80 protein-coding genes (1 of these 80 cut by a window edge) are annotated in these 94,112 nt (G+C 70.6%); 40 read left to right on the forward strand and 40 right to left on the reverse strand.

Features of this window, described 5'->3' with window-relative positions; genetic code table 11:
* Nucleotides 1–3,021: the 5' portion of a M14 family metallopeptidase gene (locus KBX08_RS04855; RefSeq protein WP_210781335.1), read on the reverse strand. The gene continues 87 nt to the left of window position 1, outside the view; the window shows 3,021 of its 3,108 coding nt (coding positions 1–3,021); the start codon lies at nt 3,019–3,021; its stop codon lies off the left edge, out of view.
* A 241-nt stretch (nt 3,022–3,262) separates the two neighbouring features.
* Between KBX08_RS04855 and KBX08_RS04860 the strand changes: the two genes are divergently transcribed.
* Complete coding sequence (locus KBX08_RS04860; protein ID WP_210781336.1) at nt 3,263–4,573, forward strand: phenylacetate--CoA ligase family protein; 1,311 nt, start codon at nt 3,263–3,265, stop codon at nt 4,571–4,573.
* Nucleotides 4,574–4,592: 19 nt separating this feature from the next.
* Here KBX08_RS04860 and KBX08_RS04865 read toward each other — a convergent pair whose 3' ends face one another.
* Nucleotides 4,593–5,840 carry a hypothetical protein gene (locus KBX08_RS04865; protein WP_210781337.1) on the reverse strand — a complete coding sequence of 416 codons (1,248 nt, stop codon included), beginning with the start codon at nt 5,838–5,840 and terminating at the stop codon, nt 4,593–4,595.
* A 147-nt stretch (nt 5,841–5,987) separates the two neighbouring features.
* Complete coding sequence (locus KBX08_RS34600) at nt 5,988–7,220, reverse strand: glycosyltransferase (RefSeq protein WP_210781338.1); 1,233 nt, start codon at nt 7,218–7,220, stop codon at nt 5,988–5,990.
* 343 nt (nt 7,221–7,563) lie between these two features.
* On the opposite strand from KBX08_RS34600, the gene KBX08_RS04875 reads away from it, so the two are divergent.
* The 5 genes from KBX08_RS04875 to wecB all read left to right on the forward strand — a co-directional run bounded on the left by KBX08_RS04875 (nt 7,564) and on the right by wecB (nt 13,539).
* Nucleotides 7,564–8,826, forward strand: coding sequence for a hypothetical protein (locus KBX08_RS04875; RefSeq protein WP_210781339.1), 1,263 nt, complete (start codon nt 7,564–7,566; stop codon nt 8,824–8,826).
* A 195-nt stretch (nt 8,827–9,021) separates the two neighbouring features.
* Nucleotides 9,022–10,062, forward strand: coding sequence for an SDR family NAD(P)-dependent oxidoreductase (locus KBX08_RS04880; RefSeq protein ID WP_307850444.1), 1,041 nt, complete (start codon nt 9,022–9,024; stop codon nt 10,060–10,062).
* The gene (locus KBX08_RS04885; protein ID WP_210781340.1) at nt 10,056–11,183 is read left to right on the forward strand and encodes an NAD-dependent epimerase/dehydratase family protein; all 1,128 of its coding nucleotides are present in this window, start codon (nt 10,056–10,058) and stop codon (nt 11,181–11,183) included. The genes KBX08_RS04880 and KBX08_RS04885 overlap by 7 nt, the downstream gene beginning before the upstream one ends.
* On the forward strand, nt 11,180–12,418 hold the full coding sequence (locus KBX08_RS04890) for a glycosyltransferase family 4 protein (protein WP_210781341.1): 1,239 nt from the start codon (nt 11,180–11,182) through the stop codon (nt 12,416–12,418). The genes KBX08_RS04885 and KBX08_RS04890 overlap by 4 nt, the downstream gene beginning before the upstream one ends.
* The gene (gene wecB / locus KBX08_RS04895; RefSeq protein ID WP_210781342.1) at nt 12,415–13,539 is read left to right on the forward strand and encodes a non-hydrolyzing UDP-N-acetylglucosamine 2-epimerase; all 1,125 of its coding nucleotides are present in this window, start codon (nt 12,415–12,417) and stop codon (nt 13,537–13,539) included. The genes KBX08_RS04890 and wecB overlap by 4 nt, the downstream gene beginning before the upstream one ends.
* Nucleotides 13,540–13,739: 200 nt before the next feature.
* Here wecB and KBX08_RS04900 read toward each other — a convergent pair whose 3' ends face one another.
* From KBX08_RS04900 to KBX08_RS04930, 7 genes are all read right to left on the reverse strand, one after another.
* Nucleotides 13,740–15,614 carry a nucleoside-diphosphate sugar epimerase/dehydratase gene (locus KBX08_RS04900; RefSeq protein WP_210781343.1) on the reverse strand — a complete coding sequence of 625 codons (1,875 nt, stop codon included), beginning with the start codon at nt 15,612–15,614 and terminating at the stop codon, nt 13,740–13,742.
* 144 nt (nt 15,615–15,758) lie between these two features.
* Complete coding sequence (locus KBX08_RS04905) at nt 15,759–16,403, reverse strand: acetyltransferase (RefSeq protein WP_210781344.1); 645 nt, start codon at nt 16,401–16,403, stop codon at nt 15,759–15,761.
* The gene (locus KBX08_RS04910; RefSeq protein WP_210781345.1) at nt 16,400–17,548 is read right to left on the reverse strand and encodes a DegT/DnrJ/EryC1/StrS aminotransferase family protein; all 1,149 of its coding nucleotides are present in this window, start codon (nt 17,546–17,548) and stop codon (nt 16,400–16,402) included. Before KBX08_RS04910 ends, KBX08_RS04905 begins: the two co-directional genes overlap by 4 nt.
* A gap of 22 nt (nt 17,549–17,570) precedes the next feature.
* Nucleotides 17,571–18,257, reverse strand: coding sequence for a sugar transferase (locus KBX08_RS04915; RefSeq protein ID WP_307850445.1), 687 nt, complete (start codon nt 18,255–18,257; stop codon nt 17,571–17,573).
* A 270-nt stretch (nt 18,258–18,527) separates the two neighbouring features.
* The gene (locus tag KBX08_RS04920) at nt 18,528–18,986 is read right to left on the reverse strand and encodes a hypothetical protein (protein ID WP_210781346.1); all 459 of its coding nucleotides are present in this window, start codon (nt 18,984–18,986) and stop codon (nt 18,528–18,530) included.
* 24 nt (nt 18,987–19,010) lie between these two features.
* Nucleotides 19,011–19,895 carry an aminoglycoside phosphotransferase family protein gene (locus tag KBX08_RS04925; RefSeq protein WP_210781405.1) on the reverse strand — a complete coding sequence of 295 codons (885 nt, stop codon included), beginning with the start codon at nt 19,893–19,895 and terminating at the stop codon, nt 19,011–19,013.
* A gap of 210 nt (nt 19,896–20,105) precedes the next feature.
* Nucleotides 20,106–22,592, reverse strand: a complete 2,487-nt coding sequence (locus tag KBX08_RS04930; RefSeq protein ID WP_210781347.1) for a Tex family protein — start codon at nt 22,590–22,592, stop codon at nt 20,106–20,108.
* A 172-nt stretch (nt 22,593–22,764) separates the two neighbouring features.
* Between KBX08_RS04930 and KBX08_RS04935 the strand changes: the two genes are divergently transcribed.
* Nucleotides 22,765–24,276, forward strand: a complete 1,512-nt coding sequence (locus KBX08_RS04935) for a deoxyguanosinetriphosphate triphosphohydrolase family protein (protein WP_210781348.1) — start codon at nt 22,765–22,767, stop codon at nt 24,274–24,276.
* A gap of 6 nt (nt 24,277–24,282) precedes the next feature.
* Here the strand turns inward: KBX08_RS04935 and KBX08_RS04940 are convergent, their stop codons facing one another.
* The 4 genes from KBX08_RS04940 to KBX08_RS04955 all read right to left on the reverse strand — a co-directional run bounded on the left by KBX08_RS04940 (nt 24,283) and on the right by KBX08_RS04955 (nt 28,843).
* Nucleotides 24,283–25,383, reverse strand: coding sequence for an MBL fold metallo-hydrolase (locus KBX08_RS04940; protein WP_210781406.1), 1,101 nt, complete (start codon nt 25,381–25,383; stop codon nt 24,283–24,285).
* A 173-nt stretch (nt 25,384–25,556) separates the two neighbouring features.
* On the reverse strand, nt 25,557–26,561 hold the full coding sequence (locus KBX08_RS04945; protein ID WP_238688080.1) for a serine hydrolase: 1,005 nt from the start codon (nt 26,559–26,561) through the stop codon (nt 25,557–25,559).
* Between the two features lie 112 nt (nt 26,562–26,673).
* Nucleotides 26,674–27,603, reverse strand: coding sequence for an SDR family NAD(P)-dependent oxidoreductase (locus KBX08_RS04950; protein WP_210781350.1), 930 nt, complete (start codon nt 27,601–27,603; stop codon nt 26,674–26,676).
* A gap of 55 nt (nt 27,604–27,658) precedes the next feature.
* Nucleotides 27,659–28,843 carry a zinc-dependent alcohol dehydrogenase gene (locus KBX08_RS04955; RefSeq protein WP_210781351.1) on the reverse strand — a complete coding sequence of 395 codons (1,185 nt, stop codon included), beginning with the start codon at nt 28,841–28,843 and terminating at the stop codon, nt 27,659–27,661.
* A gap of 306 nt (nt 28,844–29,149) precedes the next feature.
* Here KBX08_RS04955 and KBX08_RS04960 point away from each other — a divergent pair, with 306 nt between their 5' ends.
* Nucleotides 29,150–30,358 (forward strand): NAD(P)/FAD-dependent oxidoreductase, encoded by a 1,209-nt coding sequence (locus KBX08_RS04960; protein ID WP_210781407.1) that lies wholly within the window; start codon nt 29,150–29,152, stop codon nt 30,356–30,358.
* Nucleotides 30,359–30,368: 10 nt separating this feature from the next.
* Nucleotides 30,369–31,322 (forward strand): sigma-70 family RNA polymerase sigma factor, encoded by a 954-nt coding sequence (locus KBX08_RS04965; protein ID WP_210781352.1) that lies wholly within the window; start codon nt 30,369–30,371, stop codon nt 31,320–31,322.
* A gap of 250 nt (nt 31,323–31,572) precedes the next feature.
* Here KBX08_RS04965 and KBX08_RS04970 read toward each other — a convergent pair whose 3' ends face one another.
* From KBX08_RS04970 to KBX08_RS04980, 3 genes are read right to left on the reverse strand one after another with little or no spacing between them, the layout of a single operon-like run.
* Nucleotides 31,573–32,337 (reverse strand): succinate dehydrogenase/fumarate reductase iron-sulfur subunit, encoded by a 765-nt coding sequence (locus KBX08_RS04970; RefSeq protein WP_210781353.1) that lies wholly within the window; start codon nt 32,335–32,337, stop codon nt 31,573–31,575.
* The gene (locus KBX08_RS04975) at nt 32,334–34,271 is read right to left on the reverse strand and encodes a fumarate reductase/succinate dehydrogenase flavoprotein subunit (RefSeq protein ID WP_210781354.1); all 1,938 of its coding nucleotides are present in this window, start codon (nt 34,269–34,271) and stop codon (nt 32,334–32,336) included. Before KBX08_RS04975 ends, KBX08_RS04970 begins: the two co-directional genes overlap by 4 nt.
* A gap of 1 nt (nt 34,272) precedes the next feature.
* Nucleotides 34,273–34,956 (reverse strand): succinate dehydrogenase cytochrome b subunit, encoded by a 684-nt coding sequence (locus KBX08_RS04980; protein ID WP_084597936.1) that lies wholly within the window; start codon nt 34,954–34,956, stop codon nt 34,273–34,275.
* 83 nt (nt 34,957–35,039) lie between these two features.
* On the opposite strand from KBX08_RS04980, the gene KBX08_RS04985 reads away from it, so the two are divergent.
* Complete coding sequence (locus KBX08_RS04985; protein ID WP_210781355.1) at nt 35,040–35,972, forward strand: LysR family transcriptional regulator; 933 nt, start codon at nt 35,040–35,042, stop codon at nt 35,970–35,972.
* 77 nt (nt 35,973–36,049) lie between these two features.
* On the opposite strand, the gene hrpA is transcribed toward KBX08_RS04985, so the two are convergent.
* Nucleotides 36,050–40,114 carry an ATP-dependent RNA helicase HrpA gene (gene hrpA / locus KBX08_RS04990; protein WP_210781356.1) on the reverse strand — a complete coding sequence of 1,355 codons (4,065 nt, stop codon included), beginning with the start codon at nt 40,112–40,114 and terminating at the stop codon, nt 36,050–36,052.
* A gap of 143 nt (nt 40,115–40,257) precedes the next feature.
* On the opposite strand from hrpA, the gene KBX08_RS04995 reads away from it, so the two are divergent.
* On the forward strand, nt 40,258–40,650 hold the full coding sequence (locus KBX08_RS04995; RefSeq protein WP_210781357.1) for a cytidine deaminase: 393 nt from the start codon (nt 40,258–40,260) through the stop codon (nt 40,648–40,650).
* Between the two features lie 12 nt (nt 40,651–40,662).
* On the opposite strand, the gene KBX08_RS05000 is transcribed toward KBX08_RS04995, so the two are convergent.
* Nucleotides 40,663–41,022 (reverse strand): YciI family protein, encoded by a 360-nt coding sequence (locus KBX08_RS05000; RefSeq protein ID WP_210781358.1) that lies wholly within the window; start codon nt 41,020–41,022, stop codon nt 40,663–40,665.
* 141 nt (nt 41,023–41,163) lie between these two features.
* Here KBX08_RS05000 and KBX08_RS05005 point away from each other — a divergent pair, with 141 nt between their 5' ends.
* The 5 genes from KBX08_RS05005 to KBX08_RS05025 all read left to right on the forward strand — a co-directional run bounded on the left by KBX08_RS05005 (nt 41,164) and on the right by KBX08_RS05025 (nt 47,573).
* On the forward strand, nt 41,164–42,210 hold the full coding sequence (locus KBX08_RS05005; RefSeq protein ID WP_210781359.1) for an iron ABC transporter permease: 1,047 nt from the start codon (nt 41,164–41,166) through the stop codon (nt 42,208–42,210).
* Nucleotides 42,207–43,331, forward strand: coding sequence for an iron chelate uptake ABC transporter family permease subunit (locus tag KBX08_RS05010; protein WP_247668886.1), 1,125 nt, complete (start codon nt 42,207–42,209; stop codon nt 43,329–43,331). Before KBX08_RS05005 ends, KBX08_RS05010 begins: the two co-directional genes overlap by 4 nt.
* Nucleotides 43,332–43,350: 19 nt before the next feature.
* Nucleotides 43,351–44,253, forward strand: a complete 903-nt coding sequence (locus KBX08_RS05015) for an ABC transporter ATP-binding protein (protein WP_210781360.1) — start codon at nt 43,351–43,353, stop codon at nt 44,251–44,253.
* Nucleotides 44,253–45,200, forward strand: a complete 948-nt coding sequence (locus KBX08_RS05020; RefSeq protein ID WP_210781361.1) for an ABC transporter substrate-binding protein — start codon at nt 44,253–44,255, stop codon at nt 45,198–45,200. The genes KBX08_RS05015 and KBX08_RS05020 overlap by 1 nt, the downstream gene beginning before the upstream one ends.
* Before the next feature lie 255 nt (nt 45,201–45,455).
* Nucleotides 45,456–47,573 carry an acyltransferase family protein gene (locus tag KBX08_RS05025; protein WP_210781362.1) on the forward strand — a complete coding sequence of 706 codons (2,118 nt, stop codon included), beginning with the start codon at nt 45,456–45,458 and terminating at the stop codon, nt 47,571–47,573.
* Nucleotides 47,574–47,679: 106 nt separating this feature from the next.
* On the opposite strand, the gene KBX08_RS05030 is transcribed toward KBX08_RS05025, so the two are convergent.
* The 3 genes from KBX08_RS05030 to trmB form a co-directional block, all read right to left on the reverse strand.
* Nucleotides 47,680–48,324 (reverse strand): hypothetical protein, encoded by a 645-nt coding sequence (locus KBX08_RS05030; protein ID WP_091401551.1) that lies wholly within the window; start codon nt 48,322–48,324, stop codon nt 47,680–47,682.
* A gap of 157 nt (nt 48,325–48,481) precedes the next feature.
* Nucleotides 48,482–50,995, reverse strand: a complete 2,514-nt coding sequence (locus KBX08_RS05035; protein ID WP_210781363.1) for an RNA helicase — start codon at nt 50,993–50,995, stop codon at nt 48,482–48,484.
* 112 nt (nt 50,996–51,107) lie between these two features.
* Nucleotides 51,108–51,815, reverse strand: coding sequence for a tRNA (guanosine(46)-N7)-methyltransferase TrmB (gene trmB / locus KBX08_RS05040; protein ID WP_210781364.1), 708 nt, complete (start codon nt 51,813–51,815; stop codon nt 51,108–51,110).
* 131 nt (nt 51,816–51,946) lie between these two features.
* Here trmB and KBX08_RS05045 point away from each other — a divergent pair, with 131 nt between their 5' ends.
* Both KBX08_RS05045 and KBX08_RS05050 read left to right on the forward strand, forming a co-directional pair.
* Entirely contained in the window at nt 51,947–52,534 is a 588-nt protein-coding gene (locus KBX08_RS05045; RefSeq protein ID WP_210781409.1) for a hypothetical protein, read from the forward strand.
* A gap of 323 nt (nt 52,535–52,857) precedes the next feature.
* Complete coding sequence (locus tag KBX08_RS05050; protein ID WP_210781410.1) at nt 52,858–53,454, forward strand: class F sortase; 597 nt, start codon at nt 52,858–52,860, stop codon at nt 53,452–53,454.
* Nucleotides 53,455–53,505: 51 nt separating this feature from the next.
* Here the strand turns inward: KBX08_RS05050 and KBX08_RS05055 are convergent, their stop codons facing one another.
* Nucleotides 53,506–54,003, reverse strand: a complete 498-nt coding sequence (locus KBX08_RS05055) for an alpha/beta fold hydrolase (RefSeq protein WP_210781365.1) — start codon at nt 54,001–54,003, stop codon at nt 53,506–53,508.
* Between the two features lie 861 nt (nt 54,004–54,864).
* Here KBX08_RS05055 and KBX08_RS05060 point away from each other — a divergent pair.
* Nucleotides 54,865–56,025, forward strand: a complete 1,161-nt coding sequence (locus KBX08_RS05060; RefSeq protein ID WP_210781366.1) for a pentapeptide repeat-containing protein — start codon at nt 54,865–54,867, stop codon at nt 56,023–56,025.
* A 60-nt stretch (nt 56,026–56,085) separates the two neighbouring features.
* On the opposite strand, the gene KBX08_RS05065 is transcribed toward KBX08_RS05060, so the two are convergent.
* From KBX08_RS05065 to KBX08_RS05080, 4 genes are all read right to left on the reverse strand, one after another.
* Entirely contained in the window at nt 56,086–56,355 is a 270-nt protein-coding gene (locus KBX08_RS05065; RefSeq protein ID WP_247668913.1) for a winged helix-turn-helix domain-containing protein, read from the reverse strand.
* A 673-nt stretch (nt 56,356–57,028) separates the two neighbouring features.
* A complete protein-coding gene (locus KBX08_RS05070) occupies nt 57,029–57,346 on the reverse strand; it encodes an antibiotic biosynthesis monooxygenase (protein ID WP_210781367.1) in 318 nt (105 codons plus the stop codon).
* A gap of 17 nt (nt 57,347–57,363) precedes the next feature.
* Entirely contained in the window at nt 57,364–58,161 is a 798-nt protein-coding gene (locus tag KBX08_RS05075; RefSeq protein WP_210781368.1) for an exodeoxyribonuclease III, read from the reverse strand.
* Between the two features lie 37 nt (nt 58,162–58,198).
* A complete protein-coding gene (locus tag KBX08_RS05080; RefSeq protein ID WP_210781369.1) occupies nt 58,199–59,119 on the reverse strand; it encodes a proteasome assembly chaperone family protein in 921 nt (306 codons plus the stop codon).
* Nucleotides 59,120–59,539: 420 nt separating this feature from the next.
* On the opposite strand from KBX08_RS05080, the gene KBX08_RS05085 reads away from it, so the two are divergent.
* The 3 genes from KBX08_RS05085 to KBX08_RS05095 all read left to right on the forward strand — a co-directional run bounded on the left by KBX08_RS05085 (nt 59,540) and on the right by KBX08_RS05095 (nt 61,458).
* Nucleotides 59,540–60,400 carry a peptidase M23 gene (locus KBX08_RS05085; protein WP_210781370.1) on the forward strand — a complete coding sequence of 287 codons (861 nt, stop codon included), beginning with the start codon at nt 59,540–59,542 and terminating at the stop codon, nt 60,398–60,400.
* A 106-nt stretch (nt 60,401–60,506) separates the two neighbouring features.
* The gene (locus tag KBX08_RS05090) at nt 60,507–60,653 is read left to right on the forward strand and encodes a hypothetical protein (protein WP_167493040.1); all 147 of its coding nucleotides are present in this window, start codon (nt 60,507–60,509) and stop codon (nt 60,651–60,653) included.
* 49 nt (nt 60,654–60,702) lie between these two features.
* Complete coding sequence (locus KBX08_RS05095) at nt 60,703–61,458, forward strand: EcsC family protein (protein WP_210781371.1); 756 nt, start codon at nt 60,703–60,705, stop codon at nt 61,456–61,458.
* 18 nt (nt 61,459–61,476) lie between these two features.
* On the opposite strand, the gene KBX08_RS05100 is transcribed toward KBX08_RS05095, so the two are convergent.
* Both KBX08_RS05100 and KBX08_RS05105 read right to left on the reverse strand, forming a co-directional pair.
* Nucleotides 61,477–62,328: a GDSL-type esterase/lipase family protein gene (locus KBX08_RS05100; RefSeq protein WP_210781372.1), complete on the reverse strand. Its 852-nt coding sequence runs from the start codon at nt 62,326–62,328 to the stop codon at nt 61,477–61,479.
* A gap of 120 nt (nt 62,329–62,448) precedes the next feature.
* On the reverse strand, nt 62,449–63,042 hold the full coding sequence (locus tag KBX08_RS05105) for an antibiotic biosynthesis monooxygenase (RefSeq protein WP_210781373.1): 594 nt from the start codon (nt 63,040–63,042) through the stop codon (nt 62,449–62,451).
* Nucleotides 63,043–63,164: 122 nt separating this feature from the next.
* Between KBX08_RS05105 and KBX08_RS05110 the strand changes: the two genes are divergently transcribed.
* The 5 genes from KBX08_RS05110 to KBX08_RS05130 are packed head-to-tail and all read left to right on the forward strand — an operon-like array spanning nt 63,165 to nt 67,731.
* Nucleotides 63,165–63,428, forward strand: coding sequence for a DUF6343 family protein (locus KBX08_RS05110; RefSeq protein WP_091401582.1), 264 nt, complete (start codon nt 63,165–63,167; stop codon nt 63,426–63,428).
* A gap of 12 nt (nt 63,429–63,440) precedes the next feature.
* Entirely contained in the window at nt 63,441–64,856 is a 1,416-nt protein-coding gene (locus tag KBX08_RS05115; RefSeq protein WP_210781374.1) for an NADP-dependent succinic semialdehyde dehydrogenase, read from the forward strand.
* Nucleotides 64,857–64,908: 52 nt separating this feature from the next.
* A complete protein-coding gene (locus KBX08_RS05120) occupies nt 64,909–65,874 on the forward strand; it encodes a TIGR03885 family FMN-dependent LLM class oxidoreductase (RefSeq protein ID WP_210781375.1) in 966 nt (321 codons plus the stop codon).
* A 31-nt stretch (nt 65,875–65,905) separates the two neighbouring features.
* On the forward strand, nt 65,906–67,477 hold the full coding sequence (locus KBX08_RS05125) for a Na+/H+ antiporter (protein ID WP_210781376.1): 1,572 nt from the start codon (nt 65,906–65,908) through the stop codon (nt 67,475–67,477).
* Nucleotides 67,474–67,731, forward strand: a complete 258-nt coding sequence (locus KBX08_RS05130; RefSeq protein WP_091401591.1) for a UBP-type zinc finger domain-containing protein — start codon at nt 67,474–67,476, stop codon at nt 67,729–67,731. The genes KBX08_RS05125 and KBX08_RS05130 overlap by 4 nt, the downstream gene beginning before the upstream one ends.
* 114 nt (nt 67,732–67,845) lie before the next feature.
* On the opposite strand, the gene KBX08_RS05135 is transcribed toward KBX08_RS05130, so the two are convergent.
* Nucleotides 67,846–68,760: a hypothetical protein gene (locus tag KBX08_RS05135; RefSeq protein WP_210781377.1), complete on the reverse strand. Its 915-nt coding sequence runs from the start codon at nt 68,758–68,760 to the stop codon at nt 67,846–67,848.
* Nucleotides 68,761–69,033: 273 nt separating this feature from the next.
* On the opposite strand from KBX08_RS05135, the gene KBX08_RS05140 reads away from it, so the two are divergent.
* Nucleotides 69,034–69,690: an HAD family hydrolase gene (locus KBX08_RS05140; RefSeq protein WP_210781378.1), complete on the forward strand. Its 657-nt coding sequence runs from the start codon at nt 69,034–69,036 to the stop codon at nt 69,688–69,690.
* A 66-nt stretch (nt 69,691–69,756) separates the two neighbouring features.
* On the opposite strand, the gene KBX08_RS05145 is transcribed toward KBX08_RS05140, so the two are convergent.
* Nucleotides 69,757–72,366 (reverse strand): glycoside hydrolase family 9 protein, encoded by a 2,610-nt coding sequence (locus tag KBX08_RS05145; protein ID WP_210781379.1) that lies wholly within the window; start codon nt 72,364–72,366, stop codon nt 69,757–69,759.
* A 275-nt stretch (nt 72,367–72,641) separates the two neighbouring features.
* On the opposite strand from KBX08_RS05145, the gene KBX08_RS05150 reads away from it, so the two are divergent.
* Nucleotides 72,642–73,367 (forward strand): PP2C family serine/threonine-protein phosphatase, encoded by a 726-nt coding sequence (locus KBX08_RS05150; RefSeq protein WP_210781380.1) that lies wholly within the window; start codon nt 72,642–72,644, stop codon nt 73,365–73,367.
* Between the two features lie 8 nt (nt 73,368–73,375).
* Here KBX08_RS05150 and hrpB read toward each other — a convergent pair whose 3' ends face one another.
* The 3 genes from hrpB to KBX08_RS05165 are packed head-to-tail and all read right to left on the reverse strand — an operon-like array spanning nt 73,376 to nt 77,011.
* Nucleotides 73,376–75,916: an ATP-dependent helicase HrpB gene (gene hrpB / locus KBX08_RS05155; protein WP_210781381.1), complete on the reverse strand. Its 2,541-nt coding sequence runs from the start codon at nt 75,914–75,916 to the stop codon at nt 73,376–73,378.
* Nucleotides 75,917–75,944: 28 nt separating this feature from the next.
* Nucleotides 75,945–76,145, reverse strand: coding sequence for a DUF397 domain-containing protein (locus tag KBX08_RS05160; protein ID WP_210781382.1), 201 nt, complete (start codon nt 76,143–76,145; stop codon nt 75,945–75,947).
* 41 nt (nt 76,146–76,186) lie between these two features.
* Nucleotides 76,187–77,011, reverse strand: coding sequence for a helix-turn-helix transcriptional regulator (locus KBX08_RS05165; RefSeq protein ID WP_307850448.1), 825 nt, complete (start codon nt 77,009–77,011; stop codon nt 76,187–76,189).
* A 183-nt stretch (nt 77,012–77,194) separates the two neighbouring features.
* Here KBX08_RS05165 and KBX08_RS05170 point away from each other — a divergent pair, with 183 nt between their 5' ends.
* The 3 genes from KBX08_RS05170 to KBX08_RS05180 are packed head-to-tail and all read left to right on the forward strand — an operon-like array spanning nt 77,195 to nt 79,971.
* The gene (locus KBX08_RS05170; RefSeq protein WP_210781383.1) at nt 77,195–77,821 is read left to right on the forward strand and encodes a GPP34 family phosphoprotein; all 627 of its coding nucleotides are present in this window, start codon (nt 77,195–77,197) and stop codon (nt 77,819–77,821) included.
* A gap of 51 nt (nt 77,822–77,872) precedes the next feature.
* On the forward strand, nt 77,873–79,384 hold the full coding sequence (locus KBX08_RS05175; RefSeq protein ID WP_210781384.1) for an APC family permease: 1,512 nt from the start codon (nt 77,873–77,875) through the stop codon (nt 79,382–79,384).
* Nucleotides 79,381–79,971 carry an N-acetyltransferase gene (locus KBX08_RS05180; RefSeq protein WP_210781385.1) on the forward strand — a complete coding sequence of 197 codons (591 nt, stop codon included), beginning with the start codon at nt 79,381–79,383 and terminating at the stop codon, nt 79,969–79,971. The genes KBX08_RS05175 and KBX08_RS05180 overlap by 4 nt, the downstream gene beginning before the upstream one ends.
* 106 nt (nt 79,972–80,077) lie before the next feature.
* Here KBX08_RS05180 and KBX08_RS05185 read toward each other — a convergent pair whose 3' ends face one another.
* Complete coding sequence (locus KBX08_RS05185; protein WP_210781386.1) at nt 80,078–80,902, reverse strand: SigB/SigF/SigG family RNA polymerase sigma factor; 825 nt, start codon at nt 80,900–80,902, stop codon at nt 80,078–80,080.
* A 377-nt stretch (nt 80,903–81,279) separates the two neighbouring features.
* Here KBX08_RS05185 and KBX08_RS05190 point away from each other — a divergent pair, with 377 nt between their 5' ends.
* Nucleotides 81,280–82,029, forward strand: a complete 750-nt coding sequence (locus KBX08_RS05190) for a hypothetical protein (protein WP_210781387.1) — start codon at nt 81,280–81,282, stop codon at nt 82,027–82,029.
* On the opposite strand, the gene KBX08_RS05195 is transcribed toward KBX08_RS05190, so the two are convergent.
* Complete coding sequence (locus KBX08_RS05195; protein ID WP_210781388.1) at nt 81,978–83,567, reverse strand: phospholipase D-like domain-containing protein; 1,590 nt, start codon at nt 83,565–83,567, stop codon at nt 81,978–81,980. The two genes, KBX08_RS05190 and KBX08_RS05195, sit on opposite strands and share 52 nt — an antisense overlap.
* Before the next feature lie 134 nt (nt 83,568–83,701).
* On the opposite strand from KBX08_RS05195, the gene KBX08_RS34350 reads away from it, so the two are divergent.
* On the forward strand, nt 83,702–83,830 hold the full coding sequence (locus KBX08_RS34350) for a hypothetical protein (protein WP_255750115.1): 129 nt from the start codon (nt 83,702–83,704) through the stop codon (nt 83,828–83,830).
* A gap of 64 nt (nt 83,831–83,894) precedes the next feature.
* Here KBX08_RS34350 and KBX08_RS05200 read toward each other — a convergent pair whose 3' ends face one another.
* Together KBX08_RS05200 and KBX08_RS05205 are read right to left on the reverse strand one after the other, a co-directional pair.
* Nucleotides 83,895–84,881: a pirin family protein gene (locus KBX08_RS05200; protein ID WP_210781389.1), complete on the reverse strand. Its 987-nt coding sequence runs from the start codon at nt 84,879–84,881 to the stop codon at nt 83,895–83,897.
* Nucleotides 84,882–84,891: 10 nt separating this feature from the next.
* Entirely contained in the window at nt 84,892–85,374 is a 483-nt protein-coding gene (locus KBX08_RS05205) for a MarR family winged helix-turn-helix transcriptional regulator (protein ID WP_112583452.1), read from the reverse strand.
* 156 nt (nt 85,375–85,530) lie between these two features.
* Here KBX08_RS05205 and KBX08_RS05210 point away from each other — a divergent pair, with 156 nt between their 5' ends.
* Entirely contained in the window at nt 85,531–86,064 is a 534-nt protein-coding gene (locus tag KBX08_RS05210; RefSeq protein WP_210781390.1) for a GNAT family N-acetyltransferase, read from the forward strand.
* 61 nt (nt 86,065–86,125) lie between these two features.
* Here KBX08_RS05210 and KBX08_RS05215 read toward each other — a convergent pair whose 3' ends face one another.
* Entirely contained in the window at nt 86,126–86,614 is a 489-nt protein-coding gene (locus KBX08_RS05215) for an FBP domain-containing protein (protein WP_210781391.1), read from the reverse strand.
* A gap of 60 nt (nt 86,615–86,674) precedes the next feature.
* On the opposite strand from KBX08_RS05215, the gene KBX08_RS05220 reads away from it, so the two are divergent.
* Nucleotides 86,675–87,244: a TetR/AcrR family transcriptional regulator gene (locus KBX08_RS05220; protein WP_112678031.1), complete on the forward strand. Its 570-nt coding sequence runs from the start codon at nt 86,675–86,677 to the stop codon at nt 87,242–87,244.
* A gap of 33 nt (nt 87,245–87,277) precedes the next feature.
* Entirely contained in the window at nt 87,278–87,865 is a 588-nt protein-coding gene (locus tag KBX08_RS05225) for a DUF1684 domain-containing protein (RefSeq protein WP_210781392.1), read from the forward strand.
* 55 nt (nt 87,866–87,920) lie between these two features.
* Here the strand turns inward: KBX08_RS05225 and KBX08_RS05230 are convergent, their stop codons facing one another.
* On the reverse strand, nt 87,921–88,508 hold the full coding sequence (locus KBX08_RS05230) for a general stress protein (RefSeq protein ID WP_210781393.1): 588 nt from the start codon (nt 88,506–88,508) through the stop codon (nt 87,921–87,923).
* Nucleotides 88,509–88,619: 111 nt separating this feature from the next.
* Between KBX08_RS05230 and KBX08_RS05235 the strand changes: the two genes are divergently transcribed.
* The 3 genes from KBX08_RS05235 (at nt 88,620) to KBX08_RS05245 (ending at nt 94,111) form a co-directional block, all read left to right on the forward strand.
* Nucleotides 88,620–90,452, forward strand: coding sequence for a glycoside hydrolase family 15 protein (locus tag KBX08_RS05235; RefSeq protein ID WP_210781394.1), 1,833 nt, complete (start codon nt 88,620–88,622; stop codon nt 90,450–90,452).
* A gap of 153 nt (nt 90,453–90,605) precedes the next feature.
* Nucleotides 90,606–93,482, forward strand: coding sequence for a ricin-type beta-trefoil lectin domain protein (locus tag KBX08_RS05240; protein WP_210781395.1), 2,877 nt, complete (start codon nt 90,606–90,608; stop codon nt 93,480–93,482).
* A gap of 128 nt (nt 93,483–93,610) precedes the next feature.
* Complete coding sequence (locus KBX08_RS05245) at nt 93,611–94,111, forward strand: metallophosphoesterase (protein ID WP_210781396.1); 501 nt, start codon at nt 93,611–93,613, stop codon at nt 94,109–94,111.
* Nucleotide 94,112 lies beyond the last annotated feature (1 nt).

The following is a 94,112-nucleotide window of genomic DNA, read 5'->3' on the forward strand; positions in this document are numbered from 1 at the left end:
GCCCAGATACACCGTGTCCCCGGTGACCACCACCGAGCCCTCCTCGAACGCCTGCTGGCTGCGCGACCAGTCGTTGGCGTTGCCAGCGGAGCCGGGCGGTGGGCCGGCCACCGTCCAGCCACCCAGGTCGGCCGACTCGAACGAGGTCTCCGCCACCGTCGACCCGTCAACCAGCACCCGGGCGTCGTCCAGGAAGACGCCGAGACCCTGGGTGCCCCAGTCCGAGGCGTACGTGATCGACACCTCGACCTGCTTACCGGCGTAGCCCGACAGATCGGCCACGAACTCCTTCCAGCCTCCCGACGACCCGCTCGCCGCGTTCCAGCTGCCGGTGCTCCCGGTGGGGGAGCAGTCAGCGCCCTGGTAGTGCGCGAGGAACGGGTGCAACTGCTCCACCCAACCCTCGGGGCAGCTGTCCCCGGTGACAGTGCTGGTCTTGCCGTTGGCGTCCGGCAGTGTCGTCCAGTCGTCGCGACCCACCTCGTGCGCCTCGACGAACATGAAGTCCCAGTCCTGCTCGATCTCGTAGGAGGTGAAGAAGCGCAACTCCGCGCTGCTCGCCCCGGTGAGGTCCACAGGGCGCGTGAGCCGCTTGTACGACTCGTCGGTCTGCCCGCTGTACAGGTACCACTCACCCGTACGCGGATCGAACGGCGCGCCGCCCGGTCGGGACCAGCCCACCGGCGCGGAACTGGCGAACTGCGGGAACTCGTCCGGCGGCAGGAAGCTCGACGTGGTCAGGAACGACGCGGTGTGCGCCTGGTTCTCCGCCGAGCCGGAGGCGTTCAGCTGCCCGTCGAAGCCGGTGAACGCCGCATCGGTGCCGGCGACCGGGTACGGCTCCCCGTCCGGGCTCGTTCCGCCGTCGCTGACATAGGTGTGCGCGCCCAACCAGTACTGCTGGAAGTCGTTAAACAGCGGCAGACAGCTGGCAGCCTCGGCGTCGGTGCACTCCGGCGGCGCGTCCGGGTGATAGACGTACGACCCGTTGGCGCCCTGCGCGAACAACGCGTACTGGCCGCTGACCAGCAGTTTGCCGCCCTCGTTCAGGTAGTCCCGAACGGCCAGCTCGGTTTCCAGCGCCGCTCTGGCCGTCGTGCCGGCCACCTGACCGGGGGAGCGCAGGATCACGTCGTCGCCGGTCTCCCAGACCACCGCCTCGTAGTGCGACAGCACGCCGAGCGGGTGCGGCGCCTTGCGGCCCATCGCGTCGAAGTCGTACACGTCACTGCTGCGCCCGGCGGCGCCCAGCGACGCCGCGACCTCGTCGGCGTACTTCGCCGTGGTGCCGGTCTGCGCCGGGCTGAGGCCGGTGACGTCCTCCACAGCGAGGACCAGCACGTCGCCACCGACGTCGTCGTGCACCCGATAGGTGAAGTGTTCGCTGGCCACCACCCCGGCGCGCGGTTTGTTCCCGGTGAACCAGACCTCCACCCGGTCGCCCGGCTTCGCGCCGCTGACAGTGCCCCGTAGCTCGGCGTAGTAGTCGTCGTGGGTGTTGCCGTACCGCTCGCCGCCGCGCCACTCGCGGACCGCGACAGTCTTGGGCCTCCCACCGTTGACCGTGTAGTGCATCCGCACGTTCCTCAGCGCCCGACGGGTGATCGCGGCGACCTGCTGGGTGCGCCCGTACGAGGTGTCGAAGGCGTCCACCACGAAGTCCGGAGTGCTGCGACCGACCACCGAGACCGGGTCGTCCGGGTCCGCCGCCGACCGGGCCACCGCCAACGCGAACGGTAGGTTCTTGCTCACCTCGCCGGCGATCAGCGCCTCGTCGTCAGGGAAGATGAAGCCGCTGACGCAGTCCTCCGGGCGCCACTGGTCGTCCGGGTCGACGGCCGAGGCGGCCTCGCAGGTGGACATCTCCGGGGTGAAGCCCAGCGTGCCGTACCTGACGGTGGCGTGACTGTCGGTGTCACCGTTCGTGGTGTAAAGCTCCGCGGAGATGTCCGGGTCGTAGCCGGGCACCGCGGGGTGCGCGTCGTCACCGGCCATCGCCTTGTAGATCTCGTCGTCCGGGGTGGGGGTGCTCACCTGCCAGCCCAGGCCGTAGAGCAGCAGTTCGGCCGCCGAGTGGTAGTTGACGAAGAACTCGAACCCGACCCGCTTGAAGAGCCGGTCCAGCGCCTTGGTCTCCGGCTCGGAGTTGGGGCCCGGGCCCCGGTAGGTCTCGCTGTTCAGCTCCGGCGACGAGCCCTCGTTGTCGTATCCCCACTTGTAGCTGAAGTTGCGGTTGAGGTCGACGCCGTCGCCGGAGCCGATCTGCCCGTCACCGTTGTTGTCCCGCAGGTTCTTGCGCCACAGCCGGTTGCCGGGGGTGAACGTGAAGTCGTAGCCGTCCGGGTTGGCCACCGGCAGGAACCACAGTTCGGTGGTGTCCAACAGACGGGTGATGTCCCGGTCGGTGCCGTAGCTGTCCAGCACGTGATGCATCAGCCGGCGGGTCATCTCCGGTGTGATCCACTCCCTGGCGTGCTGCGCGCCGGCGTAGAGCACCGCCGGTCGTTTGCCGTCCGCCACGGTCCGCGCGTTCTTGGTGACCTTCACCGCGACGATCGGCTGCCCCTGCTGGCTGCGACCGATCGTCTCCACCTTGGTCAGCTTGGGATACCGGGCCGCTGTGGCGTTCAGTTCGTCTCGCAGGCCGCCCGGCTCACCGTAGGGACGGAAACTCGTCCAGCCGGCCGCGGCCTGCTCCCGCAGCGCCTGCGACGCGTCCTTGCCCCGCACCTTCTTCACCGACAGCGGTACGCCCTTGTCGGTCAACCGCTTCGCCTGCCGTCGGCTGAGGACCGTCTCGACAGTCGTGCGGCCGGACGAGTCCGCCTTCGCGTCGTGGCCGAGGTCGACCCCCGCCGCGCGCAGTTGCTCCCGCTGTTTCGCGTCGACAACGCCGACGTACACCTCCAGACCGTCGCGGACGCCCGGGTCGGACGGGGGCCGCGCGCTGGCCGGTGGGGTCAGTGCCAGTGCGCCGAGCAGGGTGACCACGCCGGCGATCGCCAGTCGTCTCGGTCTCATCGCGCCTCCTTGGGTGAAGGACCTCTAGGCGCGAGCCTTCGGTGCGGCGTGATCAGTGTCAATAGGTCGATGGGTGCAAGGTTTGCTGACCGTGTTGGTGCCGGTGCCGTGTGTGATGGATGGACGACCTGCCTCGTAACTGGGATTTTGTCGCATCGTTGAAAGGGTGCTGATGAACGAGCGGGCTGATGGACGTCAGCTCTGCTTCGGAGGGTGTAGCGGAGCCAGGAGGCGACTTGACGTGCGTGCGTTGATGGAGCGCGGGTGGCTGTTCGCGGAACGCCGTCGGCGCCTCGAACGAAAGATCGCCCTCTACAACAAGCCCTTGTCCCGCGCGGAGATCGAGCGGATCCAGGTCGAACGCTTCAACAAGATGTGGGCGTACTGCCTGACACGGGTGCCGTTCTACCGGTCATGGCGGAAGGAGCACGATCTACCCAGTGGCATCTCGCGGCCGTCGGACCTTCGCCACTTTCCGATGCTCGACAAAGAGCTGCTGATCAGCCGCTCTGCCGAGGTCTTCGCGGGTGGTTCGACGAAGCAGGCATACAGCACCGGCGGGAGCACCGGCCAGCCCACCAAGTTTCCTCGGGGGCGGAGCGAGTCGACCGACCGGTGGGCGAACAACTACCTCGGGCGAGCTTGGCGGGGAGTCCAGCCGTTCGAGCCGCAGGTCCTGCTCTGGGGGCACTCGCACCTCTTCGGCGACGGGCTGGCCAGCCAAGTCGCTCGGTTGCGGCGCGGCGTCGCCGACCGCCTGGTGAACATCACTCGGTTGAACGCCTACGACCTCAGTGATCCTGCGCTTCGAGGGCACTACGAGGCGATCCGGTCCCGGCAACCCGTGTTGCTGGTCGGATACACCTCCGCAATCTTCAAGGTCGCCCGCTACATCGAGCGCAACACGCTGGACCTGGGCGACGTGAGTCGGCTGCGGGCGGTGATCCTGACCGCGGAGACGGCCAGTGACACGGACATCGCACTGATCGAACGGGTCTTCGGAGCAGGGGCGGTCATCGAGTACGGCGCTGCCGAGACCGGCCTGGTGGCGATGTCCCGCCAGGAGGCACGGCCCATCCAGGTCATCTGGGACAGCTTCATCTGTCTCGTCGATGATGGTGGTTCGCTTGCGGTCACGACCCTCGACGACCGTCTGTTTCCACTGGTCAACTACGCCATCGGGGACCAGGTCGAACCATCTGACGTCGTCGACGGCAATGCCTTCGAGTTCCGCTCGATCCTCGGCCGACGGCAGGAGATCGTTCAGGTCGGCTCCGCGCGCGGGACCCTTGACCTTTCGCCGATCCTGCCGGTGCACATCCTCAAGACCCTTCCGGGAATCGTCGGAGTTCAGTTCCATCAGGAGCGACCTGATGCCCTCCACATCTACGTACAGGCAGACCACGAGCTTGATCTCGAAGCGGTGAGCCTGTACTTCGCCCGCGAGTTGCGGAAGGACCACCCTGATCTTCGCGCAGAGTCGATAACGTTCCACCAGGTTGCCGAACAGGCCCGCACTCGCGCCGGCAAGCACGCCCTGTTCGTTTCCTGATCCGAGTGGCACCGCGGCCTCACCTGCCGATGAGGTCGACGGGCGGCACCCTGTGACGCTCCTGCTCAGAGGAGACGGGCCTTCTTACCTGGTGAGATCCGCGCCGCCGGTATCGACGCGACACCGCGGCCACCACGAGGATCCCCGCGACCAGCATTTCCGCGACGGTAGTGGCGGCGGCGGCACCCGTCGGTCCAAGTGTGGCCGCCTGGAAGAGCAGCGCGCCGCCCAGGAGCAAACCTATCGACAGGGCGAGACGGGTGGCGGCGGCGTAGTTCCCGTCGCCGATGCGGTTGAGCGTGTAGGCGCGGTTCATGGTGGTGAACGGTAGGGCGAGCGCCAATAGTTGCAGCCAGAGCGCCGATTCCGGTATCGGCAGCGAGAGGAGGCTCGTCGTGAGAAACGGCGCGGTGACGATGACCCCGGCGGCGATGACGGTCGCACCGATCACGGCGATCACCTCGCTCTCCCGGCTGATCGCCACCGTGGGACCGAGATTGTGTCGCCGCCGGGTCCGGATCGCCATGGGCACCCGGAGTCCGCTGAATGTGACCGCGACCAGTGCCTGGTAGATGTTGACCAGGGCGCCAAAGCAACCCACGACCTGGGGACTCGCCACCAATGACAGAGCGATCGTGCTGACTCGGCCGGTGAACGCCTCGCCAAGGCTGTAGGCGAAAAGCGGACGGCTCAACCGGAACGCGTGTCCGGCGGCCCGCAGCGACAGCCCTCTCCACATCGGAAGTGGAGCGGCCGGGCCGCGACACGCGAGTATCTCCGTGCTGAGCAGGTAGGCGGCGGCGCCAACCAGGAGTGCGGTCGTCAACGGAGTGCCGGCGACCAGCAGCGCCATGGACAGGAGGCGGGTGCCGGTTATCGCGGCCGAGGCCGCGATGAAGCGCATCTGTCGGGCGAGGTCGCCGAAGCGCAGGTCGGCGAGGCTGTTGAAGATCATCACGCCGCCGGCGCTGATCAGGGCTGCCGCGCCGTATCCCTGGCCGGCATAGAGCGCAGCGATCAACAGGGTGGCGGTGGCCATGGCAGGCACTGCCACCAGGATTCGCTGACTGTGCGCCGCGCGGCGTTCCTCGTCATTGCCGGATACATACAGCAGGGATGATCCACCCATGACCAGGTTCGCCACCCAGGTCAGCGCGGCCGTCATCACGCTGTAAGCCGCGATTTCGGCGGTCTGGCCCTGCCGCGCGCTGTACGCGAGTATCCCGGCGTTCAGCAGTCCGCTCATCAGGCTGGACGCCGACGCCACGACGGTATTGGACCGCACCCCCGACCGGCGACCTCCCTGGGGGCGGACAGACTCAGTGGGCTCGGAGAGCGTCTGCTCTGGAGTCGACCGTTCCTTCAATCGTGGTCCTTTCACGGCGGCTGGGCACCGCCCGCCGACGGGCGGGGGTCAGCGCTCCGCGACTGTCAACCTGATCCGGTCGAGGATGTTCGGCCCTTCGGTCTCGGCCCGCCAGGACCGATAGGCCTGCCCCGCCGCCCGGCGTGCCGCGAGCCGTTCCTCCTGGCTGCGCTGGGCGAACTGGTCAATCTGGTGAGCCAGAGTCGCCACCGTGGCATCCGTCAGGACGACTCCTCCGCCGGCCCGGAGCACCGGGCTCCAGGGGGTCTCGTCCGAACAGATCACCGGGCACGACGCGGAGAGGCTCTCCGCGATGACGTGGCCGAAGTTCTCCCCCTGAGTCGGAAAGACGAACATGTCGTACTCCGCGAAGGTGGACCGGACCGCGCGGGGCGCGAGCTCTCCCCGATAGGAGAGCGTCACGGACGCCGGCAACCGCTGGGCAAGCAGTTGGCATTCGGCCCAATAGGACCTGTCCTCAATAGGGCCGTAGATATCGAAAACCACCGGCCGCGTCACCAGCGCGAGGGCCTCGATCACCTTCGCCAGATTCTTGATCGGGCTGATGCGACCGATGAATACGAGCCGCGAGGAACCACCGGTCTCTTCGGGTGGGATTGGCTCTGGCGGAAGCGACACCTCGTTGGGTCGCATCTCGATCCGGGCCCACGGAAAGAGGTTCCTGATCAGCTGGGCTTCGTGCGGGTTGGTGGCGTGCCAGTGGACCCTGAGCCGTCTGAGAATGGGTCGCCAAACGCGTAGGAACAATCGCTTCTTCAAGCTCTTGACCCCTAGCGCACTCGCCGCCAGCTCACCCCGAGGGGCGACGAGTATCTGTTTGACCCGAATGATGCGTGCCTGCGCCGCGAGAATCGGCAGAACCGATGACCTCGCCCAGAGACTGTTGACGTAGAGGAGGTCGAATCTGGTTGATCGGAGCGCTTTCAGCAGGGCGTACCACTGGCGGAGGCGACCTGGATCGAGGTAGTAGATGCGAGCGTGGCCCCGGTCGATCCAGTGACCGGAGTGACCGGGATACGGCTCCGCGGAGCCGAGATCGCGGTCTCTCGTCACCATCGTCACCTCGATCGCTGGCGATACGACGTCGAGCAGTTGGGCAACGGAACGGACAGGGCCGCCGGCGCGGAATCCCGGTTCGAAGAAGTCACACGTCAACAGCACGCGATATGGCGGTGTGGGGACCGGAATTGGCGAATCGCGAATGACATTCGCGGCTGCGGGGGTCAGGTCGTCGTGTAGCACGTCGAAGGGTTCGGCCACGTCCGGCTAACGATGGGCGGTGTGGATCGGTGACGCCACGGAGGATCGGTCTGTGCGATGTGGCGGCGATCGACGCCGAAATCGCGAGACAGGCGGCCGAAATGGAAGTCCGGATATATGCTCCGCTGTCATGGAGTCAATGACAGGGGCGCGCCCGATGGCAGGTGGGAATCAAGGCGCGCGTCCACGTCACGCACGCGGCGTACCCGAGGATGAGGCAAGGCTCCCGACCAGCGGACTCTGGCGCTGCTTCGCCGGGCTGGCCTGGCTCGTGCTGGGCGTGGCGTGCCTGCTCCTGGAAAGAAACTCCTCCGTTGGGTGGAGCAGGGACGGAAACCTCGCGATGAGCCTGCTGGCGACCCTCTTCGGCGCCTGGGTCTTCTGGCGGGACGGCGGTCGCCGCATCACCGCCGTAGGGCTCTACAACCTCGCCTTCGCATTCTTTGTCGGCTTCAGCGGGCTTTACCAAACGGTGAAGGCATGGACGATCGATCCCGGCATCCCGCTCTTCACCGCTCTTGCCATCTGCTACTTCGTACAGGTCGTGACGTGGTTGCTGTTCTGGAGCAGCACCGCGCCGCATCGGCTGCCACCGGCTGCCGGCCAGGCGGACGGCAGGACGGCAGGGTGGGCGGTGAAGTGTGGTCTGGTCCTGCTGGTGCTCGGAGTGAGCATGGCAACGGTCGCACCGAATTCACCGCCGGTGGCAAACCCGATCGGCTTCGTCGGCGTCGTGCTCCTCGCGGTGGGGTTGTTGCGGGGCCCGATGGCACGCCACACGTTCGTCTGGGGACTGGTTCTCCTGGTCGCCTTCGCGTTCTACTTCACCTACCTCTTCAATGGCTTCGGGCGGATCGTCGTCGGTACGCTGGCGCTCGCGTTGCTGGTGATATCGGCCCACCGGGACCAGCGGCCCTACACCAAACTCCTCGTCCTCGGTGGAGCGGCGCCGGCTCTGCTGTTCCTCGCCGGGCTGCGCGCCACCGGCTCACAGGGCTCGGCTGCGATGGTCGACCAGGACGGATTCGGGTCCGCGATCAGCCCGCTTCACTCGTTCGCCCAGCTGCTGCGCCTGAACGAGGTGGGGCTGCTGCCGCGCGGATGGGGGGAGACGTTTGCCAACGCCGCCGTGGGTCTGGTGCCTCGCGCGCTGTGGGAGGGTAAGCCGATCGGTTTCGGTTCCGACCTCGTCGCCTTTCTGAGCCCTGAACTGGTCGGCACGGGACATTCCGCGGCGGCGCTCGCGCATGGGGAGTGGTTGTACAACTTTGGCCTGCTGGGCCTGGGGCTGATGGTGCCGGTGACCGGCCTGGCCGTCCGGTTCATCGACAGGGTCCTGGCCTGGGCCTCGTCCGGCCCGCTGACGACGCCGTACGCCGTGGGCGTCTACGCCGGTGCGATCGTCACCGCGGTCGGTCTGTTCGATCTCCTCTGGGTGGGCAGTTTCACCTACGTGGTGCGCGGAGGTGGGCGACTGCTGGTGCTGGCCGCGGTGATCCTGCTGCTTGGTTGGCGGGTTTCCGGGGCGGTGGCGCCGAACCACCTGGTCGGCAATTACCGGACGCCTGCGGCCCGCCCCGCGCGGCCGATGGCGCCCACCCGATGACGGCGGCACGCGGGCCCGACGCCTGACCATCTGGTGGTGCACCAGGACCATCAGGATCTAGAGCAACTCCATTGTGCTTTTGGTCCCGATGTGGGCGTTTCTCTCGCGGGATTCCACTCGTTGCGGCAGTTGTGGCCGCACCACGGCCCCAACCAGCGCGGCCTACGCGAGCCACCATGAACGAACGGAGCGTCAGTGAGTTACTTGACCACCGGACGCCGGGTGCTCATCACCGGCGGTACGGGTTCCTTTGGGCAGACGATGGTGCGCCGACTCCTCGACCGTGGAGTTGGCGAGGTCCGGGTGCTCAGCCGGGACGAGGCCAAGCAGGACGCCATGCGTCGGCTGCTCGGCGACGAGCGGGCCCGTTACTACGTCGGAGACGTGCGGGACTACGACTCGGTGCTCAAGGCCAGCCGGGGCATCGACTACATCTTTCACGCGGCCGCCCTCAAGCAGGTGCCCTCGTGCGAGTTCTTCCCGCTTGAGGCGGTCCGGACGAACGTGCTGGGCAGCAGCAATGTCGTCGAGGCCGCAGAGCGCAACGGCGTCGGCTCGGTCGTGGTGCTCAGCACCGACAAGGCTGTATACCCGGTCAACGCGATGGGGATGAGCAAGGCGATGATGGAGAAGGTCGCCCAGGCACACGCTCGGAACAACCCGAACAGCGCCACCACGGTCTCCTGCGTCCGGTACGGCAACGTCATGTACTCCCGTGGCTCGGTGATTCCGCTCTTCATCGAGCAGATCAAGGCGGGCCGGGCACCTACCGTGACCGACCCGGGGATGACCCGCTTCCTGATGTCGCTGGCCGACTCGGTGGAGCTGGTGGAGCACGCCTTCCAGCACGCCCGGCCCGGCGACATCTTCATCCGCAAGGCCGCCGCCTGCACCGTCGGCGACCTGGCCGAGGCGCTCTGTCAACTCTTCGACGTGCCCTCCAAGCTCGACGTGATCGGCGTACGGCACGGGGAGAAGCAGGCTGAGACGCTGGCCAGCCGGGAGGAACTCGCTCATGCCGAGGACTTCGGTGACTTCCTTCGGGTGCCGCTCGACGGCCGTGACCTCAACTACGCGCTCTACGTCTCCGAGGGCGGCCTCGGCGACGGGCGGACCGAGGACTTCAACTCGTCGAACGCGCCACAGCTCGGCGTACCCGAGATCATCGAACTGCTGAAGACGCTGCCCGAGGTGCGCGCGGAGCTGGCGCTGCGGGATCCGGTGCTGGCGTGCTGAGGCTCGCCGTCACCGGTGCCGGCGGCTTCCTCGGCTGGCACGTCCGGGTGCTGCTGCGCGCTCTGGGTTGGCCGGAACCGGTCGTGGTGACCCGGAGCGACCTCGCCGATCCCGACTTGGTCGCGGCGAAGGTGGACGGAGTCGACCGGGTGCTGCACCTGGCCGGCGTGAACCGGGGTGAGCCGGCCGATGTCGCTGCCGGGAACGTCCTGCTCGCCGCGCAGCTCGCGGAGGGACTCAAGCACTGCGCGAACCCGCCGACGCGGGTTGTCTACGCCAATTCGGTGCAGGCCGGCAACGGCACCGCGTACGGCGACGCCAAGGCCACCGCTGCGCGAGTGCTGGCGGATACCGGCGTCGACCTCGATGACGTGTCGCTGCCGAACCTCTACGGCGAGCACGGACGCCCGTACTACAACTCCGCGGTGGCGACGTTCTGTCGGGTGCTCGCGGAGGGTGGCCGGCCGGAGGTGCACGCCGACCGTGAGTTGAGCCTCGTGCACGTCACCGACGCGGCCGCCCGGCTCATTGGTGTGCCGGCCGGCGGTTCATGGGATCCGGCCATGCCGCCGCTGCGCATCGGAGTGCAGGGGCTGGCCCACCGGCTCACCGAGATCGCCGCGACGTACCGGACCGGGGACATCCCGCACCTGCTGAAGCGGCATGATGTGCGGCTCTTCAACACATACCGGTCGCACTGTTTTCCGGCGCACTACCCCCTGGCGCTGCCTCGCCGCGCCGATGCCCGGGGTGAGCTGGTCGAGACGGTCAAGGCGCACGGTGGTGCCGGCCAGACCTTCTGCTCCACCACGCTGCCTGGGATCACCCGCGGCGAACACTTTCACCTGGCCAAGGTGGAGCGGTTCGTGGTGCTGCGCGGCTCTGCTGAGATCAGCCTGCGGCGGGTGGGTGACACCGAAGTCCTGCGCTTCCCGGTGAGCGGCGACGAGCCGGTACTCGTGGACATGCCGACGATGTGGGCACACAAGTTGGTGAACACCGGGCCGGACGAGCTGGTGACGATGTTCTGGACCAACGAGATCTTCGACCCGGACCGACCGGATACCTGGCCTGAGGCGGTGGTGGCGGCCCGACCGGCGCCGGTGGCGGTCGGGGCGTGAAGATTGGCCTGATCAGCCAGTGGTATCCGCCGGAGGGCGTCTTCATACCGGGTAACCTGGCGCACCAACTGGCCGGCCGTGGCCACGAGGTCAAGGTCCTCACCACATTCCCGAGCTATCCGTACGGCCGAGTCTTTCCTGGCTGGCAACAGCGCTGGCGGCATCGGGAGAGCGAGGGGCCGGTGATGGTCCGGCGGGTGCCCGCCTATCCCAGCCACGACACCTCCACCGTCCGGCGCGCCCTGAGCCACCTCTCCTTCGGTGCCACCAGCGCGGTGGCTGGGGCGCGGTGGCTCGCTGACGTCGACGTCACCTACGTCTACCACCCGCCGCCCACGGCCATCGCCGCTGCGGCCCTGCAGCGTGCGGCCCGCCGAACACCGATCGTGCTTCACGTGCAGGATCTGTGGCCCGAGTCGGTGACGCAGTCCGGGATGGCACCGACCGGCCGGGCCGGGCGATGGCTGGAGCGGTCCATCGGGGCGCTGATGCGTGGGACGTACCGGCTGGCCGATGCCATCGTGGTGATTTCGCCGACGATGGCTGAGCGGGTGGTGGCCGGCGGCGCCGACCCGGACCGGGTGCGGGTGGTCTGGAACTGGACTGACGACGCGCTGTTCCGGCCGGTGCCGGTCACCGACGAGGCCCGTGCGGCGCTCGGTCACCGCCAGCGCTGCACCGTGATGTTCGCGGGCAACCTCGGGCTCCTGCAGGGCATCGAGACGGCCATCCGGGCGGCGGCCGCCGCCAGTGACCGGATGGACCTGGTGCTGGTCGGCTCCGGCGCGGGTGAGGACGGCGCCCGCCGATTGGCCGCCGACCTGGGCGCCGACAACGTGCGGTTCATCGGTCGGCGTCCGCCCGAACAGATGGCGGAGCTGTACGCGGCAGCGCACTGGCAACTTGTGTGCCTACGCGACGTACCCGCCCTGCGCGCTGCCGTCCCGTCGAAGCTGCAGGCCGCGTTGGCCTGCGGTGTTCCGGTGATCGCTGCCGCCGGGGGCGACACCGGGGCCCTTGTCCGGTCGACCGGGGTCGGTCTCGTCTGTCCGCCAGAGGACTGGCGGGCGCTCGCCGAAAGGTTCGTGGAAGCGTCCGAACAGCCGGCCGCCACGCGGCAGGCCATGGCGGACCGGGCCCGCCAGGTGTACCGCGATCGGATGTCCCTGCGCGTGGGCGTCGACCAGTTCGAAGACATCCTGACCAAGGTGGCAGCGCAGAGAGGACGGGCATGACCCGCATCATGACAGTGGTCGGCACCCGGCCGGAGATCATTCGACTGTCCCGGGTGCTTACCAGACTGGACAGCACTGTCGACCACACCCTGATTCACACGGGGCAGAACTGGGACCCGACCCTGTCCGACGTGTTCTTCACCGAGCTGCGACTGCGCCAGCCGGACCGGTTCCTGGAGGTCGACACCTCCTCGCTCGGCCGGGTACTCGGTGGCGTTCTGGTCGGCATGGAACAGGCGATCGCCGAGCTGCGGCCGGATGCGCTGCTGGTGCTGGGCGACACGAACAGCTGCATCGCCGCGCTGATGGCGCGACGGATGCGGGTGCCGGTCTACCACATGGAGGCCGGCAACCGGTGCTTCGATCTGAACGTGCCGGAGGAGACCAACCGGCGGCTGGTCGACCACGTGGCCGACTTCAACCTCGTCTACACCGAACACGCCCGGCGTAACCTGCTCGCCGAGGGCCTGCACCCGCGGCGGATCCTGCACACCGGCTCGCCGATGCGGGAGGTGCTGGAGCATTATCGTGCACCGATCGCCAGCTCGACCATTCTCCGGCGGCTGGAGCTCGATCGAGGCGGGTACTTCCTGGTCAGCGCCCACCGCGAGGAGAACGTGGACCGTCCCGACCGGCTTCGTCGGCTGCTGGACTGTCTTGTCGCAGTGCGGGACAGGTGGGCCCTCCCGGTGCTGGTCTCCACCCATCCGCGCACCCGTAAACGGCTGGAGGCGTTGGCCCCGGACGCCACCGCCCTGGACGGCATCGCCTTCCATGAGCCGTTCGGCCTGCTCGACTACGTGCACCTGCAGACCAAGGCGTACTGCACGCTGTCGGACAGCGGGACGATCAGCGAGGAGGCCGCCATCCTTGGCTTCCCCGCTGTGACGCTGCGCGAGTCGATCGAACGTCCGGAGGCGCTCGACGCCGGCGGCATCATCATGACCGGCCTCGACCCGCAGGGCGTGGTCGAGGCGGTCGAGGTGACAGTGGCCCAGGTCGCCGCCGAGGGGGTGCCCTGCCCGGTCGACTACCAGGTGCCGGACACCTCCCGGCGGGTGGTCGACTTCATCCTCTCCACCGTCCGCCGGCACCACGACTGGGCGGGCATTCGCCGCTGACAATCGGGGCACCGGGGCTGACCACCACGAACCTGTGGTCGTCAGCCCTGGTCGCCGTGCCCGGGGTCCTCTCTGTGCTTCTGGTGCGGCAGCCCGGAGTGCCTTGACCCGGCCGGGGTCCCCTCCCGGCGCACGGAACGGGGTGACGCCGCGCGGCGTCACCCCGGTGCATCGCCGCCGCAGCGGCGGGGCCGATCACATCAGTGCGACTGCAGGGGTACCCCCCGTTGGCCCTTCACCACCGGATCGACCGGCTGCACGCAGAGCAGCGCGAGATGCTCGACGATCTTCGCCGCGTCGTCGTACGGGTCGAGCCCGCTCACCTCGATCGGGTCGAGCGCCGGCACGGCCACGTGGGACACCAGGGGATGGAACGGTCGGGTGTCGACCTCACCGGTCCCGAGCAGGTCCTCGTGCAGCTTCTCGCCGGGGCGCAGACCGGTGTAGACAATGGGCACGGAGCTGGAGGCATGCTCGACCATCTGACGCGCCAGGTCGACGATCCGGACCGGGTCGCCCATGTCGAGCACCAGCGCCTCCCCGTCCCGGCCGATTTCGGCGGCCTGAAGCACCAGGTGGACGGCCTCTTGGACGGTCATCAGATAGCGGCTGACGTCGGGGTGGGTGACGGTCAGCGGCGTCCCCGTCTCGATCTGCCGTTGGAAGGCTGTCACCACCGAACCGCGGCTGCTCAGCACGTTGCCGAACCGGACGCTGAGGAACGTGCCCGGGAAGCGGGACGCGGCGTGCGCGGTCAACCGCTCCGTGATTCGCTTCGAGTAGCCGAGGACGCTGATCGGATCGGCCGCCTTGTCGGTCGAGATGTTGACGAACTTCGCCACGTCCTGGCAGGCGTCCAGCACGGAGAGCGTGCCCCAGACGTTGGTCTTGATCGCTTCGCCAGGGTGCCGCTGAAGCAACGTCAGGTGCTTGAGCGCCGCCGCGTGAAAGATGATCTCCGGACGGCGCTCCCGGAGGATCCGTCGGATGCCCTCGTCGTCGCGTAGGTCGGCGAGGATCAGCTCGGGGCCGTCCAGCATGGCCCGTCCGGCGAGCGACATCTGAAGGCTGTGCAGAGCGGACTCGTCCCGGTCCAGCATCATCAGCTCACCCGGGTTGGCCTTCATCACCTGACGGCAGAGCTCCGAGCCGATCGAACCGCCGGCGCCGGTGACCAGGATCCGTCTTCCGGTCAGGCTGTTGGCGCTCAGCGGTAGGTCACCGACCACCTGCCGGCGGCCGAGCAGGTCGCTGACCTGCACGTCCCGGACGTCGGTGACGGTGATCCGGTGGTCGACCAGGTCCCGCACCGGGGGCAGCACCTTGAAGACCGCGCCGGCTTCGAGGGTGGCCTCGCGGATCTGACGGATCAGGGCGGCGTCCGCGTTGGCCACCGAGAAGATGACGGTGCTGGCACCGGTAAGCCGGACGGAGGCGGCGACGTCGTGCCGGCCGCCGAGCACGCGTACCCCGCCGATGCGCAGGTCACGCTTGTCCGGGTCGTCGTCCAGCGCGCCCACCGGCAGGTACCGACCGCGTGGGTCGCCGAGCATGGCGCGGAGCAGCCCCTGCCCGGCGTCACCCATTCCGAACAGCAGCACCGGCGTGGACGATCGGACGTCTGGCCTCATCGCGAGGTCGCGCCGGTGCCGGTACGCGAACCGGGCGCCGAGCATGAACAGCAGGGCGAGCGCGCCGCCGACCAGAGGGGTGCTCGCCGGAACCGGCCGCTCGGTGGCCGGCAACAGCCCGAGCAGCACGATGCCGGCCGTGGTGATGGTGGTACCGGCGACGCCCTGGACCTCCTGAAGGCTGCCCAGTGGGTGTCGTCCGGAGTAGAGCCGCCGCAGCGCCGCCACCGCCACGTGCACGACCGCCGCGACCAGTCCGATCGCCGCAGCCCGGGACAGTTGGCCCGGGGGGAGCTGAAACTCGAACCGGGTCCACACGGCCGCGACGAACCCACCGACCCACGCGGTGGTGTCTGTGGCCAGGAATCGGACGGTGCGCCGGCGAGCCCGGGCTCGCCGCGCGTGTCGGTCGGCGTCCTGTGTGTTCTCGGTGTCCTGCGCCATGAGTTGGCTCCCTGTTTCGTCGCACGACTGCTTCCGCCCGCGCGGCAGAAGGGGCCTCGGGGCTCTTTGTCCTTGTTACATGCTTAGAGGCTCGTCCGGGCGGTTTCCGACAGCGCAGGCTGAATATCCTGTCTGTCCGTTGCCTCAGCGGGCCGGAACGCCCTTGACCGTCACCTGATCGGGTACATCCCGGACGACACAGGCACCGGCCCCGACCGTGCTGTCCCGCCCGATGCGAAGGCCCTGCAGCACTGCGGCGGTGGTCCCGACCAGTACGCCGGTGGCCAGGTGGCAGTCACCGGACACTGCGGCGAGCGGGTTGACCGATACGTAGTCGGCAAGTGTGCTGTCATGGCCGACGGTGGCGTTCTGGTTGAGATGCACGTGGCAGCCGAGGGTGACGTTCGTGGTGACCCGGGCGCCGGCAAAAGCGACGAACCCCGGCCCGTACTCGGTGTCCGGCCCGATGGTGGCGTCCGGGTGGACGAGGCTCGCGGCGGAAATGTGGTACCCGTCGATCCGGCTGCCGATGGCGCGGCGGACCCGCGGATCGCCGACCCCGATGAGGTACCGGGTGGTCGGGGGCGCATCCCGCAGCCAGGCCACATCCCCGAGGTACGGCACGTCGAGTCGCTGCAACCGCTTGAGGTTTTCCTCGGTGGGCCGGTCGTCGACGACGCCCAGCAGTTGCCAGATCGGCCGGCCAGCGGCCTCGTTCACCGCTCGGGCGATGGTGAGCACTTCCCGGCCGTGCCCGCCGCAGCCGACCACCACCAGTTCGGTCTTCACGCCGTGGACCCTCCTGAGCGGATGGCCAGGAACTCGTCGATCGCGCCGAACACTCTGGCGATCTGCGGTTCGGTCAGGGCGCTCCCGCTCGGCAGGGTGAGCCCGTTGGCGAAGAGTCGCTCCGACGCGCCCGTGAGCAGGCTCTCCGCGCCGGCGTGCATGGGCTGCAGGTGCATCGGTTTCCACACCGGCCGGGTCTCGATGTCCCGTTCGGCCAGGTGGGCAGCCAAGTCGTCGGCCCGCCAACCACACCGCTCCTGCTCGACTGTGATGACGGTGAGCCAGCAGTTCGACTCGGTGTCTTCGGCGCCGAGCAGTTGAACGCCCGGCACCGGGGCGAAGAGCTTGGCGTATTGGTCACGCAGTTGGCGTCGTCGCGCGATCATTCCGTCAAGCCGAAGCAACTGGGCCCGGCCGAGCGCCGCGAGGAGGTTGCTGAGTCGGTAGTTGTAGCCAGTCTCACGGTGTTCGTAGTGCCGCGCCGGCTCTCGGGCCTGTGTGGAGAGGTGGCGAGCGCGATCGAGGAGCGCCGGGTCGTCGGACACCAGCATTCCGCCACCGGACGTGGTCATGATCTTGTTGCCGTTGAACGAGAGCACACCGGCGTGCCCGAAGGAGCCGGCGGGCTGTCCCCGGTGGCTGGCCCCGAGGGCCTCTGCGGCGTCTTCCACCAAGGGGACCTCGGCCTCGGCGCAGACCGGGACCAGGGCGCGGTAGTCGGCGCAGCTGCCGAACATGTCCACCGGGACGATCGCCCCCACCCGCTCACCACCCGACAGCAGTCGGTGCAGCAGGTCAGCGGCGAGACCGACGTCGACGTTTCCGGTCCTGGGGTCGCAGTCGACGAAGACCGGACGCGCGCCGACGTACCGGACCGCGTTCGCGGTTGCCACGAAGGTGAGCGTGGGCACGATCACCACGTCGCCAGGTCCGACTCCGACACCGAGCAGGGCCAGGTGCAGGGCAGCGGTGCCGGAACTGACCGCGACGGCTCCGCCGGTGCCGACGCGCTCGGCGATGTCCCGTTCGAACGCCTGAAGATCCGGGCCGGCCGGTGCCACCCAACCCGAACGCAGGGCCGCGACCAGGTACGACTCCTCAAGCGGCCCGACATCGGGCGGGGACAGGTGGATGGTCTGGCTCATCGGCCGGCTCCCTGGGGAATCGTCATGCCGGTGTCCGGTCCCGCTGCGGTGGTGCTGGGCGTCGGTGCGTACCGAGGAACTCCGGCATGGTCGCGGACCCGGCCGCGTTGATGCCATCGCGGCGCAGCACGGTGCGCGCGGTCGCGACCAGGATCGACAGGTCAAGTCGGAGGTCGCGGCTGTCCACGTACTGCACGTCGAGGTCCAGCTTCTCCTCCCAGCTCAGACTGTTACGCCCGCGCACCTGGGCCAGCCCGGTGACACCGGGCCGTACCTCATGCCGGCGAGCCTGGCTGGTGGTGTAGCGATCGAGGTACTCGGGCAACAACGGGCGGGGGCCCACCAGGCTCATGTCGCCGCGTAGCACGTTCCAGAGCGTGGGCAGCTCGTCCAGGCTGGTGGCGCGCAGCCAGCGCCCCAGTGGCGTGAGTCGATCGCCGTCGCCGACCAAGCCGTGTCGGGGCGGTCGCATCGTGCGGAACTTGACCACCTCGAAGGGCTGGCCGTGCAGTCCGGCGCGGCACTGACGAAACAGCACCGGGCGGCCGAGGCCCACCATGACCAGGACCGCCACCACCAGCAGCAGGGGCGTGACCAGCACCAGCAGTACGCCCGCGAGGATCGCGTCGAAGACGCGCTTACCCGGGGCGGGTCGGGGCAGCGGCAAGGGGTGTTCGGGGGCGTTCGCGAGACCACCAGGCACTGGCACCGATCCGACCTCCGGGAGAAACGACAGAAAGACCGTGTAAGGGTTGTACCAGCACAAGCCAGCCAGTAGCTAAGAATGGCGACACTCATGCTGCTTCGCCCCGATCAACCCCGAAACGGCTCGGATGGACACGGCCTCGTGGGACGCCCGCCAGCGGTCCGGGCCGTCACGTCGGGCGGTAGGAGCGCGACCGGCCGGTCGGGCGAGCAGAGAATCAGCCGGTCGGGCCAGGGAACAATCGTGCTGCGCCTGACGTCCTTGCCGGCCTGCTCACCCTCGTGGTGCGGCAGGCGTGGTGGTGGCACCGGGCCCGTCGTCCAGCAGCCGGTTGAGCAGCGTCCGCAGCGGGATCGACTCACCGTCGCGGCCCCCCGCACCGACGACCAACGGCGCCGGGCTGGGCTGGGGGTCGACGCCGAACAGCCGGGCCCGCAGACCGCCCGGCACGGTCAGCAGGTGGAACCGGCCGGCCACGTCCACCGCCCGGGTTTCGGCCCGGTCGACGTACCAGCCGGTCAGCCCGGTCCGGTAGCGCCCACGCCCGTCGTATCCCCGGGCGAGCAGCCGGGTGGTGGGCAGCCCTCGCCGGGTCGCCTCGGCCACGAACCAGGCCACCAGCTCCGCCGCCTCCGCGTGCTCGGCGGCCCGCCGCCGCGCGTCCGCGTCGGCGTGCGCCCGCACCGCCTGCCGCTGCTGATCCCGCCACTCCCGGGCGTCTCGCTCACCCACGACGCCGACGGTACGCGAGCCGACTCAGTCGAGCACGGCCCGCAGCGTGTGCCGGGCGATGCCGGCCATCACCGGGTTGGTCTCGACGTAGTACGGCAGCGCGTTGATCGCCTGCTCCAGGGCCCAGCCGCGTCCCCGCTCCCACGTCGCGTCGTCCACGCCCAACGCCCGCCGGTACGTCTGCCGGGAACCCGCGTCGAACAGGTTCCACGCCGGCATCAGGTCCACCGCTGGATCGCCCACGCCGACCGCGCCCAGATCGATGACGGCGACCAGCCGGCCGTCGCGGACCAGCAGGTTGCCCGGCATCAGGTCGCCGTGGATCCACACGTCGGCGAGGTCGTCGCGGCGCGCGTCCCGGCACCGCTCCCACACCTCGCCGAGCGCGGTGGTGTCGGTGAGCGCGCCGCTGACCGCGAGCGCGGCCCGCACGCTGGCGTCCTCGGCGGCCAGCCGCCCGCCGCGCCCGTTCCCGGACCAGACCCGCCCGTCGGTGTCGATGCCGCGCAGGGCCGTCACCACGCCGGCCAGGTCCCGCGCGAAGACGTCGAGGTCGATGATCCGGTCAGGCTGGGCCGTCTCGCCCGGAATGAACTGGTACGCCGTCCACGGCCCGGGGTACCCGTCGCCCGGCTCGCCGAGGCCGAGCGGCTCGGGCACCGCGACCGGCAGGTGCCCGCCGAGCAGCACGGCGTACTCCTGCTCGCGCCGCAGCTCGGCGCGCAGCTCGGGATCGGTCGAGGGGAGCAGCGGAAACCGCAGCACGGTGTCCCGGCCGAGCCGGAACAGGGCGTTCACCGTGCCGGTCGAGGGGAGCGGCCGGACCGGCAGGCCCCGCCACCGGGGGAACTGCTCGGCCACCAGCGCGGAAACTACGTCCACGCTCACGTCCACCTGATCGGCGTGCATCCTCACCGCGAGATCATCGCCCCGAACCTCGCGGCCACGCGAGCGGATTTCCCACCGCCCGCGCAGGCCGCACCCGCGTCGATCTTGCACTTTCGGTCGTCGAAATAGGCGAATGGCGGCCTATGTCGGGACAGTAAGTGCAAGATCGACGGAGAGGGGCGGCTCGGCTTCGTGAGACGGAACGGGGCGGGGTTGCTGTGCTGAACGGGGTCAGGCCAGTCCGGCGCGGCGCAGGGCTTCGGCCATCGCGTCGTTGGCCGGCGCCGGTGCGCCCTGCCGCTGCTGCCCGCCGCGACCACCCTGCCCGCCGCCGCGACCTCCCTGCCCGCCGCGACTGTCCTGTCCGCCTCGACCGGCCTGGCCTTCGCGACCGCCCTGGCCGCCGCCGCGACTGTCCTGGCCTTCGCGACCGCTCTGGCCGCCGCCGCGACCACCCTGCGGCGCGCGCTGCGCCGGGCCGCCCCGCCCCTCCTGGCTCGTCCGACCGCCGCCGCCACCACTGCTGGCGGTCGGCTCGTCGTCCAGGCGCAGGGTCAGCGAGATCCGCTTGCGGGGTACGTCCACGTCGAGCACCCGGACCTTGACCACGTCGCCGGACTTCACCACCTCGCGAGGGTCCTTCACGAAGGTCCGGGACATCGCCGAGACGTGCACCAGACCGTCCTGGTGCACCCCGACGTCGACGAACGCGCCGAACGCGGCCACGTTGGTGACCACGCCCTCCAGCACCATCCCCGTCGTCAGGTCGCTGATCTTCTCCACCCCCTCGACGAAGGTGGCGGTGCGGAACTCCGGGCGGGGGTCCCGGCCCGGCTTCTCCAACTCGGCGAGGATGTCGGTGACGGTGGGGAGGCCGAACCGGTCGTCGACGAAGTCGGTGGCCCGCAGCCCGCGCAGGATGCCGCTCTTGCCGATCACCGAGCGCAGGTCCTGCCCGGTGGTGGAGAGGATGCGTCGCACCACCGGGTACGCCTCGGGGTGCACGCTGGAGGAGTCCAGCGGGTCGTCGCCACCGGGGATGCGCAGGAAGCCGGCGCACTGCTCGAACGCCTTCGGCCCGAGCCGGGCCACCTTCTTCAGCTCGGTACGCGTACGGAACGGCCCGTTGGCGTCCCGGTGCAGCACGATGTTCTCGGCCAGGCCGGCGCCGATCCCGGAGACCCGGGTCAACAGTGGCGCGGAGGCGGTGTTGACGTCCACTCCGACCGCGTTCACGCAGTCCTCCACTACCGCGTCCAGCGACCGGGACAGCTTCACCTCGGACAGGTCGTGCTGGTACTGACCGACGCCGATCGAGCGCGGGTCGATCTTGACCAGCTCCGCGAGGGGGTCCTGGAGACGGCGGGCGATGGAGACCGCGCCGCGCAGCGACACGTCCATCCCGGGCAACTCCTGCGAGGCGTACGCGGAGGCGGAGTAGACCGACGCGCCGGCCTCGGAGACCATCACCTTGGTCAGGTTGAGCTGCGGGTGCCGGGCGATCAGCTCACCGGCGAGCTTGTCGGTCTCGCGGGAGGCAGTGCCGTTGCCGATCGCGATCAGCTCCACCCCGTGCGCCCCGGCCAGCCGGGCGAGGGTCTCCACCGACGCGTCCCACTGCCGGCGCGGCTCGTGCGGATAGATCGTGTCGGTGGCGAGCACCTTGCCGGTGGCGTCCACCACTGCCACCTTCACACCGGTCCGCAGGCCCGGGTCCAGGCCCATCGTGGGCCGGGTGCCGGCCGGCGCGGCGAGCAGCAGGTCCCGCAGGTTGGTGGCGAAGACCCGGACGGCCTCCTCCTCGGCGGCCTGCCACAGCCGCATCCGCAGGTCCGCGCCGAGGTGGATGAGGATCCGGGTACGCCACGCCCAGCGGACAGTGTCGATCAGCCAACGGTCGCCCGGGCGGCCCGCGTCGGACACCCCGAACCGGCCGGCGATGGCCGCCTCGTACCGGGTCGGGCCGGTCGGTACGGCGTCCGCCTCGCCCGCCTCCTCCGACTCCATGGTCAGGTCGAGCACGCCCTCCTTCTCGCCCCGGAACATCGCCAGGATCCGGTGCGAGGGCAGCTTCGGGTACGGCTCGGAGAAGTCGAAGTAGTCGGCGAACTTCGCGCCGGACGCCTCCTGGCCCTCGCGTACCCGGGAAACCAGCCGGCCCCGCGACCACATCTGCTCGCGCAGCGTGCCGATCAGGTCGGCGTCCTCCGCGAAGGTCTCGATGAGGATGGCCCGGGCGCCCTCGAGCGCGGCGGCGGCGTCGGCGACGCCCTTGTCCGCGTCGACGAACCCGGTGGCGGTGGCCCGCGGGTCCTGACCCGGGTCGGCCAGCAGCGTCTCGGCCAACGGCGCCAACCCGGCCTCGCGGGCGATCTGCGCACGGGTCCGCCGCTTCGGCTTGTACGGGAGGTAGATGTCCTCCAGCCGGGACTTCGAGTCGGCGGCCATGATCTGCGCTTCCAGCGCCTCGTCCAACTTGCCCTGGCCGCGGATCGACTCCAGCACCGCGGCCCGCCGCTCGTCCAGCTCGCGCAGGTAGCGCAGCCGCTCCTCCAGGGTGCGCAGCTGGGTGTCGTCGAGCAGGCCGGTGGCCTCCTTGCGGTAGCGGGCGATGAACGGCACTGTGGCGCCGCCGTCGAGCAGCTCCACGGCCGCCCGCACCTGACGCTCGGCCACGCCGAGCTCGTCGGCGATCCGCTGATGAACAGACTGGGTCACGATCTCGATCCGCCTTCGACTCGATCCGCCCTTCAAAGAGCGGGTACGCCTGCATTCTGCCGGGCGGGCCGTGGCGCTGTCGCCGCGCCCGGCCGGGGCGGGGGACCGAACCGCCGCGCCCGGCCGGGGTGACCGGCGGCGGTCCCGTCGGGCCTGCGCTAGCGTGGCGATCATGGAATCTGCTGCGGAGCCGCGCGCCCGGCGGCTCTTCGGCGGCAGCGCCCGGGCCCTCGGCGACCTCACGGCCAACCCGTTCCGCGCCGACCGGGACCGGATCGTCGGCTCGCCGTTCTTCGCCCGCCTCGGTGGTGTCACCCAGGTGATCAGCCCGGTCGGCTCCGGGCTGCTGGTGCACAACCGGCTCACCCACAGCCTCAAGGTCGCCCAGGTGGCCCGGGCGGTCGCCGAGCGGTTGAACGCCGACGAACGGTGGCGTGACCTGCTGGACAAGCTCGGCGGCTGCGACCCCGACGTGGTGGAGGCGGCAGCGCTCGCCCACGACCTCGGCCACCCACCGTTCGGTCACCTGGGGGAGCGCGTGCTGGACCGGCTGGCCCGCCAGCGTCTCGGCCTCTCCGACGGTTTCGAGGGCAACGCGCAGTCGTACCGCATCGTCACCAGCACCGAGATCCGCGGCGCGGCCACCACCGGGTTGGACCTGACCGCGGCGGTCCGCGCGGCCATGCTGAAGTACCCGTGGACCCGGCTGGACCACCCCGACCCGCACCCGCGCACAATGGACCCGCCGCCGCGCGGCGCCACCCCGCCGCCGGACGACCCGGAGAGCGGCTCGTCGAAGTTCGGCGCGTACCGGACCGAGCTGGACGACCTGCGGCAGGCCCGGGCGCCGTTCGCCGGTCGCATCCCGGACTGGCAGCAGACAGTGGAGGCGTCCGTGATGGACACCGCCGACGACATCGCGTACGCCATCCACGACGTGGAGGACTTCTACCGGGTCGGGGTGCTCCAGCAGGGTTCGGTCTCCGCCGAGTTGATGGCCTGGCAGCGTGAGAGCGGGCAACTGCGGGCGATCACCGACGCGGCGCTGGCCACGGCTGCCCGGCGACCCGGTGCTGCCATCGAGCGGCTACGCCGGCAACTGCACCGCAAGGACGCCTGGATCGCCGACGACGACGCGTTCGCCGCCGCCGTCGAGCACGTCCGCGAGGAATTGGTGGACGGGCTGCTCGCGATGCCGTTCGACGGCTCGATCGAGGCCGAGCAGTACGTTGCCCGGTTCTCCGCCCGTTGGTCCACCCGCTTCGTCGAGGCGATCACGGTCACCGAACAGCCGTCGGTGCGCTCCGGGCACGTGCTGCTGGGCTGCGCGCAGTGGCACGAGGTGCAGGTGCTCAAGTTCGTCCACCACCGGTTCGTGCTGGCCCGCCCGGATCTCGCCCTGCACCAGCGAGGCCAGGCCCGGCTGCTGGGCACCCTGGTCGAGGCGCTCTGGGAGTGGCTGCTCGACCCGGAGGAGGAGTCCCGGCTGCCCCGCCGGCTGCACGACCTGGTCGAGTTGGCCGAGGCGGAGCTGCACCCGCGTACCCCGGACCGGATCGGTCGTGCCCGGGGCCGAGCCATCGTGGACTTCGTCGCGCAGCTCACCGACGGTCAGGCGGTGGCCATGCTGGACGCGCTCTCCGGCCGGTCCGGCGCGCTCTGGACCGACGCGTTCGTGCTCTGACCCGGCTCAGGCGACGGCCTGCCACCAGCCGTCGACGGCGGGCGGCTCGTCGACCACCACCCGCTCGCCCGGCCGGGGCACGGCGAGCCGCACGTCGCGGGCCTTCGCCTCGGCCCACAGCCGGTCGACCGGCTCGGACCAGTCGTGCAGGGCCAGGTTGAACGTCGCCCAGTGCACCGGCACGAACAGCCCGCCGCGCAGGTCGAGGTGGGCGCTGACCGCCTCCTCCGGGAACATGTGGATCGTCGGCCAGGCCCTGTCGTACGCGCCGATCTGCATCAGCGTCACGTCGAACGGCCCGTGCTCGCCGCCGATCTCGGCGTACCCGTCGAAGTAGCCGGAGTCGCCGGTGTAGAAGACCTTGCGGCGTGCCCCGGCCACCACCCACGAACTCCAGAGCGTGCCGTCGCGGCGCAGCCCTCGTCCGGAGAAGTGCTGGGCGGCGGTGGCGGTGATCTCCAGGCCGGCGACCTGATGCGACTCGGACCAGTCCAGTTCGATGATCCGTTCGGCGGGTACGCCCCAGCGGTCCAGGTGCGCGCCCACGCCGAGCGGCACCAGGAACGGCGCGGACTGCCCGGCGAGCAGCGCCCGCACGGTGGCCATGTCGAGGTGGTCGTAGTGGTCGTGCGAGATCAGGATGGCGTCCAGCGGGGGTAGTTCGTCGATGCCCACCGGCGGCTCGTGCAGCCGGCGCGGGCCGACCAGACCCGAGGGGGAGCACCGCTCGCTCCAGACCGGGTCGAGCAGCACCCGCCGGCCCTCGATCTCGATCAGGGTCGAGGCGTGGCCGTACCAGACGATGTTGAGTTCGTCGGCGCTGTCGGCGGCCTCCGGCCCGCCGGCGCTGGGGCGCAGCAGCGGGACGGCCGCGGTCGGACGCCGCTTCTGCTTGCCGAAGATCAGCTCGCGGACCAGGTTGCGCCCCGGCTCGGCGATCATCGTGCGGGTGCCGGCCCGGTTGTGGAAGGTGCCCTCGCGGAACTGCGGCGAGCGGGCCGCCCGTTCGGCCCGCGCCCCGCTGAGCCGGCCACCCAGCGCCGCCGGCACATCCCGGGCGACCCAGGCCAGGCCGGCCAGCGCGGCCAGGCCAGCGGCGCCCCGCATCCGCCGCCCGAGCGACCGTTCGACGTCCGTGTTCTGCGCTCGTGCCATTGCCGTCCCTCCGACGTGTCCGCCCTACACGGTAGTCACCCGGACCGACCCGTGCCTCGGTGGTCGCCACGCCGGGTCGGTCACCGGCAGACGGCGACCGACCCGGGACGGTTTCACGGCGTGCTCTAGCCGCCGTTGCTGGGGCGTCGGGCGGTGATCCGGAACGTCTTGCCCACGCCCGCGATCCGGTCCACAGCGGCCAGGAACCTCGGGCCCATGGCGGCCCGGGCCTGCACCGCCGGGTGGGTCGCGCCGAAGTCCTCCGGGTTGGCCTGCCCGTCGGCGAAGAGAGCGTAGGTGAGCACCGCCGCGCCGGAGCGGTCGAAGATCACACCGGCCTCGTGCCGGGCGTCGGCGTACCACCCGGCCTTGGTGGCGATCCGGGCCCGCTCGTCGGAGGACATGGTGCGCCGGATGCCGTCGGTGAACGCCACCGGGGAGCGCAGGATGCCCAACAGGTACGTCGTCGACGCGGGGGAGAGCAGCGTGCCAGCGACCAGGGCGCGCAGCAGGTCGTGCGTCTCGCGGGGGGTGCTGGTGCCGAGGAAGAACCGGTTCGGGTTGGCCACCGGCTGGACCTGGGTGTTCGGAAAGCCCTTGGCGACCAGGATGGAGTTGATCTCGGCGGCCGGGGCGACCAGCCCGCACAGCCGCACCGCCGTGTCGTCCGAGACGGTCAGCAGGTTGGCCAGCACGTGCCCGACGGTCACCAGGCTCGGGTACGCGCCGTCCAGGCTGAAGATGCCGTCACCGCCCGGTACGACGATCGCCGCGCTCACCTCGACCTGCTGGTCCAGGGTGAGCAGCCCTCGGTCGACCTTGTCGAGCACCGCCGTGGCGACGGCGATCTTGTTGACGCTGTACGCCTCGATCCGCCGGTCCGCGTCGGCTTCCACCGCGACCACCGGCGCACCGGCCGGGTCGGCGACGCTGACGTACGCCTGCCAGTTGCCGCCGGCTGCGGCGCTGTGCTTGGTGAAGACGGAGGCGACCCGAAGGGCGGCCCGAGCGGGGGTGGTCGGCGACGCCTCGGTGGTCTCGGCGGCGCTCGCCGGGGCGGCGGCGCCCAGCACCGTGCCGGCGGTGGCCACAGTGCCCAACCCGAGTGCCGTTCTGCGGTTCAGTCGCATGGTCAATCGTCTCCCCGATCGTGGTGTGCCTGAGCGCTTGCTGGCCCACCACCCTAGGCGAGTTGATCGATGCACGATGCCCCCGAATATGTCCCGAACAGTCCCGAACAGGTCAACCGAACCGTCGGCGCAGTGCGGCGCCCACCGCACCGACCGATCCGGACACGAGTTGCCGCAGGTCGGGCAGGTGGCCGCCGCGTACCGCCTCGCCGGCCGGGTTCGCGGCGAAGACCGAGCCGTCGTGCGCGGCGACCGACCGTCCACTGAGGCCCGCCGCCCGCATCAACGGCCCGACGAGGACGTCGTAGACCCCCGGCAGTACGGTGAAGCCGGCCCGCAGCACCACGTTGAGCCGGCCCACCGACACCTCCCGGCGGGGCCGGTCCACACAGTCCACGATGGCCCGGGCCACCCGCTGCGGGCCGGCGACCGGCGGCGGAGGTCGCCCGATGCGGCCCAGATAGTTGGCCGCCTGCTGGTAAACAGGCGTGTCCACGCTGCCCGGGTTGACCAGACACAGCCGGATCTCCGGGCTGTCACGCAACTCCTGCTGCACCGTCCGGACCAGACCCTGCAACCCCCACTTGCTCGCCACGTACGCGCTCATGTAGGGCGCGGTGATGTGCCCGAGCACCGAACCGGTGAGGATCACAGTGCCGGCCCCGGTGGTCCGGAAGTGCCGCAGCGCCACCCGCACCGAGCCGGCCGCCCCGAGCAGATCGGTCCGCACCACCTGGTCGAAGACCCGTTCCGGCAGCTCGTCGAAGCGCCCGTAGGCCATCACCGCCGCCGTGTGCACCCACACGTCGACGCGGCCGAAGCGGTCGATCGCGGCGCCCGCGAGCGCGTCCAGCGCGTCCGCCTCGGTCACGTCGGTCGGCACGGTCAGCACGTCGACGTCGGCGCACTCAGCGCGTACCTCGGCAAGGGTCGTGGTGGCGCGAGCGGCGAGGACCAGGCGGTCTCCGCGCTCGGCGAACGCCCGGGCCGTCGCCCGGCCGATCCCGCTGCTCGCGCCAACGATCACGACCACCCGGCTCACGGCACCGGCTGCATTCGTGACTGCGGGGCTCGCAACCCCGGCTCACTCCTCGCACTCATGGTTCGAGCACGACCTTGATGCAGCCGTCCTCCTTCTTCTGGAACATCTCGTACGCCTGCGGCGCCCGGGCCAGCGGCACCCGGTGGGTACGCAGGTCCTCCACGCCCAGCGGGTCGTCGTCGCCGGAGAGCAGCGGCAGGATCTCGTCGGTCCACCGGCGCACGTGACACTGCCCCATCCGCAACTGGATGCCCCGGTCGAACATCTCCATCAGCGGCATCGGGTCCGCCTCGCCGCCGTACACCCCGGAGAGCGACACGGTGCCGCCGCGACGAACCGACTTGAGCGCCGCGTGCAGGACTGACAAGCGGTCCACGCCCGCCCGGTCGGTCATCGTCCGGGCCAGCTTGTCCGGCAACAGCCCGGCCGCGGTCTGGGCCAACTTCCCCGCCGGTGAACCGTGCGCCTCCATCCCGACCGCGTCGATCACCGCGTCCGGGCCGCGCCCGTCGACCAGATCGATCAACGCGCCCGGCACGTCGGACAGCTGGCTCACGTCGAGTACCTCGATGCCGTGCCGGCGGGCCAGCTCCAGCCGCTCGGGAACCAGATCCAGCCCGATCACCCGGCCCGCGCCGAGGTAGCGGCCGATCCGCGCGCAGAACTGCCCGACCGGGCCCAGGCCGAAGACGGCCAGGGTGCCACCCGGTGGGGTGTCCGCGTACTTCACCGCCTGCCAGGCGGTGGGCAGAATGTCGGACAGGTAGAGGTAGCGCTCGTCCGCGCCCGTCTGCGGGATCTTGATCGGCCCGAAGTGGGCCTGCGGGACGCGCAGGTACTCGGCCTGCCCGCCGGGCACCGAACCGTAGAGCGAGGTGTAGCCGAACAGGGACGCGCCCTTGCCCTCGCTGGTGACCTGGGTGGTCTCGCACTGCGCGTAGAGCTGGCGCGAACACATCCAGCAGCTGCCGCAGGCGATGTTGAACGGCACCACCACCCGGTCGCCCGGCTTGAGCCCGGTCACCTCCGACCCGACCTCCTCGACGATGCCCATCGGCTCATGACCCAGGACGTCACCCGGCTTCAGGTACGGCCCGAGCACCTCGTAGAGGTGCAGGTCGGAACCGCAGATCGCGGTCGAGGTGATCTTCACGATCGCATCGGTCGGCTCCTCGATCCGGGGGTCCGGCACCTCCTCGACCCGTACGTCCCGTTTGCCCTGCCAGGTCAAGGCCTTCATTTCACTCGTCTCCTCTCGACGCCGTCTCCGGAGACTGCTACCCGGGCGCGGGCACTTGAACCGGCTGCGCTCCAGGGCCGTCTCGGGCGAATCGGGTGCGTCGGCCCGTGAGCTGCGGCCGGCGAGTGGATCATGCATTGGGCCGGGCGGGGCGAGGTGGGCCTGCACCTGCTACGCCTCGGCGTCGCGAACATCGTTCGGCGCCGCTCCCGCCGCTCTGTGACCCATGCCACATGCGATCCCGTCAGCAATCGGGGCGCTGTCCCGCTCAACTCACGTGAGCACGCCAAAGGACAGGAGCAACACATGAAGCACCGCATCGTCGTTCTCGGTGCCGGCTACGCCGGAACCCACGTGGCCGGGAACCTGGCCCGCCGGCTGTCCCCGGTGGACACCGAGATCACCGTGGTCAACGTTGAGCCGGACTTCGTCGAGCGGCTGCGGCTGCACCAGCTCGCCGCCGGCCAGAAGATCGCGGCTCCGAAGCTCGCCAACGTCTTCGCGGACACGGGGATACGGCTGCGCCTGGCCCGTGTCAGCGCCGTAGACCCCGAGGGCCAGGTCGTCGCCGTGGCCGACGCCGATGGTGGCGGCGAGCTCGGCTACGACACGCTCGTCTACGCGCTCGGTAGCCACGGCAACGACTGTGGCGTCCCCGGCGTAGCCGAACACGCCTTCGACATCGCCGCCCGGCCCTCGGCGCTGCGTCTGCGCGAGCGCCTGGATAGCCTGGGCAGGCGCAGCGAATGCGGGAAGGTGCTGGTCGTCGGCGACGGGTTGACCGGCATCGAGACCGCCACCGAGATCGCCGAATCCCGGCCCGGCCTGTCGGTCACGCTGGTCGCCCGCGGCGAACTGGGTGCCCGGCTCTCCGCCGGGGCCCGCAGCCACCTGCGCGGGACCTGCGACCGGCTGGGCATCACCGTCCTGGAGCACACCTGCGTCGAAGCCGTCGAAGCGACGCGGGTGCTGTGCGCCGACGGCACTGGCCTGGCGTCAGACGCGACCGTGTGGACGGCGGGGTTCGCGGTCAGCCCCATCGCCGCCGCCAGCGGGCTGGAGGTCACCGGGAACGGTCAGATCGTCGTCGACCGCACCATGCGGTCGGTCTCGCACCCGAACGTCTACGCCGCTGGCGACAGCGCCTACGCCATCGGTGACAACGGCCAGCCGCTGCCGATGTCCTGCGCTTCGGCCGGCTACACCGGCATGCAGGCGATCGAAGCGATCGTGGGACGCCTGACCGGCCGCAAGATTGCGAACACCAAGCTGGGCTACCCGGGCAACCACATCAGCCTCGGGCGGCGGGACGGGATCCTGCAGATGGTCGACGACGAGGCGCACGCAAAGCCGAAGTATGTGGGCGGCCGGAAGGCCGCACGGGTCAAGGCGGGCATCCTCAAGACCTCGCTGTGGGCCGTCTCGCACCCGACCTTCGGCCTGCCCAAGCGCAGGCACCGCCTGATCGCGCTGCCGGATGCGTCCCGCCGGACAGACGGTCGCGTAGCCGCCTAGGTTGGTCCGCGTGGACAGCATCGCCGAGGATCGCTTCGACACCAGCCGGTTCGAGGCCAGCCGGAACCGGCTGGCCTCGCTGGCGTACCGGCTGCTGGGTTCCGCCGCCGAGGCCGAAGACGCCGTGCAGGATGCGTTCCTGCGCTGGCAGGCCGCCGACCGGCGGCGGATCAAGGTGCCGGAGGCATGGCTGACCAAGGTCGTCACCAACCTGTGCCTCGACCGGCTCCGCTCGGCACAGGCCCGCCGGGAACGCGCCGTGGGCGCCTGGCTGCCCGAACCGCTCCTTGACGGCGACCCGATGCTCGGCCCGGCCGACACGTTCGAGCAGCGCGAATCGGTCTCCCTGGCCGTGCTGACTCTCATGGAGCGCCTGTCACCCCTTGAGCGGGCCGTCTACCTCTTGCGCGAATCATTTTCCTACAGCCATTCCGATATCGGCGAGATCCTCGACATCACCGAGTCCGCAAGCCAGCAGCACCTCCACCGGGCCCGGCGCCACATCACCGCCGCCCGCCGCCGCAGCGGCGAGGTCGACCCGGCAGCTGCCCGCAGAATCGTCGAGGAATTCCTCGCCGCTGCCTCCTCGGGCCGCACCGAGCGGCTGGTGGCGCTGCTGACCGACGACGCGACCGCGATCTCCGACGGCGCCGGCCTGACCGAGACGCTGCTGCGGTACGACACTCCGCAGCGCATCGCCGCCGTCGTACGGGCCGGCTTCAAACCCACACCCGCGAAACGGCGACTTGCCGGCGGTACGCCCGCCATCCACTACGCGCTCGTCAACCGTGCCCCCGCCCTCCTCTTTGTGCTCGGCGACCAGGTCCTCGGTGCCGTGACGCTCGACATCAGCAACGGCAAGATCGCGACTGTGCGCGGCATCGCCGCCCCCATCCGCCTTGCCCGCCTGACCGAAGCCTGGCGGCAGCACGAACCGGACACGCCGCTCATCACCCAGTGGTGACGAGGTACTGGGACGAAACCCGCGCAGCTGGTCGTCATTTCGCGTACCACATGACGTACCGGCCGCTGCTTGCCGAACTCCGGCGTGAGCAGGGTGAGTGACCGGGCTGACGCGCCGTTACGCCAACCCCACCAGTTCGTCGGCGGAACCGGACCGCAACCGCCCAACCGAACGCCGACCGCCGACCGCCGAAACGCCAGACCGCCGCACCCAGGAAGGGATACGGCGGCCTGTGCAGACGCGGCGGAGCTCAGGAACCGGGGGTGTTGTTGGCTCCCTTGGCGGTGGCCGCGAGGTAGTCGCGGTTGAGCCGGCCGATGGTGTTCAGCGGGATGCCCTTCGGGCAGGCCGGGGTGCATTCGCCGGCGTTGGTGCAGCCGCCGAAGCCGGCCTCGTCGTGCGCGTCGACCATGCCGATCACCCGGGTGTAGCGCTCGGGCTGGCCCTGCGGCAGCAGCGAGAGCTGGGTGAGCTTGGCGGCGGTGAAGAGCATGCCGGAGCCGTTCGGGCAGGCTGCCACGCAGGCGCCGCAGCCGATGCAGGCCGCCGACTCGAACGCGGCGTCGGCGTTGGCCTTGGCCACCGGGGTGGAGTGGGCCTCGGGTGCGCTGCCGGTCGGCGCGGTGACGTAGCCGCCAGCCGCGATGATCTTGTCGAAGGCGCTCCGGTTGACGACCAGGTCCTTGACCACCGGGAAGGCGCTGGCCCGCCACGGCTCGATGTCGATCGTCTCGCCGTCGGAGAACTGCCGCATGTGCAGTTGGCACGCGGTGGTGCCGCGCTGCGGCCCGTGCGCGTCGCCGTTGATCATCAGGCCGCACATGCCGCAGATGCCCTCGCGGCAGTCGTGGTCGAACGCCACCGGGTCCTCGCCCGCGAGGATCAGCCGCTCGTTGAGCACGTCGAGCATCTCCAGGAACGACATGTCCGGGGACACGTCGTCGACCGGGTAGGTCACCATCCGACCCTTGTCCTCAGGGCCCTTCTGGCGCCAGATGCGCAGGGTCAGGTTCACTTGTAGCTCCGCTGCGTGGGGTGGACGTATTCGAACTTCAGGTCTTCCTTGTGCAGCACCGAGGGCTCGCCGTCGGCGGTGAACTCCCAGGCCGCCACGTACGCGAACCGGTCGTCGTCGCGCTGCGCCTCACCGTCGGGGGTCTGGTGCTCGGCCCGGAAGTGGCCGCCACAGGACTCCTCGCGGTGCAGGGCGTCGATGCACATCAGCTCGGCCAGCTCGAAGAAGTCGGCCACCCGGCCGGCCTTCTCCAGCGACTGGTTGAGCTCCTCGCCGGTGCCGGACACCTTGACCCGCTGCCAGAACTGCTCGCGCAGGGCACGGATCTCGTCGATCGCCTTGCGCAGCCCGGCCTCGCTGCGCTCCATGCCGCAGTGTTCCCACATGATCTGGCCCAGTTCCCGGTGGAACGAGTCCACGGTCCGGTCGCCGTCGACAGCGAGCAGCCGCTGGACGCGGTCCTCGACGTCGGTGCGCGCCTCGACGGCCGCCGGGTGGCTGGCGTCGACCTTCTCCAGCGGACCGGAGGCCAGGTAGTTGGCGATGGTGGTGGGCAGCACGAAGTAGCCGTCGGCGAGGCCCTGCATCAGCGCCGAGGCGCCGAGCCGGTTCGCGCCGTGGTCGGAGAAGTTCGCCTCGCCGATCACGAACAGGCCGGGGATGTTCGACTGGAGGTCGTAGTCGACCCACAGGCCACCCATCGTGTAGTGCACGGCGGGGTAGATGCGCATCGGCACCTCGTACGGGTCCTCGCCGGTGATCCGCTCGTACATCTCGAAGAGGTTGCCGTACTTGGCCTCGATGGCCTTGCGGCCCAGCCGGCCGATCGCGTCGGCGAAGTCGAGGTAGACGCCGAGCTTCGTCGGCCCGACGCCCCGACCCTCGTCGCACACGTTCTTCGCGGCGCGGGAGGCGATGTCGCGGGGGACCAGGTTGCCGAAGGAGGGGTAGATCCGCTCCAGGTAGTAGTCCCGCTCGTCCTCGCCGATGTCCTTCGGGCTGCGGTCGTCGCCCTTGGTCTTCGGCACCCAGACCCGGCCGTCGTTGCGCAGCGACTCGCTCATCAGGGTCAGCTTCGACTGGTGGTCGCCGGAGACCGGGATGCAGGTCGGGTGGATCTGCGTGTAGCACGGGTTGGCGAAGTACGCGCCCTTGCGGTGTGCGCGCCAGGTGGCGGTGACGTTGCAGCCCTTGGCGTTGGTGGAGAGGTAGAAGACGTTGCCGTAGCCGCCGGAGGCGAGCACCACGGCGTCGGCCATCTCGGTGCTGATCTCGCCGGTGACCAGGTCCCGGACCACGATGCCCCGGGCCTTGCCGTCCACCAGGACCAGCTCGAGCATCTCGTGCCGGGCGTACATCTCGACGTTGCCCAGGCCGATCTGCCGCTCCAGGGCCTGGTACGCGCCGAGCAGCAGTTGCTGGCCCGTCTGGCCCCGGGCGTAGAAGGTGCGCTGCACCTGGGCGCCACCGAAGGAGCGGGTGTCCAGCAGGCCGCCGTACTCGCGGGCGAACGGCACCCCCTGGGCGACGCACTGGTCGATGATATTGACCGACACCTCGGCGAGCCGGTGCACGTTCGACTCCCGGGAGCGGAAGTCGCCGCCCTTGACGGTGTCGTAGAAGAGCCGGTGCACGGAGTCGCCGTCGTTGCGGTAGTTCTTCGCCGCGTTGATGCCGCCCTGCGCCGCGATGGAGTGCGCCCGGCGCGGGCTGTCCTGGTAGCAGTAGGACTTGACGTGGTAGCCCTGCTCGGCCAGGGTCGCGGCGGCGGAGCCGCCGGCCAGGCCGGTGCCGACCACGATCACCGTCATCTTGCGGCGGTTGGCGGGGTTGACCAGCTTGGCCTCGAAGCGCCGGGTCTCCCAACGCTTCTCGACCGGGCCGGCGGGAGCCTTGGTGTCGGCGATCGGGTCGCCCTCGGTGAAGAGTTCCATGTCAGGACACCAATCCGGTGAGTACGGCGAACGGGACCACCAGGTACCCGGCGCAGAGCAGCACGGCGAAGATCAGAGCCGCGGTACGTGCCCTGCGCTCGCCGCGGGGCGTCTGCTGGCCGAGGCTGCGGAACGCGCTGAACGCGCCGTGGCGCAGGTGGAAGCCCACCGCGAGGATGGCCAGCGTGTAGAAGAGGGTGACGTACCAGCGCTCCGGGGCGAAGTCGGCGACGACGTTGCCGTACGGCTTGCTGGCGTCGCCGACCGGGTTCAGCGTGCCGGTGGTCAGGTCCAGCAGGTGGTAGATCACGAAGAGCAGGATGATCACTCCACCCCAGCGCATCGTGCGGGCCGCGTAGCTGCCGTTGACCTTCTTGCGGTGGGCGTACTTCACCGGGCGGGCGGCGCGGGCCCGCCGGGCCAGCACGGTGGCGGCGACGATGTGGGCGACGACCGCCACGACCAGCACGGTGCGCAGGATCCACAGGAACCAGACGCCGGGCAGCAGCGGCTTGCCGATGTCGCGCAGCCAGTGCGCGTAGTGGTCGAACGAGGTCTCCCCCGTGAACACCTTCAGGTTGCCGAGCATGTGGGCGATGAGGAACAGCGCCAGCAGGATGCCCGTCACCGCCATGACGGCCTTGAGGCCGACGTTCGAGCGGATGGGCGACCGAGTCTTCGTGATTACCACAGGACCGACGCTAGGAGCACTTCGATCAGTCGTCCAATGCATCAAACTCGCAGTGTTGATAGCCGTAGGCTATGTAGATGCAGCTCCATCAGCTCCGGTACTTCGTCGCGGTGGCCGAAGTACGACATTTCACCCAAGCCGCCGACCTCGTGGGCATCACTCAGCCTTCTCTCAGTAAGCAAATTCACGCTCTGGAGGCCGACCTCGGAGCACCACTGTTCGAGCGGGTAAGGGGCAACATCGCCCTCACCGCGGCGGGTGAGGTGCTGCTGCCGTTGGCCACCCGGATCCTCGCCGACGTGGAAACCGCGACCCGGGAGGTCCAGGAGTTGGTCGGGCTGCGCCGGGGCCGGGTCCGGCTCGGAGCCACCCCCAGTCTGGCGACCTCGCTTGCCCCGCCGGTGCTGCGCCGGTTCCGCGACGCGCACCCCACCGTCGACCTGCGCGTCGAGGAGGGTGGCTCGCAGGATCTGGTCCGCGACCTGCTCCGCGGCGACCTCGACCTGGCCCTCATCATCATGCCGGCGCAGGGGGCGGACCCGGGGCTGCGGGTCGACCCGATTCTGCGGGAGAGCCTGGTGGTGGCCTCGGTGGGGGAGGTGGCGACCGCGTCGACGACCGGGGAGTTGCGCATCACCGACCTGCGGGACCAGCCGATGGTGATGTTCCGGGAGGGATACGACCTGCGCGACGCGACCATCCAGGCGTGTCGGGAGGCGGGCTTCGAACCCACCTTCGCGGTGGACGGCGGCGAGATGGACGCGGTGCTCAGCTTCGTCGAGGCGGGGCTCGGCATCGCTCTCGTGCCGGGCATCGTGCTGGCTCGCCGGCCGGGCGTGCGGATCACCCCGCTCGCCCCGCCCGGGGTGCGGCGGACCATAGCGGTGGCCCGTCGGCGCGACGTCGTACCCACCCACGCCGGTCGGGAGCTTCGGCGCATCCTGCTCGACTACATCCAGTCGGCGATCGACCTCGGTGAACTGCCCCCGGGCGTCGAGCCACTGACCTGACCCGGTGGGGCCGCCGTCGCGAAGAGGCCAGCCGGGGCCGCGGTCGCGAAGAGGTCGGCAGCGGCCCGGCCGTCGGCTCAGCGGCCCTCGGCGTCGTCCATCGCCCGGTAGATCCGCTGCTCGGAGACGGGGTACGGAGTGCCCAGCGCCTGGGCGAAGACGTTCACCCGCAACTCCTCGATCATCCAGCGGATCTGCCGGACGGCCGACTCCTGGCGGCGGGCCGGCGACAGGTTGGCGAGCAGGTCGGCGTACTCCTTCTGCACCACAGCGATCCGGTCCTGCTGCTGGCGGTCCCGCTGCGGGTTGCCGCCCAGCCGCTCCAGCCGACGCTCGATGGCGGTGAGGTAGCGCAGCAGGTCGGGCAGGCGCGCGTACCCGGTCTCGGTGACGAAACCGGCGTGCACCAGCCCGGCGAGCTGGTTGCGGATGTCGGCCAGCGCCGCCACCACGGCGAGGTTGCGGGTCGCGCCGAGCCGCTGCTCGACCGCGTACGCGGCGGCGAGGACCTTGCGGACCCGGTCCATCACCTCGACGACGGTGTCGACCAGGTCGGCGCGCACCTTTTCGCGCAGGGCCGCGAAGCCGTCGGCGTCCCACGCCGGCCCGCCCGCCACACCGATCAGCCGGTCGATGGCCGCGCCCGCCGCGTCCTCGATCAACTCCTGGACACCGCCGTGCGGGTTGCGGCTCAACGCCAGCTTCGCCTCGTTGTCCAACCGCCCCTGCAGGAACCGCGCCGGGGACGGCACTGTGAGCCGCAGCAGCCGGCGGGTGCCGGCCCAGTGCGCCGCCTCCGCCTCGGCGGGGGAGTCGAACACCCTCACCCCGACCGTGACGCCCTCGTCGACCAGCGCCGGGTACGCGGTGACCGCGTACCCGGCGCGGACCTGCTCGATGGTCCGGGGCAGCGTGCCGATGCTCCACTCGCGCAGCCCGGTGCGGGCCACCTCCGGCGCGGCGGCCGCCACCACCTGGCGTACCTCCTGGCGGAGTTGGCGTTGCAGGGCCGGCAAGTCCTTGCCCTCGGCGACCGGCTTCTCGTCGTCGCCGAGGACCCGGAAGGTCACCCGCAGGTGCGCCGGGAGCTTGCCCGGCTCCCAGGCGTCGCGGGGCACTGTCACCCCGGTCATCCGGCGCAGTTGCCGGGTGAGCGCGTCCAGCAGCGACTCCTCGCCGGGAGTGATCGCCGCCAGCGCGGCCCGGGCGTAGTCCGGCACCGGAACGAAGTTGCGGCGGATCGCCTTGGGCAGCGAGCGGATCAGCGCGATCACCGTCTCCTCGCGCAGCCCGGGCACCTGCCAGTCGAAGGTCTCCGCCGGCACCTGGTTGAGCAGCGGCAGCGGGATGTCCACTGTGACGCCGTCGTCCGGCGTGCCCGGCTCGAACCGGTAGGTCAGCGGCAGGCTCACCCCGTCGGCCTGCCACTCGTCCGGGTAGTCGTCCTCGTCCACCCCCGGTCGGCCGTCGTTGATCAGCAGGTCGCGGGTGAAGGTGAGCAGGTCGGGTTGCTCGCGGCGGATCTTCTTCCACCAGCTGTCGAAGTGCCGGCCGGAGGACACGTCGGCCGGGATCCGCTGGTCGTAGAAGCCGAAGATGGTCTCGTCGTCGACCAGGATGTCCCGGCGTCGGGCCCGGCTCTCCAACTCCTCGATCTCGGCGAGCAGCCGCTTGTTGTCCGCCCAGAACTGGTGGTGGGTCTGCCAGTCGCCCTCGACGAGGGCGTGCCGGATGAACAGCTCCCGGCTCAGCGTCGGGTCGATCCGCCCGAAGTTGACAGTGCGGGAGCTGACCAGCGGGACGCCGTACAGGGTGACCTTCTCGTAGGCCATCACCGCGGCCTGCTTCTTCTCCCAGTGCGGTTCGCTGTAGCTGCGCTTGACCAGGTGCTGCGCCAGCGGCTCGACCCACTCCGGCTCGACCCGGCCGGCGATGCGCCCCCACAGCCGGGAGGTCTCCACCAACTCGGCGGCCATCACCCAGCGCGGCGGCTTCTTGAACAACGCCGACCCGGGGAAGAGGGCGAACTTGGCGCCCCGCGCCCCCAGGTACTCGTGTTTCTGGGCGTCCTTGAGGCCGATGTGCGACAACAGGCCGGGCAGCAGCGACTGGTGCACCTTCGGGGTGTCGATCTCCTCCGGCAGGTCCGCGCCACCCCGGCGGCCCCGGCCGGCGTCCGCGTCGTCCGAGCTGTCGCGTGCCGGCCGCCCGCCACGCCGGTCGCCCTCAGGCGGGGTACGCAGCACCTGGCGCAGCTGGCTGACGATGTCCTGCCACTCGCGGATGCGCAGGTAGTTCAGGTACTCCGCCTTGCACATCCGACGGAACGCGCTGGAGGACAGCTCCCGCTGCTGCTCGCGCAGGTAGCGCCACAGGTTGAGGAAGGCGACGAAGTCCGACTCCTTGTCGGCGAACCGGGCGTGCGCCTGGTCCGCCTGGGCCTGCTTCTCGGCCGGCCGCTCCCGCGGGTCCTGGATGGAGAGCGCGGCGGCGATCACCAGCACCTCGGTGGCGGCGCCGTTGCGTTCGCCCTCGACCACCATCCGGGCCAGGCGCGGGTCGACAGGCAACTGGGCCAACCGCCGGCCGAGCGCGGTGAGCCGCTTCGCCGGGTCGGCCTCGGTCGGGTCCAACGCGCCCAGCTCGTGCAGCAGGTTGACGCCGTCGGTGATGTTGCGCTTGTCCGGTGGGTCGATGAACGGGAACGCGGCGAGGTCGCCGAGCCCGATCGCTGTCATCTGGAGGATGACCGACGCCAGGTTGGTCCGCAGGATCTCCGGATCGGTGAACTCGGGGCGGGAGAGGAAGTCCTGCTCGTCGTAGAGGCGGATGCAGATGCCGTCCGACGTACGGCCGCAGCGGCCCTTGCGCTGGTTGGCCGACGCCTGGGAGATCGGCTCGATCGGCAACCGCTGCACCTTGAGCCGGCTGGAGTAGCGGGAGATACGGGCGGTGCCCGGGTCCACCACGTACTTGATGCCGGGCACTGTCAGCGAGGTCTCCGCCACGTTGGTGGCGAGCACCACCCGGCGCGAGGAGTGCGCGGCGAAGACCCGGTGCTGCTCGGCGGAGGAGAGCCGCGCGTACAACGGCAGGATCTCGGTGCCGAGCAGCGAGCGCTTCTTCTGCACCAGCTTGCCCAACGCGTCGGCGGTGTCCCGGATCTCCCGCTCGCCGCTGAGAAAGACCAGGATGTCGCCGGGGCCCTCGGCGGCCAGCTCCTCGACGGCGTCGCCGATCGCCTGGATCTGGTCGCGGACGTTCTCCTCGTCACCGTCGCCGTCGTCCTCGCCCTCGGCCAGCTCGACGAGGGGCCGGTAGCGCACCTCCACCGGGTAGGTGCGACCCGACACCTCGACCACCGGCGCGGGTACGCCCTCCGGCTCGTCGGCGGTGGGTGGACCGGCGAAGTGCCTGGCGAACCGGTCGGTCTCGATGGTCGCCGAGGTGATGATCACCTTGAGGTCGGGTCGTCGGGGCAGCAGCTCCCGCAGGTACCCGAGGATGAAGTCGATGTTGAGGCTGCGTTCGTGCGCCTCGTCGATGATCAGCGTGTCGTACTGGCGCAGCATCCGGTCGGTCTGCAACTCGGCCAGCAGGATGCCGTCGGTCATCAGCTTCACCAGGCTGCGCTCGCCGACCTGGTCGGTGAAGCGCACCTTGTAGCCGACCACGTCGCCCAACTCGGTGCCCAGCTCGTCGGCGATCCGGTCGGCCACCGTCCGGGCGGCCAACCGCCGGGGCTGGGTGTGCCCGATCAGGCCGTGCACCCCGCGCCCCAACTCGAGACAGATCTTGGGGATCTGGGTGGTCTTGCCGGAGCCGGTCTCGCCCGCCACGATCACCACCTGGTGATCGCGGATGGCGGCGGCGATGTCGTCCTTGCGCTCACTGACCGGCAAACCCGCCGGGTACGTGATCACGGGCACCGCCGCCTGCCGGGCGGCGAGGCGCTGCTCGGCCCGGACCAGGTCGGCGGTGATCTCGGTCAGCGCCGCCTCCCGACGCTGCGGGTCGCGCAGCTTGCGGGCACCGTCGAGTCGCCGCTGGAGCCGGCGCTGGTCGCGGAACATCAGAGGTGTGAGACGGCGGTGCAGCTCGCGAACGGGGTCGGACGCGACGGAGGCGGTTGGATTCTGCATGTCGTGCCCAAGGATAGGCAGCCGGGCGACGCACCGCCCCTGGGTTACCGAGCGCCCGGCTGTCCGACGGTCACCTCCGGTCCCTTGACGGCCACGAGCGGGCCCTAGAGTTGGCGGCCGACGTCGAGCGCTGGGGGAGCCGGATGGAGATGCGCGACACCGACCGCGCGTTGGTGCAGGCCGCCACGGCGGTCTCCAAGCTGCGCTGCCGCAGCCAGCACCACACTGTCGCGTCAGCCGCCCGGACCGCTGACGGTCGGGTCTTCACCGGCGTGAACGTCCAGCACGCCACCGGAGGGGCCTGCGCCGAACTGGTCGTGATCGGCACGGCCGCCACGCAGGGCGTCACCGCGCTGGAGACGATCGTCACTGTCGCCGACCGTGGCCGCGAGGTCGTCGCGCCCTGTGACCGGTGCCGGCAGGTGCTGCGGGACCACTTCCCGCAACTGCGGGTGATCGTCGGCCCGATGGACGCCCTGCGGGTGGTCCCGCTCGCCGAGTCGCCGGCCGAGACCGGCAGCGGCGCGGCCGGCTGACCGGGCCCGGGGTCAGTCCCCGGAGGCCGCCTCCAGCATCGACTGCGGCACCGGCACGGCCTCGAACCGCACTGTGCCCTCCGGAAGCAGCCACGACGTGACCCGCGCGACCAGGCGCCCGGCCCGCACCGCGGGGTCGTTGGCGAACAGCGCGCGTGCCTCGTCCGGGGCGATGGACAGCACCACGAAGCCGCGCAGCCGCTCGTCGTCGGGGTGCAGGAACGGCCCGGCCGCGAGCACCAGCCCCTGCTGCACGAGGCCCGCCTGGTGGGCCAGGTGCGCCTCCCGCAACCGGTCGATCGCGTCCTGCGACAGCTCCGGCGGATCCGAAGGCCGGCTCAGCAGGACGACCGTGTGCTGGTCGAATCGCATGAGCCAACAGTAGGCGCGCAGCCCTCTCCGCGCGGGCGTCTGCCCTGCTCAGCCCTTGGCGGATCGATGAGCGCCAGTTAGGTGACCCTCAACTGAGCCGCTAAGGTTAGGCGAACCTAAGCGTGAACGTGCAGGAGACTCGTGACCACCCTCGCCACCCGGCCGACCCCGGCCCGCAACCGGTCCGGCACCCGCACCGGCCGCCGGGTGGCCGTCACCGTCGCGGCCGCGCTGGTGCTGTTGCTCACCGTGCTGGCCAGCTTCGCGCTCGGCAGCCGACAACTCGGCGTCGACCAGGTCTGGCACGCGCTCGTCGCGCCGGACGGCGGCGACGCCAGCACCATCGTCCGTGAGCTGCGGATGCCCCGGACCGCCCTCGGCCTCGCGGTCGGGCTCGCGCTCGCCGTGGCCGGGGTGCTGTTCCAGGCGCTCACCCGCAACCCCCTCGCCGAGCCGCGCATCCTCGGCATCAGCGCGGGCGCGTCGTTCGGGGTGGTGCTCGCGATCTCCGTCTTCGGCGTCGGCACGCTCGCCGGGTACGTCTGGTTCGGCATCGCCGGGGCCCTGATCGCCGGGCTGCTGGTCTTCGCCATCGCCACCCGCGCCCGCGAGGGCGCCAGCCCGGTCACCCTCGCGCTGGTCGGCGCGGCGCTCGACGCCAGCCTGGCCTCCGGGGTGTACGCGCTGCTCAGCATCGACGCCCGCACCTTCGAGGAGTACCGCTTCTGGGTGGTCGGCGGGCTGGCCGGACGGGACCTGTCGGTCGCCGCGCAGGTCCTGCCGTTCGTCCTCGTCGGGTTGGTGCTGGCCGCCCTGGTGGCCCGGGGCCTGGACGCGCTGGCCCTCGGCGACGACGTGGCCCGTGGTCTCGGCCACCGGATCGGTCTGGTCCGCCTCGGTGGTGGCCTCGCCGCCGTGCTGCTGACCGGCGCCGCGGTGGCCGCCGCCGGACCTGTCGCGTTCGTCGGGCTGGCCGTGCCGCACCTGGCCCGCGCCCTGGTCGGCGCGGACCACCGCTGGACCCTCGCCGTCTCCGCGCTGCTCGGGCCGGCGCTGCTGCTCGCCGCCGACATCGTCGGTCGACTCGTCGCCCCACCCGGCGAGATCCCGGCCGGGATCGTCACCGCGCTGATCGGCGCGCCACTGCTGGCCGTGCTGGTCCGCCGCGCCCGGGTGGTGACCGCATGACCACCACCCGCCGTTCCTCCGGCCCCGGCTCGGCTGGGTCCGCTGGCTTGTCGACCGTCGCGGCCGCCGGCTCGTCTGGTGCCGACGGTGCCCGGCTGCCCGGGCGGTCGCTGCTGCGGATCGGCCCGGTCAGCCTGCTGATCCGCCGTCGCGCGGTACTGGTGGCCGCCGTGCTGACCGTGCTGCTCCTGCTGGCCGTCGTGCTCAGCCTCTCGCTGGGCACCCCGTACGTCGCACCGGCCGACGTGCTGCGTGCCCTCTCCGGAGCCGGCACCCCGTACGACCTCGTGGTCTTTGATCTTCGGCTGCCGCGGGTCGTGCTGGCGGCCGTGGCCGGGGCCGCCTTCGGGGTGGCCGGCACGCTGATCCAGAGCGTGGCCCGCAACCCACTCGCCAGCCCGGACGTCATCGGCATCACCCAGGGTGCCGGCCTCGCCGCGACCGTGGCACTGACCAGCGGAATGGCCGCGGTGCTGGTGGCGCCCACAGCGCTGGTGGGCGGGTTGCTCGCGGCGGTGCTGCTGTTCGCCCTCGGCGCCCGGCACGGGCTGGCCGCGCAGCGGTTCGTGCTCGCCGGGGTGGCTGTCGCGTTCGGGTTCCGGGCGCTCACCGAGGTGGTCATGCTCACCGCCGATCCGATCGACGGGCTGCGCGCGCAGATCTGGCTGATCGGCACCCTGGCCGGCAAGGGCTGGACCGAGGCCGCCTGGATCGCCGGCACACTGCTGGTGCTGCTGCCGGTGCTGGCCTGGGCCGGCTGGGCGCTGAACAGCAGCGCCCTGGACGACGACACCGCCCGGGGCGTCGGCCTGCGTCCGGTGGCCCGCCGGATCGGCCTCGCCGGCACCGGCGTACTCGTCGCCGCGATGGTCACCGCCCAGGTGGGCGCCGTCGACTTCGTGGCGCTGGTCGCCCCGCAGGTGGCCCGTCGCCTGGTACGCGCCGAACGACCACCGCTGGTCTGCGCGGCGCTGCTCGGCGCCCTCCTGCTGGTGCTGGCCGACCTGGCCGGCCGGCGGCTGTTCGCACCCACCCAACTACCCGCCGGTGTGCTGACCGCCGCGATCGGCGGCCCGTACCTGATTTTCCTGCTGCAGCGCGGCCGGCGGCGGTCGTCGTGACGCCTCAAGGAGTCGTGTGATGCTCTCCACCCGCGACCTGGTCGCCGGCTACGACGAGCGGACCGTGCTGGACGGGCTCGATCTCGACCTGCCCACCGACGCGTTCACCGTGATCGTCGGACCCAACGCGTGCGGCAAGTCCACCCTGCTGCGCACGATGGCCCGGCTGCTCACCCCCCGCCGTGGCACGGTGCTGCTGGACGGCACCGCCATCCGCGAGCTGCCGACCCGGGAGGTCGCCCGCCGCCTCGGCGTCCTGCCGCAGAGCCCGCTGGTGCCCGAGGGCGTCACTGTGGCGGACCTGGTCGGGCGCGGCCGGCAGCCCTACCAGCGGTGGTGGCGGCAGTGGTCGTCGGAGGACGGCGCGGCGGTGGACCAGGCGATGGCCCTCGCCGACGTCACCGACCTGGCCGACCGACCGGTGGACAGCCTCTCCGGCGGTCAGCGGCAACGAGTGTGGATCGCCATGACCCTCGCCCAGGACACCGACGCCCTGCTGCTGGACGAGCCGACCACCTTCCTCGACCTGGCCCACCAGGTGGAGGTGCTGGACCTGCTGCACCGGCTGCGCTCCGAGCGGGGCCGCACAGTGGTCGCCGTGCTGCACGACCTGAACCAGGCCGCCCGCTACGCCGACCACCTGGTCGCCATGCGCGCCGGCGCAGTGGTCGCCGCCGGCCCGCCCCGGGAGATCCTCACCGCCGACCTGGTCCGCGACGTCTTCGGGCTGGCCTGCGTGGTGGTGCCCTGCCCGGTGACCGGCGCACCGCTGGTGGTGCCCGCGTACACCGGTGGTAACGCTCCGGCACCCGCTGTCGCGGGTGACCACTCTTCGTCGACGGCGTCCGTACCGGATGTCCGACCCTCCACCGGCGACGCGGCCAACCCGCTCGCCGGCTCGCACCCCTCGAAAGGACTCTGATGCGTCGTCTCGTCGCAGCTCTCGCCGCGGCCGTCGCCCTCGGTGCCGGCCTCACCGCTTGCGGTGAGAGCGACCCGGTCGCCGGCTCCACCACCGGGGACACCCGGGAGATCACCCACGCCATGGGCACCACCAAGGTCCCGGCCGAGCCCAAGCGCGTCGTCGTGCTCGACACCGACAAGATCGACACGGCGCTCTCGCTGGGCATCACGCCCGTCGGCGCGGCCACCGCCGGTGAGGCGAAGAGCTGGCCCACGTACTTCGGCGCGGACAAGCTCGCCGGCATCAAGGAGGTCGGGGTGCTCACCGAACCCGACCTGGAGGCGATCAACGCGCTGAAGCCTGACCTCATCCTCGGCAGCAAGTTCCGCCAGGAGAAGTTCTACGACGAGCTGGCCGCCATCGCGCCGACCGTGTTCACCGACAAGGTGGGCATCACCTGGAAGGAGAACCTCCTCCTCGACGGCAAGGCGCTCGGCCGTGAGCAGCAGGCCAAGGATCTGCTCGCCACGTACGAGAAGCGGGCCAAGGACTTCGGCGCGACGCTCGGCGACGCCGCCGCGCGCAAGGTCTCCATCGTGCGGTTCCTGCCCGGCAACATCCGGGTGTACGGCCCGGACTCGTTCTCCGGCATCGTCATCGGCGACACCGGCCTGGGCCGCCCCGAGCGGCAGCTGCTCGCCAACAAGGAGGACAAGCGCTTCGACCTGGTCAGCCCCGAGCGGGTCAACGAGGTCGACGGTGACGTCATCTTCGTGACCGCGTACGGCGACAAGGCCGCCGCCGAGCAGACCAAGGTCGCCGGCGGGACGCTGTGGAAGGGCCTCGGCGCGGTCAAGGCCGGCAAGGCGTACCCCGTCTCCGACGAGGTCTGGATGACCGGCATCGGCGTCGGCGCCGCCAACAAGATCCTCGACGACCTGACCAAGTACCTCCCCGCCGCCTGACACGCACCCGGCGCCTGGCTGGCGTTCGGAAAGCGTTCCGCACTGCTTCGAGGTAGTGGCCCTCTCCCGACCGGGGCCACTACCTCCATGGCACCCATTCGCTTGACCCCCTGGCTCGCCGTTGATTCGGGGGAGGCGCGCCGGATGGTCACCGCCCAGGCGGAATACGGCCAACCAGCCTGATATGAATCGTAACCACCCACGCCTTCCCCCAGTTGTGCCAGCGACGCGAATGAGGCATGGGGTGGGAAACGAATGACACGAACGGCCGTGCGACCGGAAGCCAGTCCCCGGGCCGGGTTCCGAGGTGACGTGGAAGGGCTGCGTGCCCTCGCCGTGATTTTGGTGCTCGCGGGACATGCCGGCCAGCAACTGGTGCCTGGCGGTTTCGTCGGTGTTGACGTCTTCTTCGTCATTTCCGGCTACCTGATCACCGGACTACTTGTCGCCGAGGTGAACCGGACGGGCCGCCTCTCGCTGATCGGCTTCTACGCCCGGCGCGCCAAGCGGCTTCTGCCGGCCGCAGTGGTGGTTCTGATCGGGAGCCTGCTGCTCACATTCGCCTTTCTGCCGCGCACCCGGTGGTCGGCCACGGGCTGGGATGTGGTGTTCAGCGGGTTGTACGCCATGAACTGGCGACTCGCCGAACAGTCCGTCGACTACCTGGCGGCCAATCAGGCGCCCAGCATCCTCCAGCATTTCTGGTCCCTCGGCGTCGAGGAGCAGTTCTACCTGGTGTGGCCGCTGCTACTTGCCTCCGCGGTGTGGCTCGGCCGGCGGCGGTACGCCCGCACCGGATACCTGCTCTTCGCCCTCACGCTGGTCGCTGTGCCGTCCTTCGCGTGGTCCGTCTGGTTGACCGAGGACAATCCCGCCCGCGCCTACTTCGTGACCACCACCCGGATGTGGGAGCTGGCCCTTGGCGGCTTCCTGGCCCTGCTCGGCGGGCATCTGCAGCGTCTGCCCCGGCTGGTAGCGGCCGCGCTCGCCTGGTGCGGCCTCGCCGCGATCGTGGCGTCCGCCGCTCTCCTGTCGGAGGCTTCCGCCTTCCCCGGGTACGTGGCGTTGGCCCCCACCCTGGGCACGGCAGCGGTCATCGCCGGAGGCCTGGCTGCCGGCGGTTTCGGGCCCGCCATGCTGCTGGCGCTGCGGCCGGTACGCGCCGTAGGAGCCATCTCCTACTCCCTCTACCTCTGGCACTGGCCTCTCCTCATCGCTGCCGAGGCTCGGTTCGGGGAGCTGACCACCGCCACCGGCCTCGCCGTTGCCGCGATCTCAGTGGTGCCGGCCGCCCTCACCTACCGCTTCATCGAGAACCCGATCCGGATGTCGCCGACGCTCACGTGGGAACCTGCGCGATCATTGCAACTCGGGGCGGTCTGCACCGGCGTGGCCCTCCTAGCGGGACTCGCCTTCCAACTCACCGTCCCGCCGGCGAGGGCGCCGATGCCGCCCACCCTGGCCGTGCCGACGGCGGGCGGCAGCGGTGTCCCCGTAGCTGCCTCACCCACGGTTCTGGGCGCCTCCGCTCTGGGCGACTCTCCGGCCAGCAGCGACGCGGGGATTCCCGTCGACCGAGTCGGACCGTTCGTGCCGGATCCGCTGGTGGCCAGCAAGGATGGCCCCGACGCGTGGCGGGACGGATGCCATGCGGACCAGCGCAGCAGTGCGGTCAGGGCCTGTCAGTACGGGGACCCCAACGCGTCGTTCACCGTGGCTCTCGCCGGGGATTCCCACGCCGCTCAATGGCTTCCGGCGCTGCAGAGGGTGGCCGAGTCAAAGAAGTGGCGCCTCAAGAGCTACACGAAGTCCTCATGCCCGTTCATCGATGGCGAAGTTGCCTTGGACAGCCGGCCGTACCCCAGTTGCACCGAGTGGAACGACAAACTTCGCGCGCAGGTGACCGGGGCGGAGCGCCCGAACGTGCTGGTGGTGAGTACATCCTTCTATGTGATGATCCAGAACGGTGAGAGGGTCACCAGCCAAGCACAGGCCGCCTTCACGGACGCACTCCGGCGGACGTGGGCCGCGATGGCGGCAGCCGGGGTTCCCGTGATCGTGCTGCGTGACACCCCCTATCACGACAGGGACATCGCTGAGTGTGTGTCCGCCAATCCGAAGAAGTTGACCCGATGCGCCTCCCCCCGGGACAAGGTCCTCGCAGGTGGCGGCGGCCCAGCCCACGAAGCGGCCGCCCGCAGCAACAACAAGGTGTACCTGGTCGATCTGAACCCGGCCATCTGCCCGCGTGAGCGGTGCTCGCCGGTCATTGGCGGGGTGCTCGTGTACCGCGACAACAACCACATCACCGCCACCTACGCTGCGACCCTCGCACCACGGCTGGGCACGGCGCTGGACCGCGTATTGGGTTGAGGGGCGCCGCGGTCTCGCTGGCGGGCTACCTCGAACAGCAGGCCACCGCCCGAGCACCAAGCCGGACCGGTCAGCGGCGGCAGGGTGCTCGGGCGGCGGCGGTGTCTTAGGCGGCGGTGGACCAGATGGCGCGGAAGGCGGCGGCTTCGCCGGAGAGCCATCGTTCGATCTGGTCGGGCTTGGCGTCGGTGGGCATGCGGTGGGCCAGGCCGCGGCGGACGTCGACCAGGACCGGCTCGGCGTGCGGGAGCACCGCGTCCATGTGTCGGGCCATCAGGTGCAGGGTGGCGAGCACCGATTCCTCGCTCGGTGGGGCCTCGTCGAAGTGCAGGCGGACCGCTTCGGCGCGGCCGTCGGCGTGGCGTACCCCGAAGTGGGGGTTGATCTTGACGGGCAGGTCGCCCAGCATGGCCAGGGCGTCGCGGGTCTGGGCGAGATCGACGGCGGCCGGCTCGCCGAGGGAGTGCAGCCAGGTCGTGGCGCCGGGGACGAGCGCCTGGTAGAGCGGGCGCCACCGTGGCTTGACGATGTCGGCCACCCCGGCCAGGTGGGTGCCGCCGGTGTGGAAGGCGATGTCGGCCTTGAGCGCCTTGACGAACTGGCCGTGCGGGTTGAAGCCGGACCGGCTGGCGCGCTGCTTGCGCAGCCCGCCGACGAAGGTCGCCTTGGTGGGGCCGGTGCGGTCGACGTAGCGGGTGAAACCGAGCAGCGTGGCGTAGGGGGTGAGGGGCGTGGAGGCGGGCGCGGTCACGGGCGTCCTCCCGGGTCGTAATCCTGCAGGTCAGGAACTCGATTAGTACATACATTCTAATCGACGGGTCTGACATCGCCCAGCGAAAGAAGGGGTGCGGAAGACGCGACAAAGGGGGCCGTCCGGCGTACGGACGGCCCCCCTGTCGAGACGCTCGCTAGAGCTGGCCGACGTCGGTGATCCGTACGACCGCCGCGCCGACCTCGTCCGAGGCGGCCAGGTCGATCTCGGCGCTGATGCCCCAGTCGTGGTCGCCGTCCGGGTCGTCGAAGATCTGCCGTACGGTCCACCGCTCCCGGCCCTGCTCGATCATGAGCAGCGCCGGACCGCGGGCGTTCGGCCCGACCCCGATCGAGTCGTACGCCTCGAAGTACGGCGCCAGGGCGTCGGCCCACGCGTCGTAGTCCCAGCCGTCCTCGGCGTCCAACTCGGCGAGCAGGTCCCAGCGGCGTAGCGCGGCCAACTCGACGCGGCGGAACAGCGCGTTGCGCACCAGCACCCGGAACGCCCGCGCGTTGCGGGTCACCGCCGGCGGTCGATCGGTCAGGGCGGCGTGCGCCTGGGCGACCTCGGCCACGTCGGACGGGTTGCGCAGCCGCTCCCACTCGTCGATGAGGCTGGAGTCGACCTGGCGGACCAGCTCGCCCAACCACTCGATGAGGTCGATCAGTTCCTCGGTCTTGGCGTCCTCGGGCACGGTCTGGCGCAGCGTCTTGTACGCGTCGGCCAGGTAGCGCAGGACGAGACCTTCCGAGCGGGTCAGCCCGTAGAACTGCACGTACTCGGTGAAGGTCATGGCCCGCTCGTACATGTCGCGGACGACGGCCTTGGGGGAGAGTTGGTGGTCGGCGACCCAGGGGTGCCCCTGCCGGTACATCTCGTACGCGGCCTCCAGCAGCTCCGCGAGGGGCTTCGGGTGGGTCACCTCGTCGAGCAGTTCGAGGCGCGCCTCGTACTCGATGCCCTCTGCCTTCATGGCGGCGACCGCCTCGCCGCGCGCCTTGAACTGCTGCGCGGAGAGGATCTGCCGGGGGTCGTCGAGGATCGACTCGATCACGCTCAGCACGTCGAGCGCGTACGACGGGGACTCGGCGTCGAGCAGTTCGATGGTGGCCAGCGCCAGGGGGGAGAGCGGCTGGTTGAGGGCGAAGTCGAGCTGGAGGTCGACGGTGAGCCGGATCCGCCGGCCGGTCTCGTCCGGCTCGGGCAACTCCTCGACGACCCCGCCGGCACGCAGAGCCCGGTAGATGGCGATCGCGCGGCGGATGTGCCGGCGCTGCGCGGCCGGCTCCTCGTGGTTGTCGGTGAGCAGGTGCCGCATCGCGGTGAACGCGTCCCCGGGCCGACCGATGACGTTGAGCAGCATCGAGTGGCTGACCTGGAAGCTGGAGGTCAGTGGCTCCGGCTCGGCGTCGACGAGTCGGTCGAAGGTGGGTTGGCCCCAGCCGATCGAACCCTCCGGCGGCTTCTTGCGGACCACCTTGCGCCGCTTCTTCGGGTCGTCGCCGGCCTTGGCGAGGGCCTTCTCGTTGTCGATGACGTGCTCCGGGGCCTGCACCACGACCCGGCCGATGGTGTCGTAGCCGGCCCGGCCCGCACGCCCGGCGATCTGGTGGAACTCCCGGTTCTTCAGCAGCCGGGTACGGACCCCGTCGTACTTGGACAGGCCGGTGAACAGCACGGTGCGGATCGGCACGTTGATGCCGACGCCGAGGGTGTCGGTACCGCAAATGACCTTGAGCAGGCCGGCCTGGGCGAGGGTCTCCACCAGGCGGCGGTACTTGGGCAGCATGCCGGCGTGGTGCACGCCGATGCCGTGGCGGACCAGCCGGGACAGCGTCTTGCCGAAGCCGGCGGTGAACCGGAAACCACCGATCGCCTCGGCGATCATGTCCTTCTCGGCGCGGGTGCAGACGTTGACGCTGGTCAGCGCCTGGGCACGTTCCAGCGCGGCGGCCTGGGTGAAGTGCACCACGTACACCGGGGCCTGCTTGGTTTCCAGCAGTTCCTCAAGCGTCTCGTGCAGCGGCGTCATCGCGTACGAGAAGATGAGCGGGACCGGCCGCTCCGCCGTGCGCACGACGGCGGTCGGCCGCCCGGTGCGCCGGGTCAGGTCGTCGACGAAGCGCGTGGTGTCCCCCAGGGTGGCGGACATCAGGATGAACTGGGCCTGCGGCAGCTCGATTATCGGCACCTGCCACGCCCAGCCCCGGTCGGGCTCGGCGTAGAAGTGGAACTCGTCCATGATCACCTGGCCGACGTCGGCCTTCGTGCCCTCGCGCAGCGCCAGGTTCGCCAGGATCTCCGCGGTGCAGCAGATGATCGGGGCGTCGGCGTTGACGCTGGCGTCGCCGGTGAGCATGCCGACGTTCTCGGCGCCGAAGACCTCGCAGAGGGCGAAGAACTTCTCCGACACCAGGGCCTTGATCGGCGCGGTGTAGAAGGTCGTCCGGCTGTCGGCGAGGGCCGCGAAGTGCGCGGCGATCGCCACCAGGCTCTTACCCGAGCCGGTGGGTGTGTTCATGATCAGGTTGGCGCCGGAGACGATCTCGATGACCGCCTCTTCCTGATGGGGGTAGAGGTCGAGGCCGCGCTCCTTCGCCCAGCCGGCGAACGCGTCGAAGAGGGTGTCGGGGTCGGCGCTTGTCGGCAGCGCGGCGGTGAGCGTCATAGCCTGTCCATGGTGCCTGGATCATGCCCCGGTACGCCAACCCGGCCCGCACCGGACCCCCGTCCGGGCGTCCCGAACGCGCCGCCGCGTTCCGGTTCGGGCGTTTCGCCGGTCACCGTCGGCGGTACAGCAGGTCGGCGACGGGCCGACCGGCCGTGATTGCTCGCCGCTCGAACTTCGTCACCGGTCGGTGCGCCGGCCGCGGCGCGAAGCCGCCGTAGGCGTCCACCAGATCCGGGTCCGCGTCGAGGGTCTCCCGCATCGCGTCGGCGTACTCGGCCCAGTCCGTCGCGCAGTGCAGCATGCCGCCGGAGCGCAGCCGGGACCGCAGCAGCGCCACGTGCGCCGGCTGGATGAGCCGCCGCTTGTGGTGGCGGGACTTCGGCCACGGGTCCGGGAAGAAGACGTGCACGGCGTCCAACCCGCCCTCGGGCAAGCCGTTGACCAGGTACAACGCGTCGCCCTCCGCCACCCGTAAGTTGCGTAGGCCACCACGCTCCACCAGGTGGAGCAGGTTGGCGATTCCCGGCGTGTGCACCTCGACCGCCAGATAATCTCGATCCGGGTCGGCGGCAGCCATCGCAGCGGTGGTGTCGCCCATGCCCGAGCCGATCTCCAGCACCACGGGCGCCCGGCGACCGAACAGGTCGGCCAGGTCGACGGGCATGGCAGGTCCGTCCGGCACATCGAGGCCGTACGCGGGCCAGAGCCGGCTCAGCGCGTCGGTCTGCCGGTCGCTCATCCGACCCCGGCGGGGGTGGAACGTGCGGATCGTCCGGCTCGCGGGCGGGACGGCGGGGTCATGGTCGGTGGCGGTCACAGCGAACCGAGCGTACGCGACGCCGCCGGCTGATCGGATGTGATGTGCGACCGGAAATGAGAGGATCCAACTGGTACGGCAGGTCGGGGTGCTCCACCGCCCGACCCGGCCGCACGGCGTCGAGAGGGGGCATCGTGACAGTGACCCGCGGTGTCGTGACCCTGTCGCTGGTGACCGTGCTGGCCGGCCCCCTGTTGGCCGCCACGCCCGCCCTCGCCGCGCCTGAGCGGGCCGTTGCCGTCGCGCCCGCGCCGCAGCCGGAATGGCCGCCCGGAGGTGCGCCCCAACCGCACCCGTCGGTGGACATCTTCGTCGAGGTGAGCCCCAGCACTGTGCAGCCCGGCTACCTGGTGGGCATCCGGGCCAGTTGTCGGGACAACTCGGTGGGCGCCACAGTGGTCTCCGACGCCTTCGGGGCGGTCGGCGTGCAGCCGCAGCGCGGGGTGCTCACCGCCGCGCCGATGGTCCGCGAGCGCACCCGCCCCGGCAACTACCGGGTCAAGCTGGAGTGCCGCGACGGCGAGACGGCCTCGACAATGCTCCAGGTGGTCAAGAAGGTCCCCGTCCAGCCCAGCCGTGGTCCGGCAACCGGCTTCGGCGGGAGCACCGGCGGGATGACCGGCAATCTGCTGCTGCCCGGCGGCGCGGCACTGATCATCACCGGGCTGGTCCTCGCCGTGATGGCGTTTCGCCGTCCCCGAGCCGCCGCGCGTCGCTGAGGCCCGCCATGACGATCTTCCGCCCCACGCCGCCACCGGCCGGTTCACGACCGCCGCCGACTGGCCGTCCCACGCCGCCGCCGGCCGGTTCACGCCCGCCGTTCGCTGGCCGCCCCGCCTCGCCGCCCGATGATGTTCGGCTGCACTTGGACGACGGCTGGCCGGGCTCGGACCGCCCGCCAGGTCCCCAGCGCCCGCCAAATCGCCGGCGTCCGCCGGATCCCGAGCGCCCTTCGGATCCCGACCGCCCGTCGGTTGCCGCGCGTCCGCCGACCGCCGTCGCCCCCCGGCGTAGTCGTCCCTCCGGCCGCAGCCCCTGGTCAATACCGTTGGCCGTGGTGTTGGTGTTGGCCGGGGTCTTCGCCACCGGGGCGGGGCTGGGCCGTTCGGTCGGCCCGTTCGACCTGGCCCCGACCGGCGGTGACCGGCCGGCCCGCAGCGAGTCGGTCGGGTTGTCAGCCAGTCGGCCGGTGCGCCTCTCGGTGCCGGCGATCAAGGTGACAGCGCCGGTGGCGCCCGTCGGGCAGGCGCGGGACGGCTCGATCGCCGTACCGCCGTTGGAACGGCACAACGAGACCGGCTGGTACGACCGAGGACCCACGCCCGGTGAGCCTGGCCCTGCGGTGATCGTCGGGCACGTGGACACGAAGACCGGCCCGTCGGTCTTCTACGACCTGGGCAAGCTGCACCCCGGCGACCTGATCGAGGTGGCCCGGGCGGACGAGTCGGTGGTGGTGTTCCGGGTCGACACCGTCGAACACTTCCCGAAGGACCAGTTGCCCGCCGAGCGGATCTACGGCCATGACGGGCCGCCCGGTCTGCGGTTGATCACCTGCGGCGGGCAGTTCATCGGGGGCCGCACCGGCTACGCCGACAATGTCATCGCCTTCGCCACCCTCCAGTCCTCCCGCAAGTCCTGACATCCCGACTTCAGCCAGGCCGGCGGGGCCGTCGCCGGATCAGCGTCGGCGTCAGCTCAGGAACACCAGGAGTTGGCGGGTGGTCTCGTCGGGGGCTTCCTCCGGGATGAAGTGCCCGACCGGGACCGGCTCGCCGCGTACGTCGTCGGCCCACTCCCGCCAGATCGCGAGCGGGTCGTCGTAGAGCTTCGCGACCTGGCCGCGTTGGCTCCAGAGAAACAGCACCGGGCAGGGGATCTTCCGCTTCCCGCGATCCGCCTCGTCCTGCTGGTAGTCCAGTGTCGCGGCGGCGCGGAACTCCTCGCAGATCGCGTGCACCGTCGCGGGGTCGCGGAACTGCTTGACGTACGCCGCCCGCACCTCGGCGGGGAAGGCGTCCTTCACCTCGGGCCAGGTGTCGAGCATGAAGTCGACGAGCACCGCCGGCGCCGCGTCGATGAACTGCTCGGGCACCGGCGCGGGCGCCGCCAGGAAGGACCAGACCCAGTAAGAGAGGCTGAACGTCTTGTCGGCGCGGTCGTAGACGTCGCCGATGGGAACCACGTCCATGACGGCCAGCCGGGTGACGGCGTCCGGTTCGTCCAGCGCGAGACGGTACGCGCAGCGGGCCCCCCGATCGTGGGCTGTGGACGCCTGCCTACGCCGGTAGGTATGCGGCCAGGGGTGGTTTCTCTTCTGCCACGGTTTCTTACGGTGCGACTCTTGCTCCGTCTCCGGTGCCGATCGCCACACTCGTTGTCACCGACGGCGTAATCGTCACTTGGGTCATGACGGCTCAGACCAATTCTGGTTTCACGATCGAGTGGGACACGAATACCACCAGCAGGTTTATAACTATTGGGTGTACCGACCATGATCGTAAGCATCTTGTCCGCCAGGCTGAACGGCAACATCGAAGTAGTGAAGGAGATTGTCAACGACCTAGGCATTGCCAAGTTCAACCTTCATGGCCCTCCCGACGGATGCGGCCAGTATTCGTGTCACTGAGTGCGGCCTAGCGGACATGCAGAAGGTATAGACATACTTCTTTATGAGCCACACCTCAACAACAGCGACGAAGGTCTGACGCACTGGGACCGAATCGTCGCCTGCAAAGCACGCGTTGCGCCGGAAACTGTACTCACCCCAGAAGAGGTACGCCTCAAGTTGGAGACTGCCGGCATCTCTGCGGACTACTACCCAGAAGACGGAACCGACCCCATAACCACAATTCTCGGGATGTGCACAACAGCGAGCCTAGGGGAGTAGTTGGTTTCGCTGACTTGAATGAAGCCCGATCGGGGGTAGACCGATGTTGCATCCGTGCGAGATAATCCAGGGATGCCCGAACGTCCACGGTGGTACAAGCGGATCAACCCTGTTCATTTCTTTCGGAAATATCGGTCCAGATTCAGAAAGAGGAAGTCGCGGATGGTCGAGCGAACTTCAAAACCTCGGACCTACAGACCCATCCACCTTGCAACTTTGGTGACTCTTGCTGTTGTCGCTCTTGCTGTCACCGCTGTTGCCGCCGTGTTTATGTGGGATGCTGCTCAGGTTCCGGCGAGTGTGCCTAAGTCGCCGGACCTGGCTGTCCGAGCGGCTCAACTACGGGTTGACGTGATCCGGAACATTCTCGCTGTGGGGGCCGGTGCTGGCGGCCTAATCGCTCTTTTCCTCGGTCTGCGAAGACAGTATGTGAAAGAGCGTGTCGACCATGCTGACCAGGAGTACAAGAACCGAACCGCCGAAGATACGAAGCATGACGCAGTCGAGAGACGGGTAACCGAGCTTTATACTAAGGCTGCCGAACAGCTGGGTTCCGATAAGGCGCCCGTACGTATGGCTGCTCTCTACGCGCTAGAACGCATGGGGCAGGGCAATCCCGAACATAGACAGACGATAGTCAACCTGATATGCGCTTATCTAAGGATGCCGTATAACCCGCCGCACAATCCTCCGTACGTCCGCTCAAGCGCAGGGGATGAGAACGAATCCAGCGCAGTCGTTGAAATGCGCCAACAAGAACGCGAAGTAAGACTAGCTGCGCAGCGGATTTTATCGGGTCACTTGAGGTACGGAGATGTTGGCCCATCGGATCCGCATGAGAGCCCTGATCTAAACGATGAGTCGTTCTGGTCGCATATCTCTATCGACTTGTCGGGTGCCGTTCTACTGGATTTCAGGCTCGTCCGTTGCGCTGTTAATTCTATCAACGTTGACCACGCGACCTTCTACGGCTCAACGACCCTAAGTTTTCTCCACTCTACTGGAATAGCCAACTTTTCGAGGGCGCACTTTTCTGGCCCTGCTTATTTCGCCGGAGCGGATTTTCGCTCGTCTGTAAGCTTTAGTGAAGCCCAATTCGACTATCGCGTTCGATTTGACAGGGCGAGATTGGGCGGCGAAGCCAACTTTGAGATGGCAAAGTTCGGTGGCGCAACACGCTTCGCTGGTGCGCACTCTGATAAGTTCAGGTTTCAAGATGCTCGGGCAATCTTGAAACCTACTACTTCCCACTTCTGGCCGAAGGGCTATCGGCTTGTAGGGGCCGATTCCGCGAGTGACGACGGGTTGATAGTAAAAGAGTGATTGATCCCCTGACCGGCTGATCCACTTCGCCTATGGATTCTACCTCTGCCGCCAAGGGGGTTAGGGTTCGATGTCTTCTCTGACGTAGACGCCCCGACCCGGGACGCCGACCACTAATCCCTGAAACTCTAGAACCCTAATGCCCTTCTGAACCGTAGTTACCGCAATGCTGTAAAGCTTCGACAGCTCAGCATAAGACGGCAACTTGTCACCTGGCGCATACTCGCCGCTTTTGATGCGGGAGGCCAAGTCTTCCGCCATCTGGCGGTATCCGCCGGTCGGTATGGGCATGGTGGGGTTCCTTCTCATCGGGCAACCCCATTCGATCATGATCACGAAACAGCCTCAACGTCAACGTTCCCTTAAGCGCTTAGGGTGTCTAGGGTGTCTAGGTGGGAACGGAGAGCGACCGGAACCCACTGAGCGAGTGACCGGGAGAGGCGAACCGTGACAAACCAAACTAAGCATGGGCCGAAACGACCAATGCTCCGACTGTGGCGTGAGCCTGAGTGCATCTGCGGGCATGAGACGTACATCGGCTGCGTCAAGATGCGGGTAGGCCCGGTGCGGCCGTCCTGGACCAACGAGAGAGCTCTTGAGTACCCCCCGCTACGGGAGCCGTTCGTGACTAAGGCTCAGTCGTACCGCTCGAACGGGGGTCACGGTGCCGATCGATGAGCCGATCTCCAAGGCGACAGAGTTGTTCATCGCTAACAGGATCTTGGACAGCCACTGGACCCGGGCGCTTGACCAACCGTGGCGATTGGGAGGGTGCCTGGAGTGCCGAGGTCGCAACAACTGTCCGCAGCTTGACTGGGCGATCGAGCTGACTGCCGAGGTGGTTTCGATCATGTTCCAGAAGCCATGACTGTAGATCTCTGCGCGTTGCTCCCGGGTTGATCGACACGGGATCCTTGACGTTGGGGTGTCCCACTGACTCGGACACCCCGGTTTCAGCGAAACGGAGTGGATCTAGCCGCGTTGGCGCCCTGAGGCGGCGCTCCTAGGGCTGGGGGACGTGCAGCGCCACCTCGAACTCCAGCAGGCTGGCGCCGGTGGAGACCGGGGGACGGGGCTTGTCGCCGGGGGCGGCGGCGTGGGCGGCGCGCGACGGGCCGGCGGCCCACGCCTGGAACGCTTCCTCGCTCTCCCACTTCGTGTAGACGAAGTAGCGGGTCTCGCCGGCCACCGGGCGGAGGAGTTCGAAGCCGAGGAAGCCGGGGGAGTTCTCCACCGTGCCGGCCCGGGCGGCGAACCGCTTCTCCAGCTCCGCGCCGCCACCGGGCGGGACGTCGATTGCGTTGATCTTCACGACTGCCATCTGCCCACCCTAGCCACTCAGAACGCCTCGACCGCCGGGACCAGGTCCACGTCGACCACGATCGGCGCGTGGTCGGAGGGGCCCTTGCCCTTGCGGGCCTCCCGGTCCACGTACGCGGAGCGGACCGCTCGGGCGAACGGCGCGGACGCGTACACCAGGTCGATTCTCATGCCCTTGTTCTGGTGGAACATGCCGGCCCGGTAGTCCCAGTAGGTGAAGGGGTGCGGGCCCTTCATCGGGGTGGGCACGACGTCGCTGAGGCCCAGGTCGCGCAGCGCCGCGAGGGCTGCCCGCTCGGCCGGGGTGACGTGCGTGGAGTGGGTGAAGACCGCCGGGTCCCAGACGTCGGCGTCGGTCGGGGCGACGTTGAAGTCGCCGCAGACCGCCAGCGGCAACCCGCCGGCCAGCTCCGCGTCCAGCGCGTCGCGCAGCGCCGCGAACCAGGCCAACTTGTACGCGTAGTGCGGGTCGTCCGGCGTCCGGCCGTTGGGCACGTACACCGACCAGACCCGCACCCCGTCGCAGGTGGCGGAGATGGCCCGGGCCTCGGGCTCGGGGAAGCCGGGCTCGTCGGCGAACCCGACCCGGACGTCGCCCAGCCCGACCCGGGACAGGATGGCCACTCCGTTCCACCGGCCGTCGCTGTGGCTGGCAACGGTGTAGCCCAGCGCGCCCACCTCGGTCACCGGGAAGGCGCCGTCGGGGCATTTGGTCTCCTGTAGGCAGACGACGTCCGGCCCGGTGTCGGCCAGCCATTCCAGCAGCCGGGGTAGGCGGGCCTTCACCGAGTTGACGTTCCAGGTCGCCAGGCGCATGCCCCCAGCCTGCCGTATCCGCCGCCGCGACGCCGTGTCAGCTGCCCGGGGTGTCGCCGGGACGGGTCTGTTCGGCCAGGAACCGTTCCAGTTCGGCGCCGAGTTCGTCGGCCGTGGGCAGCGGGCCGGCATCGGGGGCGAGCAGGCTCTTCTCACCCCGACCTCGGGCGAACGCGTCGTACTGCTCCTCCAGGGCCTGGACCAGGGCCGCGGCGTCCTCGGTCTGCGCGACCTGCCGGTCGATCTCCACCCGGACCACCTCGGCGGCCGAGCGCAGCCCGTCGCCGGGCAGCAGCAGCCCGGTGCTGCGCGACACCGAGGTGAGCAGCACCTCGGCGGCCGCCGGGTATTCGGTCTGCGCCACGTAGTGCGGCACGTGGGCGGCGAAACCCAGCGCGTCGCGGCCCTGCTCGCCGAGGCGGAACTCCAGCAGGTGACCGACGCTGCCGGGCACCTGGACGCGTTGCAACCAGGGCTCGTAGCCGGCGATCAGCTCGGGGCGGGTGGCGTGCGCTGTCACCCCGGTCGGCCGGGTGTGCGGGACCGCCATCGGGATCGAGTTGAGCCCCACTGTGAGCCGGACGTCCAGACGGGCGGCGAGCCCGGCCACGGCGGTCACGAAACGCTCCCACTGCAGGTCCGGTTCGGGGCCGGTGAGCAGCAGGAACGGGGTCTCGTCGTCGTCCTGCAGCAGGTGCAGCTCCAGCTTGGGCGCGTCGACGCTCTCCCAGTGGTCCTCGACGAAGGTCATCACCGGTCGTCGCGATCGGTAGTCGAAGAGCTGGTCGACGTCGAACGTGGCGATCGGCCGACCCTCCAGCGAGGTGAGTAGCTGCTCACGCGCCAGTCGGCTGGCGTTTCCGGCGTCCACGAACCCGGTGAGGGCCTGGATCAGGACCGGCTGCCCGAGGTCGGGCAGATCGTCGGTGAGCTGGTAGAGCTCGTGTGGGTCGAGCACCGGTGCGGACCTCCCTGAAATGTGCCTGCGGGGCGCCGTCGCGACGGAGGGCACCCGTTCGGGCAACGTACCCGCCATCCTGGTGCATTCCTGCGTCGGGCGATCCGTTGGCCGGGTGGTGGGCGTGACCGGACTAATCGGCTGTTTACGCCACCAGGCCGAGCCTCGTGGCCGATCGGCCGAGGGATGGTTCAGCCCAAAGGCCGAGTTTGTCGATCATGTCAGGCTCGGTGGTGGAATGTTCGGTCCTGTCGTGGGCCGTGCCGGTCCGCGTGCAGTGCCAGCTTCATCCGGTACGCGAGGTCCCTTCCCCGGGCGGGTCACCCCGCCCAGGTCGTCCACCAGTAGGGCTCCGATCTGTGTCGAGCGCCACGTGATCACCGTGCGTGATCAGGGTTTCCACCTGCCTAGCCTCGGTTGATGCGTGACGACGGCACCCTCGACGACCCGTACGCCCCGAGCAGGCCCACTGCCGATACGGAGGATGGCACCTCAACCGAACGGACAACCGCCGCGAGCCGGCTCCGGGCGTACGCCCGGGACCTGACCGGTCGACGCCGGGCACAGCTGGCGCTGGCCACCGGTGTGGTGTGCTGCCTCGGTCTGACCGCCGTCGTCCAGGTTCGCGACGAGGACGCCGACGCGGCTACCCGGAGTGGATCGCTCTCCAGCTCCGAGCTGGCGCAGCGCGCCGAGCAGCAGCGCGCCTCCCGTTCCCTCGACCGCACGGCTGCCCCGAGCGCCTCCGCCGCCGCCCAGTCCGCCGCGGCCAGCCCCGCCGACCCGGACACCAGCGCGCCGGCCCGCAAGGTCGCCCCGGCTCGCCCGACCGACCCGGCGCCCGTCGCCGGGCTGGACGAGGACCAGATGGAGAACGCCGAGGCGATCGTCCGTACCGGCCGCAAGATGGGTGTGCCGCGCCGGGGCCTGGTGATCGCGGTGGCCACCGCCATGCAGGAGAGCAACCTCTACAACGTGGCCAGCGGTGTACTGCCCGAGTCGCAGGACTATCCGCACCAGGGCGTCGGCTGGGACCACGACTCGGTCGGGTTGTTCCAACAGCGTTCCAGCAGCGGCTGGGGCCCGGTGGGGCGGCTGATGGACCCCGAGTTCGCCACCCGGCAGTTCCTCAGCGCGCTCGAGCAGGTGCCCGGCTGGCAGCGGATGCGGCTCACCGACGCAGCCCAGGCGGTGCAGGTCTCCGCGTACCCCGAGCACTACCAGCAGCACGAGTGGCGAGCCACCCGGGTCGTTGACGCCATCGCGCCGGCGGGGCGGTAACCTACCGCCCACTATGGACGGTCAGGGTTGAGGCTGTCGCATCCCGGGTACATGTGTTGCGGGTTCGGGGTACACATGAGTGCGGGACCATCGACAGGAGGACGTTATGTCACTGATGCAGCGGATCAGCGCGTTTCTGAAATCACCGAAGGGGCAGCAGTTGGTCGACCGGGGCCGGCGCGAGATGGCCAAGCCGGGCAACCAGCAGAAGCTGAAGGGGTTGGCGGCTCGGCTGTCCAACCGCCGCCGCTGACCGCTCCATCGGCCGCCCTGTCCACCGTTTCCACCCCTGGGGAGACCTGGTGACCGACACTCCGCCCGTCGGCGGTCAGCCCGCCGCCCCTACTCCGCAGCCGTCCGTCGACCTGCCGGCCGGGCCGGTGGACGCCCCCGAGGGTCCGCCGGCCCGGCTCTGGGACCGGATGCGTGACGACCCGCAGTACGCCCCGGAGCACCTTGCCCTGGAGGCGGTGCGCCGCCTCGGGCCGGAAGCCGTGCAGTGGGCCGCCCGTGCCCGGGCCGAGCAGCCCGGGGTCTCCGCCGACGTCCTGGCCGACCAGGCGGCCCGCAAGTTCGTCAACCTGGCCCGACTGTCCGGCGCGGTCTCCGGCGCGGCCGGGCTGCCCGGCGCCGTGATCGACGTGGGCGTGCTGGCCTGGACCCAGGCGCGGATGGTGCTGCACATCGCCGCCGCGTACGACGTCGACCCCCTGCACAACGACCGGGCCACCGACCTGCTGGTGCTCCAGCGGGTGCACAAGGTCGCCGAGAGCGCCCGGCTGGCGCTCGGCGTGGCCGCCGGCCGGGAACGCGCCGACGCGCTCTTCGGCCTGGGCGGCCAGCGTCCGCTCGGCCGGGTCATGCTGCAACTCGGCATCCGGCTGGCCCAGATGGCCGGCGTCCGGGCCGCGAAACGGATGGTCGCCAAGATCGTCCCCGGTGCGGCAATCGTGCTCGGCACCTGGGCCAACTCGTCAGCCACAAAGGACCTCGCCCAGCGATCCCGGGCCCTCTACGGCTCCCGCGGCAACGCCGTCCCGGAGCCGCGCCGACCCTGACGGCCCGTCCGGGGTCGTTCAGCTGGCCAGGCCGGAGGAGCGCCAGGTCACCTCGGCGATGCGGCCCTGGCCGGTGGCGTTGGGGTGGAACCAGTCCAGCGGGTTGAGCAGGTCCAGGGTGAACCGGACCTTGTGCAACGCGCCGCCGTCGTGCCGGCACCGTGCTCCGTACGCCCGGCAGGCCGCCTTCAACTCGGCGTTGTACGCGTCGATCCGGTCCCGGACGGCGGCCCGGCGGGCCCGGTCGGCGGGTGCGGTCGAGGTCGCCTCGGCCAGCAGGGCCGGGCAGATACCCCGCCGCCACGCGCGGGTCGCCCGGGCGTCGTCGTGCCCGACCTCCCAGAGTCGGTACAGGTCGGGGATGCTCACCACCAGCACCCGGGCCTTCGGCCGGCCGGTCCGCAGGACCCGCAGCCCCCGGTCGACGTCGGCCCGGAACTGCGCCACCGGCGTCATCGCGTCCACCCCGCCCCGGCAGACGTCGTTGGCGCCGACCAGCACTGTCACGTAGTCGGCGCGGTCGCGTACCGCCGCCCGGGCCTGACCCTCCAGGGCGTCCGCGCGGGCGCCGGGACGGGCATGGTTGTACGTCCGGTCGCGGATCGCCGGGTTCTGTTCGAGCAGCCGGCGGTAGTGGCTCTGCACCCGCAGCCCGTCCCCGGTCGACCAGGAGTTGCGCTCGCAGGAGGTGAGCACCAGGCAGGAGGCGAAGCCGGTGCTGATCGAGTCGCCGAGGGCGGCGATGCCGCCGGGCCCGCTCGACGGCCTGGCGCTCGTGGTGGGGCGGGGTTCCGCGGAGCTGCCACCCTCACAGGCCAGTGCGACCAGCGCCGCGAGACAGGCCAGCGCGGCGACCCAGCGTCGAGGCATGACGTCTCCCGTTCCCGCAGCACAGAGCGACAGCGCGGTAACTCTATGCGTAGGACGTGGTTGGCCGGGAAGTCGCTGTCGGGTATGCGGCAAAGTGCCGACGCGGAAGCCGTCGAGGTGCTATGCGTCCCGCCATGGTGCCCGCTGACCGTGCAGCCACCAGTGCAACGCCCTGGTGATCCGGGGCAGCACCAGATAGGTCATCAGCGGGGTCAGGCAGAGCGTCATCAGCAGCACCCGGGCCGCCAGCGGCACCGCGTCGAGGAAGCGGCTCGTCAGCAGGGTGGCGGTCAGACTCAGGGGGAAGAACGCCAGCCAGATGGTCACCGCCTGCTTCCAGCGGGGCGGCGACGCGGGCGGGGCTGGCTCCACCAGGTCCACCGAGTGCTCCAGCGGCCTGTCGAACCAGCCCTCGATCCCGGTACGCCGCTCGACCCGGGTGTGCTCCACGATGCCCTGCGCCGAGCTGAGCCACCAGTGCCGCTGTGGCGACTCCTCCCACCGGCGCAGCGTCTCGGCGTCGGCGAAGCGGTAGAGCATGTGCCACTCCGACGAGCCGGGGCCGCTCTGCACCCAGCCGGCGCCGAGAAACCCGGGAAACGCCTCGGCCAGCGCGGTGCCGGCCCGCATCCAGGCCACCATCTCGCTGGCCCGGCCGGGATCGACGCGGCGGGCGATGGAGACGGTCACCGGCACGGCGAGGGTCATTGACATGCGCCCATCCTGCGGTCGACGAGGCCGCGGCGCGAACGGATGTGCCGGAGCACACCGACGGATGCGGGTGCGCAGGCGCTCGGCACCGGTTAATCCGGCCGATCGGGGGTAGGTCGGTGGGTATGACGAGATCGCAGCCCCGGCGTGCCCGTGGCACGGTCGGCCACGCGAACAGCGCGTTGAACCTTCGGCTCACCCTCGCCAGCTTCGGGCTGGTGATCATGGTGCTCTTCGCGGTGCTGGCGTTCTGGGCCGGCATCGCCTGGCTCGGCGTACTCTGCGCGATCTTCGCGGTGGTCGCCGTGGTCGACCTGGTCGTGATCCAGCGCCGCCGCGCCGCCCGCCGCCGCGAGGAGCCGGGCGTACGACACTCGTTGTTCGAGTGACAGGAGGACGCAATGCCCCACATCGCCACCACCAACCCCGCCACCGGACAGGTGCTCAAGACCTATGAGGCGATGTCCACCGAGCAACTCGACGACGCCATCGAACGCACCGACCTCGCGTTCCACCAGCTGCGAGCGACGACCGTCGACCAGCGCGCCCAGTGGATGAACGCCGCAGCCGACCTGCTGGACGCCGAGCGCGACGAGATCGCCCGGATCATGACCACGGAGATGGGCAAGACGTACGTCGCGGCGCAGGCCGAGGTGACCAAGTGCGCCTCCGCCGCCCGCTTCTACGCCGACAAGGCCCCCGCGTTCCTCGCCGACGAGCCCGCCGACGCCGACGCCGTGAAAGCCACCCGGGCCTTCATCCGCTACCAGCCGATCGGCGTGGTGCTCGCGGTGATGCCGTGGAACTTCCCGCTCTGGCAGGTGATGCGCTTCGCCGCCCCGGCGCTGATGGCCGGCAACACCGGCCTGCTCAAGCACGCCTCGAACGTGCCGCAGACCGCGCTGCTGCTGGAGGACCTGTTCCGGCGAGCGGGCTTCCCCGAGGGGGCCTTCACCACGGTGCTGGTCGACTCGGAGGCCGTCGACCACATCCTCAGCGACCCCCGGGTACGCGCCGCGACGCTCACCGGCAGCGAGCCCGCCGGCCGGTCCATCGCGCAGATCGCCGGGCGGGAGCTGAAGAAGACCGTCCTCGAACTCGGCGGCAGCGACCCCTTCGTGGTGATGCCCTCCGCCGACGTGGACCGGGCCGCCGAGGTGGCCACCACCGCCCGCTGCCAGAACAACGGCCAGTCCTGCATCGCCGCGAAGCGGTTCATCGTGCACACCGACGTGTTCGACGCCTTCGCCGAGAAGTTCGCCGCCAACATGGCCGCGCTGCGCGTCGGCGACCCGATGGACCCGAACACCGACGTCGGGCCGCTGGCGAGCGAGCGTGGCCGCGACGAGGTGCACGCCCAGGTCCGCGACGCGGTCGACAACGGCGCGACAGTGCTCTGCGGCGGCGAGCCGCCGAGCGGCGACGGCTGGTTCTACCCGCCGACAGTGGTCACCGACCTCACCCCGCAGATGCGGATGTGGTCCGAGGAGGTCTTCGGCCCGGTCGCCGGCCTGTTCCGGGTCTCGTCGTACGAGGAGGCGATCGAGGTCGCCAACGGCACCAGCTTCGGGCTCGGCTCGAACGCCTGGACCCGGGACCCGGCCGAGCAGGAGCGCTTCGCCACCGACCTGGACGCCGGCAACGTCTTCATCAACGGGATGACCACCTCGTACCCGGAGTTGCCGTTCGGCGGTGTGAAGAACTCCGGGTACGGGCGGGAGCTGTCGGCGCTGGGCATGCGGGAGTTCTGCAACACCAAGACGGTCTGGGTGGGCGAGGGCGCCGCGTCGGCCGGCGCGGGCGCGCACGCCGAGTAGTTCGGGGCGCGGCACGCGTCAGCCGGTGCCGTCGTGGGTAGGAAGTGTGCCCATGACGTCGTTCGGGTTTCACGCCTCGCATGAGCAGATCGGTCCACGCGCCCTGTTGGAGGCGGTGATCCACGCCGAGCGGGCCGGCTTCGACGCCGCCATGTGCTCCGACCACTTCTCCCCGTGGAGCGCCCGGCAGGGCGAGTCCGGCTTCGCCTGGTCCTGGCTGGGCTCGGCGTTGCAGGCCACCGGCATGCCGTTCGGCGTGGTCAACGCGCCCGGCCAGCGGTACCACCCGGCGATCATCGCGCAAGCGATCGGCACCCTCGGCGCGATGTACCCGGGCCGGTTCTGGGCGGCCCTGGGCACCGGCGAGGCCAGCAACGAGCACATCACCGGCGACCCGTGGCCGCGCAAGGACGTGCGCACCGCCCGGCTGCGCGAGTGCGTGGACGTGATCCGGGCCCTGCTGGCCGGCGAGGAGGTCAGCCACGACGGCCTGGTCCGGGTGGATCGGGCCCGGCTGTGGACCCGCCCCGAGCAGCCGCCCGCGCTGGTCGGCGCCGCCGTCAGCGTGGCCACCGCCCGCTGGTGCGCCGAATGGGCGGACGGGCTGATCACCGTGAACGCCCCGGTGGCGCACCTGCGCGAGATGATCGACGCGTACCGGGACGCGGGCGGACGTGGACCACTGCACCTGCAGGTGCACGTCTCCTGGGCACCGGAGCAGGCCCAGGCCGAGGCGCTCGCGTACGACCAGTGGCGCAGCAACGTCTTCGCCCCGCCGGTCTGCTGGGACCTGGAGACCGTCGAACACTTCGACGTGGTCTCCGCCGACGTGCCGGCGCGGCGGATCGCCGAGGTGGTGAACGTGTCGGCGGACCTGGGTCGGCACGTCGGCTGGCTGGAGGAGTACGCGCAGCTCGGCTTCGACCAGATCGCCCTGCACCACGTCGGGAAGGAACAGCGCGGCTTCATCGACGCCTTCGGCGCGGAGGTGCTGCCGAAGCTGCGCCCGGGCGGCTGATCGAACAGGCGTACCCCTAGGCTCGTACCCCATGGAAAGCCTGTTCCCGGTCGTCGTCTTCCTGGCGATCGCCACCCTGGGCGCCGCGTTGGCCCGCCGGCTCGGCCTGCTCGCGCCGATCGTGCTGGTCGTCCTCGGCCTGGCGCTCTCGTTCGTGCCAGGCTTCCCGCAGGTGGAACTCGACCCGGAGTTGGTGCTGGTCGGCATCCTGCCGCCGCTGCTCTACGTGGCCGCGCTGGAGACCTCGGTGCCGGCGTTCAAGAACAACATCCGGCCGATCCTGCTGCTCGCGGTCGGCCTGGTGTTGTTCACCGCGTTCGTGGTCGGGTTGGTGCTGCACCTGCTGTTGCCGCAACTGCCGTTCGCGATCTGCCTTGCCCTCGGCGCGGTGGTCGCCCCACCGGACGCGGTGGCCGCCACGGCCGTCGCCCGCCGGGTCGGGCTGCCCCGCCGGGTCGTCACCATCCTGGAGGGCGAAAGCCTGGTCAACGACGCGACAGCGCTCGTGCTGCTGCGGGTCGCGACGATGGCCACCGTCGGCTCAGCCGTCGGCGCCGACAAGATCGCCATCGAGGTGCTGCGGTCCACCGGCGGCGGCATCCTGATCGGGGCGCTCGGGGCGCTGGTGTTCGGCTTCCTGCATCGGCGGATCACCGACCCGCTGCTGGACAACGCCCTGTCGCTGATCATCCCGTTCGCTGTGGTGTTCGCCGCCGAACACCTGCACGCCTCCGGAGTGGTCGCCGTGGTCGTCACCGGCCTGGTGCTCGGGCACAAGCTGCCCCAGTTGCTGTCGGCGGCGTCCCGGTTGCAGATCGGGGCGTTCTGGCGGCTGTTCCGTTTCCTGCTGGAGGGTCTGGTCTTCCTGCTGGTCGGGCTGCAACTGCGGGAGGTGCTGCGCGACCTCGACGAGCCGATCGGCTCGCTCATCCTGATCACCTTCGCGGTGCTCGCCACCGTCTTCCTGACCCGGTTCGTCTGGCTCTTCCCGGCCACCTACCTGGCCCGGTTGGTCCCCCGGGTCCGCCGCCGTGACGACCGGCCGTCGCCGAAGTTCCCGATCATCATCGGCTGGGCCGGCATGCGCGGCGTGGTGACCCTGGCCGCCGCGCTGGCCCTGCCGCTGACCCTGGCCGGCGACGAGCCGTACCCCAGGGCGTTGTTGATCTGGCTGGCCTTCGCCGTGATCGTTTTCACCCTGGTCGGTCAGGGCGCCACCCTGCCGCTGATCGCCCGCCGGTTGAAGCTGCCGCAGGACGACCCGGTGCAGGACGCGCTCTCCGCGGCCGCGGTGCAGCAGCAGGCCGGCAAGGCCGCCCAGGACCGCCTCGACGAGTTGGCCGACAGCGCACCGGATGCGGTGGTGGACCGGCTGCGCCGAGCGGTGGAGGACCGCACCAACATGGCCTGGGAACGGCTCGGCGGCGACGAGCGGGAGACCCCGTCGCAGGCGTACGGTCGGCTGCGGCAGGAGATGATCGACGCCGAGCGGGATGTGTTCCGGGCGGCCCGGGACTCCGGTCGGATTCCTGAGGAAGTGTTGGTGCGGGCCTACCGTGACCTGGACCTGGAAGAGTCGTTGCTGCGAGAGGTTGAGAAGTGAGCTGTCAGCACCTGACCGAGGCCGGTGCCGCCGAGCCGCGTACCCCCGACGAGTGCGCGGACTGCGTCGCCATCGGCGACACCTACTGGGTGCACCTGCGCACCTGTCTGAGCTGCGGGCAGGTCGGCTGCTGTGACTCGTCGCCGAACCAGCACGCGAGCAAGCACTTCGCGTCCACCGGGCACCCGGTGATCCGTTCGGCGCAGCCGGGCGAGGCATGGCGCTGGTGCTTCGTCGACGAGGAGATCGGCTGATCGTCGGCCGACGTCGAGTCGGCGCGGCTCGGTTGGCGAGCCGAGTTCAGTTGCTTGCGGCGGCGACGAGTGGGCACTCGGACGGTGCGCAGGACGGTCGTCGCCGGGCCCGGTTCAGCGGCTGAGGCCGTCGACGAGACGTTCGGTGGCGAGGCAGGAGACGAGGCATCGTTCCTTTGCGTCGCCGCTCAGCCGGGCGGTCCAGTCGGTGAGGCCGCCGTCGCCGATCTCCAGGCCGCCGCCCAGGGCGGTGATCCGCAGGGCGCACCCCGTGTAGTAGCCGCGACCGCGAGACCGCTCCGGTTCGTCCACCAGCGGCACCACATCGCCGGCGAGCGCCGGTCGGACGGTGTCGGCCAGCCGCTCCCGGATGACCCTGTTGTCGAAGGTGGTGACGTGCAGCTGTGGCGCGGCGGCCGGTGCCAGTTCGGCCAGGACGGTCCGCCAGTAGGTGAGGTGTCGGACCAGCAGTCGGGCCTGCGTGCCGCCCGAGCCGGTGTCCCGGGCGCTGGACACCAGGGCGAAGAGCCGGAAGTGCGCCGACGCGCCGCTGCCGAAATCCTGCGCCCGCAGCACCCGGTGGGCGGCGGCCAGGTGCACCTCGCTCTGTCGGCGCCGACGTACGGCCGCCTCGATGGCGAGGGCGTTGGTGGGGTCGCTCAGCACCTCGCTGGCGCGCATCGTGGTGACGATCCTGTTCTGGCTGACCGGTGCGACCGCCGAGCAGGTGCCGACCGGTACGACCGGCGACAGTTCCACTCCGGCGACGTCGGCGGGCAACAGTTGCCACATCCGGGCCTCCACCCGCGCGAGCACGCGCGGGTCGGCACGGGCCGGGCGGACGAAGCGGTCCTGGCCCCAGCGGCGTACCACCTCGGGTGGGCGTACGATCGCCGCCCGGTCGCGGGCCACGCCCAACAGCAGAGTACGTAGGTCCGCGCCGGAGAGGCCGGCCAACGCGCTCCGCGTCCCGGCCGGCATCGCCGCCCACACCCGACGCTCCGCGCCCGGCAGTTCGTCGCCATCCATGGCGTCACCATGGCTCACTCGGCGCGACCGATCCATCGGTTTTGCGGCATGCCCGGTGATTCGTTCACGTCATCAGCTCGACAGCGTCAGCCGGAGGCACCCGCCCGCCCCGGGCGGTCGGCGCACCGCCGCCTGCCCTCGATCACTTGATGGTCAGTAGCGGAAATCTCGGCGATCCAGCTACCCAACATCAAGTGATCATGGAGGTCCGGTGGTCAGTTGAACCCCCGTCTATGCTTCACCGACGGTGCGAGCGTCAAACGGGGGACGGACATGATTGACACTGTCATCTTCGATGTTGGTGGGACCATTCTCGACGAGTCCCACGAGTTCGCTGCCTGGGCCGACTGGCTCGGCGTGCCCCGGCACACCTTCTCGGCGGTCTTCGGTGCGGTGATCGCCCGGGGTCTGGACTATCAGGAGACGTTCCGGGTCTTCCGGCCCGACTTCGATCTCAGCATCGAGCTGGCGCGTCGGGAGGCTGCCGGCCAGCCGGAGTCGTTCGCCGAGGAGGATCTCTACCCGGACGCGCGGGGGTGCCTGGAGTCCTTGAAGGACCAGGGCCTGTTCGTCGGCCTGGCCGGCAACCAGCCAGCTCATGCGGAGGCGACGCTGCGCGATCTCGACCTTCCGGTGGACGTGATCGGCACGTCGCACGGGTGGGGTGTGGCGAAGCCGTCACCGATGTTCTTCGAGCGGGTCGTCGCCGCCGGTGGTGGTGTCGCGTCGTCGATCCTGTACGTCGGCGACCGGCCCGACAACGATGTGCGCCCGGCCCTGGAGGCGGGCATGCAGACGTGCCTGATCCGACGCGGTCCGTGGGGGCACATCCTCGACCCTTCCACAGTGGCCGAGCGGTGCCTGTTCCGGATCGACTCGCTGGGCGAACTCCCGAGCCTGATGGCGAAGCACAACGCGGCCGGCGGTTGACCCGCCGGCCGCGCCATCGTGCCGTCCTGGTGACCGCCCCTCCCCGGGCGGGCACCAGGACGTCGGTCAGGTCAGCGAGCAGGCCGCTCCGTTGACAGTGACCAGGCCGGGGCTCGGGTTGGCGCCGCCGCCCGTCGTCGCGTTGAAGCCGAACGTCACAGTGCCGCCGGGTGCGATCTTGGCGTTGTACGACTCGTTGCGCGCGGTCACCGTCGCGCCGGACTGGGCGACCTTCGCCAGCCACGCCTCGCGTACCCGCTGGTCACCGGTGAACGCGAAGCGCACGCTCCAGCCGTTGATGGCCGCGGTGCCCGTGTTCTGGATGGTCAGCTGCCCGGTGAACCCGGTGCCGCCCTGCCAGGCGCCGTAGTTGGTGTAGCGCGCCGTGCAGGTGGTGGCCGGCACCGCGCCGGCGTCACCCTGGTCGGCCAGGAACGAGGAGATCCAGGTCAGCGCCGAGTTCCAGTTGATCGCCACCTCGTTTGTCGAGTACGAGTTGATGTCGTCGACGTAGCAGAACATCGGCTCGCAGCCGGCGAGGAGTTGTGCCACGAACGGGTCCTGGAGGGCCGCGTTCGGGCCACCGGCGAGGGAGCCGGCGGGCGGTCGGGGCAGGTTCGGGTCGAGCTGGTGGCCGAAGATCCGGCTGTGCTGGTTCTGCGCCGCGTGCTCTCCCCAGCCGGTGACGTAGGAGATGTTCAGGGCGTTGCGACCGAGGATGTAGTCCATGGCCTGTACGGCGCCGTCGCGGTAAACGGGGTTGCGGGTCAGGTCGAACGCGGTGGCCAGCACCACGGCGTTGTTGATGACGTTGCTGTTGCCGCCCCAGAAGTAGCTGTTGGCGTCACCGGGCATCGGCAGCCCGTACGCCTGCCGACGCAGCTCGGCGAGGTACGTGTCGGCGGCGGCGGTGACCGAGGCGCGGACCCGGGCCAGGTCGGCGGCGGGTAGCCCGTTCGGCACGGTGGCCAGGTCGAGGCGGCCCAGCGCGGCCACGCTCTGCCAGCCGAAGCCACGTGCGTCGAAGACGTTTCCGGTGTGGTGCGGTGAGGCGGTCAGGTCGGCCAGGTAGTTCTGCGCCCCGGTGGTCAGGTACAGCTCGGCCGCCGCCCAGTAGAACTCGTCGGTGACGTTGCTGTCGTCGTACGCGCCGCCGCCGGTGCCGTCGGTCGGGCTGGCGTACACCGCCGGGTGGGCCTTGGCCGCGGCGTAGGCGGTCTTCGCGGCAGTGCCGCAGCGGGTCGCGAACGCCGCGTCGTAGGGGGCGAAGAGCCGGGCGCACTGGGCGGCGGTCGCGGCCAGGTTGAGGGTGGCAGCGGTCGACGGCGGGTGCAGCTCGCGCGGCTGCGGGTCGTCCTGCGGCGAGAGCGGCAGCCCGGTCCAGTTCTGATCGTGGATCTTGTGGTGGACCATGCCGGCGAGCGGCTTGCCGGCGGGCACCTGCATGCGCAGCAGGAACTCCAGCTCCCAGCGCGCCTCGTCGAGGATGTCCGGCACCCCGTTGTCACGCTCGGGCACCCGCAGCGTGCCGTCGGCGAGTTCCGCGCCGCCGTTGGCGGTGGCCGCCGTCCTGGTCCGCTCGAAGGTGTTCAGCAGCTGGTAGGTGGCGATGCCGCCGTTGACCACGTACTTGCCGTGGTCGCCGGCGTCGTACCAACCGCCGCGCACGTCCAGCGAGTAGTCGCAGACACCCGGCTGGCAGGGCACGTTGGTGTCGCCCTGGTTGGGTGCGACGCCGAGGTGGCCGGCGGGTCGGGCGTACTCGTCGCCGATCAGGTCACCGTCGATGGCGATGCCGCTGCGCTGGGCGTAGAAGAACTGCAGCGAGTCGGAGCGCAGCTGGTCGTAGAGGGCGCCGGAGATGTCGAACGGGTGGCTGGTCTCGCCGTCCACGGTGAGCGTGAGCCCGGTGCCGGGGGTGCGGTAGCTGGAGAAGTCGACAGTCTGCACGTTCTGCCCGGAGGCGGCGTCGACACCGCGAGCGGTGGTGGTGCCACTGGCCACGACGGCGCCGGCGGCGCTGCGCAGCTGCCAGGGCAGCGCTTCGGTGGCCTCGGTGACGACAGTGGCGTTCTTCGGGCCGCCGGGAAGGTAGCCGACCTGGTTGACGCGCACCCGTGGCCCGGTGTCCGGCTCGTACGGCTCGGGCGGCTCGCCGCCGCGCAGCGAGACGTCGTCCAGGCAGATGGTCTGTGCCTGGGCGGAACCGCCGACCTGGAAGATCAGCTGGGCGCTGGGGTTGTCGTCCGGGACGGTGAAGGTCTGCTCGACCCGCTGGAGGGTGCCGGTCGCGGTGGCGTCCACTGCCGCGTACGTGGTGTACGGGGCGCTGCCGAGCTGCAACACGGCCTTCACCGCGGCGCCGGGGGTGGCGGAGACCGCGAAGCCGAGGGTGTATTCGGCGCCGGCGATCAGCGGCACGCCGTCCTGGCCGATGCCGGCGTCCCACGGATTGGCCAGCCCGCCCGCGACTGTGGTGCAGAGCTGGCCGTCGGTGACCGCCAGCGCGCCTGTGCCGAAGGAGAACCAGGGGCTCACCCCCGCGCTGAAGTCGCCGTTGTCGATCTGCTCGGGGGCGTCCGGTGGTGGGTCGGCGTGGGCCGCGCCGGCGCCCGCGCCGGTGAGGGCCAGAGTGGTCGCCGCAGCCAACAGGAGGCGGCGTCGGGATGGCGTCACGGGGAGTCCTTCCGGGACGGAAAGTGGGACGGTGGTGGTGGCACTGTGATGCGAAGGGAAGCTGGGAGCGCTCCCAGGTATCGGCTCGATGTTTCCAGTGCCGGTACGCCATGTCAATTGATCTGGTTGGATGGGTTTCAGCATCCGACGAGGGCGGTCAGCCCGAGCGGCGCTCTCCGACGCGCCGCCACCCGGACGTGAGATTGGCCGCGCCACGCGCCGTCGTCCTGATCTCCTAGAGACAACTGCGCCCTTCGCCTGGCAGGCTGCCTCCCATGACCCTGAAGCTGCGTTCCGTGGGAACGAGCGACCGTGGGCTGATCCGCAGCGGAAACCAGGACGCCCTGCACGCCGGCACCTGGCTCGTCGCCGTCGCCGACGGCATGGGCGGAATGGCCGCCGGCGACCTGGCCAGTGCCCTCACCATCGACGCGGTCGTCCCGCTGGACGTGGAGACACCCGAGGACGCCCTGGTGGCCGCGCTCGAGGGCGGCATCGCGCTGGCCACCTCCCGGATCCGGCAGGCGGTCGCCGAGGATCCCGAGCGCCAGGGCATGGGCACCACGCTGACCGCCCTGCTCTTCGCCCGTACCGGCAGCTGCCTGGCGCTCGCGCACGTCGGCGACTCCCGGGCCTACCTGTACCGCGAGGGCGTGCTCAAGCAGGTCACCAGGGACGACACGTTCGTCCAGATGCTGGTGGATCAGGGCGTGATCACCGCCGACCAGGCCAGCAGCCACCCGCGCCGGGCCGTGGTCACCCAGGCGTTGCAGGGTGACGAGGTCTCCCCGTCGTACGCGACGATGGTGCCCCGGGCCGGCGACCGGTGGCTGCTGTGCAGCGACGGCCTCTCCAACGTGGTCCGCCCGGACACCCTCACCGAGGTGCTCAGCGGCTATCCGGACCGGGACGCCTGCGCCGCCAAGCTGATCGACCTGGCCCTGCACGCCGGCGCGCCGGACAACGTCACAGTCGTGGTGGCCGACGTCGTCGAGGAGTAGGCCGGCGCTCAGCGCCGACGTGGGGTGGCGTGCCGGGTGGGTTTCGCCGTTCCCGGATCCTCCGGCCACGGGTGCCGCGGATAGCGCCCGCGCAGCTCGGAGCGGACCTGCGGATAGCCGGTACGCCAGAACGACGCCAGGTCGGCGGTGACCGCCACCGGCCGGCCGGCGGGGGAGAGCAGGTGCAGCAGCACCGGCACCCGACCGTCGGCGATGCGGGGGGCCGCCGGCCAGCCGAACGTCTCCTGGAGCTTCACGGCGAGCACCGGCGCGGCCGGGTCGCCGTAGTCCAGCCGGATCCGAGAACCACTCGGCACCTCGATCCGCTCCGGGGCCAGCTCGTCGAGGCGGGCGGCCTGCGCCCAGGGCAGCAGCCGACGCAGCGCCGACGACACGTCGACCCGCGCCAGGTCGGCGCGGCGTCGCGCGGCGGCCAGCTCCGGGCCCAACCACGTCGGCGCGGTGTCGAGCAACGAGTCGTCGCCGACCTCCGGCCACGGCTCGCCCAGGTGGTGCCGGAGGAACGCGAGCCGCTCGCGCAGCGCCCGAGCCGCCGGCGTCCAGGGCAACAGGCCCAGCCCGTCCTGGCGCAGGCCGCTCAGCAACGCGGCGGCCACCTCCGCCCGGTCCGGCCGGTCCAGCCGCCGCTGGACCAACTCGATCGCGCCCAGCCGGGTCACCTCCCGGGCCACCACGTCCCCGTCGGACCAGCCGACCTCGCGGCCGGTGCGCAGTAACGGACCGGCCGCCTCCCGGGCCGTCGCCTCGTCCACCGGGGAGGCCCGGCGGATGCGGGCCGACGGCGCGCCGGGGGTGCGGTCCGCGACCGCCACCGCCAGCCAGTCGGACCCGGTCAGCCCCGAGCCGGCCGCCAGCTCCGCGGCGGTGCCGCCGGTCATCAGGTACGCCGAACCGCCCGGCCGCCGCACCCGGGCCAGCCGTTCCGGGTACGCCAGACCGACGAGCAGCCCGGCGGCGAGATCGTCGCTCAGTCCACCCGAGCCGGTGCGGCCGGTGGCGTCGGCGTGGCCCTTCGGCGGGGCGCCGGCGGGCAGCGCGGCCCGCAGCCGGCGTACCTCGGTGCGCCAGCGGGCTGTCGCGCCCGCGTCCACGCCGGTGCGCAGCCGACGCCAACCGGCGACCAGATCGTCACCGGGGCCGGCCGCGCTCTCCTCGGCGAGCAGGGCGACCACCTCGGCGGCCCGGTCGGCGCCGACCCGGCCGGCGCCGTCGAGCAGCGCACGGGCCAGCCGTGGGTGCGCCCCGGCGGCGGCGATCGACCGCCCCCGCGCCGTGATCCGACCGTCGGCGTCGACAGCGCCCAGGGTCTCCAGGGTGTCCCGGGCCACCGTCATCTCGGCGGCCGGCGGCGCGTCGGGCAACGCGAGCCCGACGCCGTCCGGTCGGCCCCAGGCGGCCAGCTCCAACGCGAAGCCGGTCAGGTCGGCGGTGGCGATCTCCGGCTCGGCACGGGCGGGAAGCCGCTCGTGGGTCGCCGCCGACCAGCAGCGGTAGACGTACCCGGGGGCCTCCCGGCCGGCCCGGCCGGCCCGTTGGGTGGCGGCGGCGCGGGAGACCGGCACGGTGACCAGCGCGCCCAGCCCGCGGGCCAGGTCGATCCGGGGCACCCGGGACAGCCCGGCGTCCACCACGATCCGCACACCCGGGACGGTCAGACTGGTCTCGGCCAGCGCGGTCGCCAGCACCACCCGCCGTCGGTCCGCGCGACGCAGCGCGGCGTCCTGCTCGGCGCCGCGTTGACGGCCGTGCAGCGGCAGCAGCGCGACCGCGTCCCGCAGGTCGGCCAGCCGGCCGGTGACCGCCGCGATCTCGCCGGCCCCGGGCAGGAAGACGAGCACGTCGCCGTCGTGCTCGCGCAGCGCCCGGCGGACGGTGGCGGCCACGTGGTCGAGCAGGGCCCGGTCCACCGGCCCGGCCCCGGGCGGGGCGATCCGGCGCGCCGGTGGCGCCCAGATCCGCTCCACCGGGTGCAACGCCGAGTCGGCCCGTACCACAGGCGCTGGGGTGGGCCCGCCCAGCAGCGCGGCGAACCGGTCGGTGTCCGGGGTCGCCGACATCGCCAGTAGCCACAGGTCCGGCCGGAGGGTGGCGCGCGCCTCCACTGTGAAGGCGAGCGCGAGGTCGGCGTCGAGTTGGCGTTCGTGGCACTCGTCGAGCAGCACGGCACCCGTGCCGGGCAGCTCCGGGTCGTGGTGCAGCCGGCGGACCAGCAGACCGGTGGTGACCACCTCGATCCGGGTGGCCGGGCCGACCCGGCGCTCGCCGCGTACCGCGTAGCCGACCCGCTCACCGACCCGCTCGCCGAGCAGCTCGGCCATGCGCCGGGCGGCGGCACGGGCCGCCACCCGGCGGGGTTGGGCGATCACCACCCGACCGGACACCCGGTCGGCCACGGCCAGCGGCGCGAGGGTGGTCTTGCCGGTGCCCGGCGGGGCCACCAGCACACCGGCGCCGGCCGCGTCGAGTGCCGCGACCAGCGCCGGCAGCACCGGACGGACCGGCAGGTCAAGTGTTACGTCGGAGAGCACGGCCCAGTCTCGCACCGGGACGGGTGCGTCAGGAGCGACGGACCTCGGCGACGCCGAGCACGAAGGCCCGCCAGGCCGTCGCACCGAAGGCGAGCACCGGGCCGGAGCGGTCCTTGCTGTCCCGGACGGCGACCTGACCGTCGACTGTCGCGACCTCCACGCAGTTGCCGTTGCCGCTGCTGCGCGTGCTGGTGCGCCAGTCCGCTCGGGTCAGGTCGTACGCCGTCATCCGCGGTACCTCTCGTCTGCGTCGGCGTGCCGCAGAAGCGGTCACGCAAAGTTACGAGAAGCATGCTCAAGACGGGTCAACGACGCCGTCGGATCGAGCGCCATCCGGCACAGCTCCTCGTGCAGAAGGCTATACCCGAGCACATGATCGGCTCCCTCCAGAGCCAGCCCCATCGTGAGGTTATCCAGGTAAACCACTGACGCGTCGGCGGCATCGGCGAAGTTGAGGATCACGTACGGGGTGCTCATCGCGGGATGCCCGCCAGCGGTGAAGGGCAGTACCTGGATTGTCACGTTGGGTAGCTGCGCGATCCGGCTCATGTGGACCAGTTGTTCGGCCATCACCGCGGCGCCGCCGACCGGGCGCAGGAGCACCGCCTCGTTGAGGATCACCGACAGATCGACCGGGTCCTCGCGGCGCAGCACCTCCTGCCGGCGCAGTCGGGCGGCGATCTTTCGCTCCAGACCGTCCTCGCCGGCGGTGCGCCGGAATATCTCCCGGGCGTACGCCTCGGTCTGCAGCAGTCCGGGCACCGACTCGGCCTCGTACGTGCGCAGCGCCGCGGCCTCGGCCTCCAGCCCGACGTAGAACTCGAACCACTCGGGGAGCACGTCGCTGTAGTTCTGCCACCAGCCGCGCTGCTGTGCCCCCCGGGCGATCTCGATCAGCGCCTCGGCGTCCGAACCGGTCACCTGGTACAGCGCGAGAGCGGCCCGGACGTCGCGCGGTTTGATGCCGATCTGCGCGGTCTCGATCCGGGAGAGGTTGCTCTTCGACATGTCGAGCTGACGGGCGGCCACATCGAGGGTCATGCCCGCGCGTTCCCGAAGCTGGCGGAGTTCCCGGGCGATGCGGCGTCGCCGCACGGTCGGGCTGGGGGCGGGTCGGATGGTGGGAGTGGCGGTCACCGTCCGAGTCTGCCACGACAAGATCCGCAGGTCGCAGATGTACGGAGTGCAACTTTCAAATCTGGGAGTTGCGTTGCAGTAGCTGTCGGTGCATCCTTTCCCGGTCGCGATCACTGTGGACACACCTGTGCGGGAGGACCGTTGCTCATCGCCGACGAGTTCTTCCTGATCGCACACAACGACAGTCGCGGCAAGGCCAAACTGCACCCGGCGGCGACCGGGCTCGGGCTGGCCGGCGGGCTCCTCGGCGAGCTGATCCTTTATGGACATGTCACAGTCGCGGCCGGGCAGATCACCGTCATCGACCGGCGTCCGCCGGCCGACGCCCTGGCGCACACGGTGCTGGACCAGTTGGTCGGTGAGTCCCAGCACCGGGAGCTGCGCACCTGGCTGAGCTTCCTGGCCCAGAGCGCCACGACCTCGGTGGGGGAGCGGTTGGCCCGCGCCGGGGTGCTGCGCCGCCAGGAGAGCCGCCGGCTGTTGCGTACCTCGGTCAGCTACCTGCCGATCGACCTCAACGCGGTGGCCTGGCCGGCCACCCGGCTACGGGCCCTGCTGGACCGGCCGGACCCGCCGGGCGTGCCGGACGCCCTGCTGCTCGGCCTGGTCGTGGCCGCGGGGCTGACCCGCGAGGTGCTGTGGAGCGCCGGCCCCCGCGCGCACCACCGGCTGAACGTCCTCATCCCCGCGCTGCCGGCGCCACTCAAGGAACTCGTCGGGCACACCGAGGCCGCCGTCGGCGCCGCCGTGCTGCGCGGCATTCCCTGATCCCCCCCCCCGGTAACCCCCAACCCTCCCCTCGACAATCGGAGTAGTCGTATGCCCCCGACATCGACAGTCGACCGACCCAGCAACGTCTCCGAAGCCCTGGCCCGGGGCCGTCTCGGCATCCCCTCGGTGATCTTCTTCGTCCTCTCCGCCGCCGCGCCGCTGACCGTGGTGGCCGGCGTCGTCACCACCGGCTACGGCGTCATCGGCGTGACCGGCATCCCGCTGGCCTTCCTGCTGATCGCCGCGGTGCTCGCGCTCTTCTCGGTGGGTTACGTGGCGATGTCCCGCCGGGTGGAGAACGCCGGCGCCTTCTACGCCTACGTCTCCCGTGGCCTGGGCCGACCGGCCGGCGTGGGCGCCGCCTGGGTCGCGCTGATCGCGTACAACGCGTTGCAGGTCGGGCTGTACGGCACCATCGGCGTGGCGGCCGAGCCGGTGCTCGACCGGCTCTTCGGCGGGCACCCGCACTGGGCCGTCGTGGCCCTGGTGGCGTGGGCGTTGGTCGGCCTGCTCGGCCTCCTCCGGGTCGACCTCAACGGCATGGTCCTGGCCGCGCTGCTGGTCGCCGAGATCGTGGTGGTCCTCGTCTTCGACCTGGGACAGCTCGGCAACCCGGCCGACGGTGGGGTCAGCTTCGCCTCGTTCTCCCCGGACAACCTCTTCGTGCCGGGCGTCGGCGCGGTGCTGGTGCTCGCCGTCCTCGGCTTCGTCGGCTTCGAGTCGGCGGTGGTCTTCAGCGAGGAGAGCAAGGACCCGAAGCGGACGGTGCCGCTGGCCACCTACCTCTCGGTGGCGATCATCGCCGGGCTGTACGCGCTGTCGTCGTGGACCATGACCGTCGCGGTCGGGCAGGACCAGATCGTCGCCGAGGCCGGCGAGCAGAGCGTAGGGCTCATCTTCAACCTGGCCGCCGCGCACCTCGGCGACACCGCGGTCACCATCGGGCAGGTGCTCTTCCTGACCTCGGTGCTCGCCGCGATGATCTCGTTCCACAACACCACGGCCCGCTACACCTTCGCGCTCGGTCGGGAGCGGGTGCTGCCGGCGGTGTTCGGGCAGACCTCGGCCCGTACCGGTGCGCCGCGGGCCGCCTCGGTGGCGCAGAGCGTCCTCGGACTGCTCGTCATCCTGCTGTACGCGATCAACGGCTGGGATCCGGTGGTGCAGCTCTTCTTCTGGGTCGGCACCACCGGTGGCTTCGGTGTCCTGCTGCTGATCGCCACCACCTCGGTGGCGGTGATCGCCTACTTCGCCCGCTCCGCCGGGGGCGAGAACCTCTGGCGACGGGCCATCGCGCCCGGCCTGGCCACCATCGCGCTCTTCGTGATCATCTGGTTGGCCGTGTCGAACTTCGCCAACCTGCTCGGCGTCGCGCCGGACTCGACGCTGCGCTGGGCGCTGCCCGCCGCGTACCCGGTAGCCGCCCTGCTGGGCGTCGGCTGGGCCCTGCTGCTGCGCAGCAACCGCCCGGACACGTACGCCCGGATCGGCCTCGGGGCGGCGAGCGCCGCGGCCGCCGTCAAGCCGGAGGCCCCGGCCGCCGTGGAGGTGACCCGATGAGCGTGGTCATCGAGCAACTCGGGCCGGAGGAGACCACCCTCGTGGCGGGTCGCATCGCCGAGGCGTTCACCGTCCTGGAGGTGACGAACTGGTTGGTCCCCGACCCGAGTAAGCGGGAGGCGGTACTGGCCGGCGACTTCGAGATCCTGGTCGGGCACGCGATGCGGCACGGCATCGTCCACTCGACCGCGGACCGGGCCTCGGTCGCGGTCTGGTTGCCGTCGGTCGGTGAGCCGGCGCCGCCGCCGACGGACTACGACGCCCGACTGGCCGCCGCCTGCGGCGAGTGGACCGACCGGTTCCAGCACCTCGACGAGCTGTTCGCGGCGAACCACCCGCATCCGGATCACCACCACCTCGCGTTCCTGGCGACCCGGCCCGGCCGGCAGGGGCAGGGCTTGGGGAGCGCGCTGATGCGCCACCACCACGCCTGGCTGGACGCCAACGGGATGCCGGCGTACCTGGAGGCGAGCAGCCCACGCAGTCGGGATCTGTACGCGAAGCACGGCTACCTGGCCGGCGAGCCGTTCCGGGTGCCCGACGGGACGCCGTTCTGGCCGATGTGGCGGGAGCCGGTCAGCTCCTGACCCGACCTCACCGCCGCGCTCAGCTGTCGCACTGTCACGCCCACGTGACAATGCGGGCACGCAGGAGGGCCGGGTCCATGGACCCGGCCCTCCTGTCGTCAACCGGTCAGTACGTGCCGTCGAGCTGGCCACGCAGCTTGGTCAGTGCCCGGGTCAGCAGTCGCGAGACGTGCATCTGCGAGACGCCGATCTGGTCGGCGATCTGCGACTGGGTCAGGTTGCCGTAGAAGCGCAGCGTGAGGATCTTCTGCTCGCGCTCGTCGAGGGTGGCCAGCGCCGGGCCGAGGGCGACCCGCAGCTCAGCCAGCTCGAACTCGCTGTCCTCGCCGCCGAGCATGTCGCCCAGCTCGGTGGCGCGCTCGCCGTCGCCGGTCGGGGTGGACAGCGACACCGCGTTGTACGCGCGGGCGCCTTCCAGGCCCTCCAGCACCTCTTCCTCGGTGAGCTTGAGGTGCGCGGCGATGTCGGCGACCGTCGGCGAGCGGCCGAGGGTCTGCAGGAGCGAGCTGTTGGCGTCGGAGATGGCCAGCCGCAGCTCCTGGAGCCGGCGGGGCACCCGGATGTCCCAGGTGCGGTCCCGGAAGTGCCGCTTGAGCTCACCGATGATGGTGGGGATCGCGTAACCGGCGAAGTCGACACCGCGCTCGGGGTCGAACTTGTCGATGGCCTTGATCAGGCCGATCGCGGCGGTCTGCGCCAGGTCGTCGTTCGGCTCGCCGCGCCCGCTGTAGCGGTGGGCCAGGTGGTTGGCGAGCGGCAGCCAGGCCTCGATCGCCCGGTCCCGCAGAGCGGCGCGCGACGGGTGGTTGGCGGGCAGCGCGGCCATCGCGTTGAGCAGGTTGGCGGCGCTGTCGGTGAGAGCGCGCGGGTCGAGCTTGGTGGTGGCCTTGGCGGCGACGCTCGGCTGCTCGGTGATCGTTGGCGCGGTCATGGGTGGTCCTCCCTGCACCTCGTCCGCTGACAAGAAAGACGTGACGCTTTGGTTTAGCTTCCAATAGGCCGTTCGGGAGTCACCTTAACCTGATCGTCTCCCAGAAATCTAGCCGAAAGGTTGATGTACTTAAGGTGTGTTGAGCAATAAAAGGGGCAAATGGCGCGGAAGTCGGGATGGTTGTGAGGATCCTTACCCGTTGTTCCCGCTGCGATCCGGTACCCGGTCGGCTGGCCGGTCCGGCCGATCGGCCCACGGGTCGCGCCGACTGGTCAACATGAAATCCGACAAGTCGCCAGGAGTGTCGACTATCCGTCCTTGTCCCGCTGGTGGGACCGGCCGTAGCGTCGCGTGTACACACCCGGTTCGGAGGCACCGTGCTCGATCCAGCCGCTCCCCAGCTTGTCGTGAACAGTCGCACCCTCTACTTCAGCTGGCTGCCGGCGGACCCCGACGCGGTCGCCGCGCTGGTCCCGCCGGGGCTCTGCCCCCGCCCCGACCGGCAGGTCTTCCTCAACCAGTACATCGTCGACGACGAGACGCAGACCTCCGGCTTCGGCGCGTACTCGCTGACCTACCTCGGCGTCTCGCTGCTGGGCGTCGACGCGCCGGGCGGCCTCAACGCCGGTGGCTGGTGGACCCACTACGTGGCCTCCAGCCGGCGGGTCCGTGAGTACGCCCTCGCTCGCGGCGCCCCGGTGCTCGCCGGGCGCACCCGGATCGACGTGAACGGCGAGGACCTGCTCTCCGAGACGGAGATCGACGGCACGCCGTTGGTCCGGGCCCGGTGTCGGGTGGGGGAGACCGGTCACGTGATCAGCAGCGGGCACCACCGCTACTTCACCCGGCGCGACGGCCAGTTGCTCAGCTCGGCCTACCCGTTCATCGCCGAGCCGGTCGCCCCGTTCGAGATCGAGTCGGTGGAGTTCCTCCAGCCCGGCCATCCGATGTACGCGCTGCGCCCGGCCAACCCGCTGACCATCGGCTTCGGCTACTACTCACCGCGCTCGTCGTTCGCCTACCCCGGCGGGCTGAACGTGCACGCGGTCGCCGCACCGGAGCCGGCCCGACCGCATCACCAGGTGCCGGCCAGCCTCGCCCGCAGCGGCCTGCCGTCCGGGTCGTAGACCAGCCGGTACATCGGCAGCGCCCAGGCCCGGGTGTACCACGGCAGCCGCTCGGGGCGGTGCGGGCGCAGCCGCCCGGGCGGCCGTTCTCCCACCTGGCCGTCGTCGTACCACTGCTGTAGCGCGTCGGCGGCGGCCGTGACGGCCGCGACGGCGTCCGCCGGGTCCAACAGGTCGGCGTCGTCAGCGCCGTCCGGGTCGCGGTCCAGGTGCTCGCGCCACAGCCGCAGGCGCAGGTCCCGGGCGAAGCTCCGCGCGCCGTCGCCCCGCCCGGCGGGGTCGGTGGGCTCCCGCTGGTCCGGGGTGTCGTCGAGCACCGCGCAGGACAACTCGCTGTCGTGCGTCCAGGACCGCCGGTTGAAGTTGTCGCTGCCCACGCTGGCCCAGACGTCGTCGACCACGCAGACCTTCGCGTGCACGTAGACCGGCTCGCCGGCGTGGTTCTCCACGTCGAACACGTGCACCCGGTCCGGTGCGGCCCGCTCACACAGTGACAGCGCCTGCTCGCGCCCGACCATGTTCGGCGGCAACGCCAGCTTGCCGTCCACGTCCGGGTGGCGGGGGACGACGGCGATCAGGTGCAGGTCCGGGTTGTCCCGCAGCGCGTGCGCGAACAGGTCCGCGACCTCGGCCGACCAGAGGTACTGATCCTCCAGGTAGATCAGCCGGCGGGCCCGGCGTACCGCCTTGGTGTAGCCCCGGGCCACGGTCCGCTCCCCGTCCGGTGCGAACGAGTAGCGGGGACGGACGGCGGGGTAGGTGCGCAGCACCTGGATCTGGTGCGGACCGCAGGGCGGCGGGTCGGCCGGCTGCTCGGGCAGCGGGTCGGGGCGCAAATCCGAGCCGCGCAGCCGGTCCCGCAGGTAGGCCAGCGGGTTCTCCGAGTCCAGCGGCATCGGGTCGGTCCAGCGTTCCCGGAACAGGGTGTCCAACGCGCCGACCACCGGACCGCGCACCGCGAGCTGCACGTCGTGCCAGGGCGGATTGGGTCCGTACCGGGGGGACATCTGCACCGGTTGCGGATCGCCGTGGTGCGCGGCGTCGTCGCGGCGGCTGTGGCACAGGTCGATCCCGCCGGCGAAGGCGACGTCCCGCTCGGGCGCGCCCTGGTGCCGCAGCACCACGAGCTTCTGGTGGTGCGAGCCGCCGCGCCGGACCCGCTGGTCCAGCAGCACCTCGCCACCGGCGGCCGAGATCGTCTCGCTGAGGTCGCGGTTCTCGGCCTCGCTGTACGCCAGGACGTCGAGGTGCGAGCGCCAGATCAACCCCTTCACCACCACACCGCGCTGCGCGGCCTGGGCGAAGAGTTGGGCCACTGTCGGACCGTCCGGGCGCAGTCGCTGGTCCGGGTCACCCCGCCAGTCGGTGAAGAACAGGTGGTCGCCGGAGCCCAGGGCCTCGACCTCGTGGACCAGTCGGTCGAAGTACGCGGCACCGTGAATCAACGGTTCGGCGAGGTTTCCCGTGGTCCACACGGGTAAGCCAGAGACCGGGTTGGCGCGTTCCTCAGCGGTGAGGAACCAGTCCTGCAACGGCACCGTCCAGCCCCCCTGGAGGTCGGCAACGTCCTCACGGTAGGACCCCCGACGCGGGTCCGCACGCCAGGACCCCAGACCGGTGACCTGGCCAACGCCATCGGAAGCGACGCGACAACAGCCGAGGAGGCCACACCATGCCCCGCGACACGACGAATCCCGTGACCGAGAACCGCGAGCCGGCGGTGGAGAGCGAACGGGGTGCGCTGGTAGCGGTGTTGCTGATGGTGATTCTGGGCGTTGCCGGGATCTTTGCGGTCTCCTGAGGCGGCGCCGACGCCCCCGGGGTGAACCGGAGGCGTCGGCGCCGAACTCAGCGGTCGAGCGTGGTCAGGGCCGGGTGCCCTGGCCGCCGGTGTGCGGGAGCCGCTCGGTGGGGATCACGCCGAGGCGACCGGCCTGGAAGTCCTCGAACGCCTTGAGCAGCTCGTCCCGGGTGTTCATCACGAACGGGCCGTACTGTGCCACCGGCTCCCGGATCGGCTGACCGCCCATGATGTAGAGGTCCAGTGCGGGGGTGTTGCTGTCCTGCGAGGTGGCGGCGCTGAACCGCAGCGCGTCACCCGGGCCGTGCACCGCGAGCTGGCCGGTACGCACCGGCCGCCGGTCGGTGCCGACCGTGCCGCGACCGCCCAGCACGTACACCAGGGCGTTGAAGTCGGGCCGCCAGGGCAGGTCGACCTGCGCGCCCGGCTGCACCGTGACGTGCGTGATGGTGATCGGGGTGAAGGTCGAACCCGGGCCGCGGTGCCCGGCGACCTCGCCGGCGATGACCCGGATCAGCGCGCCGCCGTCGGGCGTGGTGAGCAGCGCCGACTCCCGACCCCGGATGTCCTGGTAGCGGGGCGGGTTCATCTTGGCCGAGCGGGGCAGGTTGACCCACAGTTGGGTGCCGTGGAAGAGCCCGCCGCTCATCACCAGGTGCTCCGGCGGCGCCTCGATGTGCAGCAGGCCGCTGCCCGCCGTCATCCACTGGGTGTCGCCGTCGGTGATGGTGCCGCCACCACCGTTGGAGTCCTGGTGGTCGAAGACGCCGTCGATGATGTACGTGACGGTCTCGAAGCCGCGGTGCGGGTGCCACGGCGTGCCCTTGGGCTCGCCCGGCGCGTAGTCGACCTCGCCCATCTGGTCGAGGTGGATGAACGGGTCCAGGTCGGTGGTCGACACCCCGGCGAAGGCGCGACGGACCGGGAAGCCCTCACCCTCGAAGCCGCTGGGCGCCGTGGTCACGGTGCGGACCGGGCGGATCGTGGTGGCCTCGTCGAGCTGGGGCAGGCGGGGCAGGACGAGAACGTTGTCGACGGTGATCGCGGGCATGTCGAGGCTCCTAGCGTGAGGCGGGGGTGGTCGAGCTGACCCGCGATGCCCGCAGGCGCTCGCCGAGCCGGTCGAAGACCCGGGTGAGGCAGGCGACCTCGGCATCGTCGAGGTCGTCCATGAGATGGGTACGCACCGACGCCAGGTGGTGGGGTGCGGCTTCCCGCAGGGCGAGCAGCCCGGCGGCGGTGAGCACCGCCTCGCTGCCACGCCGGTCGTCCGGGCAGGGCTCTTTGCTGACCAGGCCACGACGCTGCATGGAGGAGACCTGGTAGGTGAGGCGGCTGGGCGAGAAGATCAACCGGCTGGCCAGCTCGCCCATCCGTAGCCGCTGCCCGGGTGCCTCGGAGAGCAGGACCAGCACGTGGTAGTCGGCGAAGCTGAGGTCGCTGTCGACCCGCAGATCCTCTTCCAACTGGGTGTAGAGACGCTGGCTGGCCTCGATGTAGGCGCGCCAGGCGGCCTCTCGGGTGCTGTCCAGGCTCTCGGTCATGCCACGACGGTAGCATTCTTTCAAAATTTAAGTAACGTCGTTGAGCGTTGCCTGGGTCACTTCCTCACGCTCTGGCCGCCGGATCGTGCAGCTTTGAAGGAAAGCCGCGTTAATCCGGCGGCGCGGAGGCCGGGGGTTGTGCCAGACTCCGGCCTCGTGGAACACGTGGAACTCGCCGCCGCCGACCTGTTGCTGCGCCCCTGGCGGGACGAGGACGCCCCGGCGGTGCGCGACGCGCTCCGGGACCCGGCGATCGCCCAGTGGAACCCGCAGGGTGGCCGCCCGATCGACGACGAGGTCGCGCTGCTCTGGGTGCGTCGCCGGGCCGACTGGTCCACCGGTGGCCACGCCTCGATGGCGGTCACCGCGGCGGCCGACGGCGAACTGCTCGGCTCGGTGTCGCTGCACCGCATCCACGACGGCGACGCGTCCATCGGCTACTGGACGGTGCCCGCGGCACGGGGGCGTCAGGTGGCGGTCCGCGCCGTCGTCCGGCTCACCGACTGGGCGTTCGCGGATCTCGGGCTGCACCGGGTGGAGCTGTGTCACGCGGTGGCCAACCCGGCGTCCTGCCGGGTCGCCGACCGCGCCGGCTACCCGGCCGAGGGCACCCTGCGCGAGTCGTACCGGTACGGCGACGGTCGCCGCTACGACGAGCACCTGCACGCCCGCCTGGCCACCGACCGCTAGGCGGAGGCGGACCGGGGCCCGAACGCGCTCCGGCCCCGGCCGCGCAGGCCGTCTCGAACCGTCACTCGGTGACCTTGCGGAGGAATGTCGCGAGGGCGGTCCTGACGCGGTCGATCCGCTCCGGCAGGGGCAACGGCTCGGGCGCGGGAGGCCCGGCGTGCTTCTTCCCCCGCAGGTACAGCGAGCAGGCCAGGTCGGAGCACAGGTACGTGCCCACCGAGTCGCCCTGGCGTCCGCTCGGACCGGCCTTGGGGGCGGTCATCAGCGAGACGCCACCGCCGAGGTGGGTGGTCAGGCAGAACGAGCACATGCTGTGCCGCACACGCCCCGTCTGGTGCGCCGCGGCCCGCAGCACCACCCCGGCCAGCTCGCCGTCGGTCTCGGCGACCAGGTAGGCCCGCTGCGGCGCGGAGGGATCCCGCCAGCCGAGAAAGTCGAGGTCGTCCCACTGACGCACTTCAAGATCGTTCGGTACGGTCAGCCGCTTCGCCTCGCCCTTGCTGCAATTGACGAAGGACGCGCGGATGACGGATTCGGTTAGGGCCAACATAGGTAGTAGCCTAGCCCTCTTAGGCAAGCGATTATTACGGCTAGGTTTGGAGTGTGCTGCATGGCACGTGCCGGGGTGACCGTCGAGCGCCTGACGCTGGCCGCAGCCGAGCTGGCCGACGAGGTGGGCGTCGAGAACGTCACTGTTGCCGCGCTCGCGCGCCAGTTCGGGGTGAAGGACGCCAGCCTGTACTTCCACCTGAGGAACGCGCACGAACTGCGGGTCAGGATCGCCCTGCTGGCACTGGCGGAGCTGGCCGACCGGGTCGCCGCCGCGCTCGCCGGCCGGGCCGGCAAGGACGCGCTGGTGGCGTTCGCCAACGCCTACCGCGACTACGCGCGAGAGCACCCGGGCCGCTACGCGGCCATGCAGATCGACCTCGACCCGGAGACCGCCGCCGCGAGCGCGGGCGTCCGGCACGCCGAGATGACCCGGGCGATCCTGCGCGGCTACCGGCTCTCCGAGCCCGACCAGACCGACGCGGTGCGGATGATGCACAGCACGTTCCACGGGTTCGTGAGCCTGGAGAAGACCGGCGGCTTCCGGCACACCCCGCGCCCCACCGACGACTCCTGGTCGCGCACCCTGGACGCCCTCGACGCCGTCCTGACCAACTGGCCGTCGCGCTGAGCTGCCGCAGAGCCACGGCATAGGCTCGGTGACGTGGATGATCTGGAGTTGGCCGACTGGCGGGAGCGGGTGGCCCGGCTGTACCTGTCCGAGGTCGACCTGGCCGGCTTCCGCGCCGGCCGCGACGAACTCTTCGCCACCCACCCGCAGAGCCCGATCCCCGTGGCGGAGCGGCCCGACTTCGCCGGGGTGCGCTACTTCCCACCCAACCCGGAGGCCGTGGTCGAGGCGCCTCTGCGCTCGGCCAGCGGCGAGCTGCGCATCGACACCGGTGGCCCGGACGGGGTGGTCGCTTACCGGCGAATCGCGGTGGCCGAGACGCCGTGGGGGCCGCTGACCCTGTGGTGGATCGAGGCGTACGGGGGCGGGCTGTTCGTTCCGCTGCGCGACGGCACCTGCGGGCGGGAGAGCTACGGCGGAGGCCGGTACCTCACCGACACGGTGAAGGGCACCTTCGGCCGGGGCGTCGAGCTGCTGCCCGGCGACCGGGTCCGGCTGGACGCCAACTACCTCTACAACCCGAGCTGTGCCTACGACGACCGCTGGGCCTGCCCGCTGGCGCCACCGGAGAACCGGGTCGACGTGCCGCTGCGGGCCGGCGAGCTGGCGTATCACGACTGAACGACGACGCGGCCGCCCGCCCCGAGTGCTGCCGGGACGGGCGGTCGGTCGTCGCTCAGCGGGCGTTCTGCGTCGAGCTGGACATCTGCATCCGACCGAGCAGCTGTCGCGCCTGGTCGGCGAGCTGCGCGTCGACTGTCACCGCGTACTGGCCGGCGCGCAGTGAGCTGGCCGAGGTGAAGTCGCGCTGCCCGCCTGTCATGGCGTGTGCGACCGCGCCGAACACGGCACCCCAGATCGCCCCGATGACCAACCCGACCAGGATCACCGCCAGCCAGTTGCCGACGGTGAAGATGCCGAACAACAGGCCGATGAAGAGCCCGAACCAGGCGCCGGTACCGGCGCCGAGCAGGCCGGCGCGACCGGTGGTCATACGCCCGAGCACCGTCTCCACCAGTGTGAGGTTGGTGCCGACGATGGCGCTGTGCTCCACCGGAAAGCGGTTGTCGGCCAGGTAGTCGACGACCCGCTGCGCGGTCGGATAGTCCGGGTACGAGCCGATCGTCACGGTCGGCGGGCCGGTCTCCGGCCCGTGGCCGTCCCCGGCCGGTGTCGACAGGCGGCCGGCCGGCCCGGATGGAAGCAGGTCGCCACCCTGTGTGCCGGGCCGCCACGCGGCGGTCGGCCCCGAAGCTGACGTCATGAGCATCCTCCCTCGTCAGCCCGCCGGGTTCCCGTCCAGGCCGACCGGTAACGCGGTCTCCACCGTCGGGCAGGAGGGGAATGGGCGCGGACTGCCCGGGTAGGCAGTCAGGTGGAGAGCGGACAGATCAGCGACTACGGTTTCCTCGCCGACGGCCGCAGCGCGGCGCTGGTGGACGCCTCGGGCTCGGTGAACTGGTGGTGCCCGGGCCGGTTCGACGCACCGTCGGTGTTCGGGCGGCTGCTCGACGACGGCGCGGGGCACTGGTCGATCCGACCGGAGGTCGATTTCACTGTCGAACGGAGCTACCTGGAGCACACCCTGGTGTTGCGGACCATCTTCCGCACCGCGCAAGGGGAGGTCGCGCTCACCGACGCGCTCGCCTTCGAGCCCGGCTCGCGAGGTCACGACATCGGCATGCACCCACCGCAGGTGCTGGTCCGCAGCGTGCAGGGACTCTCCGGTGCGGTGCCGGTGCGGGTGCACTACCGTCCGCGCTTCGAGTACGGGCGCACCATCGCATACCTGGTCGAGCGTGAGGACATGCTCGAGGCCATCGCCGGGGCCGCGCGGCTCACCTTCCGCAGCAGCGTGCGGTTGGCGTGCGGCGACGATGGCGATGCCGCGGCGACGTTCACCGTCCGCGCCGGCACGACCCACAACTTCAGTCTCGGGTACGCCCCGACCTACGACGCGCCACTGCCGGAGGTGCCGGACGCGGACCAGACGATCGCCGACACCGTCGCCGGCTGGCGGTCCTGGGCCGACGAGCACGACTACAAGGGCCTCTACGCCGAGGAGGTGCGGCGCAGCGGGCTGGTGGTGCAGGGCATGACGTACCGGCCCAGTGGCGCGGTGGTGGCCTCGGTGACCACCTCGCTGCCGGAGAAGCTCGGCGGGGACCGCAACTACGACTACCGCTACGTCTGGGTGCGCGACTTCAGCCACACCCTGCGGGCGCTGTGGCGCTCGGCGTGCTTCGACGAGGTGCGGCGGCAGTTCGCCTGGTTGGGCCGGGCGATGGGCCGAATCGGCGACCAGCCGGTGCCCATCATGTACGGGGTGCTGGGGGAGCGGGACCTCACCGAGCATCGGCTGGACCAGCTCGGCGGTTACCGCGACAGCCCGCCGGTGGTGACCGGCAACGACGCGTGGCGGCAGCGGCAGAACGACATCTACGGCGCGGCCATGGACGCCGCCTGGCTGATGCGCGACCAGCTCGAACCGTTCGACCCGGACGTCTACCACCTGCTCCGGGTGCTCGCCGATCAGGCCGAGCAGGACTGGAAGCAACCGGACGCGGGGATGTGGGAGGAGCGTGGAGTGCAACACCACCACGTGTCCTCGAAGGTGGAGTGCTGGGTGGCGCTGGACCGGGCGGTCCGCTTCGGCGACCAGCTCGGCGGGCCGCAGGACCTGGCTCGCTGGACGGCGGCCCGGGACGAGGTGCGCGCGGCGATCCTCGAGCGGGGGTGGAGCGACCGGCTCCAGTCGTACACCGGGATTTTTGATTCCGACGAGCTGGACGCGTCGGTGCTGGTGATGCCGCTGGTGGGTTTTCTGCGGGCCGACGACCCTCGGATGCGCTCGACGGTCCGCGCGGTGGAGCGGCGGCTGTCGCACGACGGCCTGCTGCGGCGCTGGGACGGCGACCCGGCGGGCTTCGTCATCTGTTCGTTCTGGCTGGTGAGTTGCCTGGCGTTGGCCGGCGAGCGGGACCGGGCACACGAGTTGTTTCGCGATCTGGCTGGTCGGGTCAACGACCTGGGCCTGTTCGCCGAGCAGATCGACCAGCAGACCGGGGAGCAGTTGGGCAACTTCCCGCAGGCGTTCTCGCACATCGGTCTCATCAATGCCGCAGGTGTGCTCACCGACGTCGAGCAGGACCTGACGTTGCGCAATTGCGCGATGCCCCCGGCGCACTTCACCCCGACGCGTAGCTGAGCCCGTACTTTCGTATAAATCTTGACAACTTTCGATCCGATGACGCGAAGTTCTATCGCCTTCCAGTGAAAGACGTTAATGTCCGGGAAACACCGCGGTGCTCCTCCAGTCGGCGGGAGCGGCACCGAGATCCCCCGGACAGCTGGAGGTCTCGTGTCCCGCACTCTGCGTCGACGGCTCGTCAGCGCCACCACTCTGCTCACCGTCCTGGTCACCCTCTGCCTCGTCCCGCAGGCAAGCGTTCTACCGGCCGCCGCGTCCCCGGCCCAGGCCGCCGCCCTCGCCCCGCCCGCCACCATCGGGTTCGAGAAGGTCGCCCTCGACGGTGGCCTCTCCATGGGCGAACCGATCGAACTGGCCGTCGCACCCGACGGCAAGGTCTTCTACATCAACCGGGGCACCAGCAGCGCCGGTGGCCAGGTCCGCCTCTACAACCCGGCGACCAGGTCCACCACCGTGGCCCTCACCCTGGCGCTGGACGCCCGCTTCGAGGACGGCCTGATCGGCATCACCCTGCACCCGAGCTTCGCGAGCAACCGCTGGGTCTACCTCTTCTACTCGCCGAAGGTCACCCCACTGGTCAACCGGATCAGCCGGTTCACCTTCAACCCGTCCACGCTGCTGCTCGACCCGGGCAGCGAGGACGTGCTGATCGAGTGGCCCACCGAACGCGATCTCTGCTGCCACTCGGCCGGTTCGATGAGCTGGGACACCGCCGGCAACCTGTACTTCGCCGTCGGCGACAACACCAACTCCGGCGGCGACTCCGCCGGAATGGCCCCGATCGACGAGCGGACGAACCGCAACGCGCAGTACGACGCCCAACGCACCTCTGGCAACACCAACGACCTGCGCGGCAAGATCAACCGGATCCACCCGGAGAACGACGGCAGCTACACCGTCCCCGCCGGCAACATCTTCGCCGCCGGCACCGCCCGAACGCGCCCGGAGATCTACGTGATGGGCGTGCGCAACCCGTACCGGATCTGGGTGGACCGCAAGGCCAACAACACCCTCTACTGGGGTGAGGTCGGCCCGGATGCCGGCGCCGACCTCGCCAACCGTGGCCCGGCGGCCTACGACGAGTTCAACCGGGCCAACGGGCCCGGCAACTACGGTTGGCCGTACTGTGGCGGCCCCAACGTCGCCTACAACGACTGGGACTTCGCCACCGCCACACCGCGCGGCTGGTTCCCCTGCGGCGGCTCGACCGGCCCGGTCAACAACTCACCCCGCAACACGGGTGTCCAGCAGCTTCCGCCGACGAAACCGGCACTGGTCTGGGAACAGCACGGCGGCAGTGAGGACTGGCCGGCGCTGGACAACCCGGGTGGGTGCGGGTCGCCCAACCACGTCGAGGTCTACCACTACGACCCGAATCTCGTCTCGGACGTGAAGTGGCCGGCCTACTACGACAACAAGTGGTTGATCTCCGAGTACTGCCGCAACTGGATCAAGGAGGTCCAGTTCGACAACGGCAACCCGTCCACCGGCACGCCGACCGTCATCGAGCCGGTGCTCGCCGGCATGAAGCTCGTCCATCCGATCGACTGGCAGTTCGGCCCGGACGGTTCGCTCTACCTGCTGGAGTACGGCAGCGGCTACTTCTCCGGCGCGGTAGACGCCGGTCTCTACAAAATCAACTATGTCCAGGGTGGCCGGTCGCCGGAAGCCAAGGCCACCGTCAACCGGGACAACGGCCTGGCCCCCCTCTCGGTGACCTTCTCCAGCGCCGGCAGCTCGGACCCGGACGGCGACCCGCTGACGTACGCGTGGGACTTCACCAACAACGGCAGCACCGACTCGACAGCCGCGAACCCGTCCTTCACGTACTCCGCCAACGGCACCTACAGCGCCCGGCTCACAGTCAACGACGGCACCGGCCGCAGCGCCACCACAGTGGTGTCGGTGGTGGTCGGCAACAACCGGCCGACTGTCACGTTGACCGGCCTGCCCGCCGGCGGGCTCTTCGACTGGGGGCAGGACCTGGCGGTGGGCGCCACGGCCAGTGACCCGCAGGACGGCACGCCGGCCTGCTCGGCGGTGGTCGTCCGGGCCGCGCTGGGCCACCAGGAGCACGCCCACGAGGAGGGGGAGGGGACCGGCTGCGGCGCGACCTTCAACACCGGCCCGGTGCACGCCGGCCCCGACTCGGTGCTGTTCTTCGTCCTGCGGGGCAGCTACACCGATCGCGGCGCGACCGGCTCGGCCGCGCTCACCGGTGAGCAGGAGATCAGCCTCTACCCGAAACAGTGGCAGGCTGAGCACTTCGTCCAGCTCAACGGCCCCAAGGTGATCGACCAGGCGGCGGCCGAGGGTGGCAAGCGGCTGGGCGACGTCCAGAACGGCGAGAGCGTGCGGCACCACGCGGTGAGCCTCAAGGGGATCACCGGCGTCCGGGCCCGGGTCTCCTCCGGCGGCCCCGGCGGCACCCTCTCCTTCCGGTACGACTCACCGACCGGCACCGAGGTCGCCCGGATCGCGGTGCCGAACACCGGCGGCTGGGACAACTACACCGAGCTGAGCGCCACGGTGACCAAGCCCGACGACGGCACCCACGACCTGTACCTGGTCGTCACCGGCGGCAGCGGGGCGTTGCTGGACGTGGACAGCTACACCTTCACCGGCCCGGGCGTCGGCACCGGCGGGGCGCGCACCGGTGAGGTCAAGGCCCTCGGCAAGTGCGCGGACATCGCCTCCAGCCAGACCGCGAACGGCACCAAGGTGCAGACCTGGACCTGCAACGGCACCGCAGCCCAGCGGTGGAGCCTGCCCGGCGACGGCACGGTGCGGGGGCTCGCCAAGTGCCTGGACGTGAAGGCGAGCGGGACCACCGACGGCACCCTCGTGCAGCTCTACGACTGCAACGGCAGCGGGGCCCAGCAGTGGGCCGCCCAGTCGGACGGCAGCCTGCGCAACCCCCAGTCCGGGCGGTGCCTGGACATCCCCAACTCGGACCTCACCGACGGTCGGCAACTGCGGATCTGGACCTGCAACGGCACCGGGGCGCAACGCTGGACCCTGCCGTGACCGCCCCCTGACCGGCTCGGAGATGCCGCGGCACGTTGCTCCTTGATCACTTGATGCTGAGTAGTTGTGGGAAGGCTCCAACAGCTACTCAGCATCAAGTGATCGTGAGGTTGGGGGAGGATGTCGGGATGCGGCTGGTGCTCACGGCGGACACCCACGTACCGAAGCGGGCCCGGGACCTACCCGGGCCCCTCTGGGCGGCCATCGAGGCGGCCGACGTGGTGGTGCACGCCGGCGTCTGGGTGGACGAGGCCCTGCTCGACGCCATGACCGCGCGGTCACGCCGACTGATCGGGGTGTACGGCAACAACGACGGCCCGGCGCTGCGCGCCCGGCTGCCGGAGGTGGCCCGGGTCGAGCTCGACGGCCTGCGGATGGCGGTGGTGCACGAGACCGGTCAACGGACCGGCCGTGAGAAGCGGTGCGCGGCCCGCTTTCCCGACGTCGACCTGCTGGTGTTCGGGCATTCGCACATCCCCTGGGACACCGAGGCGGCCTCTGGGCTGCGCCTGCTCAACCCCGGCTCACCCACCGACCGCCGCTCCCAACCCCACGCCACCTACCTCACCGCCGAGGTGCACACCGGCGCCCTCACCAAGGTCCACCTACACCCCCTGCCCCGCCCCTGAC

It is taken from the genome of Micromonospora sp. H61, assembly GCF_018070325.1.
Classification (GTDB): Bacteria; Actinomycetota; Actinomycetes; order Mycobacteriales; family Micromonosporaceae; genus Micromonospora; species Micromonospora salmantinae.

What these genes read in the sequence shown, in the direction of transcription:
- KBX08_RS04875 (WP_210781339.1), top strand. Translation starts at nt 7,564, where the DNA reads ATGAGCCTGCTGGCGACCCTCTTCGGCGCCTGGGTCTTCTGGCGGGAC.
- wecB (WP_210781342.1), top strand. Translation starts at nt 12,415, where the DNA reads ATGACCCGCATCATGACAGTGGTCGGCACCCGGCCGGAGATCATTCGA.
- KBX08_RS04900 (WP_210781343.1), bottom strand. Translation starts at nt 15,614, where the DNA reads ATGGCGCAGGACACCGAGAACACACAGGACGCCGACCGACACGCGCGG.
- KBX08_RS04910 (WP_210781345.1), bottom strand. Translation starts at nt 17,548, where the DNA reads ATGAGCCAGACCATCCACCTGTCCCCGCCCGATGTCGGGCCGCTTGAG.
- KBX08_RS04925 (WP_210781405.1), bottom strand. Translation starts at nt 19,895, where the DNA reads ATGCACGCCGATCAGGTGGACGTGAGCGTGGACGTAGTTTCCGCGCTG.
- KBX08_RS04935 (WP_210781348.1), top strand. Translation starts at nt 22,765, where the DNA reads ATGGAATCTGCTGCGGAGCCGCGCGCCCGGCGGCTCTTCGGCGGCAGC.
- KBX08_RS04940 (WP_210781406.1), bottom strand. Translation starts at nt 25,383, where the DNA reads ATGCGGGGCGCCGCTGGCCTGGCCGCGCTGGCCGGCCTGGCCTGGGTC.
- KBX08_RS04945 (WP_238688080.1), bottom strand. Translation starts at nt 26,561, where the DNA reads ATGCGACTGAACCGCAGAACGGCACTCGGGTTGGGCACTGTGGCCACC.
- KBX08_RS04955 (WP_210781351.1), bottom strand. Translation starts at nt 28,843, where the DNA reads ATGAAGGCCTTGACCTGGCAGGGCAAACGGGACGTACGGGTCGAGGAG.
- KBX08_RS04960 (WP_210781407.1), top strand. Translation starts at nt 29,150, where the DNA reads ATGAAGCACCGCATCGTCGTTCTCGGTGCCGGCTACGCCGGAACCCAC.
- KBX08_RS04975 (WP_210781354.1), bottom strand. Translation starts at nt 34,271, where the DNA reads ATGGAACTCTTCACCGAGGGCGACCCGATCGCCGACACCAAGGCTCCC.
- KBX08_RS04985 (WP_210781355.1), top strand. Translation starts at nt 35,040, where the DNA reads ATGCAGCTCCATCAGCTCCGGTACTTCGTCGCGGTGGCCGAAGTACGA.
- hrpA (WP_210781356.1), bottom strand. Translation starts at nt 40,114, where the DNA reads ATGCAGAATCCAACCGCCTCCGTCGCGTCCGACCCCGTTCGCGAGCTG.
- KBX08_RS04995 (WP_210781357.1), top strand. Translation starts at nt 40,258, where the DNA reads ATGGAGATGCGCGACACCGACCGCGCGTTGGTGCAGGCCGCCACGGCG.
- KBX08_RS05000 (WP_210781358.1), bottom strand. Translation starts at nt 41,022, where the DNA reads ATGCGATTCGACCAGCACACGGTCGTCCTGCTGAGCCGGCCTTCGGAT.
- KBX08_RS05010 (WP_247668886.1), top strand. Translation starts at nt 42,207, where the DNA reads ATGACCACCACCCGCCGTTCCTCCGGCCCCGGCTCGGCTGGGTCCGCT.
- KBX08_RS05015 (WP_210781360.1), top strand. Translation starts at nt 43,351, where the DNA reads ATGCTCTCCACCCGCGACCTGGTCGCCGGCTACGACGAGCGGACCGTG.
- KBX08_RS05020 (WP_210781361.1), top strand. Translation starts at nt 44,253, where the DNA reads ATGCGTCGTCTCGTCGCAGCTCTCGCCGCGGCCGTCGCCCTCGGTGCC.
- KBX08_RS05025 (WP_210781362.1), top strand. Translation starts at nt 45,456, where the DNA reads ATGACACGAACGGCCGTGCGACCGGAAGCCAGTCCCCGGGCCGGGTTC.
- KBX08_RS05035 (WP_210781363.1), bottom strand. Translation starts at nt 50,995, where the DNA reads ATGACGCTCACCGCCGCGCTGCCGACAAGCGCCGACCCCGACACCCTC.
- KBX08_RS05055 (WP_210781365.1), bottom strand. Translation starts at nt 54,003, where the DNA reads ATGGACGTGGTTCCCATCGGCGACGTCTACGACCGCGCCGACAAGACG.
- KBX08_RS05060 (WP_210781366.1), top strand. Translation starts at nt 54,865, where the DNA reads ATGGTCGAGCGAACTTCAAAACCTCGGACCTACAGACCCATCCACCTT.
- KBX08_RS05065 (WP_247668913.1), bottom strand. Translation starts at nt 56,355, where the DNA reads ATGATCGAATGGGGTTGCCCGATGAGAAGGAACCCCACCATGCCCATA.
- KBX08_RS05070 (WP_210781367.1), bottom strand. Translation starts at nt 57,346, where the DNA reads ATGGCAGTCGTGAAGATCAACGCAATCGACGTCCCGCCCGGTGGCGGC.
- KBX08_RS05075 (WP_210781368.1), bottom strand. Translation starts at nt 58,161, where the DNA reads ATGCGCCTGGCGACCTGGAACGTCAACTCGGTGAAGGCCCGCCTACCC.
- KBX08_RS05085 (WP_210781370.1), top strand. Translation starts at nt 59,540, where the DNA reads ATGCGTGACGACGGCACCCTCGACGACCCGTACGCCCCGAGCAGGCCC.
- KBX08_RS05090 (WP_167493040.1), top strand. Translation starts at nt 60,507, where the DNA reads ATGTCACTGATGCAGCGGATCAGCGCGTTTCTGAAATCACCGAAGGGG.
- KBX08_RS05100 (WP_210781372.1), bottom strand. Translation starts at nt 62,328, where the DNA reads ATGCCTCGACGCTGGGTCGCCGCGCTGGCCTGTCTCGCGGCGCTGGTC.
- KBX08_RS05105 (WP_210781373.1), bottom strand. Translation starts at nt 63,042, where the DNA reads ATGTCAATGACCCTCGCCGTGCCGGTGACCGTCTCCATCGCCCGCCGC.
- KBX08_RS05110 (WP_091401582.1), top strand. Translation starts at nt 63,165, where the DNA reads ATGACGAGATCGCAGCCCCGGCGTGCCCGTGGCACGGTCGGCCACGCG.
- KBX08_RS05115 (WP_210781374.1), top strand. Translation starts at nt 63,441, where the DNA reads ATGCCCCACATCGCCACCACCAACCCCGCCACCGGACAGGTGCTCAAG.
- KBX08_RS05120 (WP_210781375.1), top strand. Translation starts at nt 64,909, where the DNA reads ATGACGTCGTTCGGGTTTCACGCCTCGCATGAGCAGATCGGTCCACGC.
- KBX08_RS05125 (WP_210781376.1), top strand. Translation starts at nt 65,906, where the DNA reads ATGGAAAGCCTGTTCCCGGTCGTCGTCTTCCTGGCGATCGCCACCCTG.
- KBX08_RS05135 (WP_210781377.1), bottom strand. Translation starts at nt 68,760, where the DNA reads ATGGATGGCGACGAACTGCCGGGCGCGGAGCGTCGGGTGTGGGCGGCG.
- KBX08_RS05140 (WP_210781378.1), top strand. Translation starts at nt 69,034, where the DNA reads ATGATTGACACTGTCATCTTCGATGTTGGTGGGACCATTCTCGACGAG.
- KBX08_RS05150 (WP_210781380.1), top strand. Translation starts at nt 72,642, where the DNA reads ATGACCCTGAAGCTGCGTTCCGTGGGAACGAGCGACCGTGGGCTGATC.
- KBX08_RS05160 (WP_210781382.1), bottom strand. Translation starts at nt 76,145, where the DNA reads ATGACGGCGTACGACCTGACCCGAGCGGACTGGCGCACCAGCACGCGC.
- KBX08_RS05175 (WP_210781384.1), top strand. Translation starts at nt 77,873, where the DNA reads ATGCCCCCGACATCGACAGTCGACCGACCCAGCAACGTCTCCGAAGCC.
- KBX08_RS05180 (WP_210781385.1), top strand. Translation starts at nt 79,381, where the DNA reads ATGAGCGTGGTCATCGAGCAACTCGGGCCGGAGGAGACCACCCTCGTG.
- KBX08_RS05185 (WP_210781386.1), bottom strand. Translation starts at nt 80,902, where the DNA reads ATGACCGCGCCAACGATCACCGAGCAGCCGAGCGTCGCCGCCAAGGCC.
- KBX08_RS34350 (WP_255750115.1), top strand. Translation starts at nt 83,702, where the DNA reads ATGCCCCGCGACACGACGAATCCCGTGACCGAGAACCGCGAGCCGGCG.
- KBX08_RS05200 (WP_210781389.1), bottom strand. Translation starts at nt 84,881, where the DNA reads ATGCCCGCGATCACCGTCGACAACGTTCTCGTCCTGCCCCGCCTGCCC.
- KBX08_RS05205 (WP_112583452.1), bottom strand. Translation starts at nt 85,374, where the DNA reads ATGACCGAGAGCCTGGACAGCACCCGAGAGGCCGCCTGGCGCGCCTAC.
- KBX08_RS05215 (WP_210781391.1), bottom strand. Translation starts at nt 86,614, where the DNA reads ATGTTGGCCCTAACCGAATCCGTCATCCGCGCGTCCTTCGTCAATTGC.
- KBX08_RS05220 (WP_112678031.1), top strand. Translation starts at nt 86,675, where the DNA reads ATGGCACGTGCCGGGGTGACCGTCGAGCGCCTGACGCTGGCCGCAGCC.
- KBX08_RS05230 (WP_210781393.1), bottom strand. Translation starts at nt 88,508, where the DNA reads ATGACGTCAGCTTCGGGGCCGACCGCCGCGTGGCGGCCCGGCACACAG.
- KBX08_RS05245 (WP_210781396.1), top strand. Translation starts at nt 93,611, where the DNA reads ATGCGGCTGGTGCTCACGGCGGACACCCACGTACCGAAGCGGGCCCGG.